Here is a 113814-nt window from a genome sequence, read left to right as displayed (position 1 = left end):
CGCAGGCGGATCTTGTCGCTATCGAACTCAAGGCTGTTTTGCACGTAGAGGCTGTAGGCCGCATCCGGCAAATCCACGCGATAGCTAGTCTTGCCTTGTGGGTGAACTTCGATGATCGGCAATCCGCCAATGCGCAGGCTCAAGGTCATGGCGCGGGTATTTAGGGTGACGCCGTCGAGCATCACCTCATCGCTGTGGGGGATCAGATTTTGCCAGTCATCCTGTGTTGGCACGCTGCCCGTATCGGCAGCCACGTACAGGGCGTAGTTGATGCCGTCGCGGTTGCTGCGGATAAACCAGGTCCACTGGCCGTCAAGCTTGCCGTGGTCGACATCGTACTCGTGGTCTTCGACCCTCGGTGCCAGGCAAGTGAACGCCTGCTGCGGCTGGTCGGCGTCCAGGACCCAGATTTCGCTGGTGGTCTTGCTGCCCACGGACAGCAACAATTGGCGCTCGGAACTTGAACGGTAGCAATGCACGAAGAAGCGTCCGTCAGGCTCATGAAACATTTCTTCGGCCCCAGTACCTTCCAGGCAATAGCGATACAGTTTGTACGGACGGTGGGTGTCGTCCAGCTCACCGAAAAACAGCGTCCGGCTGTCGTTGGCCCAGGTCATGCTGCCGTCGCAGTTTTCAAAGACCAGTTCGTTGACCTTGCCGGTGGTCAATTCTTTCACGTACAGGGTGTAAATCTCTTCGCCGTTGGTGTCCAGGCTGTAGGCCAGGCGTTGATGGTCCGGGCTGATGCTGAACGCGCCGAGGGCGAAAAAGCCGCCATTGGCCAGGACGTTGGGGTCCAGCAGCAGCTCTTCTGCGTTTTCATCGATCTGCTGGCCGTCATCGCCAGGACGTGGGCAACGGTAATGGCGGGGATACTCGTCACCGGCGGTGGTGCGGGTGTAATACAGGTAAGGCCCCCAAGGGGAGGGCAGGGACAGGTCGGTTTCAAGGATGCGGCTCTTGATCTCCTGGAACAGGCTTTCGCGCAGTTCTTCCTGATCCTTGAGCTGCGTCTCTTGCCAGGCATTTTCGGCCTTGAGGTAATCCAGCACTTCAACGCTATCGCGCTCCTGCAGCCAGGCGTACGGGTCTTGGCCAGAGGCCTGGCGGGCAATCGGGGCGGCAGTGACGCGGGTTGATGGAGGCATGGATCACTCTCTGTCTGGCGGTTGGCCGACGGCGTTGCAGCCGCGACACGGAAAAGCCGTTATCATAGCGGCCTGTTTGCCTACCTTGCCATGGACACCATGACCGAGAACGACTATCTGACCGCTTGGGGCCTTTACGCCTTCGCCGCTTTGGGCTGCCTGTTGGTGTGGTTTCGCCTGACCCGCTGGATCTGGCGCTGGTTGCGCGAGCCGCTGCGGTTGTTGGTGGCTGTGTTGTTGTTGAGCCCGACCGTTGTCGATCCGGTCAAGGAACAATTTGCTCCCGCCGTCGCCATCACTGCCATGGACCTGCTGCTCAAGGTGGGCAATAACGCCTGGCGCGCGGTTTCCGATTTGTTCATGTACACGATCATCGCCTTCGGCCTGTACCTGGTGTTTGTACTGATCCGCTGGCCTATCGAGCGTGCGGCCAAGGCTCGCCGTAAGCAAAAGGCGGACGTGGCGGCACAGGCCGAGCCGGCAAGCGATGAGCCTTTCGCAGACGAGCTTTACGGCCGTCCGGCAGCCGCTGTCAGCGGCATGCGGGTCGAACCGCGTCTATAACGTCGTCCGCCCTGCAGCGAGAGCCTTGGCATGTGTGAACTATTGGGCATGAGTGCCAACGTACCGACCGATATCGTCTTCAGCTTTACCGGGCTGATGCAACGCGGCGGGCGCACCGGCCCCCACCGCGACGGCTGGGGCATCGCGTTTTATGAAGGCCGTGGCCTGCGTCTGTTCCAGGACCCTGCCGCCAGCAGCGAATCGGAAGTCGCGCTGCTGGTGCAGCGCTATCCGATCAAGAGTGAAGTCGTGATTGGCCACATCCGCCAGGCCAATGTGGGCAAGGTATGTCTGTCCAATACCCATCCGTTCGTTCGCGAATTGTGGGGACGTAACTGGTGTTTTGCCCACAACGGTCAGTTGGCCGACTTCACCCCCAAGGCGACCTTTTACCGGCCGGTGGGCGATACCGACAGCGAAGCGGCATTCTGTGACCTGCTCAACCGGGTCCGCGAGGCGTTTCCGGAGCCGGTGGATATCGAAGAGGTACTTGCGGACTTGATCGCAGCCTGCACCGAATACCGCAGTAAAGGCGTGTTCAACTGCCTGCTCAGCGACGGTGATTGGTTGTTCTGCTATTGCTCGACCAAGCTGGCGCAAATCACCCGTCGCGCGCCGTTCGGCCCGGCGCGCTTGAAAGATGTCGACGTGATCGTCGATTTTCAGGCGGAAACCACCCCCAATGACGTGGTGACGGTGATTGCCACCGAACCCTTGACCGAAAACGAAACCTGGACCCGCTACGAACCGGGCCAGTGGAGCCTGTGGCGGCGCGGTGAATGCGTCAGCCAGGGCAAGACCGAATAAGGACGTCGTTTATGTTGCTCAGCTATCTGCGTCTGGTGCTGTTTGCCGTTGGCTTGTTGGTCGGCGTTCAGGTGCCGGGGTTTGTCAGTGATTACGCCAAACGCGTCGAGGCTCATTTGATTGAGGCCCAGACCGGCTTGCGCGGCTTTGAAAGCACCGCGCAACAGTTCTTCAAGGGCGACCTGCAAGCCCTGGTGGCCCATTACCGCGCCAGCGATGACCCGGTTTTTCGCAGTGATGCCGACAGCCTCGGTACGTTGCTTGATCGCCAGGTGGCATTGGACAAGCAGTTCCAGGCCATGCAAGGCCCGTGGTATATCCGCGTGCTGCAGGTCGCCGTGGCGGCTGATGCGGATATTCGCCGGGAAACCTGGCAAGGCTACAGCTACCAGATCCTCCTGACCCCCGAAGCCATGGGCTGGGGGCTGGGCGGTGCGATGTTGCTGTCGTTCGGCCTGGAATGCCTGTTTCGCTTGATCGACTGGGTGGTTCTGGGCGGCAAGCGCCTGCGCCAGAGCCGGCCGATCGAAGAGCGCGACCTCAAGGGCCTGTAAGGCATATTCAGGGCTTGTGTGGGAGCGGGCTTGCTCGCGATGACGGTGTGTCAGTCGCTGCTGCACTGACTGGTACACCGTCATCGCGAGTAAGCCCCCACAGGTTTAATCGGGTTTCTTCAGCCGATTTGGTTGGCTGAGCACCATGCGCTCTTCACCCACGTCCTCGGCATAGCGCGCCACTACGCTCTGGCACAACGCAACAATCTCCTCCACCAACTCCACCCCAACCCGCCACGACACCACCACCTGCAGGTTTGGCAAGCGCTGCGCCATGGGCAGCAATACCAACTCGCCTCGCGCCAATTCTTCGCTGACCAGTACCGGCGGTAGCGCGCCGATGCCAAAACCGTCGCGCAACAATCGGGTAATCGCCGAGACCGAGTTCACGCAGTTCATGCGTGGCGCGGGTACGCCGTGGGCCCGCATCAGGCTCAGTACATCCTGATGTGGGTGGGAGTTTTTCGAGTAGGTGATGATCCGCTCCTGGGCCAGGTCGGCGAGGGAAGCATAGTCGCGGTTGTAGATCGAATGACTGGCAACAATCCAGCCCATGGGATGGCTGGCCAGTTCCAGGCTGCGCACGGTTTCCTGGCGCATCAGGTCGGTTTGCAGGATCAGGTCGAGAAAGCCTTTTTGCAGCTGATCGCAGAGATTCAATGCTGTATCGGCGACCAGCTCGATTTCCACCAACGGGAAGTGATTCATCAGTTCAGTCACCAGTGGACTGAGCCAGGTGTGGATCACTGTGTCCATCGCGCCGATGCGGATCCGCCCGACCTTGCTGCTGGTGGTTTCCAATGACTGCTTGAGCCCTTGCAGCGTGACCATCATCTGCTCGGCATACTCAAGCACCTTCATGCCGTCCGGGGTCAGGCTTACACCTCGAGAGTCACGCAGGAACAGCTTGACCCCCAACTCGCCTTCCAGCACCGCGATGCGGCTGGAGATCGAGGCCTGGGTGGTGAAAAGCTTCTCCGCCGTAAGGCGAAAACTCTTGAGACGGGCTACCCAGACGAAGGTTTCGAGAAACTTCAAATTCATGGAGTCAACTTTTTCTTATGCATGGATCGGTTTTTATTAGTTGGACGCAACAGCAGCTGTGCGCCAAAAATCGAGCTGTCTCACGATAAGCGTCGTCGGGGCCCACGACAACAGCGTTGCGAGATCTTGGCAAAAGATCCCACACTACAAAAAAATAAAACCTACAGGAGTCTTTACCGTGAGCCGCCTGCTTCTGAATTGCGATATCGGCGAGAGCTTTGGCAACTGGACCTTGGGTCTGGATGCCGAAGTCATGCCATTCATTGATTGCGCCAATGTCGCCTGCGGCTTCCACGCCGGCGATCCGAGCATTATGCGCAAGACCGTCAGCCTGGCATTGCAGCACGGCGTGCAAATTGGTGCGCACCCGGCTTATCAAGACCTGGCAGGCTTCGGTCGGCGTTCCATGACGTACACCGCGCAGGAAATCCAGGACCTGCTGCACTACCAGATAGGCGCTCTCGATGGTATTTGCCGGGCGCAGGGTACGCGGGTCAGCTACGTCAAACCTCACGGCGCCATGTACAACGACATGATGGCCAACCCTGCACAGCTGCGTGCGGTGATCCAGGCCGTGGCCGCCTACGACGACAGCTTGCCGCTGATGCTGATGGCCACCCGTGACAACCGTGCGGCCCAGGCGCTGGGCGACGAGTACGGTCTGACCCTGTGGTTCGAAGCCTTTGCCGACCGCGCTTACGACAACGCCGGGCATCTGCTGTCGCGCCAGCTGCCGGGCGCGGTGCATCACGATCCAGACACCATCATCCGGCAGGCCCTGACCATCGCCCGTGGCGACCCGCTGACCGCCAGTGATGGCAGCGCGCTGGTGCTACAGGCCAACACCCTCTGTGTGCATGGTGATAACGCCAGTTCGGTCGCGGCCGTGCAACGTATCCGCGAGGCGTTGAAGCCCCAATGAAGCCACGGATCGAAGTGGTGGCCATCGACAGCCTGATGGTGCGCCTGTTTGATGTGATCGCTGAAGACAACATGCCCTGGATGCTCGCCGCCACGCGCCGACTGCGCGAGGGTTTTGGCACGGCGCTGGTGGATCTGGTGCCTTCCTACACCACCTTGATGGTGCATTACGACCTGACCCTGCTGAGCCCGTCCCAGGCCAGGGAGCTGATTGAGCAGGCACTTGCCGACCTGCAACCTCAGGCCGGGGGTAGCGGCCAGTGTCACGTGGTGCCGGTGTGGTATGACCTGAGCGTCGGTCCCGAGCTGACCTTGCTGGCCAGACTTGGTGGCCTTGAGGTGAGCGAAGTGATTCGTCGCCACAGTCAGCATGAATATCAAGTGTTCGCCCTCGGCTTCGCTCCCGGTTTTGCTTTTATGGGGCTGGTGGACGAAACCCTGGCGGCGCCTCGGCTCAGCACCCCGCGTAAACGCGTGGCGGCCGGTAGTGTTGGTATCGCCGAGCGGCAAACGGCCGCCTACCCGGTGGAGTCGCCGGGCGGCTGGAACCTGATTGGTCGCACGCCGACCAAGTTGTTCGACCGTGAGCGCGATGGCTACAGCCTCATGCAGCCAGGCGACAGCGTGCGTTTCGAGGCTATCGACCACGCCGAATTCATCAACCTGGGCGGCGATGATTCGCCGCTGGAGGCCCAGGTATGAGCCGTTTGTTGATCGAGGCCAGCACACCGCTGTGCCTGTTGCAGGATGCCGGGCGTTTTGGGGTCCGGCATTTGGGCGTGACCCAGGGTGGGGCGCTGGATTGGGTGTCAATGTCCTGGGCCAATTGGCTGTTGGATAATTCGCTGGATGCGCCGGTGGTGGAAATTACCTTGGGCGGCTTCACTGTCCAGTCTCAAGACTATTGCGTGCTGGCATTGGCTGGCGCCGATTTGGGCGCCTACATCGACGAGCGCGCCATTAGCCCTGGACGTAGTTTTATCCTGCAAAAGGGCCAGCGTCTGCGTTTCACCCGGCCGTCTTGCGGCGCGCGGGCCTATCTGGCGGCACCGGGCGGTTTTGATGCCCCGAAGGTGCTGGGCAGTTGTGCCAGCGTCGGGCGTGAAGCGCTGGGCGGGTTGGACGGTTTTGGCCGGGCATTGGCCGAAGGGGACTGCCTGGTGTCTAGCGGTTCGGCCAGTGGCCTGCGCGAATTACCCCTCGAGCACTTGTTGAACCTGCATTCCGGGGCGCCACTGGAGGTGATCCTTGGAGCGCAGATCGGCCAGTTCAGTGGGCAGAGTCTGTTCGATGCGTTCAACACCGAGTGGGTCCTGGACAGTCGCGCCGACCGCATGGGCATGCGCTTGTTGGGTACGCCGTTGCAATATCAGGGGCCGTCGCTGATCTCTGAAGGCATCCCGCTGGGGGCGATTCAGGTCCCGCCGGACGGGCAGCCGATTGTGTTACTCAATGACCGGCAGACCATTGGCGGCTATCCGCGACTGGGGGCGTTGACACCATTGGCATTGGCGCGGCTGGCGCAGCGCCTGCCGGGGGAGAAGATGAGGCTGGCGCCTGTGATTCAGGAAACGGCGCACCGCGAGCACCTCAAGTATTTGCAGCGCTTCACGACACCCTAAAGGACACCGCAAAACCAAATGTGGGAGCGAGCAAGCCCGCTCCCACATTTTTTAGATCTGCATTCAGGCAGGAGATGATTTATTTGGAGAGAAAGCGCATGCCTTCTTCCAGCCCCCGCAAGGTCAGCGGATACATCTGGTCTTCAATCAAGTCCCGTACGATATTGGTCGAGGACGTGTAGCCCCAGGTGTCTTTCGGGTACGGATTAATCCAGATCAGCTTCTTGTACTTCTCCATGAACCGCTGCATCCACACATACCCTGGCTCCTCGTTCCAGTGCTCGACACTGCCGCCCGCCTGGGTGATTTCGTAGGGCGCCATCGCCGCGTCACCGATGAAAATCACTTTGTAGTCGGCGCCGTACTTGTGTAGCAGATCCTGGGTCGAGGTGCGTTCGGAGGTGCGACGCATGTTGTTCTTCCACACCGACTCATAAATGAAGTTGTGAAAGTAGAAATACTCCAGGTGTTTGAATTCGGTCTTGCAGGCCGAAAACAGTTCCTCGCAGATCTTCACATGGGCATCCATCGAGCCGCCGATGTCGAACAGCAACAGCAGCTTGACCGTGTTGCGCCGCTCGGGACGCATCTGGATATTCAGCAAGCCGGCGTCGCGGGCGGTGTGGTCGATGGTGCCGTCGATGTCCAGCTCTTCGGCCGCACCCTGGCGCGCAAACTTGCGCAGGCGGCGCAGGGCTACCTTGATATTGCGCGTGCCCAACTCCACCGAATCATCGAGATTCTTGTACTCGCGTTGGTCCCAGACCTTGACCGCCTTGCCCTGGCGCTTGCCGGCATCACCCACGCGAATGCCTTCAGGGTTGAAACCGCCGGAGCCGAACGGGCTGGTGCCGCCGGTGCCGATCCACTTGTTGCCGCCGGCATGGCGTTCCTTTTGTTCCTCCAGGCGTTTCTTGAATTCTTCTATCAGCTTGTCCAGGCCGCCGAGAGACTGGATCTGTGCACGTTCTTCATCGCTCAGCGAGCGTTCGAACTCCTTGCGTAACCAGTCCTCGGGAATCAGCGCCTGCAGGTGATCGTCAAGTTTTTCCAGGCCATTGAAATAGGCACCGAATGCCCGGTCGAACTTGTCGAAATGGCGCTCGTCCTTCACCAGAATTGCCCGGGACAAGTAGTAAAACTCATCCATGTCGGCGAAGGTCACCCGTTGTTTCAGGGCATTGATCAGGTCCAGCAGCTCGCGCACCGACACCGGCACCTTGGCTGCACGCATTTCATTGAACAGGTTGAGCAGCATGGCAAAAGCCCTTATCGAGTGCCGCGACGGCTCATGAACGCGAGGCGTTCAAGCAGTTGCACATCTTGCTCGTTCTTCACCAGGGCGCCGGCCAGGGGAGGGATGGCCTTGGTCGGATCACGCTCGCGCAATACGGCTTCGCCGATGTTGTCGGCCATCAACAGCTTGAGCCAGTCCACCAGTTCGGAAGTCGACGGCTTTTTCTTCAGGCCGGGCACCTTGCGCACGTCGAAGAATACGTCGAGCGCTTCGCTGACCAGGTCTTTCTTGATGTCCGGGTAATGCACATCGACGATTTTTTGCAGGGTGGTGCGGTCGGGAAATGCGATGTAATGGAAGAAGCAGCGACGCAGGAATGCGTCCGGCAGCTCTTTCTCGTTGTTGGAGGTAATGATGATGATCGGGCGCTTTTTGGCCTTGATGGTCTCGTCGATTTCGTAGACGTAGAACTCCATCTTGTCGAGTTCTTGCAACAGGTCGTTGGGAAACTCGATATCGGCCTTGTCGATTTCATCGATCAGTAGAATTACCCGCTCCTCGGATTCGAAAGCTTCCCAGAGCTTGCCTTTTTTCAGGTAATTGCGCACATCGTGGACCTTGTCCACGCCCAGTTGCGAATCTCGCAGGCGGCTGACCGCATCGTATTCGTAGAGGCCCTGATGCGCCTTGGTGGTGGACTTGATGTGCCAGGTGATCAGTTTTGCCCCGAAGGAATCGGCCAATTGCTCGGCGAGCATCGTCTTGCCGGTGCCCGGTTCACCCTTGACCAGCAACGGGCGCTCCAGCGTAATGGCGGCGTTGACGGCCAGCTTCAGGTCATCGGTGGCAACGTAGGCCTGGGTGCCTTCGAACTTCATCTATCAATCCTCGAACGTGACGCCGAACGGCTGCGGGCCGGCCAGCCAAGTATTCAATGGCTGCGACTATACCGCGGGGCCCCGGCGACTGTGAACGCAGACGGGTTATTCAGTCTCTGAATGAGCAGTCACGCGCGGTTCACTGCGAACCTGGCTTGGGCTGCTCATAGCGTGCATTGAAGGCCTGGATGAAGCCATTGCGTAAAATCTGCAAAAACGCCTGGAACGCGCTGATATCTTGTTGATGTACGCTGCCGCTCAACTCCACTCGGGTGGCGAACTGGTTTTTGCTCTGGTTTTTCAGCAGCGTTTCACTGGCGCCGACCACAGCTTCCCAGATCGAACGGAAAATCCCCTTGTCCTTGTCCTCCACGTCCTGCTGCCAGTCGAATACCTCGACACCGCGCAGCAATGGCTTGATGTAACCGCTCAGTTGGGCCTTCTCGGCCTGTGCTTCGACGACCACATCACCGCTGCCAGCCTTGAAGTCGAATTTGCCGTAGGCCGAAGCAAAGTCGTTCATGCGCTTGAGCTGGATATCGCGGGCGCGAAAACGGAATTCGAAGTCTTCAAAATCGCTCAAGGGATCGAACGTGGCGTTGGCTTCCAGCGGTGCGTGTCCCAGTAACAAGGCCTTGCCTTCAAAACGGGCATCCCGGTTGCCTTCGACATCCACCACGTTCGTCAGGTTATAGAGGCTGGCGTTGACCTCGGTGGCGCTGAGGTTTACCGCAGGTTTGGAACTGAAGTTATGGAAAGCGATTTTTCCGTCCTTGATCCGCACTTCGTTGAGGGTAATGGGCAATAGCTTGGCCAACTGCTCACGCCAATCGGTGCCGCGACCTGTCTGGGTGGCCTGCTTGTTTTTTCCCCCATCGACGAAGTTCAGTTCAGGCTTGATGAATTGGACTTCTGCCACGACCGCGTGGTCGTACCACAACGAATGCCAACTCACCGCCAGGTCGATCACTGGAGCATTGACGAATGGCACCGGTACCTTGCCGTGGATCTTGACGATCTGCAGGCCGTTGATCCGGTACGCACCGCGCCACAAGGCCAGGTCTACATCAGTGATCTGGCCCCGGTAGTCGCCCATCACGGCAAGTTTTTCATTCAAGTAATCGCGCACCAGATAGGGCAGGGCGATGTTAAGTACGACGAGCAAAAGCACCAGCCCTACGACGGTCCATAGCGGCCAACTGTAGCGACGTTTCATAAGATTTTTCTCCCGGCGTGTAGGCGATTGACTATTGAGGTTGGCCCAACGTTCCAGTCACTGGACGCCTCGAGGCACGAGGCATAACCTTGTTGCCTTCTTGAACGCCGTCTTGAGGATCCCGCCATGAGCCGCATTTTTGCAGACAACGCGCACTCCATCGGTAACACCCCTCTGGTCCAGATCAACCGTATCGCGCCGCGGGGCGTGACCATTCTGGCCAAGATCGAAGGACGTAACCCAGGGTATTCGGTGAAGTGCCGGATTGGCGCGAGCATGATCTGGGATGCTGAAAGCAGCGGTAAACTCAAGCCCGGCATGACCATTGTCGAGCCGACTTCCGGCAACACCGGTATCGGCCTGGCGTTTGTTGCCGCGGCCCGTGGCTACCGGTTGCTGCTGACCATGCCTGCCTCCATGAGCCTGGAGCGGCGCAAGGTTCTCAAGGCCTTGGGAGCGGAGCTGGTGCTGACCGAACCGGCCAAGGGCATGAAGGGCGCTATCGAAAAGGCTGGGGAAATCCTCGCCAGCGACCCGGCCAAGTACTTCATGCCAGCGCAATTCGAAAACCCGGCCAACCCGGCGATCCACGAAAAAACCACCGGACCGGAAATCTGGAACGACACCGATGGTGCCGTGGATGTGCTGGTGGCCGGTGTCGGCACCGGTGGTACCCTGACGGGCGTGTCGCGCTACATCAAAAACACCGCGGGCAAACCGATTCTCTCAGTGGCGGTGGAGCCCATTACGTCACCGGTGATCACTCAAACGTTGGCCAATGAAGAAGTCAAACCCAGCCCCCACAAGATCCAGGGGATCGGCGCCGGCTTTGTGCCGAAGAACCTCGACTTGTCGATGGTGGATTGGGTTGAGTTGGTCAGCGATGAGGAATCCAAGGCCATGGCCCTGCGTCTGATGCAGGAGGAGGGCATCCTTTGTGGTATTTCCTGCGGCGCGGCGATGGCCGTGGCGGTGCGCCTGGCAGAAAAACCGGAGATGCAGGGCAAGACCATCGTCGTGGTGCTGCCAGACTCCGGTGAACGCTATTTGTCGAGCATGTTGTTCAGCGATTTGTTTACCGACCAGGAAAACCAGGCTTGACCCAAATCAGCGCGCAGGTAGGCGCCTTATGCATAATTGGCCTTTGCTCGCGCCTGTTTAAAACTGATTGTTGGATGGCGTGGGTTTTTCCCAGGGCCATGAGTGTTTATGATGGCCGCCTGCTATGTCTGGTTTCCCGCTGGCGAGAGGCTGCTGTCCCAGACACCCATTTTCAGGAGTTGTTGCATGAGCTTTTCTTTGGCCGCCAAGCTGTCGGTGTTGCTGCTGTTTATCGGCAGCACACTTTACGTGCATTTGCGCGGCAAGGCCCGCTTGCCGGTGTTGCGCCAATTCGTCAACCACTCGGCGCTGTTCGCGCCGTACAACGCGTTGATGTATCTCTTCTCCGGAGTGCCTTCAAAGCCCTATCTGGATCGCAGCAAGTTTCCGGAACTGGATGTGCTCAAGGACAATTGGGAGACGATCCGCGACGAGGCCATGCACTTGTTCGACGAGGGCTACATCCGTGCCGCCGAGAAGAACAACGATGCCGGTTTTGGTTCGTTCTTCAAAAAAGGCTGGAAGCGTTTTTACCTCAAGTGGTACGACAAACCGTTGCCATCGGCTGAACTGCTCTGCCCCAAAACCGTAGCTCTGGTCAGTAGCATCCCCAACGTCAAGGGCGCAATGTTTGCGCTGTTGCCCGGTGGCAGTCATCTCAACCCGCATCGCGACCCCTTTGCCGGCTCCCTGCGCTACCACTTGGGCTTGTCGACCCCAAACTCTGATGATTGCCGGATCTTTGTCGACGGGCAGATCTACGCCTGGCGTGATGGCGAAGATGTAATGTTCGATGAGACCTATGTGCACTGGGTGAAAAACGAAACCGAGAAAACCCGGGTGATTCTGTTTTGTGATATCGAACGGCCGTTGAGCAACCGGGTGATGACCCGTATCAACCGTTGGGTCAGCGCTCAACTGGGCCGCGCCACCGCGCCACAGAATCTGGATGACGAGCGCGTCGGCGGGATCAACCAGGCCTACGCCTGGAGCAAGCGCTTCAGCGACAGTTTCAGCGGCGTGGTCAAGCAGTGGAAGCGCAAGCATCCAAAAGCCTATCGCGTCATGCGGCCAGTGTTGGCGGTGCTGGTACTGGTGCTGCTGTGGCGCTGGCTGTTTGGCTGATGTGTTTACCTGGCTAAAAAAACCGCTCGCTGAGCGGTTTTTTTTGCGTGCAGTTATTTGCATCGCGCCAATACGCCGGTCGCTTCATCGACCCTTTCCCCGGCAGCTTGCAGGATGTCCGAGTCTCTCACGGTACCGTGGCTTAAGCGCTTTCGTTCGAGCGTTTTAACTGCCCTTGCTGGCCTTTTGGCAAACCCATTGCAAACCATGTCGCGGCCTGGTTATATTCCGTAACAGGTGTTTGACGACACCTGTCTCAGCCCCTCAAAAAAGATCAACCCATGCCAGCTTTCCAGCGCATAGCGGTAGTCGATTCAGCGGTCAACGCTGGCATCGTGCCGTGCGCGAGTCGGCAGCCTGTGCAGATCAGTCAGTACCCCCCACCTGTCAGTAGCACGCCGGTGTACGTAGTCGTATCACCGCCGGGTGTCGGCATTCCGGGCTGATCAGCTGATAGCTGGTTTCCTGTGCCCGCCTGAACAACATCTACTGAATTTCAGCTTCGGCTGAGTCGGCTTTTTGCCTGATTACAGGTGGTATCCATGTCTGTTCTTTCGAAACAATCCGTGGCCGCGGCGGCCTCGACGAGTCTGTTTGTCTTGCTGTGGAGTAGCGGGGCGATTTTTTCCAAGTTGGGCCTGGCTCATGCTTCGCCCTTTGCCTTTCTGCTGATCCGTTTTGCCATTGCCCTGGCAGGTCTGGTGGTATTGATCCCGATCCTGAAACTCAAGTTGCCGCGTTCGGGCAAACCGATGTGGTTTGCGATCGCTACGGGCCTGGTGCTGTTGGGGGCGTATCAGATTTTCTATCTGCTGGCGCTGGACCTGAAAGTTACACCCGGTGTCATGGCGACCATCATGGGCGTGCAACCGATTCTCACCGTGGTGCTGGTCGAGCGTCAGCGATCCTGGAGCCGGATGTTCGGCCTGGTGCTGGGGCTGGCGGGCTTGATCATGGTCGTTTATCAGGGCATCGGTTTGTCGGGCATGTCACTGGCCGGGATGCTTTTCGGCTTGTTAGCGCTGACAAGCATGACTCTGGGCTCGATCATGCAAAAACGTGTCACCGAAAACCCATTGGGCACACTGCCAGTGCAGTATCTGGCGGGGTTGTTGTTGTGCTTGGTGTTCGTGCCGTTCCAGCCGTTTCATTTCGAGCACAGCGCTGGCTTTTATCTGCCGGTCTTGTGGATGGGGCTAGTGGTATCGCTGCTGGCGACGCTGCTGCTGTATCGACTGATCGCCAGGGGCAACCTGGTGAATGTGACCAGTCTGTTTTATCTGGTACCAGCGGTGACCGCCGTGATGGACTATCTGATCTTCGGCAACCGCCTGGCCATGCTGAGCGTGGCGGGGATGGGGTTGATCATTATCGGTCTGATGTTCGTATTCCGTAAAAACCGGTAGGCCAGTGCCCTGTGGGAGTTTCCTCCTACAGGGCTTTCACCAGTTTTCCCGGTCGTAGTACCAACCACAAGGCCCCCGCAATCAACATCCCGCCGTATAGATGCGCCATGGACAGCGGTTCATCCAGCAGCAATGCGCCCCACAACACGCCAAACGGCGGGATCATGAAGGTAACGGTCATCGACTTCACCGGCCCGATGGATGTCAGCAGGCGGAAGTACAAGATGTAGGCAAACGCCGTACACAACAGCCCCAAACCCAGCAACGATAACCATACATCCCAGCCGCCCCAGTTGGCGGGTGGCTGGCTGATAGCGCTCCAGCCGAACCACGGCAACAGAAACAACGTGGCGCCCAGCATGCTGCCCAGCGCGGAAAGACGGCTGTCGAGCCCACCTTGCTGGTCGAGCCAGCGCCTGGCGAGAAACCCGGCAAAACCGTAGCAGGTGGTCGCCAGCAAACAGGCGAGGGCGCCCATCAGCAGTTCCAGGTCGAATGCCACCGGCCCGGCTCGGGTCAGGATCCCCACGCCAAACAGACCCAGGCACACGCCGGCTATCTTCGAGGCAGTCAGCCGCTCATGGAAGAACAGCCCGCCAATCAACACGCCCATCAAGGGAGTAGTGGCATTGAAGATCGCCGAGTAACCTGCTGGCAGCACCTGGGCTGCGACCGAGTACATGGTGGCAGGAATCCCCGAGTTGATGACGCCCAGCAGCAAAACGATCTTGAACTTACCTTGAAAGTCCCAGCGCACGCGCATCATGGCCAGGATCACCAGTAGCCCGGCGGCGGCAATCGACACCCTGAAGAACGCCGTGGGCAGCGTGCCGATTTGCGGCGCGATGATTCGCATGAATAGAAAACTCGCGCCCCAGATAGCGGCCAGTACCAACAGGTACACAGTGTCGACAGGTCTCACGGATAACTCCTTTAAACGAGGGCGAGAGTGTTGCTTAGCAACTTGTCTGAGACAATCTTTAACGCAATATCCATGGGATAAAGTGGATCGGCAACCTATTGAGGCCTACCGCCAGGTACTGCGTAAAAAATGCACTTCTCCTGCTTCCAGACTCTGGCTAAGCTCAGGTCTCCCGAATGCTCGCAGAGGTTTCCGATATGCCGCAGCAAACGCCTGCCATCGACACCGCGCAACCCATCGCCAGGATGATTCTCGATGGCTTTGACGATTACCGCGAGCATTTCCGCCAGATCACCGATGGCGCCCGCGAGCGCTTCGAAAAGGCCCAATGGCAACAGGCGCAAGTGGCCTCTGCGGCACGTATCAATCTGTATGAGGAGAAGGTCTGTGAAGTCACCACGCGTTTACGCGCAGCCTTCGACGATAAGGCCCTGCTGGACATTCAATCCTGGCCACTGGTGAAAAGCGCCTACATCAGCCTGATCGACCTGCGGTTTGACGATGAGCTGTCCGAGACATGGTACAACTCGATTTTTTGCGGTTTGTTCAGCCACGACTTGATCAGCGACGGCTGCATGTTCATCCACACCACGCGCCCAAGCCTGCGCCGTGCCCGCGCGGCACAAACCCGTACCTACAAACCCCAGGGCAAGCTGGCGGGCATGTTGGAGCAGATATTTACCGATTTCAGTTTCAGCGAACCCTACGCTGATTTGTCCGCTGACCTACTCAGGCTCGAGGCGCAGTTGCGCGAGAGCCTGCCGGATTGGGTGTGCAAGGACCCTGACTTGAATGTCGAGCTGTTTTCCTCGGTGCTCTACCGCAACAAGGGTGCCTACCTTGTGGGCCGACTCTATACCCAGGATGAGCAATGGCCGCTGGTGATTCCATTGCTGCACCGCGAAGGGCGCGGCATCCAGATCGATGCCCTGATTACCGACGAAGCCGATGTGTCGATCATCTTTTCGTTCACCCGTACCTACTTCATGGTGGACGTACCGGTCCCGGCGGAGTTCATCGGGTTTCTCAAGCGCATCCTGCCGGGCAAGCACATCGCCGAGTTGTACACATCGATTGGTTTCTACAAGCACGGTAAGTCCGAATTCTATCGAGCCCTGATCAACCACCTGGCAACCACCGACGACCAGTTCATCATGGCTCCTGGCGTTCGTGGCATGGTCATGAGCGTGTTTACCCTGCCGGGCTTCAACACGGTATTCAAAATCATCAAGGACCGTTTTTCACCCTCGAAAAACGTCAATCGCGCCACGGTGATCGAGAAGTACCGCCTGGTGAAAAGTGTCGACCGGGTCGGGCGCATGGCTGATACCCAGGAGTTTGCGGACTTCCGCTTCCCCTTGAGCAAGTTCGAGCCCGAATGCCTGGCTGAATTGCTCGAAGTGGCCGCCGGTACCGTTGAAGTGGAAGGCGATACCGTGCTGATCCGCCACTGCTGGACCGAGCGCCGCATGACCCCGCTCAATCTCTATCTGGAAAACGCCAACGAGGCCCAGGTGCGTGAAGCGCTGGAGGATTACGGCCTGGCGATCAAGCAACTGGCTGCGGCCAATATCTTTCCAGGTGACATGCTGCTGAAGAACTTTGGCGTTACCCGTCACGGGCGCGTGGTGTTCTATGACTACGATGAAATCTGCTTCTTGACTGAAGCCAACTTCCGTCACATCCCTGCGCCGCGCACACCGGAAGATGAGATGGCTTCTGAGCCGTGGTATTCCATCGGTCCATTGGATGTGTTCCCCGAAGAGTTCCCGCCGTTCCTGTTTGCCGACGCGGCGCAAAGGCGCTTGTTCAATGAATTGCATGGCGAGTTGTACAACGCCGACTATTGGAAGGGCCTGCAAGAGGCGATCCGCGCAGGGAAGGTGATTGATGTATTTCCGTATCGGCGCAAAGGCCTGGATAACGAATAGAGCAGGCTGGCGTGATCAAGAGCAATCAGTGCCGCCAGCACCTTTCTACCACTGGTGTTCGAGGTACTGACTTCAGTATTGAAGTCAGTACCCGTTGATATTGGCCGTTACTTGTTCGAGCGGTTTTCTTTACGGACGGCCTGGAACCAGGACTGATCCCTGCCCATGCTGGTTAGCGTATCGGTAACGTTCGAGGCACGGTTCTTGTCGGTAGGATTGGTACCGTTGAGCTGAACGTCCCTGGCTTTTTTGTACAAGGCGCCCATCTCCTTATTTAACTCCTTTTCTTCTTTCTTGCGCTCTTGGTAATTGTTGAGTCGGGTAATCGGGTTCTTGCTGTTGGAGCCGTTCTCTAACTTGTTGATTCTTTGTTCCAACAAGCTGATAGGTCGCTGATAGTCATGTTGGTTGAGGCTTCGAATTGGAAATTCGTTTGGCAGTTTTTCAAGGGTGTCCTTTGCTTTCCTCATCTGCTCTAATTCTTGACGCTGGGATGAGCTCATACTTGATAGGGGTTTCTTGTCGTAAAGCGCGGCAGACGAACTACTGCTGCTTGACGGCTGGCTCCAACTGGATCCGTGTGAACTACTACTGCTTGACGGTTGGCTCCAGCTGGATCCTTGCGAACTACGGGTTTCGGGAGCGATATCCTGGTGTTTGGTGGCGTAACGACTGGAGTAGTTATCGGTGTTGGAGTAGCGATTGGAATCAATGGGCATAATATCTCCGTTACGGAAAATTTCAGGTGTTTTGATAGCAACGATATTTAGCCTCAATCCGCCTCAGCTGTTTGTCGGAACACTCGCGAACTGCGCGTGTTAAACGTCCATTCTGATTGCGGTACTGTTCGCTAACGTAAGACGGAAAATCTCTTTCTATTTGTAAGACTTTCCCCCGTCACAAATTTTCTGGCGCTATGGGTAATAACCTCAAACTCTGCGGTCGCACGTTGCCGGTGAGACCTGTCAAGTGGTTTCCCAGTAGCGACGTAATGGAGTGTTGTCTTGGCGCCCGTTTTCGAGCCCTTGCAGATGCGCCTCATAGGCCGACCTGACTGAAGCCGGTACTCCGTGCCCCGGTATGTGTGGTGGCTTGCGGGAGGAATCCTCGCCGCTCGCCGAGCCGAGAAAATCCTTGCTTGGCATGTGTCGTATATCAATGACGTCATCAATGAACCGCTGGGCCTGGGTATTACCGATATTTGGGTAACGGTCGGCAATGCCGGCTCGCAACATGGTACGGTCGTCTGCCGTGAAGTTGTTTTCACCATTGGTCACATGTGCTGGCATCATTCCTGCGAGTGCGGCAATGGAGGATTTGACGGTTCCCAGTTGCGGAGACACCGCGACTGACATGACCTGGTTCAACGTCTGGTTTTCCACTTCGGCAGTAACACCGCGTGGTCCCCTTTTTTCTGTTTGTTGTTGCTGGAAATAGTCACGAGCCGCCAAAAAATCGTTTACTTGGTGCTGCAGAACTTGCTTGACCGGGACCTGCGCATTGTCGACTGTCCAACTCTGCATGTGCTTGTTGATGTCTTCAGCACTGGCGTCCTGCAGCAGCATGCGCGCCAGTTGCTCGCCAGGCTGGCCTGGCAGCTTTTCCAGTTGCTGGATAACGCGCTCCGCAGCGTGGTCCAGGTAGCTGTGCTGCACATTAGCGGCCAATGAAGCCACAGCCGCACCCACGATAATCAAGCCGCCGTCGCTGTTACTGCCCCGGCTTTGCAGGCCCAGCACGGTCTTGAAAGGTTGATCGCTGTAAACCTGGTCATAGTCATAGACCGGCTCCAACTGACCGAGCAGATCCCCCAGGACCGCGCCGGCGCTCCCCGGCTTATGGATGTCCTGGCCCAAAGCGTACACATAGTAGTCCGCTTCCAGGGTCTTGACGGGTGCCTTGCCCTGACTGTCACCGGGTGCGCTATAGCGCAGCCGCAAAGCCGGGCCGTCGTTGCTGGCGCTGGGATAGATGTCCAGTCTATCGACGGGAACCACAGCGTTTTGTGCCGCCTCGGGGGCAAATTGCAATTGATGCCCATCCAGAAAAAACGGTTTGGTGCTGCGAATAAACCAACTGACATCCGCTCCCAGTTCACCAGCTCGCTCGACTGCATCGATACCGGCGTTGGGGCCATGGATGACAACGGTCTTGCCCGCGAACGCCTCGGGGTTTTTATCGGTGGCACGCATGAACTCATCCAGGTCCATTACTTTTCCGTGCAAAGCTTCCTGTTGATGAAGGCGGATGTTATCCAGCCGCTTTTCTGCTGATGTTTGCATACCGCCGGTGTCCCAGAGGCTGGTGTGGGGCCCGGCCCCTGTCCCCAACACAACCTGTCGGCTTTCGAGCGTCTGACCGTTATCCAGGCGGATTTGATAGCTGCCGTTTTTCAGCCGAGTGATGGCGCTGACTTCGGCGGGCAGAAGTTCGGCGCCCAGTGTCTGTACCTGTTGAAACTGGTGCTGGTTCCCGGCCGCAAAATCTTCGCGATCCGCATAGCGAGAGTCATGGGCCGGTACATGCTGACCCCACTGGCCGATGATCTCATGCTGGTGATTGACATAGCCGCGCCCGCGTACCTCGGCAGACCAGGGCTCTTGCTTGCCGATAATGCTGACTTTGCCCAGCAGTGGCAGGTTTTGCGAGTCGGCACTGAAGCGGCGGTTTAACTCATTGGCCACAAAGGCCGCGCTGCTGCCTTTTCCAATAACCGTCAGTTCGCGCACTCGATGCGGGTCAAGTGTCTTACCGGCTTGGCCAACGGCCTGGTTGGCCGCAGCCTGGGAGCAAAGGTGTGTCGCGTTCGTCCCGTTGAGCTGGCGCTCATGCAGTGATTTTCCGAGAAGCATCAAAACAATCCTCATTAAAGAGCCTGATCCAGAGGCATGACGAGTTCTTCCCTAGAGTGTTGCTGCGCCTCATTAAAGCGATTTATTGATACAGGCTTGGAAGGACTGTTCTGAATGTGGCCCACCATTCTCTTCCGGAAAGCGTAGGACAGAGCTTCTATTGAAGGCCGCGGGCCGGGCTAGCGACGGTTGCGCACTTGTAGACTCGTCGTCACGCGTTGAAATCTGCGACAATCCAGCCCTCGATTTTGCCGACACCTGCCTCGCAGGTTCACCTGCCCCCACAAGAAGACCTTTGCGTACCTGATGACCGACCAAGCGCCTGCTATCGACCAACTGCTGAAGAATCTCGACCACGCCATGCTTGCCGACCGTCATCGCTTGCGTCGGCAATTGCTTGAGCTGCGCAAGAAACCCGACGAGGACAAGCTCGCCCAGTGGGTGGCGCGCATGCAGGCGTCGTGCGCCCAGGTCACGGCGCGGCGTGAGAGCGTTCCGCAGGTTCGCTATGACGACAGCTTGCCCATTGCCGCCAAGCGCGACGAAATCAAAGCAGCGCTGCTCAAGCATCAGGTATTGATCATCGCCGGCGAAACCGGCTCGGGTAAGACCACACAACTGCCAAAAATCTGCCTGGAAATCGGTCGCGGCCAATATGGGTTGATCGGCCATACCCAGCCCCGACGGATCGCCGCCCGCAGTGTGGCGAGCCGGGTTGCTGAAGAGTTGGCCACGCCGCTGGGGGCGTTGGTGGGCTATCAGGTGCGATTCGAGGACCAGAGCGATTCCAATACCCTGATCAAACTGATGACCGATGGCATCCTGCTCGCGGAAACCCAGAATGATCGCTACCTCGAACGCTACGACACGATCATCGTTGACGAAGCCCACGAGCGCAGCCTGAACATCGACTTTCTGCTGGGCTACCTCAAAACCCTGCTGCCGCGTCGTCCCGACCTGAAGGTCATCATCACCTCGGCCACTATCGACTTGGAGCGTTTTTCCAAGCATTTCAACGATGCGCCGATTGTCGAGGTTTCCGGTCGTACGTTCCCGGTGGAAACCTGGTACCGCCCGCTGGCCCTTGAGCAGGACGAGGAGGGCAACCGTGTCGAGGACGACCTGACGGTGGACCAGGCGATCCTGGCGACCCTTGACGAAATCGCCGCGTTCGAACGCAGCGAGCGCAAGAGCCCCGGCGATGTGCTGGTGTTTCTGCCGGGCGAGCGTGAGATTCGCGACGCCGCCGATATGCTGCGCAAGGCCCAGCTCAAACACACCGAAATCCTGCCGCTGTATGCGCGCCTGTCGCCGGCCGAGCAGCAGCGCATTTTCCAGTCGCATCCAGGGCGTCGCGTGGTGCTGGCGACCAACGTGGCGGAAACGTCGCTGACGGTGCCGGGCATTCGTTATGTCATTGACAGCGGGACGGCGCGCATCAGCCGTTACAGCTATCGCGCCAAGGTCCAGCGCCTGCCTGTCGAAGCCGTGTCCCAGGCCAGTGCCAACCAGCGCAAAGGCCGCTGCGGTCGGGTTGAACCGGGCATTTGCGTGCGGTTGTACAGCGAAGAGGATTTTATCGGGCGCCCGGAATTTACCGACCCGGAAATCCTGCGTACCAACCTCGCGGCCGTGATCTTGCAGATGTTGCACCTGCGACTGGGCGAAATCACCGACTTCCCGTTTATCGAACCACCGGATGGCAAGGCTATCAGCGATGGTTTCAATCTGCTGCAAGAGTTGTCGGCGGTAGATCGCAACAGCCAACTGACCCCGCTGGGCCGCCAACTGGCACGTTTGCCGGTGGACCCGCGCATGGGGCGGATGCTGCTGGAAGCGGCGAAGCTCGGCAGCTTGCAGGAGGTGTTGATCGTCGCCAGTGCGATGTCGATCCAGGACCCGCGCGAGCGTCCGCCGGAACGCCAGCAAGCCGCCGATCAGGCCCACGCGCAATGGAAAGACCCGGACTCGGACTTCGCCGGGCTGGTTAATCTGTGGCGTGGTTTTGAGGAGCAGCGCCAGGCGCTGACCGCCAGCCCGCTGCGTAACTGGTGTCGCAAGAACTTCCTGAACTACCTGCGCTTGCGTGAGTGGCGCGATTCCCATCGCCAATTGAGCCTGATCTGTCGCGACATGCAGTTGACCGTCAACAAAGAGCCCGCCGATTTCCCGAAGCTGCATAAGGCGGTGCTGTCCGGCCTGCTGAGCCAGATTGGCCAGAAGACCGAGGACGGCGACTACCTGGGCGCCCGTCAACGACGTTTCTGGATCCACCCTTCGTCGGGGATCGGCAAGAAGCGCCCGCAATGGTTGATGACCGCCGAACTGGTGGAAACCACCAAACTGTATGCGCGGATGGTGGCCAAGATTGACGCCGACTGGATCGAACCGCTGGCCGGTCACCTGATCAAGAAAAACCACTTCGAGCCGCATTGGGAGAAGAAGCGCGGCCAGGTAGTGGCCTTTGAGCAGATAACGCTGTTCGGGCTGATTGTGGTGGGGCGTCGGCCGGTGCATTACGGCCCTGTTGATCCGGTGGTATCCCGTGAGTTGTTTATCCGCGAAGGCCTGGTGCGTGGTGAGATCCAGTCCCGGGCCAAGTGCCTGGCGGCGAACAAACAACTGTTGGAGCAACTCGACGAACTGGAAGCCAAGGCCCGTCGCCGTGACATCCTGGCGGACGAAGAAACCCTGTATGCGTTCTACGACGCACGTCTGCCGGCGGAGATTCACCAGAGCGCCACCTTCGACAGTTGGTACAAGGTCAACAGCCAGAAAAACCCCCAACTGTTGATCATGCGCGAGGAAGACGTGCTGGCCCGTGAAGCCAGTGAGGTCACCGCTGCCCATTATCCGGACACCTTGCATCTGGGCGACCTGGTGCTGTCCTTGAGTTATCACTTTGAACCCAATCATCCCCGTGACGGTGTAACCGTACGTGTGCCTGCGCCACTGTTGCCAGCCTTGCCAGCCGAACGCCTGGAATGGCTGGTGCCGGGGTTGATCGAAGCCAAGTGCATCGCCCTGGTGCGTCACCTGCCCAAGGCGCTGCGCAAGAACTTCGTGCCGGTGCCGGACTTCGTCAAGGCCGCGCTGCAGCGCATCGACTTTGCCCAGGGCTCGCTGCCCCAGGCACTGGGGCGTGAGCTGTTGCGCATGACTGGTGCGCGGGTCAGCGACGAGGCCTGGGCCGAAGCCGCACAACAGGTGGAAAACCACCTGAAGATGAATCTTGAAGTGGTCGACGCCCAGGGCAAGTTCCTCGGCGAAGGCCGCGACCTGGCGCAATTGACCGCACGTTTCGTAGAGGCCAGCCAAGCCGCGCTGGCTGTGCCGCAGACTGCCAAAAGCCAGCAGCCGGTAGAGGCCAAGGTATTCGCGGCGGTGGCCGAGAAGACTCAACAGAATATTGCCGGGCTGTCGATGACGGTTTACCCGGCGCTTGTAGAAGACAACGGCACGGTCAAGGAGGGGCGTTTCTCTACGGCCGCCGAGGCTGAGTTCCAGCATCGTCGTGCGTTGCAGCGTCTGTTGATGCAGCAACTGGCCGAGCCGGCAAAATTTTTGCGCGGCAAGTTACCCGGCCTGACAGAGTTGGGGCTGATGTATCGCGAGTTGGGCCGCATTGATGCGCTGGTGGAAGACATTCTGCTGGCCAGCCTCGACAGTTGCATACTGGACGGCGAGACGAACCTGCCGCGTGACGGTTCGGGCCTGGCGGCGTTGGCCGAGCGCAAACGCGGCGGTTGGACGGAACATGCCGAGCGCCTCGCGCGCTTGACTCTTGATGTGCTGAAGCTGTGGCACGGCTTGCAAAAGCGCTTCAAAGGCAAGATCGACCTGGCCCAGGCCGTGGCCTTGAATGATATCAAGCAACAGTTGAGCAACCTGGTGTACCCAGGTTTCGTGCGCCAGACTCCGGCGCAGTGGCTCAAGGAGCTGCCGCGTTTCCTCAAGGCTATCGAACTGCGCCTGGAAAAGCTGCCGGGGCAGGTGCAGAAGGATCGTGTCTGGAGCACCGAGTTGAGCGGCCTGTGGAGCCAGTACCAGGCGCGTCTGAACAAGCATGCCCAAGAGGGCAAGCGCGATCCGCAACTGGAGTTGTACCGCTGGTGGCTGGAGGAATATCGGGTTTCGTTGTTTGCCCAACAGTTGGGTACCAAGGTGCCGATTTCCGACAAGCGCCTGGGCAAACAGTGGAGCCAGGTGGACGCCTGACCCTGGTCGGCGGGGTGACGCTCATTCGCAAATGGCGCCAAACCCCCCGGTTTATGGCAAACTTCGCGGCTATAACTGCCTGGAACGTCTAGATTGGCTGTATCAGCCTCGACGCGCTGGAATGAAGCGTTTCCCGCTTGATGTTCGCGGCGCGAACTCAAGCAATTTGCGGTTTGGTACGACAGTGCCAATACCTTCTGCCTGAACAGATCTAGAGGAACGACCGTGCATAACGTCGTCATCAGCGGCACTGGCCTGTACACCCCGGCCAACAGCATCTCCAACGAAGAGCTGGTGCAGTCTTTCAATGCTTACGTTCAACAGTTCAATGCCGACAATGCCACGGCCATCGAGCAGGGCGACGTTCAGGCGTTGACCGAGTCCAGCGCAGCCTTTATCGAAAAAGCTTCGGGCATCAAGAGCCGTTTCGTCATGGACAAGGAAGGCATCCTCGATCCGCAGCGCATGACGCCGCGCTTGCCCGAGCGCTCCAATGACGAGTGGTCGATCCTTTGCCAGATGGCGGTGGGTGCAGCCGAGCAAGCCTTGCAGCGCGCCGGCAAGACTGCCGCCGATATCGACGGGGTGATTGTTGCGTGCTCCAACCTGCAGCGGGCCTACCCGGCCATCGCCATCGAGGTCCAGGAAGCCCTGGGCATCCAGGGTTTCGGTTTCGATATGAACGTGGCGTGCTCCTCGGCCACATTTGGCATCCAGAACGCCTGCAACAGCATTCAACTGGGCCAGGCCCGGGCGATCCTGATGGTCAACCCGGAGATCTGTACTGGTCACTTGAACTTTCGCGACCGTGACAGTCACTTCATCTTCGGTGACGCGGCCACCGCGGTGATTCTTGAGCGGGCCGACCTGGCCACGTCCGAACATCAGTTCGATATCGTCAGCACCAAGCTGCTGACCAAATTCTCCAATAACATCCGCAACAACTTTGGTTTCCTCAATCGTGCGGCCCCAGAGGGTGTCGGTGCGCCAGACAAGCTGTTTGTGCAAGAAGGCCGCAAAGTCTTCCGTGATGTCTGCCCGATGGTTGCCGAGTTGATCGGCCAGCACTTGACCGAAAACCACCTGAGCGTCACTGACGTTAAGCGCTTCTGGCTGCATCAGGCCAACCTGAGCATGAACCACCTGATCGTCAAGAAACTGCTGGGCCGTGAGGCCGAGGTGCAAGAGGCTCCGGTGATCCTCGACACCTACGCCAACACCAGCTCGGCTGGCTCGGTCATCGCATTTCATACCTATCAGGATGACTTGCCCAAGGGCGCAGTAGCCGTGCTCAGCTCGTTTGGTGCCGGTTATTCGATTGGCAGCGTGATTCTGCGTAAACGCTGAGAGGTCTGGATGCCGGCAGCGGACGATGGGCGCCTGCTTGAACGCCTGCTCAAGGGTGAGCAGCAGGCCTACAAGGAGTTGGTCACTACCTACCAGAGCGCCATGCGCGCAGTGGCGTATGCCATCGTGGGCCAACGGAATGTCGATGAAGTGGTACAGGATGCGTGGCTCTCGGTGGTGCGCAACCTGGCGAAGTTCGAGGGCCGTTCCAGCCTCAAGACCTGGTTGCTGACCATCACCGCCAACGCGGCCAAGGGCCGTTACAAGCAAAACCGCAGGGAAGTCTTGCTCGACGACCTGCCGTCGCCTCATGGAACCGTCGGTGACGAGCGATTTTCCGCTGTTGACGGTCATTGGTTGATCGCTCCGTTTGCCTGGCATGAAGACACACCAGAGGCGCTGCTGACCGAAGGCGAACTGCGCGAATGCCTGGAGCACACGCTGTTGAGCTTGTCTGAACTGCAAAGCAGTGTGCTGCTGCTGCGCGAGCGCCAGGGGCTGGAATTGGAGGAGATCTGTAATCTTCTGGAGATATCGCTCTCCAATGTTCGTGTGCTGTTGCACCGAGCCAGGCTTAAAGTCTTCGCCACAGTGGAGCATTTCGAGGAAACCGGCGAATGTTGACATGTAGAGAGCAAGTAGCGCGATCCAGCGATTATCTCGATGGGCAGTTGACCTTTCGTGAGCGTCTGTTGATGCGCCATCACTTGATGTTCTGCCCCAATTGCCGGCGCTTCATCCGCCAGATGCGCCTGATGCAGGCTACGCTTCGCGTCCTGCCCGAGCAGCCGGTGACGGATATCGATGCGCTGGCCCAGCGGCTGGCTGCCGAGCATACCCGTAACGGCTGAAACTCCGACGGGCCTCCCCGAGGTTGTCCCCAGCCTGCGACGATTTCGGATGCGGGCTTTTTTTCGTCCTTAAATCCTGCCGATGCAGAATTCTCTGTTTTTTTTCAGGTTTTTTTCACATTTGCGGGGCTGCCATTTTCCGCACTTTTTCCGGTGAAACGCAGGCTGGCCGTGGCGTTGCGCTTATTCCACCTGGTTGTAAGAAAGTTCCCCTGTAATAAAATATTTATGTTCCAGCAACTTGGCTGAAATATCCCCTCGCCAAGATCCCCTCCCAACACCAGCGGGCCAGAACCCGTGTGTTTTCCAAAGTAAAAGACCACCAATTAGGGGAATTCTTCGATGATCCGTAAGCACTTCGCCGGTTTCGCGGCCAGCGCCCTGGCCCTGGCCGTTACCGCCCAGGCTTTCGCTGGTACTGTCACTACTGACGGCGCCGATATCGTAGTCAAAACCAAGGGCGGCCTTGAGGTTGCTACTACCGACCAGAACTTCAGCTTCAAGCTGGGCGGTCGCTTGCAGGCCGATTACGGCTCGTTTGACGGTTTCTACACCAAGAACGGTGACTCGGCCGACGCCGCTTACATGCGTCGCGCTTTCCTGGAACTGGGTGGCACCGTCTACAAAGATTTCAAATACCAGCTCAGCTACGACTTCTCCCACAACGCCGGTAACTCCGACGACGGTTATTTCGACGAAGCGTCCATGTCTTACGTGGGCTTCAAGCCGGTGACTATCCGCGTCGGTCGTTTTGACCCGGATTTCGGCCTGGAAAAAGCCACCAGCTCCAAATGGGTCACAGGCATGGAGCGTAACGCGGCCTATGAAGTAGCCGACTGGGTCAATGGTCATGAAAACGGCTTGGGTATCCAAGTCAGCGGGACTGCGGCTGAAATGTTCTACGGCTCCGCGAGCCTTGCCTCCAAGGACATCAACGACGAAGACGGCAAGGGCGTGAAGCAATTCAACGGCCGTGTCGTGTTGGCACCGATGAACAAGGGCGGCAACGTTCTGCACTTCGGCTTGAACGTCGCGGCTCGTGACTTGAGCGACGCAGCCTTTGACTCGCGGATTCGTCCTCGTCTTGGCGTTCGCGGTGTGGCCACCGGCGGCGGTAACGATGCCGGTTCCAACGGCAACCGAGCGACGTTCGGCGGCGGTGTGGGCCTGAACGCCAGCAACCTGACAGCGGTAGGTGCCTACGATACCGACACGGTGTTCGGTGGTGAATTTGCCTTCGCCAGCGGTCCTTTGTCCGTACAGGCTGAAGCGCTGAGCCGTAAGATGAAAGCCGACAGCAACGCCTATCAGGACGTGAAGACCAGCGGTTTCTACGGCCAAGTGGCGTACACCCTGACTGGCGAATCGCGTGCCTACAAACTCGACGGCGGCAAGTTCGACGCCATCAAGCCCGAGAACAAGCAATACGGTGCGTGGGAACTGTTCTACCGTTACGACAACATCAAGGTTGACGACAAGAACATCGTAACCAACAGCGCTACCCGCGAAACCGGTGATGCCAAGGCCAACGTAAATACCTTGGGCGTGAACTGGTACGCCAATGAAGCGGTCAAGCTCTCCCTGAACTACATCAAGGTCAGCACCGACAAGATCACCAACACCAATGGCGATGACAGCGGTGATGCTGTCGTAGGTCGTGTGCAGTACGTGTTCTAAGCAAGGCGTAACAGAGTGTCACCGCGCTCTTTCTTCATCCGTTAAAGCGCTCCTCGTTTGTTTGCCCCGCCAATTGGCGGGGTTTTTTTTTGAATATGCAGCGACTCGGGTCGCGAGAAACCCGAGCGCGACGGGTTCTGTCAGAATGACCTCCTTATCGAGAACGACCATCGCGAACACGCGTTAACTGTCGGGGATTGGGATGCCGTTACAACGCTTGAATAGTCTGTCCGAGATTGCGCCTGAAAAGTGGAACGCCTTGGTTGCCGAGGATCAGCCGTTTCTACGTCATGGTTTTCTCAGCGCCCTGGAAGACAGTGGCAGTCTCGGCCCGCAGTCTGGCTGGCAGCCTGAGCACTTGCTGCATTACGAAGAAGGTCGATTGATCGCCGCGTTGCCCAGTTATCGTAAATGGCACTCCTATGGCGAGTATGTATTCGACCATGGCTGGGCAGATGCTTGTGCGCGCGCCGGCATTGATTACTATCCGAAGCTGCTGACGGCTGTCCCCTTTAGCCCGGTCAGTGGGTCCCGGTTGCTGGCAGCCAGTGCAACGGACGGCTTCGAGTTGCTCCAGAGTCTTCCCGGTTACCTGGAGATCGAAGGTTTATCCAGTGCCCATATCAACTTCACTGACACCTTGGCCGACGAGGCGCTGGCTCAACAATCGGGGTGGCTGCAGCGCCTGGGTTGTCAGTTTCATTGGCAAAATCGCGGTTACCGGGATTTTCAGGACTTTCTCGATGCCCTTAGTTCACGCAAGCGCAAGCAGATGCGCAAGGAGCGCGAGCAAGTGGCGGGGCAGGGGATCGAATTCCAGTGGCTGCAAGGGCATGAGCTAAGTGAAGCGCAGTGGGATTTTGTCTACGCCTGTTACGCCAACACCTACGCGGTACGTCGACAGACGCCGTATCTGACCCGGGCATTTTTCAGTTTGTTGGCTGAGCGTATGCCGCACGCCATCCGCGTGGTGCTGGCCAAGCAGGGCTCGCGCCCAGTGGCGATGGCCTTCAGTCTGGTGGGCGGTGATAGTGTCTATGGACGTTACTGGGGTTGCCTTGCCGAGTTCGATCGGCTGCATTTCGAGACCTGTTTCTACCAAGGCATGGACTATGCCATCGAGCACGGCCTGCAACGCTTCGATGCTGGCGCCCAGGGCGAGCACAAGCTGATTCGCGGGTTTGAGCCGGTGATTACCCGCTCCTGGCATTACTTGCGCCATCCGGGACTGAAAGCAGCTGTGGCGGACTTCCTGGAGCGCGAGCGTGTGGGAATCCTGGCGTATGCCGAGGAGGCGCGCTCAGCCCTGCCATATCGACAGGGCTGAGTACGGTTGACCTAGGCCGTTTCTTCCTTGCCCAGCCAACGATAGGTGATACCGCCAATCACTGCGCCAAGGATCGGTGCGAGCCAGAACAGCCACAACTGCTGGATTGCCCAACCGCCGACAATCAGCGCAGGCCCCGTGCTGCGAGCCGGGTTGACCGAGGTATTGGTGACAGGGATGGAGATCAGGTGGATCAGGGTCAGCCCCAGGCCAATGGCAAGCGGTGCCAGGCCGGCCGGCGCACGACGGTCGGTGGCGCCAAGGATGATCAGTATGAACATTGCCGTCATCACGAGCTCAGTGACGAACCCGGCCGCCATGGAATAGCCACCTGGCGAATGTTCGCCATAGCCATTGGATGCGAGCCCGGAGGCCAGTTCGAAGCCCGGCTTGCCGCTGGCGATGAAGTACAGCAATGCCGCGGCCACTACGCCGCCGATCACTTGCGCCACGATGTACGCTGGCAATTCCTTGGCCGGAAACCTCCCGCCCACCACCAGCCCCACGGATACTGCCGGGTTGAGGTGGCAGCCGCTGATGTGGCCGATGGCAAACGCCATGGTCAGCACCGTCAGTCCAAATGCCAGGGAAACCCCTAGCAGACCAATTCCGACATCGGGGAACGCTGCGGCCAGAACCGCACTCCCGCAGCCACCCAGCACCAGCCAAAACGTACCTAAGCCTTCGGTAACGGAACGTTTGAACAGAGACATGAACAGGTCCTTAATAGATTGCTCTATCGATTAACTGGTTGGTGATGCTTCCCTGCAGTCTGATGTCAGGGCCCTCCTGGACCCTGATTGCAGTACAGCAGAATTGTGGTGCAAGACCAGTGCGATAGAGAAAAACTGTCAGAATTGTTCGGAATTGGCGGTGTTTGGAGAGAGATGTTTCAGTCGATGCCGACAAAACCTCCCGTCTGGTGCTGCCACAGACGAGCGTACAGCCCGCGGTGGGCCAGCAGTTCTGCATGGTTGCCGCTCTCGGCGATCCGTCCCTTTTCCAGCACCACCAACCTGTCCATTCGCGCAATCGTGGACAGCCTGTGGGCGATGGCGATTACCGTCTTGCCTTGCATCAGGGTTTCCAGGCTTTCCTGGATTGCTGCTTCCACTTCCGAGTCCAGGGCCGAGGTGGCCTCGTCCATGATCAGGATCGGCGCGTCCTTGAGCAACACGCGGGCGATTGCGATGCGCTGGCGCTGGCCGCCGGATAGCTTCACCCCGCGCTCGCCCACGTGGGCATCCAGGCCGGTACGGCCCTCGGCATCGGAAAGCAGTGGGATGAACTCGTCTGCGCGGGCCTTGTGTATGGCTTCCCAGAGTTGCTCATCGGTGGCGTCCGGTTTGCCATACAACAAGTTGTCGCGGATCGAGCGGTGCAGCAATGAAGTGTCCTGGGTGATCATGCCGATTCGCTCGCGCAGGCTTTCCTGGGCCACTTCGGCGATGTTCTGGCCGTCGATCAGGATGTGCCCGCCTTGCAGGTCATAGAGGCGCAGCAGCAGATTGACCAAAGTCGATTTGCCGGCGCCGGAAGGACCGATCAGGCCGATTTTTTCCCCTGGCTTGATCAAAAGATTCAGGCCACCGATGATCCCGCTGCTTTTGCCGTAGTGAAAGTCCACCTGTTCGAAGCGCACTTCGCCACGGGGTACGGTCAAGCGCGGGGCATTCTCGCAGTCGATCACCGCCAGGGGCTGGGCGATGGTTTTCAGGCCATCCTGGACGATGCCGATATTTTCAAATATGCCGTTGACCACCCACATGATCCAGCCGGACATGTTGACGATCCGAATCACCAGGCCGGTGGCCAGGGCAATGGCGCCGACCGAGATCAACGAATGGGTCCACAGCCACAGGGCCAGGCCCGTCGTGGTGACGATCAACAGGCCGTTCATGGCGGTGATGACCACGTCCATGCTGGTGACCACGCGGCTGGCCAGTTGGGTTTTCTCGGTCTGTTCGACGATGGCTTCGCGGGCGTAGTTCTGTTCGGAGCGGGTATGTGCGAACAACTTCAAAGTAGTGATGTTGGTGTAGCCATCGACAATCCGCCCCATCAGCTTGGAGCGCGCCTCCGAGGAAACCACCGAACGCTCCTTGACCCGTGGCACGAAGTAGCGCAGCGCAAGGCTGTAGCAGATGATCCAGCTGATCAGCGGAATCATCAGCCGCCAGTCGGCTTCGGCGAACAGCACCAGGGAACTGATAGCGTAGATCGCTACATGCCATAGGGCGTCGACTGCCGCTACTGCGGAGTCGCGCAGTGAGTTACCGGTTTGCATGATGCGCTGGGCAATGCGCCCGGCGAAATCGTTCTGGAAGAAGTTCAGGCTCTGCTTGAGCACGTAACTGTGGTTCTGCCAGCGGATCAGGCTGGTCATGCCGGGGCTGATGGTCTGGTGCACCAGCAGATCGTGCAGGGCGCCAAATATCGGGCGCAGCAGCAGGGCGACCACAGCCATCCAGATCAGCTCGGTGGCGTGCAGTTGGAAGAAGTTGGCGGGCGGCGTGCCCTGGGCCAAGTCGATGATGCGGCTCAGGTAACTGAACAGCGCAACCTCGATCAGTGCGCCGATCAGGCCCACTAACAGTAGCGCCGCGAAGCACGGCCATACCTGGCGAAGGTAATAGAGATAGAAGGGCAAGACTTTATCGGGAGGGGCCGCGCTGGGAGGGTCGCGGAAGATATCGATCAGTTTTTCGAAACGACGATAGAGCATTGGGTCTGACGCCCGCCGTGCGGGCTCTCCTGTTCAAATACGCGCGAAGCCTTGTGGGCTCGCGCGCAACATCCTCTAGACCTCAATCGATGCGCTTGGCCGACTTGATCAGGACGGGATCGATTGGCACGTTTGGCATGCCTTGTTTGGTGGTGGTTTGCGAGTTGACGATGATGTCGACCACATCCATGCCCTTGACCACTTTGGCGAATACGGCGTAACCGGCGTCGCGGCCCGGATCTAGGAAAGCATTGTCAGCCACGTTGATGAAAAACTGGCTGGTGGCGGAGTTCGGGTTCGAGGTACGCGCCATCGACAGAGTGCCGCGTACGTTATGCAGGCCGTTGCTGGCTTCGTTCTTGATCGGCGCTTCGGTGGGCTTTTGCGACATTTGCTGGGTAAACCCGCCGCCCTGGACCATGAAACCCGGGATCACACGGTGAAAAATGGTGTTGGTGTAGAAACCTTTATCGACATAGGCGAGAAAGTTCTTGGTACTGATCGGCGCCTTGACCGGGTCCAGTACAATTTCGATGTCACCGTTGGTGGTGGAGATCAATACGTGGGGCGCCTTGGCGGGTTCGGCCGCCATCAGGTTGGCAGCGAACAGAGCGGAACCGGCAAAAACGGCGATTTTTTTCAACATGGGTCAATGATCCTGGATGGTGGTCTCGACGGTCTGGACGCGGCGAGCAGGGTGGCGTGAAAGACTTCGGGTTGATCCAAGGACGTGGCCTGGCGGGAATCTTCGATGACCGCCAGTCGCGCGTTGGGCAGCAGTTTTACATAGATTTCTTTCTGCGCCAGCTAAATAGGCTATCGATGGGCTCCGTGTCAGGCCTGTCGCGGTGCGGCAAAAGGGGCGTCCAGCGGTGCGGTGTCAAAGGTGCGCAGCAGTTCGATGAGAATCTGCGTCGCGGGTCCCAGGGGTTTGTCTTTGTTCGAGTACAGGTAGAACGTCGGATGGCGGCTGCCACCTTGCTCCAAGGGTAGCTGCTTGAGCACGCCTTCTCTGAGCTCGCGCTCGATCAGGTGCTTGGGCAGCCAGGCAAAACCCAGGCCACTGGCGACGAACGTGGCAGCGGTAGCCAGGCTGCCGACGGTCCAGCGTTGTTCCGCGCCCAGCCAGCCGACGTCTCGCGGTTGCTGGCGGCCGGAGTCACGGATCACCACTTGCATCTGGCTTTCCAGGTCCTGGAAGCTCAGCTCGCGGTTGAGCCGGTGCAGCGCGTGCTCGGGATGGGCCACTGCAATGAATTCCACATCGCTCATTTCCGTGCCCAGATAACCGGGAATGCTGAAACCACTGATCGCCAGGTCGGCCACACCTTCAATCAGCAATTCTTCGACGCCGGAGAGCACCTCTTCACGCAGGCGCACGCGGCATCCGCGGCTCTGCGGCATAAAGGCGGTCAAGGCGCGGACCAGGCGGGCATTGGGATAGGCGGCATCGACCACCAGCCGCACTTCGGCCTCCCACCCCTGCTCCATATGGTGGGCCAAGTCTTCCAGCTGGCTGGCGTTTTTCACCAGTTGTCGTGAGCGGCGCAGGAGGACTTCGCCGGCCTCGGTAAGTACAGCCTTGCGACCGTCGATGCGTAACAACGGAACGCCCAGTTGGTCTTGCATGCGAGCTACCGTATAACTCACGGAGGACTGCGAACGGTGCAGCACTTCAGCCGCCTGGGCGAAGCCACCATGGTCGACCACGGCTTGCAGCGTGCGCCATTGATCGAGGGTAACGCGGGGCGCTTTCAAGATGAGCTCCTCTTGTCCTAAGCTGGCGTTCCTTATTGGAGACTGCCGAATGAGAAAATTCTGTTGTGTGTTGCTGGCACTGCTGCCGCTGGGTGCGTTTGCCTATCCGATCGACGTATCGAAATCGATCAAGGGCGTGAGCATTGATTACATCGCTTCTGACGTTGACAGCGATATCAGTTCAATTCAGCTAAGCAATTACGGCACCAATGACGCCTCATGCAAGGTAGCGTTCACCAATGGTCCTGAACCGGCGCGGGTGCGCAAGGTGATGGTGCCTGCCGGGAAAAGTACCAACACGACGGTCAAGTTCAGTCGCGCCATTATCAAAATGCGCATCAAGCTCACCTGCGAACCCAAGTAAGCCCCAGGTCGTTGATACCTAACAGCGATGTACTGCTTATAAACAACTTTATAGATGGTTTATAGCAGTTTTTTACGCTTTTTTATCGAAATGGCTATGTTTAATCTCTGTTTCATCGACTACAGCAATTTCCGATGGAGCCTACATAGCCATGTCCAACGTACTGATCATCGAAAGCAGCGCCCGCCAACAGGATTCGATTTCTCGCCAGTTGACTCAACAGTTCATCAGCCAATGGCGAGCAGTTCATCCCGGCGACCAGATCACGGTGCGCGACCTGGCCGTCAACCCGGTTCCGCATTTGGACGCCAACTTGTTGGGTGGCTGGATGAAACCGGTCGAACAGCGCAGCGAGCATGAACAGGCCTCCCTGGACCGTTCCAACGAGTTGACTGATGAACTGTTGGCCGCCGATGTGTTGGTCATGGCCGCCCCCATGTACAATTTTTCGATCCCCAGCACCCTCAAGGCCTGGCTCGACCATGTGCTGCGTGCCGGCGTGACTTTCAAGTACACCGCAACCGGCCCTCAGGGGCTGCTCACTGGCAAACGTGCTTACGTGCTCACCGCTCGCGGTGGCATCCACACCGGTGCCAGTAGCGATCACCAGGAACCGTACCTGCGCCAGGTCATGGGGTTTGTCGGCATTCATGACGTTACTTTCATCCATGCCGAAGGGGTGAACCTGGGCGGTGATTTTCAGGAAAAGGGCCTGAATCATGCCAAGGCGCTGTTGGCACAAGTCGCCTGATGGGTTAATCGCCAGATAATCGCCCGATGTTTGTATGGCCCCACGCAACCCTTCAAGTGCGTGTAGCGAACCTCCCTTTGCGCTCGTTGCTCCTGAGTGCTCCCGCCCGACTGACGCATTAGCGAGGTCGGGTTTTTTTTGCCTTGAGTTTCGTCCCTGATCGAAAAACGCTATGGTCGCGCCCATTCACGATGAGGCGAACATGGGCTATTTACTGGTTGTCACCCTGATTCAGGCGTTTTCCTTCAGTTTGATTGGCGAATACCTCGCCGGACACGTCGACAGTTATTTCGCCGTGCTGGTGCGAGTGCTGTTGGCCGGGTTGGTATTTATCCCGTTGACTCGCTGGCGCTCGGTCGAGCCTGCGTTCATGCGCGGCATGCTGTTGATAGGTGCGCTGCAATTTGGCGTGACTTACGTGTGTCTATACCTGAGTTTTCGAGTGTTGACGGTGCCGGAGGTGCTGCTGTTCACCATCCTGACGCCGCTGCATGTGACCTTGATTGAAGACGCCTTGAATCGGCGCTTCAACCCTTGGGCGCTGGTGGCTGCACTGGTGGCGGTCGCCGGGGCGGCGGTGATTCGTCTGGATCAGGTCAATCCGGATTTCTTCATGGGTTTTTTGCTGCTGCAATTGGCCAACTTCACTTATGCGGCCGGGCAAGTGCTTTACCGGCGCCTGGTGGCGCGCCATCCCAGTGATTTGCCGCACTATCGGCGGTTTGGTTACTTTTATCTTGGGGCGTTGGCGGTGGTGTTGCCGGCGTTCCTGGTGTTTGGCAAGGCTGATTTCCTGCCTGAAGCGCCCCTACAATGGGGCGTCCTGGTGTTTCTCGGCCTGGTCAGCACTGCCTTGGGCTTGTATTGGTGGAACAAGGGCGCGTGCCTGGTCAGTGGCGGCACCTTGGCGGTGATGAACAATCTGCACGTGCCGGTAGGGTTGTTGCTTAACTTGCTGATCTGGAACCAGCATGAGCCGTTGGGCCGATTGTTTCTGGGTGGGGCGGTGATTGTGGCAGCGGTGTGGATCAGCCGGTTGGGGGCGAGGTCTCCTGTTGCGGCTGTGTCTTGATGGGTGCCCGATCTGGCACCCATCCAGCCTGAGGCCCCCCCAAAAGCCTCAGAGCGCAGCCTTCTCCTGCACCGGAAAATGACTGGCCCCCAACACCGCCGGCAGAACCCCTGCCCGCAGATCATTGCCGCTCGGCTGCTGATACAGGCTCAAGCCAAACTCCGGCAGCACCGCCAGCAGATAGTCGAATATATCCCCCTGGATCCGCTCGTAATCGGCCCAGGCCGTTGTGCGGGTAAAGCAGTAGATTTCCAGCGGCACTCCTTGGGAGGTGGTCTGCATCTGGCGAACCATGCAGGTCATGTTCGGCTGGATGTCCGGATGGCTCTTCAGATAAGCCAGGGCGTAAGCGCGGAAGGTCCCCAGGTTGGTCATGCGTCGGCGGTTGGCCGATAACTGCGCGCTGTGACCCTGGGCTTCGTTCCAGGCTTTGAGCTCCGCCTGCTTGCGGCTGATGTAATCGGTCAGCAGGTGAACCTGGGTCATGCGGACTTCTTCGTCATCGTGCAGGAAACGCACCCCGGCAGCATCGATAAACAGGCTGCGTTTGATCCGTCGGCCACCCGAGGCCTGCATGCCGCGCCAGTTCTTGAAAGACTCGGACATCAAGCGCCAGGTAGGGATCGAGACGATGGTCTTGTCGAAGTTCTGCACCTTGACCGTATGCAATGTGATGTCTACCACATCGCCATCGGCTCCAACTTGAGGCATTTCTATCCAGTCGCCCACACGCAGCATGTCGTTGCTGGTCAGTTGCACGCTGGCGACAAATGACAGCAGGGTGTCCTTGTAGACCAGCAGGATCACCGCCGACATGGCACCCAGGCCAGACAGCAGCAGCAAAGGCGAGCGATCGATCAGGGTGGCGACGATAATGATGGCGCCAAATACGAACAACACCATCTTGGCCAACTGCACGTAGCCTTTGATCGAGCGAGTGCGGGCATGTTCGGTGCGAGCGTAGATATCCAGCAACGCATTGAGCAGGGCGCTCAAGGCCAATACCTGGAACAGAATGGTGAATGCCAGGGCAACGTTGCCGATGAACAGCGCGCTGGTCTTGCTCAATTCCGGTACCAGGTGCAGACCGAATTGAACCACCAGGGACGGCGTCATCTGCGCAAGGCGGTGAAAGACTTTATTGTGCCGCAGGTCATTGAGCCAGTGCAGAGAGGGCTGGCGGCCAAGCAATTTGACGGCATGCAGAATGAGATAGCGTGCTACCCGTCCAACGATCAGGGCCACGACCAGCAACACTATCAGCGCCAAGCTCGAATGCAGCAGCGGATGTTGGTCCAGGGCGCCCCAGAGGTCCTGGACGTTGAGCCAGAGCTGTTTGATATCCATGGTTTAACGCGATTCCTCAGTAAGACATGACGGGGCGATTAGAGCATTGAAGCGCCGTAAAGTTGTGGTTGTAGACAAATTACCTCACAAAAATCCATCTGATTGGCCATGTTCGCGTAAAGAAACTCGGCCTCGGCGCCCGAAACCGTTACCCTATGCAGCTGATTTTTAGTATTTCTTCGAGGTAGCACCCGTGTTTTCCCAATTCGCCCTGCACGAACGCCTGCTCAAAGCCGTGGCCGAGCTTAAATTTGTCGAGCCCACGCCTGTGCAAGCAGCGGCCATCCCGCTCGCGCTCGAAGGGCGTGACCTGCGGGTGACGGCTCAAACCGGGAGCGGCAAGACCGCCGCCTTCGTCCTGCCGATCCTTCATCGCCTGATCGGCCCGGCAAAGGTCCGTGTCAGCATCAAGACCCTGATCCTGCTGCCAACCCGTGAGCTGGCACAACAGACCCTGAAGGAAGTGGAGCGTTTTTCCCAATTCACCTTTATCAAGGCCGGCCTGATCACTGGCGGCGAAGACTTCAAGGTCCAGGCTGCCATGCTGCGCAAGGTGCCCGATATCCTGATCGGCACGCCGGGCCGGATGATCGAACAACTGAATGCCGGTAACCTCGATCTCAAGGAAGTCGAAGTACTGGTGCTCGACGAAGCCGACCGTATGCTGGACATGGGCTTTGCCGATGACGTGCAGCGCTTGGTCGAAGAGTGCGTCAACCGCCAGCAGACCATGCTGTTCTCTGCCACCACTGGTGGTTCGACCTTGCGCGATATGGTCGCCAAGATCCTGAACAACCCTGAGCATTTGCAGGTCAACAACGTCAGCGATCTGAATGCGACCACCCGTCAGCAGATCGTCACTGCCGACCACAATGTGCACAAAGAGCAGATCCTCAACTGGTTGCTGGCCAACGAGACCTACCAGAAGGCTATCGTCTTCACCAATACCCGAGCCATGGCCGACCGTATCTACGGCCGCCTGGTGGCGCAGGAGTACAAGGCATTTGTCTTGCACGGTGAGAAAGACCAGAAGGACCGTAAACTGGCCATCGACCGCCTGAAACAGGGCGGTGTCAAGATTCTGGTAGCCACCGACGTCGCCGCCCGCGGCCTCGATGTAGATGGCCTGGACATGGTGATCAATTTCGATATGCCTCGCAGCGGCGACGAATATGTTCACCGCATCGGGCGTACCGGTCGCGCTGGCAACGATGGCCTGGCCATCTCGCTGATCTGCCATGGCGACTGGAACCTGATGTCGAGCATCGAGCGCTACTTGAAGCAGTCTTTCGAGCGCCGCACCATCAAGGAAGTCAAAGGTACCTACGGCGGGCCGAAAAAGGTCAAGGCGTCGGGCAAGGCCGTTGGCGTGAAGAAGAAAAAGGTCGACGCCAAGGGCGACAAGAAAAAAACCGGCGCCAAGTCGCCGACCAAACGCAAGATCGCCAACCGACCGAAGACCGACAACCTGTCGCTGGTCAGCAAGGACGGCATGGCGCCGCTCAAGCGTCGCAAGCCAGAAACTCCGGCTGCCGAGTAATACCTGAAAACATAAAAAACCGGACATTGTCCGGTTTTTTTACGACTTCAGTTTTTTGCTTTGACGGCGGCTTCCTTCAACTCTTTCAGCCGCGCATCGATCAGTTGGCATTTGTCGGGAAATTTCGCGCTTTCGGTGTCCAGGTCCATCTTTTGCAATTCTTCGTTCATTTCCTTGGCCTTGGATGGATTCTGCTCGGTGAGCCTGGTCACTTCCTTGGCGAGTTCTTCGCGTTTGGTCGTGGCCTCTTCCGGGGTGCAGGCCCACGCAGGTAAGGCGCTGAGCAGGGAAGCGGCGACCACTAGTTGCATTAGGGTTTTCATTGTTCGGACCTCCGTGGCGGTGTTACCCGGTTGAGGGTGCAAGTCACCGGAAAGTTCAGTGTGGTCACGCTCGTCCACCCGGCTGAACGGCCACGGCCTCTGCATGTCACAACGTTTGAAGGGCAACTTATCGGCGTGACAGCAGGAGGAATCAAGATGACGACCTACGACTGGGATTTGATCGAGCGTCTTTTGCACGAAGTGCAGAACGGCGAGGGCAGCTTTGCCCCGCGTAGATATGCCGAGCAGGAAGCGGCTGACAGGGCCGCGGCCGACGAGCCGACCGGCAATCTGGATACGTTGAAAAAGACCGCTGCCGATTATGAGGCACTGTTGTTCAAGCGCGGGTTTATCGAGTCCCGGCCTGAGGAAGAGGGTGGCAATGGCGAAAACTTCATCCTTACCGGCCTCGGTGCGCAGTTGCTGGCGCTGATTGACAGCTCCATCCCCGGCAATGATCACCCGCGTCAGGTGCTGGATGAGCAGCCGGATGCGCTGGACCCGGTGATCTTCAGTGAAGTGGCATCAAAGGCGGCCATTGCGTGATCGGTTGGTCTTTGTCGTAAGTGCGAGGCGTTTCCGGGCTACTGCTGGGCGGCTTTCAGGCATTTTAATGCCTTGAAGTCATTGCGCACGCTTTCGATCTTTTGCGTCAACATCAACCGTTGTTGTGGGGTGCTTTCTTTCATCAGATCGACAATCAAGCTGCGGGCTGCCGCTTCGGTATGGGCGTAGGCGTTGCGATAGTCGGCAGTCCACAGGCTTTCGCGCTCCACCAACAGTTGCTCGATCCTTTGCGGGAAATCTCCGCTGGAGCGCTGCTCCACCGCATAGATGAATTGCGACTGCCAATGAGCGCGATTGCCGATCCATTGGTGATTCTGTGGACCCAGGACGCGTGACCAGGCTGTGACGCGGCTTTGCTGGCTGGGACTTAACGGGCCCAGCCAAGCCTGCAGGCGTTTGGTCATACGCTCGGCACGTTTCTTGATCTGCTGTTCCAACGGTGGGGCCAAGTATTCGTCCTGACGTTTGCGCAGGTCCTTGGCTAGCGCCTCGCTCATTTCCTGCACCTGCTGATCGTCCAGGCCACGCAACAACTCGATGGCCGACGGGGTGACTTCACGGGCGACTTCGGCGACAGCCTGCTTGGCTTCGGTGGCGCGAGATTGCAGCGCAGCGTCAGTTACCTGATTGGTGGTGACCATCAGTTGCAGTCGGTCAAGCCAGCCCAGGTAGGATGGTAATTGGGTAGTGCAATGCCAGGCCAGGTGATTCTTGAGCCTATCGTTGAACCAGCTCTTTTGCCCGGCGTTCATGTCCAGGTAATCGTCGAGGGACCAGGGGATGATCACATCAAGGTTGCGGTAGGCCAGGCCGACGCGGTTACAGCCGGCGAGCGCGATGCTCAGGGTCAGCAAGACCACCAGGAGTTTTAACCGACGCAGCATGGGCGAGTCCTTGCGCAGACGTGAATGGTTCATCTGAACTCGCCAGGGGTGTGACAGTTCAGCCCGTCAATAAAACGACCGCTCGGCTTTCAAGGTCAACAGGCCGTCGCATTGCGAATTGTGTCCGGAGTAGGCTGAGCATTCGCTGCCGCTGAGGCTGGAGTCGCTGTAGATCAAGTCCAGGTCGATTCCCCGCCAGGGCCGGGAGAGCTTCACAGACCAATCGCTGAAGCTGCGTATGGAGCCATCTTCCACCGATACCGGGCTGCCCAGTTGATGGGTGGTGTATTTCATGCTGACACCGACGCCAAAGGGTTGGGTACCTCCCAGGTCGGCGAACAGGGTGCTCTCCTGGCGATCCGGGTCATTGCCCAGCGACACGCCAAAGCGGTTGCCCAGCAGGGTCAGGCCGCCATAGAGCGCCTGGCTGTCGAGTGGGCTCAGTTTGGGGTAGCTGTAGTGGATCATTCCCAGCTCATAGCCCAATGATTGGTCAAAGGGGCGCTTGAAGCCCAGGTAGGAGTCGACTTCAAGTTTATGGGTGGGTGAGATCCCCATGCTGGGCGAGAATTGGCCAAAGTACAGGCCGCTGGCATGGGATAGGTCGAGACCGCCGTGGAATGAATTGCTGCCAGGAGAGGTGGGTTGTACCAAACCCTGGGCCATGCTGCGGCTGGGGGTGGTGCCTAACTTCAAGTCGAAGTCACCCAATTCACGCTGGAAAACCTGAGCTTGGACGAATGGGCTGGCGAGCAAGGCGCTGACCAGGAGAGTGCAGGTTTTTAGCACGCTTCACTCCATTAAAAGCGAGGAGCATTAACGAGATATGCGGGTAAATGCCCGTTCTAGACGTGTGCAAGCATACCGACGAAAGTCAGGAGGTGATGCCCGTTCGTCGATTGATGCGCAGTGAGGGAATTCAAGAGGGGGTTGCGGGTCCAGTCCTAGCGCTTTGGAAGGCAAAGCGCTTGGGGACCAGGTGTTGTGCGCACGCTGTACTCTGAGCTTACTTTTTACCCAGGGTGATCTGCTTGGAAGGGCCGAATGTCTGGCCACTCACACCCTTGGCAATTTGCTGGATTTCGCCGCCGGACTTCAGGAATGCAGCAATTTGGCTGTTGATCGATTCGCTGGTTTCAACGGCGGGAGCTGGCTTTGCTTTGCTATTGGATGCTTTTACGCGCATGGCGGCCACTAACCTGTAGAGAATTAACTTGGCCAGGAATCATACATGAAATACTTGACAATTGCTCGGTAAATATCCCCTGAAAATAAGCCGTGCCCTTAAAACAAGCCTGACTTGATATTTGAAATAATCTGCCTAAGTCGCTGTTTTAACTCGAAACCCACCGATGAAAATAGCAGCGTCCGATAACCTGGACCCACCTGTGCAAACTGACGAGCGGGTGGTTTTCACGAAAAGGCCTGGCCACCCCATGATTTTTCAGTGCCGCATGCCTGGACAGGGGACCGCCGCCGTCAACTCGGGTAGAATGTCGCCCACGCAATGAGGGTATTGGAAATGGCTTTAGTCGGGCGCTACAACAGTTTGCAAGTGGTCAAACACACTAACTTTGGTTTGTACCTTGATGGTGCGCAAGATGGAGAGATCCTCTTGCCCAACCGTTATATTCCCAAAGATATTCCCAGTGAAGATGAAGACTGGCTTAACGTTTTTATTTATCTGGACAGCGATGACAAACTTATCGCGACCACTGAAAAGCCGAAAGTGCAGGTCGGTGAGTTTGCCAGCCTGAAAGTCGTTGAAGTCAACAGTATCGGCGTGTTCCTGGATTGGGGGTTGCCCAAGGATCTGTTGCTGCCGTACTCCGAGGAAAAGCGCCAACTGACTGCCGGTGAGTATTGCGTGGTACACGTCTACCTCGATAAACACACCAAGCGCATCACCGCCACCGCGCGCCTGGACCGTTACCTGGACAAGACCCCGGCCAACTACACCGTGGGCCAGGAAGTCGATTTGCTGGTGGCCGAAGCCACGGACATGGGTTTCAAGGCCATCATTAATAACAAGCATTGGGGGCTGATCCACAAGAACGAAGTGTTCAAGTTCTTGCGCCCAGGTAAAGAAGAAAAGGGCTATATCAAAGAGATTCGTGCTGACGGCAACATCAGCCTGAGCCTGCAACCGGTAGGTGAGCAGGCTGCATCCAGCCTGAACTCGAAGATCCTCGCCAAGTTGCGTGACAACAACGGCACTTTACCGGTCAGCGACAAAAGCGACCCGGCGCTGATCAGCAACCTGTTTGGCGTCAGCAAGGGCAACTTCAAGAAGGCCATTGGTGCGCTTTACAAGCAAGGGCAGATCGTTATTCACGCTGACCGCATAGAACTTAGCTGACTTGGACTGTCTGCGGTTCTTTCTGCGGGGCTATCGTGTTGCTGGCTGACGCAGTTTTTGCCCGCGACCATCGGCGTGTTTGGGACGCAGCAGTAATGCACCTGCCAACAACAGCCCGCTGCCCGCCACTATCAGCGCCGGTTGCAAGTTGCCGCTGAAATGGCTGCTCAAGGATGCCAACAACGGGCCACTGAGTTGGCCTGCGGCAAAACAGGCGGTCAGCAGACCCGTACTCCGTTGTGTGCCGTGTGGTGCAACTTCACGTAAACGTTGCATCACCAGTTGCATGCAGGCCAGGAACGGCAGGCCACATAGCAGTACGCCCAGCGCCAACCCAACGCCATTGCCCAGCAAACAGGCGAAAACACCGGCTGCCTGTATCCATAAGGTTGCCATCAGCCAGCGATGTGTTGTCTCGGGATTGGGCACGCGCAGGCTGACCAGCAATACCCCTGCCGCCGCCGCCAGGCCAAAGCATGGCCAGAACAGGTCCGCCTGCCAGGCGCCCTGGAACCGGGAGCTGGCCATTTGCGACAGGAAGGTCGCGGGAATAATGTAGCCCATGCCGTAGAGGGCATATATCCAACCCAAATGAACGATCTTGCCATTAATGCTTGCGTTTGCTGTTGGCGGCACGGCCCCGTCGACATGTGGTCGTGGCAGAAACGGCAGAATCGCCAGCAGCAATGTCAACGCAACCACGCCGTATACCAGCCACAACGTCCTGGAATCCTGGCCCAGCATATTGGAGCCCAGTGCCAACAAGCCTGTCAGGAAAATTCCCAGCCCTGGTCCGGCAAAAACCAGCGCCCCCCATTTTGCCCGTCCAGCTGCAATCGCCAGCGGTTGGCTCAGCCCGGTGATCATCACTAGCGCCCAGGCACTGGCCACTCCCGTCCCAAAGCGCAACAACAGATGCGACCAGAACCCGTCGGCCCAGAATGACGCCAGCGTCAGCAGTACACATAACCACAATCCGCCGAGCAGCCGTCCGCGCACATGGTGGTGGCTGCGGGCGAACATCGAATCCACCGCTCCGACGAAGTAGCCCAGGTAGTTGGCTGCCGCGACCAGGCCGGCATCGGTCAAGTCGATCTGCCCTTCGCTGATCAAATGAGGCATTTGCGGTGTGAGGGCGAAGCGGCCAATTCCCATGGCCATCATCAAGGCTATAAAACAGGCGAATAAACGAATCAGGGGAGACATAAGCAAATTCCTGCAGGAGCTATGGCTTGCAGGCTATAGGTGGATATTGGTTCAGTAAAAATGAATAATACTGATCAAGTTGTTCTGTTTTGGAGAAAGTCGTGGAGTTCAGCCAGCTGCGTATCTTCCAGGCGGTCGCCGAGGAAGGGTCTATCACTCGTGCTGCCGAGCGCTTGCACCGGGTGCCGTCAAATCTCTCGACTCGTCTGAAGCAGATGGAAGAGCAATTGGGTGTCGAGTTGTTCTTGCGCCAACGCCAGCGCTTGCAGCTATCACCCGCCGGCAAAGTGTTGCTCGACTACAGCACACGCCTGTTGGCCCTGCATGACGAGGCTCACGGTGCTGTACAGGGCGGGCAACCCGCCGGTGATTTTGTGTTGGGAAGCATGTACAGCACTGCGGCCATCCATTTACCAAAATTGTTGGCGCGCTATCACAAGGCTTACCCCATGGTGAATCTGCAGGTGCAATCAGCCCCCAGTGGGGAGTTGCTCGAAGGCTTGGTCTCCGGGCGATTGGATGCTGCCTTGGTTGACGGCCCATTGGCGCTGGCGACGCTGGACGGTGTGCCGTTATGCGAAGAGCGATTGCTATTGATCTGCGAGGCCGACCATCCACCGGTACGAGGGCCGCAGGATGTGGCGGGGCGCTCGGTGTTCACGTTCCGACGCAGTTGCTCCTATCGGGCACGTCTGGAAGCCTGGTTTTCCCACGACCGTGTGGCCATGGGTCGGGCCATCGAAATCGAGTCCTACCAAGGGATGCTGGCCTGTGTCATCGCCGGTTCCGGCGTGGCACTGATGTCCGAATCGATGCTCGACAGCCTGCCGGGCAAGGGCGGCGTCTCGGCTCATCCGTTGGCCGAACCGTTTGCCTACGCCACCACTTGGCTGATGTGGCGCAAGGGTATGCTTGGGGCTAATCTCAATGCGTGGATCGATTTGCAGCAGGAGGGCAAGGCGCCGACGGCACATGTTGTAAGTGGGATCGCTTGACCGGTCCGTCAGCAAATGGATCAATTCAGTAATAGTTCGTTGTGGTTTCAAGCAAGCATTTCGTGGGACTTAGTACTATTATCTGTAGGAAGCGGCCACAGAATTCCAGCCGCTCAGCACTACCCTCAAAGGGGGCAACCATGAAAGAGAAACTGCAAAACTGGCTGCATGACCTCGGTGTCGCATTGGGCTTGATCGAGCCTCCGCTGCAACCGGTGCCTATCCGCACCGATGACGAGCAGCGCCGGCCACGTCGCAGGTAAGTCCTGGAAAGCGCTCAAGCTCTGGTGTTTGAGCGCGGTCACCGGATATCACGTCTCTGAAACACAACGGTTATGGTGTGGGAGCTGCTTTACTGCCACGACCGGTTTGTTTTTCAGGCAAAAAAAACGGGCACGACATCCGACGTCGTACCCGCTGAAGAAACCTTTCACTCAGCCCGCGCGAACAACCGTTGCCGCTGGCCGACGGGACAACAGGCTGACCACCACGAAACTCAGCAGGCTAACGCCCAGGCTGTAGTAAATCGGCGTATTGGCCTCCAGGCCGTCCTTGAGCATGAACCCCAACGAAGTCACGAACCCCAGCGTCATCGCTGTGATCGCGCCTGGCGTGGTTGCGCGTTTCCAATAGATCGCCCCGATCAACGGAATCAACATGCCGCCCACCAACAGGTTGTAGGCCAGGGTCAGGGCGCTGATCACGTCGCTCACCACCAGCGCGATACCCAATACGGTGATGCCCGTCAGCAGGGTAAACAAGCGGTTGATATTCAAGCTCGACTGTTTACCGCCGCGCAAACGCGGCAGCAGGTCTTCGGCCAGTACAGTAGAGGCGGCGAGCAGGGCGGCGCTGGCGGTGGACATCATGGCGGCCAGTGCTGCGGCAATCACCAGGCCGCGAATGCCATCGGGCAGAGACAGTTTGACGATCGCAGCGAAGGCGTTGTTGACGTTATCCAGTTCTGGAAGCAGTACGTGGGCGGTCATGCCGATCAAAGCGCATACCAGCCCATAAAGAATGCAGTACAGCCCGGCAAAAGTGCCTGCATATCTGGCGACCTTTGCGTCGCGGGCCGTGAATACGCGCTGCCAGATGTCCTGGCCGATCAGGATGCCAAAAAAGTAGATCATGAAATAGGTGATGATGGTTTCCCAGCCAATGCTGGTGAAGCTGAAGCTGGCCGCTGGCAGCCTGGCCACCAGTTGGTCCCAGCCTCCTACACGGTACAGGCATATCGGCAGCAAGATAAACATCAGGCCGACGGTCTTGATCACGAACTGCACGATGTCGGTGAGGGTCAGTGACCACATGCCGCCGATGGTCGAGTAAACCACCACCACACCGCCACCCAGTACCACCGAGAGCCAGAATGGCAACTCAAACAAAACTTGCAGTACGGTGCCAATCGCAAGGACCGAGGTTACTGCGATCATCAGTGCATAGGCCAGCATGATCACCGCGCTGGCCTGGCGCGCCGTGGCGTTGTAGCGCTTTTCCAGCACCTGGGTCACGGTGAAGACTTTCAGTTTGAGCAGCGGTTTGGCCAGGAACAGGTTCAGCGCAATGATCCCCATGCCCAGTGCGGCGCACAGCCAGAAACCGGAAATCCCGTGGACATAGCCCAGGCGTACCGACCCGACCGTGGAAGCGCCGCCCAGTACGGTTGCGGCCATGGTGCCCATGTACAGCGACGGACCGAGGTTGCGCCCGGCAACCAGATAGTCTTCATGGGTCTTGGCTCGGCGCATGCCGTAATAGCCGAGCACGAGCATGCCTGCGGCGTAGATGAGAACGACGAATAAATCCAAAGCCATGATGGCGAATCTCCGATTATCTTTTTTATGGAGGGTCGGGCGAATTGAATAGCCATTTATCGAGGCAGACGAATGCGACGTCCGCCCCGTTCAAGGTCTCAGCGGTGAACGACGCCAGGCAGCACGCAAAGCATTTCGTAAAGCAGGTTGGCACCGAGCAACGAGGTGTTGCCGGTGGTGTCGTAGGGCGGCGAAACTTCTACCAGATCGCAACCAACCAGATCCAGGCCCTGGCATCCGCGAATGATCTCGATGGCCTGGATTGTGGTCAGCCCACCGATCTCCGGAGTGCCGGTGCCGGGTGCCCAGGCGGGGTCGATGCCGTCGATGTCGAAGCTCAAGTACACCGGGCCGTCACCGACCTTTTCCCGCACTTGCGCCATCAACGGTGCCAGGGACTGGTGCCAGCACTCTTCAGCCTGCACCACGCGAAAGCCTTGTTTGCGGCTCCAGTTGAAGTCTTCAGCGGTGTAGCCCTGGGCCCGCAGGCCGATTTGCACTACACGGTCGCAATCGAGCAGGCCCTCTTCCACGGCGCGGCGGAAGGTGGTGCCGTGGGCGATTTTCTCGCCAAACATGTGATCGTTGACGTCGGCGTGGGCATCGATATGCACCAGCCCGACCTTGCCGTGCTTTTTGTGGATCGCCCGCAGGATCGGCAGGGTGATGGTGTGGTCGCCACCCAGCGTCAATGGGATGACCTTGTGCGTGAGGATCTCATCGTAGGCTTCTTCGATGATCCGCACCGCATCCAGCAGGTTGAAGGTATTGATCGCGACATCGCCGATATCGGCGACGGACAGAGAATCGAACGGCGCAGCGCCGGTGGCCATGTTGTACGGGCGGATCATCACCGATTCGGCACGGATCTCTCGAGGGCCAAAGCGGGTGCCGGCGCGCAGCGAGGTGCCGATGTCCAGTGGCACGCCGATAAAGGCTGCGTCCAGGCCGGCAGCCGTTTGCAGGTGGGGAAGGCGCATCATGGTGGCGATGCCGGCGAAGCGCGGCATTTCATTGCCGCCCAGTGGTTGGTGAAAAATCTTGTCCACGGGAGTGCCTCAGGATTGTTGTGTTTATCAGAAGCCCGATTCTGCGAAATGCTCACTGTGGGTAGAATCGGCAGGTGCAAATACTTAGTTCAGGTTTTTCTGAACTAATGCCTGAGATAGACTGCGCAAGATAAGGGTGTGCCTTGGCGCAGTCTTTATTAATCCTGTGTAGGTATTTTCCATGGCCAGCGCCTTGCCCGACCTCAAACTCTTGCGCATCTTCGTCAGCGTCGTGCGTCACCAGGGGTTTGCCAATGCCCAGCATGAACTCAACCTGTCAACCTCGGCCATCAGCACCTACATGAGCCAGCTTGAAGGGGCGTTGGGCCTGGTGTTGTGTCATCGCGGTCGAGGCGGGTTCAGCCTGACCAGCAAAGGCGAGCTTTTTCATCAGGAAACCTTGCGCCTGCTGGGCGAGCTGGAGGGCTTTGAACAGTATGCTGCCGCGCTGAAAGGCGAACTGCGCGGTACTCTCAAGCTTGGGGTGCTGGACTCGACCGTAAGCGACAAAGCGCTACCGTTCGCCGAAGTGATCGGCGCCTACAACCTCGAACACCCTGCGGTGCATTTGCACCTGTCGGTGATGAGCCCCTACGAACTGCAGTTGGGGGTGCAGGACAATCGCCTCGACCTGGCGATCGGGGCTTTTTCCAATCGCATGAGCGGTCTGATCTACATGCCGCTGTATCGTGAGCAGCACTGGTTGTACTGCAGTTCACGGCATCCGTTGTTCAATGAGCGGCGCATTCCGGAGCAGGTAATCACTCAGCAGCGCATGGTCGGTCGCGGCTACTGGAGCCAGGCTGAACTGGCCCGTCACGGGTTCAAACACAGCGCTGCCACGGTGGAAAGCATGGAGGCGCAACTGATTCTGGTGCTATCCGGCGCCTACATCGGTTATTTACCGGAGCATTATGCGCAGGCCTGGGCCGACAAGGGTGACCTGCGGGTCCTGCTGCCGGCCACCTTTGGTTACCAGGCACCGTTTTCGATGATCATGCGTCGGGGTCGCAGTCGCGAGCCGTTGATCCAGACGTTCCGCGATTTGCTCAAAGCCCAGCTCAACCAGACTTGATTCGAGAAACCTATGGCCAGACCCCAATGCCCGCGTTGCCTGCGGCCGACTACCTATTGCCTGTGTGGGCTGATCCCCAGCCTGGACAGCCGCACACGGGTGCTGTTGCTGCAGCATCCAAGCGAGGTCAACCATGCACTTAACACCGCGCGGCTGGCTGCGTTGGGGTTGGTGAATGCGCAATTGGTAGTAGGCGAGGTGTTTGAAGATTTACCGGACTTGCTCAACCCACCAGGGTATCAGGCCCGCTTGCTGTTTCCTGGCGAAAGCGCGCAGCCGCTACGCGCCTACACCGCCTGTGATGCGCCGCTGCTGTTGGTTGTGCCGGACGGCACCTGGCGCAAGGCGCGCAAGCTGTTGCACCTCAATCCGCTGTTGGCGGCGTTGCCCAGAGTGGCACTGGCTGAAGGCGCTGTATCGCGCTATCGGCTGCGCAAGGCGCCAGGGCCCGGCGCATTGTCGACGGTGGAGGCGATTGTGCAGGCTTTGCAGGTGCTGGAGACGCCGAGTTCATTCGAGCCGTTGTTGCGGCCTTTCGAGGCGCTGATCGAGGGGCAGATTGCGGCGATGGGGGAGGCTGTCTTTATGAAAAACCATCTCGGTGGATAAAGCCGTTGGCAGCTTCACTGGCCTTGACCGCTACGAAGGGGTTGCACTTATAGCTTGTAGCTATAAGTACTGCACTTTGCGTGATATGGCGCGCAAGCGTTTGCCGGTATGATGGGCGGCCCGCAGCCTGGATTGCGAATACGCCATGACCTTGCCATACCCAACCATCGCCGATTGCGTCGGCAACACCCCACTGGTCCGCTTGCAACGCATGGCGGGTAACACCAGCAACACCTTGTTGCTCAAGCTTGAGGGCAATAACCCCGCAGGTTCGGTCAAGGACCGTCCGGCGCTGTCGATGATTGCCCGCGCCGAGTTGCGTGGGCAGATCAGGCCCGGTGATACCTTGATCGAAGCCACGTCAGGTAACACCGGGATTGCCTTGGCCATGGCCGCGGCGATCAAGGGCTACAAGATGATCCTGATCATGCCCGACAACGGCAGCGCCGAGCGCAAGGCGGCGATGACCGCCTATGGTGCCGAATTGGTCCTGGTGACCAAGGACGAGGGCATGGAAGGCGCCCGCGATCTCGCCGGGCGCATGGCCGCCGAAGGCCGTGGCCGGGTGCTGGATCAGTTCGCCAACGATGACAATCCCGAGGCGCACTACGCCAGCACGGGGCCCGAAATCTGGCGCCAGACCCAGGGCACGATTACCCACTTCGTCAGCTCCATGGGCACCACCGGCACTATCATGGGTATCTCCCGCTACCTCAAGGAGCAGAGTCCGGCGATTCAGATCGTTGGCCTGCAGCCTATGGAAGGCGCATCGATTCCGGGGATTCGTCGTTGGCCCGAAGAGTATCTGCCGAAGATCTATGAAGCGTCCCGTGTGGATCGCATTATCGACATGGCACAGCGGGAAGCCGAGGACACCACGCGTCGCCTGGCGCGTGAAGAAGGCATTTTCTGTGGTGTGTCTTCCGGTGGCGCCGTGGCCGGGATGTTGCGCCTGTCCCAGGAAGTTGAAAACGCGGTGATCGTGGCGATCATCTGTGACCGAGGCGACCGTTACCTGTCGACCGGCATTTTCGACGCGCCCAACTGATGGCCAAGCAAGAGAGAGGCCTGCGCTTCCAACCGACGGGCGGTAGCCGGGCTCCACAAATCCCTGTGGGCAAAAAACAGCGCCTGACGATCGAGCGCCTGGCCAATGACGGCCGCGGCATTGTCTTTTTTGAAGGCCGCACCTGGTTTGTCGTGGGCGCCCTGGCCGCAGAAGAAGTCGAGGTGCGGGTATTGGGCGCCCATGGCAAAGTTGTCGAGGCGCGCACCGAGCGGGTATTCAAGGCCAGTGAGCTGCGTCGCCCCGCGCCATGTGCGCATGCGGGCCGCTGTGGTGGTTGCAGCCTGCAACACTTGCCCCATAACGAACAGCTTGCCCTGAAACAGCGCATGCTGGCCGAGCAACTGTTGCGCGTCGCCGGTATTGAACCCCAGGAGTGGGCCGCGCCGTTGAATGGGCCGGAGTTCGGTTACCGTCGCCGGGCCCGGGTTGCCGTGCGTTGGGATGCCAAGGCCAAGCGCCTTGATGTCGGTTTCCGGGCCGTCGCCAGTCAGGACATCGTTGGTATCGACGACTGCCCGGTGCTGGTACAAGCCTTGCAACCGATCATGCAGCGCTTGCCGAACATGCTGCGACGCCTCGGCAAACCTCAGGCCTTGGGTCATGTCGAACTGTTCAGCGGCTCGACCATCGCTGTGTTGCTGCGGCACATGGCGCCGCTGTCTGATGCAGACCTGGTAATCCTTAAAGAATTCTGCACGTTCCATGACGCGCAATTGTGGCTGCATGGCGAAGGTGAGCCACAACCGTTCGAGCCGGACCAGGCCCTGGGCTATCGCCTGCAACAGTGGGATCTGGAGCTGGGGTATCGTCCCGGGGACTTTGTACAGGTCAATGCCGGGGTTAACGAAGCGATGGTTGCCCAAGCGCTCGAATGGCTGGCGCCGCAACCCGATGAGCGGGTACTGGACCTGTTTTGTGGGCTGGGTAACTTTGCCTTGCCACTTGCCCGTGGGGTCCGCGAAGTGGTGGCGGTAGAAGGCGTGCAGGCGATGGTAGAGCGGGCGGCGCAGAATGCGCTGAACAACAATTTGCATAATGCGCAGTTTTTTCAGGCTGATTTGTCCCAGCCTTTGGCTGACGCAGAATGGGCCAAAGCGGGCTTTTCTGCGGTACTCTTGGACCCACCCCGCGATGGTGCCCTGGAGGTTGTGCGCAAGCTTGCCACCCTGGGGGCCGATCGCCTGGTGTATGTGTCCTGCAATCCAGCCACGCTGGCGCGGGATACAGTCGAGTTGGTCAAGCAAGGCTACCGGCTAAAACGTGCCGGGATCCTCGACATGTTTCCGCAAACCGCGCATGTCGAGGCGATGGCGTTATTTGAAGCGAGCTAGGATGCTCGTTTAGTCCGACTGGCCTGCGTTCTCCAGGGCCTGTGACCTGCCATGGAGTTTGCGTACAAAGGGTCAGATTTTGACGCGCTACAGGCGCGTCGTAGGGAAGGTAAGCAAGATGGTACAGGTGAGAGCACACCAGCCGATCAACACTGACGGCAGTATCAATCTCGAGGCATGGCTGGATCATGCCGTCAGTGTCGATCCGGCACTGGACCGTGAAGCCTTGAAAGCAGCCTGCGAGTTCGCTCGTGAGTCTGAACAGCAAGACAATGCGGCCAAGAACCTGTGGGCCGAGGGTACATCCAGTTTTCGTACCGGGCTTGAAATCGCCGAGATTCTCGCCGACCTCAAGCTCGATCAGGACTCCCTGATCGCTGCGGTACTCTATCGCGGCGTGCGCGAAGGGCATATTGCGCTGCCGCTGGTCAGCCAGCGTTTCGGCGCCGTGGTGGCCAAGCTGATCGATGGCGTGTTGCGCATGGCCGCGATCAGCGCCAGCCTCAGTCCGCGCCAGTCCATGGTGCTGGGCACTCAGGGCCAGGTGGAAAACCTGCGCAAGATGCTGGTGGCCATGGTCGACGACGTGCGTGTCGCGCTGATCAAGCTGGCCGAACGCACCTGTGCGATTCGTGCGGTGAAAACCGCCGATGACGAAAAGCGCAACCGCGTTGCCCGCGAGGTCTTCGACATCTACGCGCCCCTGGCACACCGCCTGGGTATCGGTCATATCAAGTGGGAGCTGGAGGACTTGTCCTTCCGCTACCTGGAACCCGACCAGTACAAGCAGATCGCCACGTTGCTGCACGAGCGGCGGCTGGACCGTGAGCGTTTTATCAGCGACGTGATGGGTCAGTTGCGCTCGGAGTTGCAGGCCACCGGCGTCGAAGCCGACATCAGCGGTCGCGCCAAGCACATCTATTCCATCTGGCGCAAAATGCAGCGCAAGGGCCTGGCGTTCAGCCAGATCTACGACGTGCGCGCGGTGCGGGTGCTGGTGCCGGAAATGCGCGATTGCTACACCGCGCTGGGTATCGTCCACACCCTGTGGCGGCATATTCCCAAGGAATTTGACGACTACATCGCCAACCCCAAGGAAAACGGCTACCGCTCGCTGCACACAGCGGTGATCGGCCCCGAGGGCAAGGTACTGGAAGTGCAGATCCGCACTCATGCCATGCATGAAGAGGCGGAACTGGGCGTTTGTGCGCATTGGCGCTACAAGGGCACCGACGTCAAGGCCGGCTCCAACCAGTACGAAGAGAAAATCTCGTGGCTGCGCCAAGTGCTGGAGTGGCATGAGGAACTGGGCGACATCGGTGGCCTGGCCGAACAACTGCGGGTGGATATCGAACCTGATCGGGTCTACATCTTCACTCCCGACGGCCATGCCATCGACTTGCCCAAGGGCGCCACACCGCTGGACTTTGCCTATCGCGTCCATACCGAGATCGGCCACAACTGTCGTGGCGCCAAGATCAATGGGCGGATCGTGCCGCTCAATTACAGCCTGCAGACTGGCGAGCAGGTCGAGATCATTACCAGCAAGCACGGCACGCCGAGCCGCGACTGGCTGAACCCGAACCTGGGCTACGTCACCACGTCACGGGCGCGGGCGAAGATTGTCCATTGGTTCAAGTTGCAGGCTCGCGATCAGAACGTTGCTGCTGGCAAGACTTTGCTGGAGCGTGAGTTGGGGCGTCTGGGCTTGCCTCAGGTGGACTTCGACAAGCTGGCCGAAAAGGCCAACATGAAGATCGCCGAGGATATGTTCGCCGCCCTCGGGGCTGGCGATTTGCGACTGGCGCAACTGGTCAATCTCGCTCAGCAACTGGTAGAGCCGGAGCGCGGCTCCGAGCAACTGGAACTGATTCCGCGCAAGGCCACCGGCTACAAACCAGGCAAGCGCGGCGACATCCAGATCCAGGGCGTCGGCAACCTGATGACGCAAATGGCCGGCTGCTGCCAGCCATTGCCGGGAGACGCCATTGTCGGCTACATCACTCAGGGCCGCGGAGTGAGTATTCACCGCCAGGACTGTGCCTCGGTGTTGCAGTTGGGCGGGCGTGAGCCGGAACGGATCATCCAGGTCAGTTGGGGCCCGGTGCCGGTGCTCACCTATCCGGTGGATATCATCATCCGCGCCTACGACCGTTCAGGGCTGCTGCGGGATGTGTCGCAAGTGCTGCTTAACGAGCGGATCAACGTGCTGGCTGTCAACACCCGCTCGAACAAGGAAGACAACACGGCGTTGATGTCCTTGACCATCGAGATTCCCGGGTTGGATGCGCTGGGGCGGCTGCTGGGGCGGATTTCCCAGTTACCGAACATCATCGAGACGCGGCGTAACCGCACACCATGAGTCACTGGATGAGCGCGGATACAATGTGGGGGGGCTGGCTTGCCAGCGATAACACCGACTCGGTGTAACTGATGCGCCGAGGCGCCTGCATCGCGGGCAAGCCCGGCTCCCACATTGATCTGTGGCGAGACCACTTCAGCGAACAGAGATTGACTGATGTATTCACTTGAAGACCTGTTGCACCTGATGAACCGCCTGCGTGATCCGCAATATGGCTGCCCATGGGATATCAAGCAAACCTACGCCAGCATCGTCCCGCACACCCTGGAAGAGGCTTACGAAGTCGCCGATGCCATTGAGCGCGGGGATTTTGATCACCTGCAAGGTGAACTGGGCGACCTGCTGTTCCAGGTGGTTTATTACAGTCAGTTGGCGCGCGAAGAAGGGCGATTCGAGTTTGCGGGCGTGATCGATAGCATCACCGGCAAGCTGATCCGCCGCCATCCCCACGTGTTCCCCACCGGCGATCTGTACGCGCCGTTGGATATCCCGCAGTTAAATGAAGAGCAGGTCAAGGAGCGTTGGGAGCAGATCAAGGCCCAGGAGCGTGCGGAAAAATCCGCTGCCCCCAAGCAATTGTCCTTGCTCGATGACGTGCCCAGCGCCTTGCCGGCGTTATCCCGCGCCGCCAAACTGCAAAAACGCGCCAGTCAGGTTGGCTTTGACTGGCCATCAGCCTTGCCGGTGGTGGATAACGTGCGCGAAGAGCTGGATGAAGTGCTCGAGGCCATGGCTGATAACGACTCGGTAGCCATCGCCGATGAGGTCGGCGACCTGCTGTTTGCGGCGGTCAACCTGGCCCGGCACCTCAAGATCGATCCGGAAACCGCTTTGCGCGGCGCCAATGCCAAGTTCGAGAGACGCTTTCGATTTATCGAACAGGCATTGCGCGATACCCACCGTCCCATAGAAGATTGCACCCTCGAAGAGTTGGACGCCCTGTGGGGTGAAGCCAAACGTCAGGAAAAGAACGTGTCCAACTGCGGTTGAGCAGTTGCCTAAGTGAGTAAGCACCATGAGCATTTCCCTTCGCGACCAGTTGCTCAAAGCAGGCTTGGTCAATCAGAAGCAGGCCAAGCAGGTCGGCAAAGACAAGCAGAAGCAGCAACGCCTGGTCCACAAAGGCCAGGCGCAGGCGGATGACACTCAGCAGCGCCTGGCCCAGGAGGCGCAGGCGCAGAAGATCAAGCGCGATCAGGAGCTCAACCGCCAGCAGCAGGAAAAGGCTGAGGCCAAGGCCCGTACGGCCCAGGTCAAGCAGTTGATCGAAAGCTCGCGGTTGCCCAAATTGACCACCGAGGATTACTACAACTTCGTCGACGACAAGAAGGTCAAGCGCTTGTCGGTCAATACGCTGATGCGCAATAAACTGAGCAACGGCTCGCTGGCCATCGTCCATCACGGCGGCGGTTATGAAGTGATCCCACGTGAGGCGGCGCTGAAAATCCAGGAGCGAGCGCCTGAGCGTATCGTGCAGCTCAATATACTTACCGAGGCCCAGGTGCCGGATGAAGATGATCCGTACGCCGCCTACCAGATCCCTGACGATCTGATGTGGTAAGGCTGTAGAAACAACAAACCCCGCTCAAAAGGCGGGGTTCGTATTTTCAGGGCCCGGACTGCGTGGGGTCCGGTGACTGAATCATGCAATAGTCACGAGCTCTGCGCCTGGCGCTTCATCTCAAGTGTCTCGAGCTCGTTCTTGTAATTATGAGCGTCGCTCTCGTTGTGAAACATGCCGACCAGCAGGTCTTGTTGGTGTACATCCCAGATGTGAATCCCATGGCCCAACGCTTCGTGGGACATATGTGCGTCGTCGCGTTCAGTTACTTTTACAGTCATCTGCTTGCTCCAATCTCTGGTTGGTCTGCGGCAAGGCGTCGCAGGTCTTTGTTATATATTTTGTTAGCTTGCTAAGTAAACTCACTTTGCGTGCAGCAATTCATTGCAGTAAACGCAACAATGCTCCAGGCCGCGTAAACCGCGGCATTGCGTCGCCGGGGTGGAGGTTTCATGACAAAAGTTTCATGTTTTCGACAGGTTAAGAACTTGTATTGGATCGACTGGCGTTATCACGGGCGAGCCTGGGGCCCATAGGGAAAGCGCTCCATGCGATGGGACCAGTTGCCTCGCTACAAACTCCAGGCGAAAAAAAGCCCCGCATTACGCGAGGCTCTTTTTAAACAATCAACGATCAGCTGCCTTTTACTACCTTGCCGTTGACCGTACCGTCCAACAGCATGATGTTGTATTCCTTGCCGTCGGTCTCGACCTGTTGCAGGCGAACCAGCAGGTAATCCCAGTTCTTGGCGAACCACATCACCGTGGTGCGTTTGGTCTGGGTAGGGTCGCGTACGCGCTCGACCTTGATGGCATCGATCTGGCCGACTTTGGTGTCGACTTTTTCGGCTCCCAGCACGCGGAAGTCATAGGTATCGACTTCGCCATCGTCGACCACCTGGTAACTCATGGTCTTTTTGCCAGCGGCCACATCGTGTTGCAAGGCCAACTGGTAGGTGGACTTGTCGACCATGCCACGGTTCAGCGGGATCTTGACCGCGTCGCCGCGATCAGTGCCGGTGACCATCTTGGTGGTCCAGTCAAAATCCAGGTCGGCTTTCTTGGCTTTGCCCAGGCCACCACGTTCGAAGTGGTAGGACTGGGGCAGCAGGGTGTCCTTGTCCAGGGTCAGGGTGCTTTCCTCGGTCAGGCTGGCAATCATCATCGACGCCTTGAAGCTGAGCTTCCAGACACCGTTGGTGGTTTTTTCCAGGCTACGGGACGCTTTGCCGCTCATCGGCAGCTGTTTCCAGTCGGCGGTGTAGCTGGCGGAGAAAGGCTGAAGTTCTGCAGCTTGCACGGCAGGCAAGGCAAACAGAGCGAAAGCGAAGAGCAGGGCGCGACGCATAAAATCTCCTAGGTTCGAATCAAGTGGCCGCTGGCCGCAAGTAACTGGCCGTCCAATAATGCACCCTGGTCGCCAAGAATCAATCGTTCTTCGGCGAACCAGCGAACAGCCAGCGGGTAAATCCTGTGTTCCTGGGTATGAACCCGTTGCGCAAGGGTTTGCGCAGAGTCTGCAGACTCTACCGGAACCACTGCCTGTACGACCAGAGGCCCGCCATCGAGTTCCTCGGTGACGAAGTGGACGCTGCAGCCATGTTCCGTATCACCGGCCTCAAGGGCACGCTGATGAGTATGCAGCCCTTTGTACTTGGGCAGCAGGGACGGATGGATATTCAGTAGGCGCCCGTGATAATGCCGCACGAAACCTGCGCTGAGAATGCGCATGAAACCGGCCAGTACCACGAGTTTGGGGTTGAACGCATCGATCAGCTCGACCAAGGCTGCATCGAAGGCCTCGCGACCTTCGAAGGCCTTGTGATCCAGCGTGCGGGTTTCGATCCCCGCGTCTTTGGCGCGTTGCAGACCGTAGGCATCGCTGCGGTTGGAAATCACCGCAGCGATACGCACCGGGCTGTCGCCGGTGCGCGTGCTGTCGATCAGGGCCTGCAAGTTACTGCCGGTGCCGGAGAGCAGCACCACGACATCACAGGTCGGGGACATCAGTGCGCCTTGAGGTTCTTCAGTTCAACCTGGGCTGCGCCTTCGGCAGCGGTAGCGATCTGGCCGATCACCCACGGTTGTTCACCGGCTTCACGCAGTACGTTCAGCGCAGTTTCAACGTGCTCTTGAGCCACGCAGATCACCATGCCCACGCCGCAGTTCAGCACGCGATGCATTTCGGTTTCGTTGACGTTGCCTTTCTCTTGCAGCCAGTCGAACACTGCAGGACGCTGCCAGCTGGCCACGTCGACAATCGCCTGGGCGCCTTTTGGCAGGACGCGCGGGATGTTGTCCAGCAGGCCACCACCGGTAATGTGGGCCATGGCCTTGACCGCGCCAGTGTCCTTGATCAGCTTGAGCAACGGCTTGACGTAGATGCGGGTTGGGGCCATCAGCAGGTCGGTCAATGGCTGGCCGTCAAGCTGGATGTTCTCGATGTCGGCGCCGGACACTTCGATGATCTTGCGGATCAGCGAGTAACCGTTGGAGTGCGGGCCGGACGATGGCAGGGCCAGCAGTGCATCGCCAGCAGCAACCTTGGAACCGTCGATGATTTCTGCTTTTTCCACGACGCCGACGCAAAAGCCGGCCAGGTCGTAGTCTTCGCCTTCGTACATGCCCGGCATTTCAGCGGTTTCGCCGCCGACCAGCGAGCAACCCGACAGCTCGCAGCCTGCGCCGATGCCGGTCACGACCTGGGTCGCGGTCTCGACGTTGAGCTTGCCGGTGGCGTAGTAGTCGAGGAAGAACAGCGGTTCGGCGCCGCAGACCACCAGGTCGTTGACGCACATGGCAACCAGATCGATGCCGATGCTGTCGTGCTTGTTCAGGTTCAGTGCCAGGCGCAGCTTGGTGCCCACACCGTCTGTGCCGGAGACCAGGACAGGCTGCTTGTAACCGGCCGGGATCTCGCAAAGGGCGCCAAAACCACCCAGGCCGCCCATGACTTCGGGGCGCGCAGTGCGCTTGGCGACGCTCTTGATGCGTTCGACCAATGCTTCACCGGCGTCGATGTCTACACCGGCGTCCTTGTAGCTCAGGGAGGGTTGCTTGCTCATGATCCAGGCCTTTAGGGGGGATTCAGGGGTAACGACCGAGCTGGCGAGGGCTTTGGTGAAACGCCCAGCCGTTGACGGTCTGTGAAGGCGCGCGATTTTATCAGGCTTGAGGGGCAGCGGCCATCCTCGGGCCGACGGGCAGAGGTATATGTAGGTAAAAAAACGCTAATCGGCGCCGCAATCGCCTGTATTAAGGTATAGCCTTTAAACCGCTATCGTTATGACAGTACGAAAACTTGCCGGGGTGTGGTGAATGTTTTGGTGGTCGTTGTGGTCACAGCCTAGCTAAACCCTGTTTACGCGGTCTTTTCCAGCCGCTTCTTGTCGTTCGGGAATCTTTCTTCATGGGTCTGAGTAGATACTTTTTTGTAGGCTGTTTGTCATTGGTCAGCCTGGCGAGTCATGCCGAAACCCTCAATGGCCTCTATCAAGTACTGGAGCCTGTCAGCAGCCAATCTCCGGATGAGCGAGATCAGGCAACTCAGCGCGCTCTGCAAACCCTGGTAACTCGCCTGACTGGCGATGCCAAGGCCGCTCAAGGTCCTGGGCTGGCGGCAGTTCGCAAGGATCCGCAACAAATTATCAGCCAGTACGGTTATGACGCGGGCCCTCCCGAAAGCCTGCAGGTGGATTTTGACCCTGCCAGCACGGACCGTGCGTTGCGTGACGCCGGGCTGGCACTTTGGGGTAGCAATAGGCCTTCGATCCTGGGCTGGTGGCTGAGTGACTCGACCGAAGGCAGCAGCCTTGTAGCCGACGGTCAGGCTGCCGCTGAACCGTTGCGTCGCGCAGCCCAGCACCGCGGGCTGCCGCTGCGTCTGCCGTTGGGTGATCTTGATGAGCAGATTGTCGCCACAGCACCGAATTTTGAAAGCGCTGATCCGGCGCCACTGCGCTCTGCATCGCAGCGCTACGGTACTGACGCCTTGCTGGCAGTACATGCCCGTGAAGAGGTGGGTCAATGGCAAGCCAAGTGGCGTTTGTGGCTGGGTGATGAAACAGAGCAGGGCACTGTGCAGGGCGCGGACACAGCTGCGCTGGCCGACGCCGTGTTGCTGGCAGTGAGCGAGCGCCTGGCGCCACGCTTTGCGGTCAAGGCTGGAGTTTCCAGCGAGCAGTTACTTGAAGTGCAAGGCATGAGTCTTGAGCGTTATGCGGCTTTGGGGCATCTGCTGGAGCCCTTTGGCGCGAAGTTACAGCGGGTCGATGGCAACCGGATCGTCTATCAGGTCAATGGCAGTGCTGATCAATTGCGCACCCAACTGAGCCTGGCGAAGTTGCAGGAGGTACCGGCTGGCGAAGTGCCGGTGTCGCAACCGGTGCAGTTGCCCGCTGCCGAAGGTTCGCAAGCGGTGCCTGCGCTGGCGGTCGAGCCGACGCCACAACTGCGTTTTCGTTGGTGAATGTTCTTTCTTATATAGAAGCAAACAATAAATGGAGCGGTATATGGCGGATACGCGTCGTTGGGTGTGGCTTGGCGGGATTGTCCTGCTGTGCGTTTTTGTGTTCCTGCTGCATTCGATCCTGACGCCGTTCCTGGTCGCGCTGCTGCTGGCCTATCTGTTCGATCCCGTCGTGGATCGGCTGGAAAAAGCCGGGCTGTCGCGAACCTGGGGGGTGGTGACGGTTTTTACCCTGTTTACCTTGATTATCATGGCGCTGTTTCTGGTGCTGGTCCCCATGCTGGCCAAGCAGATGATTCGTCTCTACGAACTGGCACCACAGATGCTCGACTGGCTGCAGCACACGGCGATGCCCTGGGTTCAGTCCAGCCTCGGTCTGGCCGATGGCTTCTGGAAATTCGACAAGGTCAAGGCCGCCATCAGTGAGCATATGGGCCAGACGACCGATATCGTCGGGATCATTCTCAGCCAGGCCACGGCTTCCAGCCTGGCGCTGATCGGCTGGCTGACGAACCTGGTGTTGATTCCGGTGGTGGCGTTTTATCTGCTGCGTGATTGGGACATCATGATTGCGAAGATCCGCAGTCTGCTGCCGCGTGATCGCGAGGAACGCATCGTGTCCCTGGCAGAGGAGTGTCACGAAGTGCTGGGTGCTTTCGTCCGCGGCCAGTTGCTGGTGATGGTGGCGTTGGGCTTTATCTATGCCGCCGGCTTGATGGTGATTGGCCTGGAACTGGGCCTGTTGATCGGTGTTATCGCTGGCCTGGCGGCGATTGTCCCGTATATGGGATTCGTCATCGGCATTGGTGCAGCCCTGATCGCTGGACTGTTCCAGTTTGGCGGCGACTTGTACCCGATGCTGGGCATTGTCGCGGTGTTCATGGTCGGGCAGGCGCTCGAAGGCATGGTGCTGACGCCATTGCTGGTGGGTGATCGAATCGGCCTGCATCCGGTCGCCGTGATCTTTGCGATCCTGGCGGGCGGCGAGCTGTTTGGTTTTACCGGAATCCTGTTGGCGCTCCCGGTTGCGGCGGTGATCATGGTGCTGGTTCGCCATGTGCATGACCTGTACAAGGATTCGGGTGCCTATACAGGGGTCGATGAGTCCCAGTTGTAAGGTTTTACGGCAAACCCGGTGCGATGCCGGGTTTGTCGTCAATCCGCCTTGCCATCCGGCCATTGCGTCAAATAAACCCAAAAAATCCAACAAGTTAACGCAAACCTTTGATTTTGCTTGTGGTCTGTTGCATTGTGCGCCCAGCGTCACGGGTATAAACTTTGCGAACTTTACACAGAGGCCACTAACGGTTCGATCCGAACTGTTCAGTCAGCATGAAACCGATTCAGCTGCCCCTAGGTGTGCGTCTGCGTGACGACGCTACCTTTATCAACTACTACCCAGGCGCCAATGCCGCTGCACTCGGCTATGTCGAGCGGCTTTGCGAAGCCGACGCCGGTTGGACCGAAAGTCTTATCTACCTCTGGGGCAAGGACGGCGTAGGGCGTACTCACTTGTTGCAGGCGGCCTGCCTGCGTTTTGAGCAGTTGGGGGAGTCGGCGGTATACCTGCCGCTGGCGGAATTGCTGGATCGTGGCATCGAAATCCTCGATAACCTTGAACAATACGAATTGGTTTGCCTGGACGACCTGCAAGCGGTAGCCGGGCGAGCGGATTGGGAAGAGGCGCTGTTTCACCTGTTCAACCGTCTGCGCGACAGCGGGCGCAGGTTGCTGATTGCCGCTTCTACCTCGCCTCGCGAGTTGCCGGTCAAGTTGGCGGATCTCAAGTCCCGGCTGACCCTGGCGCTGATTTTCCAGATGCGTCCCTTGTCAGATGAAGACAAGCTGCGCGCCCTGCAGTTGCGTGCTTCCCGCCGTGGCCTGCACCTGACCGATGAGGTCGGCCATTTCATCCTGACGCGCGGTACCCGCAGCATGAGTGCGTTGTTCGATTTGCTCGAACAACTCGATCAAGCGTCCCTGCAAGCCCAGCGCAAGCTCACGATTCCCTTTCTTAAAGAAACCCTTGGCTGGTGATGGCCCTTTGAAGTCACTGTCTTGGCGTTTTACAGGCGCCAATAATGCTGCGGTTGAACCGACCTGGCCATGCAAGAGGGCCTGGATAGGGGGCAGGGGCTTAGATGTCAGGCTGCGAACAAGAAGTCACATAGGCCGCGATTGAATTTGCAAATCGATGTGATAGAAGGCATAGTCGCGTCTTCTTTACATATCAGCCACGGTCGTGCCCATGCTCAATCGCTTCGCACCCCTCGTGCCTCTCGCACTCGTTACCCTGTTGTTCGGTTGCGCCTCCCACCCTCAAGTGGCTGAGCAGCAAACATCGCAACAGCAGCACCAAGCCAAGTTCGTTGCAGCGCAGTCTTCTACTGTTTATGAAGAAGAGCTCGTGACAGAAAAAGAACTGGCAGAGTTCTCCGACAGCAAGCCTTATCAGCTTCCGCTTCTGGCAGACAGCATCCTCGAGCGCGGCATGTCCCTGATCGGTACCCGCTATCGCTTCGGCGGCAGCACCGAAGCCGGCTTCGATTGCAGTGGCTTCATCGGCTATCTGTTTCGTGAAGAGGCGGGTATGAACCTGCCGCGCTCGACTCGCGAAATGATCAACCTGGATGCACCGTTGGTCGCACGAAACAACCTCAAGCCGGGTGATCTGCTTTTCTTCAGTACCAATGGCCGTGGTCGTGTAAGCCACGCGGGTATCTATCTGGGCGATGACCAGTTCATCCACTCCAGCAGCAGCCGCAGCGGCGGTGTACGGGTCGACAAGTTGGACTCCGGCTACTGGAGCAAGACCTTCATTGAGGCCAAGCGCGCCCTGGCCATGGCTCCCACTACCGTTACCTCTCGCAAGTAAAGTTAAAGTGATACTTGAAGTTTGACGTGTAAGCGCTAGAATCCTGGTACATTGTTGTGAATCTGATCGCGCGAGCCTTGCTTGCGCGTTCTGATTTCAGCCTTCGGCAGCGAAAGCCACATCCAGATCAGGATTGTTTTGCCCATGTCGACCTCGGCCCGCCTAATTCTTCTCGTTTGCGCCGCGCTGCTCAGCGCCTGTGCAAGTCGCCCGCAACTTGCGCCTGTGGCCGTCAAGCCAAAGCCGGTATTCAACTATTCCACCCAGAGCTTCTCGCCAGTGGCCGAAGACGTGTTGTTTCGCGCCCTGGGTTTGGTAGGAACGCCTTATCGCTGGGGCGGCAATACGCCTGATTCGGGTTTTGATTGCAGTGGCCTGATTGGTTTTGTCTACCGCGATGCCGCTGGTATTTCCCTGCCGCGAACTACTCGTGAACTGATTGTGATGCGTGCGCAGAACGTCAGTGAGGACGCCTTGCAAACCGGAGATCTGCTGTTCTTCGCCACCGGTGGTGGTTCGCAGGTCAGCCATGCCGGGATTTACGTCGGCGAAGGGCGTTTTGTCCACGCACCGCAAACGGGTGGCACGGTGAAGCTCGATACCCTGTCCAAGACCTATTGGCAGAATGCTTACTTGAGCGCCAAGCGCGTGTTGCCGGCCGAACACCTGGCGAGGAATCCTTGAAGGCAGCTGTAAGTATCAAGCGGCAAGCTGCAAGTAGTTTTGTCGTTCCGCCTGCAGCTCGCCGCTAAAATCTCGCAACGCCCCCTTCTACTGAACGGCTGATACCCGCCAAACCTTATTGCCTACGTCGTCGGCTACCAGCAAGGCCCCTTGTCGGTCGATCACCACGCCTACCGGTCGGCCCATGGCTTTTTCGTCACTATTGAGGAAACCGGTCAGCACATCCACTGGTTGTCCTTTCGGCATGCCTCCTTCAAACGGTACAAAAACTACCTTGTAGCCGCTATGGGGTTTGCGGTTCCACGAGCCGTGCTGACCGACAAACGCACCGTTGCTCAAACGCGCCGGCAGCGTGGTGCCCTCGGCGAATGTCAGGCCCAGTGAAGCTGTATGCGGTCCCATGGCGTAATCCGGGGCGATAGCCTTGGCTACTAGATCCGGATCCTGCGGTTCTACGCGCACATCCACATGCTGGCCGTAATAACTGAAGGGCCAGCCATAGAAGCCGCCATCCTTGACTGACGTAATGTAGTCCGGCACCAGGTCGCTGCCGATTTCGTCGCGCTCGTTGACTGCCGTCCATAGCTTGCCGCTTTGTGGCTCCCATGCCATGCCGTTGGGGTTGCGCAGGCCGGATGCGAAGATCCGGTGTTTACCGCTGGCCCGATCCACTTCCCAAATCGCTGCACGACCTTGTTCTGCTTTCAGGCCGTTTTCCCCGACGTTGCTGTTGGAGCCGACGCTGACGTACAACTTGCTGCCGTCTTTGCTGGCAATCACGTTTTTCGTCCAGTGATGGTTCAAGGGGCCACCCGGCAGATCGACGACCTTGGTTTCAGGTGCGGTGATGGAGGTTTCGCCTGGCTGGTAAGGAAAGCGCAGCAGCTTATCCGAGTCGGCGATGTACAGATCATTACCCACCAGGGTCATGCCGAATGGTGAGTTGAGGTTTTCCAGGAATACCGTACGGGTTTCCGCCACGCCGTCATGGTCGGCATCGCGCAACAGTGTGATGCGGTTCGGGCTGGGTACCCCGGCACCGGCGCGGCCCATGACTTTCTCCATGACCCAGCCACGGATGCCTTTGGAATCGTCCGGTTTGGGCGGGGCGTTGGTTTCTGCTACCAGCACGTCGCCATTGGGCAGCACGTATAGCCAGCGAGGGTGATCCAGGCCTTCGGCAAATGCCGCGACCTGGGTGCCGGGTGCGGCTGTCGGCTTGATACCGTCGGGCCAGCCAATTGCGGGGGCGATGTTGACGGTAGGAATCAGGGTTTTATTCGGTTCTGGCAGTTTGGGCGACGGCCCGGTGCCGTCGGACACTTGCAAGGTTGAGCTTTCACCACAGGCGGCAAGGGCGCCTGCCGCCATGACCAGCAGGGCGATTCGGGTCTTGTGCATGGTTTTCTCCTCATATGTGTAGTCATAGAGGCTCGAGGCAGCGGGATGGTTCAAGTGCATGGCCGGCTTTAATTGACGCTCCATCCCCAACCCACTAACCTTCGCCGCTTGTTTCAGGTGCTCTGTGGCGATCAAGTCGACAGAGTGAAACAGGGAAGCCGGTGAGTGAGCGCACTTGTACACAGTGCAGCCACAATCCCGGCGCTGCCCCCGCAACGGTAAATGAGTCAAGACGCTGCTTATGCCACTGTATCGCGTGCGATACGGGAAGGCGCATCGTCGGACAGTGCTCCTCGACGAACACGCCACTCATGAGCCCGGAGACCGGCCTGATTCATCCAACAGCATCACGGTGGGCGATGCTTGGCTTCACCTGTGTCTTTTTCCTGCCTGCCGTTTTTGCCCAGCCCCAACGGAGAGCTGCCATGACTGAATCCCCTGATCGTGACGAACGCCATCTGGCGCGCATGCTGCGCAAAAAAGCGCTGATCGACGAACGTATTGCCAACTCCCCCAACGAGTGCGGATTGCTGCTGGTGCTGACTGGCAATGGCAAAGGCAAGAGTAGCTCGGCGTTTGGCATGCTGGCGCGTGCCATGGGGCACGGCATGCAGTGCGGTGTGGTGCAGTTCATCAAGGGCCGCAACAGCACCGGTGAAGAGTTGTTCTTCCGCCGCTTTCCCGAGCAGGTGCGTTTCCACGTGATGGGCGAAGGCTTTACCTGGGAAACCCAGGACCGCCAGCGAGATATCGCCGCCGCCGAAGCTGCCTGGCAGGTGTCCCGGGAAATGTTGCAGGACCCCAGCGTTGGCCTGGTCGTACTGGATGAGCTGAATATTGCCCTCAAGCACGGCTACCTCGACCTGGATCAAGTACTCAGCGACCTACAAGCCCGCCCGCCGATGCAACACGTGCTGGTTACCGGCCGTGGTGCCAAGCCGCAGCTGATTGAACTGGCCGACACGGTCACTGAAATGGGCATGCTCAAGCATGCGTTCCAGGCCGGGATCAAGGCACAGAAGGGCATCGAACTTTGAATCAGCCGCGACATTGTCCGGCGGTGCTGATCGCTGCGCCGGCCTCCGGCCAGGGCAAGACCACCGTCACGGCCGCCCTGGCCCGCTTGCACCGTAACCTGGGGCGCAAGGTCCGGGTGTTCAAGTGCGGCCCGGACTTTCTCGACCCCATGATCCATGAGCGCGCCAGTGGGGCGCCGGTGTATCAATTGGATATGTGGATGGTGGGTGAGCAGGAGAGTCGCCGCCTGTTGTGGGAAGCAGCGGGGGAGGCTGACCTGATCCTCATTGAAGGTGTCATGGGGCTGTTTGACGGCACGCCGTCCAGTGCTGATCTGGCGCGGCATTTTGGTGTGCCTGTACTGGCGGTGATCGACGGTACTGCCATGGCCCAGACCTTTGGCGCCCTGGCGCTGGGGCTGGCACGTTATCAACCGGACCTGCCTTTCGCCGGCGTATTGGCCAACCGGGTGGGCACCCTGCGTCATGCGCAATTGCTGGAAGGCAGCCTGACAGAAGGTTTGCGTTGGTACGGTGCGCTGTCCCGCGAGACGGGCATCGAACTGCCCAGTCGTCACCTGGGCCTGGTGCAAGCCAGCGAGTTGAATGACCTGGACCTGCGCCTGGATGCGGCTGCCACGGCTTTGGGCGGCAGTTGCGAGGTCGCGCTGCCACCGCCGGTGGAGTTTGCCGCACCCGAGGTGACCACGGCCGAGCCGTTGCTGGCCGGCGTGCGGATTGCCGTGGCGCGTGACGAAGCGTTCGCCTTTACCTATGGCGCCAGCCTTGACCTGCTGCGTGCCATGGGGGCCGAGCTGGTTTTCTTCTCGCCGATCCATGATTGCCGCCTGCCAGAAGCCGACAGCCTTTATCTGCCCGGCGGCTATCCGGAACTGCATCACCAGGCCTTGTCGGAAAATACCTCGATGCTCGCCGCGATCCGCAGCCATCACACCGCTGGCAAGCCGCTGTTGGCCGAGTGTGGTGGGATGCTCTATTTACTCGACTCGCTGACTGACGTCGACGGCAATCGCGCCGGGCTGCTGGGCCTGCTTCCTGGTGATGCGGTGATGCAAAAGCGCCTGGCCGCCCTGGCCTTGCAAATTGTCGAACTGCCGGAAGGCGTGCTTCGCGGGCATACCTATCATCACTCACTGACCAGTACCGAGTTCCAGCCGATTGCACGAGGCCTGAGCCCGAATGGCGGGCGTGGCGCCGAGGCGGTGTATCGCGATGGACGGATGACGGCCTCGTATGTGCATTTTTACTTCCCGTCCAACCCGCAAGCGGTTGCGGCGCTGTTCGCGCCTGATCCCGGGGTTGCCTGACGCCATGACTGACAATGCCTTCCCGCCAGCCGATCGCGAGGCTGTGTACCGTGCCATTGCCGAGCGCCGCGATATGCGCCACTTCAGCGGTGGCAGTATCGCGCCTGAGTTGTTGCATCGCCTGTTGCAAGCGGCCCATCAGGCTCCCAGTGTCGGCTTGATGCAGCCTTGGCGTTTTATCCGCATCAGTGACCGCGGCTTGCGAAGCCAGATCCAGCAACTGGTTGAAGAGGAGCGGGTGCGCACCGCCCAAGCCCTGGGCGAGCGTTCCGACCAGTTCATGAAGCTCAAGGTCGAAGGTATCAACGATTGTGCCGAAGTACTGGTGGCGGCGCTGATGAATGATCGCGAGCGGCATATTTTCGGCCGCCGTACCCTCCCGGAAATGGATCTGGCGTCGCTGTCCTGCGCGATCCAGAATCTGTGGCTGGCTTCGCGCGTCGAAGGGCTGGGCATGGGCTGGGTGTCGCTGTTCGAGCCCCAGGCGCTGGCCGACCTGCTGGGCTTGCCAGCCGGTGCCAAGCCGCTGGCGGTGTTGTGCCTGGGCCCGGTGACGCAATTCTATCCGGCACCGATGCTGCAACTTGAAGGCTGGACCGAGCCGCGTCCGTTGAGTGACATGTTGTATGAGAATTATTGGGGAGTGAGTCAATGAGCGTGGCCTTGCTGAGCGTCGCTGCCGTGGCGCTGGATGCGCTGCTGGGAGAACCCAGGCGCTGGCATCCGCTGGTAGCGTTCGGCAATTTTGCCGGGCGTGTCGAACAGCGTTTCAACTCTGCAGGTCGTGGCTGGCGCAGTCATGGCGTCACCGCGTGGTTTATCACCGTGGTGCCGCTGACCGTGTTGGCCACGGCCTTGTCCTGGGCGCCTGTCGTGGGCTGGATCATCGAAATTCTCGCGCTGTACTGCGCCTTGGGCCTGCGCAGCCTGGGTGAGCACGTCGCGCCGGTGGCCCAGGCATTGCGCAGTGATGATCTGGATGAAGCGCGCAAACGCGTGAGTTATCTGGTCAGCCGCGAAACGGGCGAACTGGACAGTACCCAGGTCGCTCGCGCGGCGACCGAGTCGGTACTGGAAAACGGTAGCGATGCGGTATTTGCCGCCTTGTTCTGGTTTGCCGTCGCCGGTGTGCCAGGGGTGGTGCTCTACCGCTTGAGCAACACCCTGGATGCCATGTGGGGTTATCGCAATGAGCGCTTTGAACGTTTCGGTTGGGCTGCGGCGAAAATCGACGATGTGCTCAACTACATTCCTGCCCGGCTCGTGGCATTGACCTACGCACTGTTGGGCAAGACCCGACTGGCGCTCAAGTGCTGGCGTACCCAGGGCTCCACTTGGGACAGTCCCAACGCCGGCCCGGTGATGGCTGCAGGCGCTGGTGCCCTGGGCGTCGAGTTGGGTGGGGCGGCGACGTATCATGGGCAGTTGCATCAACGCCCGACCCTGGGTGAAGGGCCGCCGGCCGACGCCGACTCCATCGACCGCGGCTGGCAACTGGTGCAGCGCGGCGTATGGCTGTGGTTACTGATTCTGTGTGCGGGGGCACAATTTTATGCTTGAACACGGAGGCCGGTTGCGCAAGGCGGCGATACAGTACGGTATCGCACAGGAAGACTGGTTGGACCTGTCCAGCGGCCTTGCGCCCTGGCCCTGGCCGATCCCGGAAATAGCGCTGCGTGCCTGGGCGCGTTTGCCAGAGACCGATGACGGGCTGGAGCAGGCTGCGTGCGATTACTACGGGGTTTCCCACGCGCTGCCGGTACCGGGTTCACAGGCGGCAATCCAGTTGTTGCCGCGCCTGCGTCGGGCGGGCAAGGTCGGGGTTTTGTCGCCGTGCTATGCCGAGCACGCCGAAGCCTGGCGTCGCGCGGGTTATATCGTGCGCGAGGTGCTGGAGCAGGAAGTGGACTTTTTCCTCGACAGCCTCGATGTTCTGGTGGTGGTCAACCCCAACAACCCTACAGGTCTTAGCCTTGCGCCCCGACGTTTGCTGGATTGGCATGCCAGGTTGGCCCAGCGCGGTGGTTGGTTGATCGTGGACGAAGCCTTTATGGATAACACCCCGCAGTTGAGCGTGGCGGGCCAGTCCCATCAAGTCGGCTTGATCGTGCTGCGCTCGTTCGGCAAGTTTTTTGGCTTGGCCGGGGTTCGGCTGGGTTTTGTGCTGGCTGAACGCAAGTTGCTCAAATTGCTTGCCGAACAGGTCGGGCCGTGGGCGGTCAGCGGGCCAACGCGGGAGTTGGGCCAGATATGCCTGAAGGATACCGCCGGTCATGCACGCCAGCGCCTGCGGTGCGAGGAGGCTAGCCAGCGGTTGTCGGCATTGTTGGAACAATACAATCTGCACCCGCAAGGCAAGTGCGCGCTGTTCTTGTGGCTGATCACCCATCGCGCCGAACAGTTGCATGAGTTCATGGCCCAGCGTGGCATCCTGTTGCGTCTGTTTGCCCACGACAGCAGCTTGCGCTTTGGCTTGCCGGGCACCGACGCCGATTGGGTGCGTCTCGAGCAGGCCCTGGGTGCCTGGAAGAACGCCTCATGACCACCTTGATGGTGCAGGGCACCACTTCCGATGCGGGCAAAAGCACCTTGGTTACCGCCTTGTGCCGCTGGGTGGTGCGCCAGGGCGTGCCGGTGGTGCCCTTCAAACCGCAGAACATGGCGCTCAACAGTGCTGTGACGGCGCAAGGCGGCGAGATCGGCCGGGCCCAGGCAGTCCAGGCCCAGGCTGCCAACCTGGCGCCGCATACCGACATGAATCCGGTGCTGCTCAAGCCCAACAGCGACACCGGTGCCCAGGTCATCATTCATGGCCGTGCGGTCACCAGCATGAACGCGGTGGCGTATCACGATTACAAGGCCATAGCCATGCAGGCAGTGTTGGCTTCACATGCGCGGTTGAGCGCGGCCTACCCGGTGGTGATGGTGGAAGGCGCGGGTTCGCCCGCCGAGATCAACCTGCGGGCCAACGATATCGCCAACATGGGCTTCGCCGAGGCCGTGGATTGCCCGGTGCTGCTGATTGCCGATATCAATCGCGGCGGGGTCTTCGCACACTTGGTGGGCACCCTGGAGCTGTTGTCGCCCTCGGAACAGGCACGCATCAAAGGCTTCATCATCAATCGTTTTCGTGGCGATATTGCGTTGTTGCAGCCTGGCCTCGACTGGTTGGAGGCGCGTACCGGCAAGCCAGTGGTGGGCGTGTTGCCCTATGTGATGGATCTGCATCTGGAAGCCGAGGATGGCATCGACCAGCGCCAGATCGATAAGGCGGCGCAGGTGCTGAAAGTGGTGGTGCCGGTATTGCCGCGTATCAGCAATCACACGGATTTTGACCCGCTGCGTCTGCATCCCCAGGTGGACCTGCAATTTATCGGCCCGGGGCAGGCGATCCCTGCAGCCGACTTGATCATCCTGCCCGGCTCAAAAAGCGTGCGTAGCGATCTGGCGTACCTGCGTGCCAATGGCTGGGGGACGGCGATTGCCCGGCATCTGCGCTACGGCGGCAAAGTGTTGGGGATTTGCGGGGGGCTGCAGATGCTCGGCAAACAGGTGCATGACCCGCTGGGCCTGGAGGGCGCCGCGGGCTCCAGCGATGGGCTGGGGCTGCTGGCGTTCAGCACGACCCTGCAAGCAGAGAAGCAATTGCGCAATGTGCAGGGCCGGCTGATGCTTGAAGACGTACCGGTCAGTGGCTATGAAATCCATGCTGGCGTGACCCGTGGCGATGGCCTGGCGAAGCCTGCGGTGCAACTGGACGACGGTCGCAGCGACGGTGCTTGCAGCGACGATGGGCAAATCCTTGGCACCTATCTGCACGGCCTTTTCGAGACCCCGGCGGCCTGCAGTGCGTTGTTGCGTTGGGCCGGTTTGCAGGATGTGCAGGAAGTGGATTATCACGGCCTGCGCGAGCGGGATATCGAGCGTCTGGCGGACTTGGTGGAGCAGCACCTGGACACCGGGCTACTGCGCAAACTGTGTGGTATTTGAGGTCGGGAAACCGGCCATTTTGAGGTTCCAGGCATGTTGCAACTTATCCTTGGTGGCGCCCGTTCCGGTAAAAGCCGTTTGGCCGAAAAGCTTGCCATCGACAGTACGTTCCCCGTCATCTATATAGCCACCAGCCAAGCGCTGGACGGCGAAATGAGCCAACGGGTGGCCATGCACCAGGCGCGTCGTCCTGCCGAGTGGGGGCTGATCGAGGAGCCTGTCGAGCTGGCCCGTGTGCTGCGGGAAAACGCGGCTGTCGGGCGCTGCCTGCTGGTGGATTGCCTGACCCTGTGGCTCACCAACCTATTGATGCTCGACGACCCGCAGCGTCTGGCCCGCGAGCGCGAGCACCTGTTGGACGGCCTGGCCTGCCTGCCGGGTGAAATCATTTTCGTCAGCAACGAAACCGGGCTGGGAGTTGTGCCGCTGGGCCAATTGACTCGCCGCTATGTCGATGAAGCCGGTTGGCTGCATCAAGCTTTGGCCGAGCGTTGTCAGCGTGTTGTCCTGACAGTCGCCGGCTTGCCCCTGACTTTGAAAGGTACTGCGCTATGACTCGATCCTGGTGGCTCGACCCATGCAAAACGCTTGACGCCCAGACGTATGAACTGGCCCTGGCCCGTCAGCAGCAATTGACCAAGCCGGCCGGGTCCCTTGGGCAACTGGAAGCCTTGGCGGTGCAACTGGCTGGCCTGCAAGGGCAGCTCAAGCCTTGCGTCGACCAGGTATGGATTGCGATTTTTGCCGGTGATCACGGCGTGGTGGCGGAAGGCGTCTCGGCCTACCCCCAGGCAGTTACCGGGCAGATGCTGCATAACTTCGTCACGGGAGGCGCGGCAATCAGTGTGTTGGCGCGTCAGTTGGGCGCGCAACTGGAGGTGGTGGACCTCGGTACGGTGAGCCCTTCATTGAATCTGCCGGGGGTGCGCCACCTGAACATCGCCGCCGGCACGGCCAATTTCGTCCAAGGCCCGGCGATGACCCACGCCCAGGGCTGCCAGGCCCTGGATGCCGGCCGTGACAGCGTCCGGCGCGCAGGGGAGGTCGGCGCGCAGTTGTTTATCGGCGGGGAGATGGGTATCGGCAACACCACCGCAGCGAGCGCGCTGGCCTGTGCATTGCTCGCTTGCCCGGTAAGTGACTTGACTGGCCCTGGCACCGGCCTGAATGCACAAGGTGTCAGCCACAAAGCCGCGGTCATCGAGCGCGCATTGGCGCTGCATGCACCGCGACGCGGTGACACGCTGCAAACCCTGTTCAGCCTGGGCGGTTTTGAGATTGCCGCACTGGTGGGCGCCTACCTGGCGTGCGCACAGGAAGGTGTCGCAGTGCTGGTGGACGGGTTTATCTGCAGCGTGGCGGCGCTTGTTGCCGTGCGCCTGAACCCGTCCTGCCGCGACTGGCTGTTGTTCGGCCATTGTGGTGCCGAGCCCGGCCATCGCCATGTGTTGCAAAGCCTTGCGGCCGAACCGTTGCTGCATCTGGGTTTGCGTCTGGGCGAAGGCAGTGGTGCGGCGCTGGCGGTGCCGTTGTTGCGCCTGGCTTGTGCGTTGCACGGGCAAATGGCGACCTTTGCTGAGGCTGCTGTGGCGGACCGTCCGGCATGACGTTGTATCTGGACTTGCTGCGTCATGGTGAAACCGAACTGGGTGGCTGCTTGCGTGGCAGCCTGGACGATGCCTTGACGCTCAAGGGCTGGGAACAAATGCGCGGTGCCGTGCAGGGGAGTGGGCCATGGGATCGACTGGTCAGCTCGCCGCTGCAGCGTTGCGCGCGGTTTGCCGAGGAGTTGGGTGCTCGACTGAATCTGCCGGTGAGCCTGGAAAAGGATCTGCAGGAACTGCATTTCGGCGCCTGGGAAGGGCAAAGCGCGGCACAGTTGATGCAAACCGATGCGCAGGCTTTGGGTTTGTTCTGGGCTGATCCGTACGGCTTCACGCCGCCGGGTGGCGAACCTGTCGAAGCGTTCTCCCGGCGCGTACACGCCGCTGTCTTGCGGTTACACCAGCGCTATGCAGGTCAGCGCGTGCTATTGATCAGCCATGGTGGCGTGATGCGCTTGCTGTTGGCGCAGGCGCGGGGCTTGCCCCGTGAGCAGTTGCTGAATGTCGAGGTCGGCCATGGCGGCTTGTTCAGCGTGCGGGTCGATGCCCAGGGCACATTGAGCGAAGGGGCCTGAATATGTTGCCTTTGTGGATAGCCTTGCAGTTTCTCAGCAGCTTGCCGATCCGTTTGGCGGGCATGCCGCAACCCCGGGAGCTGGGGCGCTCGCTGCTGTTTTATCCGCTGGTGGGGTTGCTGTTCGGGTTGCTGCTATGGGGGCTGAACAGTGTGCTGATGGGCGCACCCTTGCTCCTGCACGCGGCCTTGGTATTGACGGTGTGGGTGTTGCTCAGTGGTGGTCTGCACCTGGACGGTTTGGCAGACAGCGCTGACGCCTGGCTCGGTGGTTTTGGCGACCGCGAGCGCACCCTGAGCATCATGAAGGACCCGCGCAGCGGCCCGATTGCTGTGGTTACGCTGGCTTTGGTGTTGCTGCTCAAGTTCTGTGCGCTGGTGGCGTTGATTGAGCAAGGCAATGGCGCCGCGTTGATTCTCGTGCCGTTTATTGGTCGCGCTTCAATGCTGGCGCTGTTTCTCACTACCCGTTATGTGCGTGTTGGTGGTCTGGGGCAGGCGCTGGCGGATCATCTGCCACGCCTTGTCGGCCAGCAGGTGCTTATCCTCAGCGGTCTGGCCTGTATCCTGATCGGCGGTTTCAGCGGTGGCATCGCGGTGTTGCTGGCAGCCCTGTGTTTCGTGGTCTTGCGCCAATTGATGGTCAACCGGCTGGGCGGAACCACCGGCGACACGGCAGGCGCGCTGTTGGAGTTGCTGGAAGTCGCGGTACTGGTTGGCCTGGCTCTGTAACGGTTTCTTGCATTTTTCTGATCGCGGGTATATACACGCACCATGCTGACCTCCCACTGTTTATGTACTAACCTGCGTCGCGCCGCTCGTGGTGTCAGCAGGCATTACGACGGCGCCCTCGACGGCTTCGGAATCAACGTCGCCCAGTATTCTTTACTGTGTAATCTGCAGCGCCTGGACCAGCCAAGTATCTCCAGCCTGGCCGACGCCATGGGCCTGGACCGCAGCACCCTGGGACGTAATCTGCGGGTGCTGGAGGGCGAAGGCCTGGTGCAATTGGTCGAAGGTGATGACCTGCGTAATCGCTTGGTGTTGCTAACGGAAGCGGGCAAGGAACGGCTGGCTGCAGCGTTGCCGGCCTGGGAGGTTGCGCAGCAGAAGTTGATCGATAAGTTGGGTGCAGAAAAGCGCGAAACACTGTTGGCCTTGCTGGACGAACTCGCTTGAATGCGAGGTGTTCGACTATAAGCGGGTATATACCCGCGAGCGGAGAATAAAAAATGACCTCGATGTGGCGTACCAGTGGTTGGATTCTAGTAGGCAGTGCGCTGATCCTGGCCCTTTCCCTTGGCGTGCGGCATGGCTTCGGCCTGTTTCTGTCTCCCATGAGCATCGAGTTCGGCTGGGGACGCGAAACATTTGCCTTTGCTATCGCCCTGCAGAACCTGATCTGGGGCCTGGCCCAACCGTTTACCGGTGCGCTGGCCGATCGCTTTGGTGCGGCCCGCACGGTGATGGTCGGTGGCGTGCTCTATGCCTTGGGCCTGGTATTCATGGGGTTGTCCGATTCGGCGCTGACCCTGTCGCTGAGCGCCGGTTTGTTAATCGGCATTGGCCTGTCAGGCACCTCGTTCTCGGTGATCCTGGGCGTCGTTGGGCGTGCTGTGGCACCGGAAAAGCGCAGCATGGCCATGGGGCTCGCCAGTGCTGCAGGCTCTTTCGGTCAGTTCGCCATGTTGCCGGGCACCCTGGGCCTGATTGGCTGGCTGGGCTGGTCGGCCGCGTTGCTCGTGCTGGGGCTGCTGGTGGCCCTGATCGTGCCTTTGGTGACGCTGATCAAGGATCGCCCGCTACCGATACTGGCCGGCCAACAGACATTGCGCGAAGCCTTGCATGAAGCTTGCTCCCATTCCGGTTTCTGGCTGCTGGCCTTCGGTTTTTTCGTGTGTGGTTTTCAGGTGGTGTTTATCGGCGTGCATCTGCCGGCCTACCTGGTGGATCAACACTTGCCAGCAACCGTCGGCACCACGGTGCTGGCGCTGATCGGCCTGTTCAATATCTTTGGCACCTACACCGCCGGTTGGCTCGGCGGGCGCATGTCCAAGCCACGCTTGCTCACCGCGTTGTACTTGTTGCGGGCAGTGGTGATCGTATTGTTCCTGTGGGCGCCGGTGACGCAGATCAGTGCTTATCTGTTCGGCATGGCCATGGGGTTTTTGTGGCTTTCCACCGTGCCTCTGACCAACGGTACGGTCGCGACCTTGTTCGGCGTACGAAACCTGTCGATGCTGGGGGGGATTGTGTTCCTGTTCCATCAACTGGGCTCGTTCCTCGGCGGTTGGTTGGGTGGCGTGGTTTATGATCGAACCGGCAACTACGATTTGATCTGGCAGGTGGCGATTGTTTTGAGCGTACTCGCCGCAGCTCTCAACTGGCCGGTACGTGAGCGGCCGGTGGCGAGGTTGCAGGCGCAGATGGAGGCAGCATGAATTCAGTTCGATACTGGTTGGGTGGGGCAGGGCTGGCTGCGCTTCTGCTGATTGCCTGGTGGGGCTGGCAGCGCAGCGGCCTGGCGTTGATGCAACTGGGGATGTCGATCTGTTAAGTTCCTTGTCTGAACTTATTTGAGGGTATCCGACATGCTTAAGCGCTGGCTCGCAGTACCTGTGTTGATGATGGCCTGTGGCGCAGTTGCCCTGGCCGCCGACTGTCCGCCGTTGCTTGAAGGCCAACTGCCAAAATTGCGTGTCAAGGAATCCATCGACCTGTGCCAACGCTTTGCCAGTAAACCCCTGGTGATCGTCAATACCGCCAGTTTTTGCGGGTTTGCGCCGCAATTCAAAGGGCTCGAAGCGTTATACCAGCGCTATAAGGGCCAAGGGCTGGAGGTGGTCGGGGTGCCGTCCGATGATTTCAAGCAGGAAGCCAAGACTGGCGAAGAGACCGCCAAGGTCTGTTACGTCAATTATGGCGTGACCTTCACCATGACCGAGCCGCAGAAGGTCCGAGGGCCGGACGCGGTCCATCTGTTCAAAATCCTTGCTAGCCAGACCAGCGCGCCGAAGTGGAATTTCTACAAGTACGTGGTGGATCGCCAGGGTAAGGTGATTGCCAATTTCTCCAGCCTGACAAAACCCGATGACGCGGATTTGATCACGGCCGTGGAGCAGGCGCTGGCTTCCAGGCCCTGATCGTCGACCATTAAAAAAGCCCCGCCTCCTGTGCAGGAGAGCGGGGCTTTTTGTGCGGCTTGGGTTTAGAACTTGTACGTCACGCCCAGGCCGAAACCGTTGGCGCTGTTTTCGTATTTAGCGTTGTAGGTCTGGTTCAGTGCGTTGTGGCGAGCCACCTTGACGGACTCTTCCTTGAGGTAGGAATACGCCAGGTCCACTGTCATGTTCGGCATGACGTCGTAGCCCAGGCCCAGGCTGAAGATAGTCCGGTCACCCGTAGGGATGCGCGGCGAACGATCAGTGTTGTTGGTCGGCGACTGGTCGAAAGTCAGGCCGGTACGCAGCACCACTTGCTTGCTGACGCGGTACGAGGTACCCACGGCGTACGCCCAGGTGTCGTGCCAGTTCTGATCTTCCTTGATGGTGCCGACGATTGCAGGGGCGAGTGCGCCGCCCGCTCCTGTGACGCCTTTGTTGTTGACCGTGATGTCCTTGAGGCGGCTCCAGCGAGTCCAGGTCGCGCCGGCGTAGACCTTCCAGGCGTCATTCATGTCCTGGGTCACCGACAGGTCCCAGCTTTCCGGGGTATCGACTTTCAAGGAGGCGTCATAGCGCCCGTTGCCCAGGACGGAGGGCGGTACGCCAGCTCCTGGCGTGACTTCGGTGTGGCCTTCGAGCTTGTACTTCACTTTCGAGTGATAGGTCAGACCTACACGCGTAGTGTCGGTGGCCTGCACCAGAATACCGGCGTTGAAACCCAGCGCGGTATCGTCACCCTTGACTTTGATGCGGTTGTCACCGGTGCCCGGGATCATGCCACTGAGCGAAGGGTTCGACTCCAGGGTCCCGGCAATGCGGTTGATGGTCGGACCAAAACCGATGGAAACCCGATCGTTGAACGCGTAGCTGACGGTCGGCTGGAAGGTGATGACTTGTACTTCGCTCTTGCTGCCGAAGGCGCGGCCCTGGAAGTTGCTTTCGTAATCAGTGATCAAGCCGAACGGTGCGTAGACACCAAAGCCGACAGCCCATTGATCGTTGAGCTTATTGGTGTAGAAACCGAACGGGACGGCAGTGAAAGGCACCATGTCGCCTTTGTTGGAGCCGCTGGAGCGGCCACTGGTGTCCTTGATATCGGTCGAGGCGTCAATCACGGCAAAGCCGCCGGTGATTTGCTGGCCTTCAAGGCGAGCCATACCGGCAGGGTTACCATAAACAGTACTTGCGTTTTCGGCGGAAGAAGAGCGCCCGGCGAAACCGGTACCCATCCCGGCAACGTCTTGTTCGTTGAGGGCAAAGCCACTTGCGAACAGATGGGAAGATGCCAAGGCGACGGCGAGGCTAAGTGTGGTCTTGAGCATTACTTTTTTCATTATTAGAACTCCGAGGTGATCACCGCTGCGGAAAGTACCAATAAAATTACATTAGCGCTATAGGCTGAAATGCAGGAGATAGAGCGGTTTTGTAGGACAATCCGACCAAAATTGCCGATTTTTGACGAATCTTGCAAATCGCCCGGTCAGCAGGCCACCTGATTCATGGGCGATACGCAGGTTTGCCACGCCTGGGTGAAATCCCGCAGCCGGCCCTGGGGGTGAAAGATTTCTTTCCAGATACGTGCCATGGCCAGTAAATCGTCGGGCTTTGGCAGTTGTGTTTGATGTTGTTCCACCAGCAGCCAGGCGATGGCGGTGGCGTAACGCAGGTTGACGGTCAGTTCGAGTTGAGGCCCGCTGAAGAATGCATGTTGGCTGGCAAGCCCGCGTACCAGGCTGGCGCGCTCGGGATCCAGCGCCAGGTAGTTGTCCCACAGGGCGCGGTGACGAGGTTCGGTGATGCGGTACAAACCATGGCCGCGGCGGTCATGCAGGGCCGACCCCAGTTCTGACTGGCTGGCTGCGATCCCCAGCAACAGGGATTCTGCAGTCTGGCTGTGGCGCCCCAGATAAACCAGGGTGGGGCGGATCACATAACGACACAATTCGCTGGCTGCAATACCCATAAAGCCCTCGAAAACGTGAAAGTAGTCGACGAGGCCTGAGAAAAAGGGGCTTGGCAGCAGTGGATCGGATCTCAGGCTCGCCGGAAGCGGAACAAGCCGCCTGAGTTGAAGTGTAGTGTCAGATTCGCGATGTAAAGGGCTGTTTTTAAATCATTTTCATCGAGCGGTTATAAGCGTTATATCCGTTTGGCCTTAGGCAATCCGCCCGCATGCCGAATGCCGGGCAATAAAAAACCCTGCTTTTCGGGCAGGGTTTTCGGGTTTCAACCTGGGAGCGATCAGGCGATAAGAGCCTGGCGGGTACGCTCGATCACGGCCTGCAGCGGTTCTGCGCTGGAGTATTGATCGGGGTACAGGCGTTCGCTGTGACGAGCGATGCCGTGTTCGTTCACCAGGGTGAAGCTGAAGCAGCCTTTGCGAGCAGCCATGATCAGGCAATTCATTGGGGCAAAAGCGTTGGTTAGGGTGCGAATGGCATCCTGTGTATGGATTTGAGTGGACATTTTATTGGTGTTCCTACAAATGACACGGATAAGAACCGTGCAACGTTAAAACGTTCCAGTGACGCTGATCACCATTGATCAAGCGAAGAACCCGACTGGAACAAAGCAGCCAGTTTGAAGCGCTATTAAGTTTGGCGCGCTTGGGCTGGCAGGTAGGTACTTAGGAGGGCAGGCAACACAACAAGGGCAGAGGTTCTGGGCCCGGGGTGAAGATCCTGATCAATTTGCAGGTTGGTTCGGTCAGAGTATGGATACTTCGCGACACCCTTTGCATTGTTCAAAGGCAGTGTCGTCGCAAGTGATACCTGGAAACCATCGAGGCGGTCGATCCCATCGGTATGGACAGAACTTCTCTTTAGGGAAGCTACGTCACGAGGATTTGTTCGACCAGAATTGACTTTCAGCTTGGTACTAACGCCGCGGATAGTAATGGGTTGAAGCAAGTAAAGCAAGTGTGTTAGCAAAATAACGGGCCGATGGCGCTGGCGGCCAGCAAACAGTCGAGTCCATGGGCTGCCTGTAGTCGGTAACGGTTCGAGAGGCTATGGAATCAAAAGGTCCAGCGATATAACGATAAGGCGGGCAGTTGTGCACATTGGTTGCGAACGGTGTCACTCACCTGTCACTGCTCATCGGCTACCTCCGATAGCCTGTATCAAAAATATAAGTCAATGAAAAATCTGGCTTTTTTTTATTGGTGAAAAAAACGTCAGTTTGAGTGCAGGCCCCGTTTCATGGGGCTTTGCGAGAGTTAAAGGGCGGTTGTCCACTGAGTTATCCACAGCTTCTGTGGATTGTCCCAAGCGCTTGCTCTAGAACGGGCGTGCAGGATTTTTTCAGCTTTACCCGTACGAAAAAAGGAGTAGAGTGGCGCGCCTTCCGTTCTGCCCTACAGTGCTTTATGAAGTTTCGCTCAGTATCACCTTCTGTTACCGACAGCCCTGCCAGTGTTACCGCTTCAAAGCGTTTCTCCTTGAAAGTTGCTCTTTGGCTGCTGGACAACCCACGCATTGGCGATAACCCCAATATCAAGCATTTCGCCGGACGTTTGCTCAAGCAACCGGCTCGCGAAGGTGTGGTCGCAGCACAAAGCCGTTTGGGGCAACTGATGTGTCGCGAATGTGGCAATGCCCGTGATCTGCGCATCGGTCATGATCTTCTGCGCCAGGCCGCGCGTGCCGGCGACCGTCGAGCCCTGCGCGAGCTGGGCCAGATTGAAGACTGAGCTGTCCAGGGAGGACCTGCTTGGTTAACCTTGGTCTTTTACAGTAGTGGCGGGAGTGGCTATGGCTTTTGACTGGAGCAGCGTGGCGCTGGGTCTTTGCGTCGCTGCGTTGCCGTTGCTGGTGCTGTGCTGGCAAATCCAGCAGCGTTTGAATGCACGCAAGGCCGGTTGGGAACTGCTCGAAGAGCGCCTGGCCATGGCGCAAATGGCCCAGGCAGGTCTGACGGCGCAGTTGGAGGCCAGTCGCGATGAAATCAGCGATCTGAGCCAGGCCAATGCCGCCAAACAGGCAGATCTGGCCGCCGTGCGCCGAGAAGTCGATCTGCTGCAAATCGACCGCGATAACGCACGTGATGCCGCCCACGCCTGGAACCTCGAGCGTTCTGCCAAGGAAACCGAGCTGCGCCGCCTGGATGCCTTGGCGGCGTCCCTGCGCGCAGAACTGCGCGAACAACAGGACGGCCACCAGCAACGCCTCAATGACCTGCAAGGTTCGCGAGATGAACTGCGGGCGCAGTTCGCCGAACTGGCGGGGAAAATCTTCGATGAACGCGAGCAGCGCTTTGCCGAAACCAGCCAGCAGCGCCTTGGGCAGCTCCTTGACCCGCTCAAGGAGCGCATCCAGTCTTTTGAAAAGCGTGTGGAAGAAAGCTATCAGAGCGAGGCCCGGGAGCGGTTCTCCCTGGCCAAGGAATTGGAGCGCCTGCAGCAACTGAACCTGCGCCTATCGGATGAAGCCACCAACCTGACCCGTGCCCTCAAGGGCCAGAAAACCCAGGGCAATTGGGGTGAGTTGATACTTGAGCGCGTCCTCGAGCACGCGGGCCTGGAAAAGGGCCGTGAGTACCAGACGCAAGTCAGCCTCAAGGGGCCGGATGGCGAGCGTTTCCAGCCGGATGTGTTGATCCTGTTGCCTGGCGATAAGCAGGTAGTGGTGGACTCCAAGGTCAGCCTCACGGCCTACCAGCAATACGTGGGCGCCGATGACGAAGCGATGGGGCAGGCGGCCCTCAAACAACACGTCCTGTCTTTGCGCACACACGTCAAAGGCCTGGCCGGCAAAGACTATAAACGTCTGGAAGGCCTGCATAGCCTGGATTTCGTGCTGCTGTTCGTGCCGATTGAAGCCGCGTTTTCGGCTGCGTTGCAGGCGGAGCCGAACCTGTTTCAAGAGGCTTTCGACCGCAATATCGTGATTGTCAGCCCGACGACGCTGCTTGCGACCCTGCGGGTGATCGACAGCCTGTGGAAGCAGGAGCGCCAGAGCCAGAACGCCCGGGAAATTGCTGAACGCGCCGGCTGGCTGTACGACAAGTTTGTACTGTTTATCCAGGACTTGGATGAAGTGGGCAATCGTCTTCAGCAGTTGGATAAGGCTTACAGCGCTGCGCGTAATAAGCTTACAGATGGACGCGGCAATCTGATCAGCCGTATCGAACAGCTGAAGCTGCTCGGCGCACGCGCCAGCAAAAGCCTGCCGAGTGATCTGCTGGAAAGGGCGATGACCGACGAAAACGGCGTGACGCAGTTGCCTGACGAGCCCTGAACCCGGTCTCTACAAGGGCAGGTGCCGGCTCAGTAGCGCCCTGAGCGCCGCTGGCTTCACCGGCTTGGCCAGGTAGTCCAATCCTGCCGCGTGCACCTGAGCCACCATCTCCGGGCGTCCGTCGGCGCTGATCACCACACCCGGAATCGGCTCCGCCAGTTGTGCGCGCAGCCAGCCCATCAATTCGGTACCGGTCTCGCCATGGTCCAGGTGGTAATCCACCAGCGCCAATTGCGGGCGCATGCCTTCGGCCAGCAACGCGACGCATTGCGCCTGGTCACGGGCGGTCCAGACCTGGCAGCCCCAGCGACTCAGTAGGCTGCGCATGCCAATCAGGATGCTGTCTTCATTATCCACGCACAGCACCTGGGCGCCGCCCAGAGGTTGGCCTTTCTCCTGCGCGGGCTGGGCGGATGGAGTGGCCTGGGTGTTGGACAAGGGGACGCTGACGCTGAACACGCTGCCTTTGCCCGGCCATGACTGCACACGCAAACGATGACCCAGTACCCGACACAAGCCGTCGGCAATCGCCAGCCCGAGTCCCAGGCCCTTTTCGGCGCGGGTCTGGTGGCTGTCCAAGCGCTTGAACTCTTCGAAGATCATTTTCTGTTTATCCAGCGGGATGCCGGGGCCGCGGTCCCAGACCTCCAGGCGCAGTTCGCCCCGGCGATGCCTGACTCCCAGTAGCACCGGGCCGTGGGCATAGCGGAAGGCGTTGGTCAGGAAATTCTGCAAGATCCTTCGTAGCAACTTGATGTCACTGTCGACCCGCAAACGGCTGCCCCGCAAGCGGAAGCGCAGACCCTGTTCCTGGGCCAGAGCCTTGAACTCTGCACCCAGGGCGTCAAACAGCTCGTTGAGGACAAAGGGTTGGCGTTGCGGCGTGATCTTGCCGTTTTCCAGGCGCGAGATGTCCAGCAGGTCGCTGATCAGGTCCTCGGCCGAACGTAGCGAACTGTCGAGGTGCTGCACCAATTGCCGGGCTTCTTGCGACATGCCTTCACCTTGATGGGAAAGGGCGGCGGAGAACAGGCGGGCGGCGTTGAGTGGTTGCATCAAATCGTGGCTGACCGCTGCAAGGAAGCGGGTCTTCGACTGGTTGGCTGATTCGGCGATGCCTTTGGCATCGGTGAGGGCGACATTGAGCTGCGACAGTTCCTGGGTGCGTTCGGTGACGCGTTGTTCAAGGCCTTCGTTAGCCTCGGTCAACGCTTGTTCGGCTTCACGGAACGCGGTGATGTCAGTGAAACTCATGACGAAGCCCCCACCGGGCATCGGGTTGCCGATCAGCTCGATGACCCGACCGTTGGGGAACAGCCGTTCAGACGTATGCGCCCGCCCCTGGCGCATCCAGTGCAAGCGACGAGCCACATGCACCTCGGCTTCCCCTGGCCCGCACAGCCCTCGCTCGGCGTTGTGGCGAATGATATCGGCAATTGGCCGGCCGACGCTGATCAGCCCGTCCGGGTAGTTGAACAGCTCCAGATAGCGCCGGTTCCACGCCACCAGCTTCAGGGACTGGTCGATCACGCTGATGCCCTGGGTAATGTTTTCAATCGCGCCTTGTAACAGCGCTCGGTTGAACTGCAAGACTTCGGACGCTTCATCGGCGATCCGGACTACATCCTCCAGTTGCATTTCCCGGCCTTCAATGGCCGCTTTCACCACTGCTCGCGTCGACGAAGCACCGAGGACCCCGGCCAGCAGCCGTTCGGTATGAGCGATCCAATCGTTGTCGGCGTTTTGGTTGGGGTTGAAGCTCTTGCCCTGGCGATAAGCAAAGCGAATAAAACTTTGCTGTGCCCGTTCCTCACCGACAAAGCGCGCGGCCAAGCTGAGCAGATCATTGATCTGTACCGACAGCATCGACCGTGCACTGGCCCTTTGACTGGTTTCCTGGCCGATAAATCGCCCGGCCTGCCAATGCTCGGACACCCGGGTGCGTGACAGTACCGAGATCCAGGCAAACAGCGTGAAGTTACCCGCCAGCGACAACACCACACCTTGGGTCAGCGGAGTAATCGGCAGTCCCAGTGGATTGCCGTGTAACCATGCCAGGCCGGGGAACAGGCTCAGGGACACCCCCAGGCTGTGGGCGGCAATCGGCAGCACCAGCGTGTAGAACCACAGGAAGGTGCCAGCCGCCAGGCCGGCAAACACGCCGCGACGGTTGGCCTGTTTCCAATACAGCGCGCCGAGCATTGCCGGGGCTAGTTGGGTGACAGCGGCAAAGGCGATCTGGCCGATAGTCGCCAGGCTTGCGGTGGAGCCCAGCAAGCGATAACTGACATAGGCCAGCAGCAGAATAATCACAATGCTGACCCGGCGCACCGAGAGCATCCAGTGGCGAAACACCTCGAACGGCCGCTCGGCATTGGTGCGGCGTAGCAGCCAAGGCAGCAACATATCGTTGGAGACCATGGTCGACAGCGCGACACTGGCCACGATCACCATCCCGGTCGCCGCGGAAGCGCCGCCGATGAACGCCAGTAGTGCCAGGGCCGGATGGGCTTCGGCCAACGGTAGGCTGATCACGTAGGAGTCCGGTAGAACAGAACCCGGCAACAGCATTTTCCCACCCAGGGCAATCGGCACCACAAACAGTGCGGCCAGTACTAGATACGCCGGGAACACCCACTTGGCCAGGCGCAGGTCCTGAGGCTCGATATTTTCCACCACCGTGACATGGAACTGCCGTGGCAGGCAGATAATCGCCATCATCGCCACGCCGGTCTGGACCACCATGGATGGCCAGTTGATGGTCTCTTTCCAATACTCCTCCAACCGGGGCGCGAGCATCGCCTGGCTGAACAGATCATCGAAACCGTCATACAGGCCATAGGTGACAAACGCCCCGACGGCGAGGAATGCAAACAGCTTGACCAGGGATTCGAAGGCGATCGCCAGCACCATGCCCCGGTGGTGTTCGGTGGCATCGAGGTTGCGGGTGCCGAAGACAATGGTGAACAGCGCCAGTACCAGAGACACAATCAAGGCAGTGTCCTGGGCACTTGTACCGGTGGACTCGGCTCCTGCACCGATCAGCAGGTTGACGCCCAGCACGATGCCTTTGAGTTGCAGGGCGATATAAGGCAGGACGCCCACCAGGCAGATCAGCGCCACCACCACGGCCAGGGATTGGGATTTGCCATAGCGGGCCGCGATAAAGTCGGCAATGGAGGTGATGTTTTCCTGCTTGCTGATCAGCACCATCTTTTGCAAGACCCAGGGCGCGAGCACCAGCAACAGGACGGGCCCCAGGTAAATGGGTAAGAAGGCCCACAGCTGTTCAGCGGCCTGCCCGACCGCGCCGAAGAAGGTCCAACTGGTGCAATACACCGCCAGCGACAGGCTATACACCCACGCGCGCACCCGTGGTGGCAGCGGCTTGAGGCGACGGTCACCGTAGAAAGCGATGGCAAACATAATGGCCATGTAGGCCAGGGCAACGGCGGCGATCAGCCCGCTGGACAACGTCATGAGAACTCCGGACAGGGGAACACCCAGGCATTCCAGGCCCGGGAACACAGTCTCGCATGATGTCTGAGGTTAGTCAGTGTCGACCAAGGTCGTGTGGGCGTGAGTCGAGGGTTCAGCGCCGAGGCAAAGTCTTTTGTCGCAGGATATAGATGGTCACCAGCCCTGCACTGGCCAGCATGAATCCGCGCGCCCAGGGCAGCGGTACCAAATAGCAGGAAACGCCGATGCTCAGCCACATGAGGCCAATCGCATACATCTTGCCCTTCAGGGGAATGCCATTGCCATCCAGGTAATCGCGGATCCAGGGGCCCAGGCGTGGGTGCTGTACCAGCCAGGCGTAGAAGCGCGGAGAACTGCGAGCGAAGCAGGCGGCAGCCAGCAACAGAAAAGGAGTGGTAGGTAATACTGGCAGGAAAATCCCGATCACCCCGAGTACGACGCTTAACCAGCCAATGGCCAGCAGCGTGTATCGTACTATCGGGGAGCGGTTGCCCATGAGTGCCACGGGCGAGGGGCTTAGTGGTGACGAGGCTTGAGGATCGCCGGTTTTTCGTCAGGAGCCTGGCACAGCAGGTACAGCGCGGTCAGTGCTTCGGGGATCTGTACGATCATGTCGTCCATGAGGTTGGCATCGGAGGCGATGTCAGAAAACTCAGGTTGATCGTCGAACAAGCCCGAGCCGACCATGATCGGCAACAGCATTTCGCTGACTTCTTCCTCGGCGGTTTCGAACCAGGCTGCTTCGCGCAGGAACACGCCCTCCATAAAGCCAATGCACCAGCCGCGCAGGTCGGAGTCATCCGGCTCTTCGCCAAGGTCCAGGTCGCAAGGCAGTTCGAATTCTTCATCGGACGCCAGCTGGCGGGCGATGTGGGCCCGCAGAGCCAGCAAGGTAGCTTCGATTTCTTCACGCTGCGCATCGTCTGCGTAGTGCGGCTCCTCGGCGAACAGGGCGTCGATCCACTCGCGCTCAGGCACCGACTCGGAGCAGATCGAAAGAGCGGTCAGATAGCCATGGGCGGCCACGTAGTCCAGCGCCTCGTCGTGCAGCTCATCGGCATCGAGGAAGGCTTGCAGGCGGGTTAGTTGCTCAGCGAAGGACATTGAAGGACTACCTTGGGAATAAACGATGCTGAATTCTAGGCCTTCTTGAGCGCGCAGGCCAGCCGCTCGGCATATTTGCAAGGTTTTCAGTTGAGCCGCTATTCGTCAGCAGCGCCCTTTGCCGGGTGGGGCTCGGGTATACTGCCGCGTTTTGTGATGCCCTTGCAGGCCCGGCGCTTGTCGCGGGAAAAGTTCGCTTACGGATTATTTTCCGTCCGGACGCGCTTTTTCAGCCAGCCTGTACAGAGGGATTTCGGTGGAATTTGGAGTTTTTCATGCTTGAACAGGCTCAACGCGTCCTCAAGGACATCTTCGGCTACGACAGTTTTCGTGGCCGCCAGGGTGCAATCATTGAGCGCGTGGCCAGTGGCGGTGATGCACTGGTCTTGATGCCTACTGGCGGTGGCAAGTCGTTATGTTTCCAGGTGCCTGCGCTGTTGCGCGAAGGTCTGGCGGTGGTGGTTTCGCCGTTGATCGCGCTGATGGACGATCAAGTAGCGACCCTCGAAGAACTAGGTGTTGCCGCCGCCGCGTTGAACTCTACCTTGAGTGCCGAACAGCAGCGCGATCTTGCCGCCCGGATTCGACGGGGGGAAGTCAAAATGCTCTACCTGGCCCCTGAACGCCTGGTGCAGCCACGCATGCTGGCGTTTCTGCAGAGCCTGGAAATCTCCCTGTTCGCCATTGATGAAGCCCACTGCGTATCCCAGTGGGGCCATGATTTTCGGCGCGAATATCTGCAACTGGGGCAATTGGCTGAACTGTTCCCTGATGTGCCGCGTATCGCCCTGACGGCCACTGCCGACAAGCGGACCCGTGAAGAGATCGTTGAGCGCTTGCACTTGCAGAACGCCGAGCGCTTTCTTTCGAGTTTTGATCGCCCCAACATTTTTTACCGGATCGTGCCCAAGGAGCAGCCGCGCAAGCAGTTGCTCGCCTTTCTTTCGGAGCGGCGCAGCGACGCCGGCATCGTTTACTGCCTGTCGCGCAAGAAGGTCGATGAAGTCGCGGCGTTTCTCTGCGAACAGGGCTACCCCGCGTTGCCTTATCATGCAGGTCTTCCCAACGAACTCAGGGCCTACCACCAGAAGCGCTTCTTGAACGAAGAAGGCTTGATCATGGTTGCCACCATTGCGTTTGGCATGGGCATCGACAAATCCAACGTGCGTTTTGTCGCGCACATGGACTTGCCCAAGTCCCTCGAAGCCTACTATCAGGAAACCGGGCGTGCCGGGCGTGATGGCCTGCCGGCGGATGCCTGGATGGTCTATGGCCTGCAAGACGTAGTGATGCTCAAGCAGATGCTGCAGAACTCCGAAGGCGATGAACGGCACAAGCGTCTGGAGCAGCACAAACTCGATGCGATGTTGTCGCTGTGCGAAGAAACCCGTTGCCGTCGCCAGACGTTGCTCGCTTACTTCGACGAAGACATGCCGCAGCCTTGTGGCCACTGCGACAACTGTGTCGATGGCGTGCAGACTTGGGACGCCACCGAGCCTGCGCGGCAAGGCTTGTCGGCCATCTTCCGCACGGGTCAGCGGTATGGCGTCGGGCATCTGGTGGATGTGTTGCTGGGCAAGGATAACGAAAAAGTCCGCAGCTTCGGTCACCAACACTTGTCCGTCTACGGCGTAGGGAAGGCGCGGGCCGAAGGCGAGTGGCGGTCGTTGTTCCGGCAGATGGTTGCCCGTGGCCTGGTGGATATCGATCTGGAAGGCTACGGCGGGCTGCGCTTGAATGACAGCTGCAGGCCACTGCTCAAGGGGGAAGTCAGCCTTGAGCTGCGCCGCGACCTGAAACCGCAGACCACCGCCAAGAGCAGCACCAGCCAGGCCAGCCAATTGGTACGAGGCGAGGAGCGCGAACAGTGGGAAGCGCTGCGTGCGCTGCGGCGTAAACTGGCGCAGGAGCACAGCGTGCCGCCATACGTCATCTTTCCCGACTCCACCCTGCTTGAGATGCTCCGCGAACAGCCGATCACTATGGCAGAAATGGCCAGGGTCAGCGGTGTTGGTGCGCGCAAGTTGGAGCGGTATGGCCAGGCCTTCCTGGAAGTCCTCGGCGGCCAGGCTGAGGTGCCGAAGGAAATCGCCGATATCCGCCACGAATTGATCAGCTTGGCTCGTGCCGGCATGACCCCGATCCAGATTGCCGGGCAACTGCAATGCTCCGAAAAAAACGTCTACACCTTGCTTGCCGAGGCCATTGCCCAGCAGCAGTTATCCCTCGAGCAAGCCCTTGATCTGCCCGAAGACCTGCTGGGTGAAGTCCAGGACGCATTTCTCGACGGAGAGGGCGAATTACCGCCGGTTGCCGACATTGCGCCGCTGTTCACCGGACGGGTACCTGAGGGTGTCTTGTACTGTGTCAGGGCTGCGTTGCAGTCGGAATTCGAAGTTTAATGTGGCAATTACGACAATGTAACGAATCAGTACATAGCAAGCCTTGCCTACTGACAGGGGTCATGCTTAGCTGACTAATAATTAGCCAAACTTTATTTTCAGTCTAATCCATGAGTTTTTTATGCCGTTAACCGATCAACACCGTTTTGGCATGCAGTTGGCGCAAATGTCTCGAGGCTGGCGTGCCGAATTGGATCGTCGCTTGGCGGGGCTGGGTTTGTCCCAGGCTCGCTGGCTGGTGCTGCTGCATCTGGCACGCTTCGATGAAGCGCCGACTCAACGAGAGCTGGCGCAAAGCGTCGGGGTAGAAGGGCCGACACTCGCGCGGTTGCTGGACAGTCTGGAAAGCCAGGGCCTGGTGCAGCGCCAGGCCGTGGTCGAAGACCGTCGCGCCAAACGCATTGTGCTGTGCGATACCGCCTGCCCATTGATCGAGCAGATCGAAACGATTGCCACGGCCTTGCGCCATGAGCTGTTTGTCGGCGTGGACGAAGAGGAATTGGCGGTGTGCATGCGAGTGCATGGGCACATCCTGGCGAATCTGGAAAAGTCCTGAGTCACGCCTTGATCGTTCCCTCGTGTGGGAACGATCACATTGCACTATTCAGAACGTCTGGCCCAGGTTCAGGTACACCGCCTTCTGATTGGCATCGTTAAACCCGTAGCTGAAGTTCAATGGTCCCAGCGGTGTATCAAATCCGAGGAAAATACTCGCGGCGTTGATATAGCCGCTGTCGAACTCGTTATCGTTGTTCCAGGCCCGTCCCCGTTCCAGCGATGCGCCCAAGTACAGCGGGAAGTCCAGCGGCAAATACGAGCGCGGAGTCAGGCGACGGTAGTAGACCGCGCGCATCAGGCTGATGTTCTGCCCCGAAATTGCGTCCTGGCGAAAGCCTGACAATTGTCGGGCGCCTCCCAGCAGGAAGCTGGAAATCACCACGTCCGAATCATCCAGGGTACGTCCGTAGCGCCCGCCCAGTACCAGCGTGTCCGGGCCGTGGCTCATGGCCTTGTCCAGCTTGAGCTCCCACTGTCGATAGCGCTGGTCGGAGCCCAGGCCAGGTTCAAATTCACGGAATGCCAGGCCGATTTCTTCGCCAGTGTGGGGGAAGTAGACGTTGTCCAAAGAGTCGAAGGAGTACTTCAATTCGTAGAAGCCCTCGTTGAAGCTGACGCTTGGCAAGTCCTGCTCGCCAATGCGTACATCGGCCTTGCCCCAGGCTTCGCCGATGCCGAAACGGATCTCGCCGCTGTTGCCGATTTGCCGACCGACGTTCAAGCCAAAGCCGTAGCGTTCCAGGCGGTATTGCGCAATGGGGTCGTCTTCGAGGGCCAATTCGACGTTTTGTGCCTGGGCACTGATGTAGGGCGCGATGAAGTAGCGGGAGCCGGTGTCCATCGGCTGATAGAACTCGCTGTAAAGCTCTTGCCGGTCGCCGATCTGTACCCGGGTCAACCATTCGGCACCAAGGCGATTGATGCCGTTGACGCGGTAGCTGGCGCCGAGGTTGAAGGCGCTGTCGCCACGCATGTCATCGGACAGGTTCAGGCCTAGGCGCAGGTAGTCAGTGCCACTGCGTTTGCCCCGGGCGCTGATTACCAGGGTATTGTCCTTGCCTTTTTTTACTACCCGATATTGCACCTGTTCGAAGTAATCCAGGCCATACAGGGTGCCCATGTCCGATTTCAGTCGACCCAGGTCCAAGGGCTCGTCGAGGGGTTGGCGGATGTAGTAACGGATCACGTCATCGCCAACTTTCGAGTCATTCTCCACTTTGATGGCCGTGATCTTTGGATTGCGCTGGCTCGGTGTGCGCGAGGCGGTCAGTTCGGCATCTGCCGATGCTTCGGGGCGCAGGCGGGCCAAGCGCATATCCAGGGCGCGGGTGGCGCGGTAGCCGGCATCGATCATGTCCTTGGCGCGACCGAAATCCGTTACACCATAAGCCGCCAGCGGCGGTTGGATCAGTACGTCGCCAGGATGCAGCGCCTTGAGCTGTTCTTCGGAGTTACTGCGGGTCATCAGGGTAATGGACTGGTTGAGCACATCCACCACGGTTGTCAACTGCTTGCGGCTGCGCAGTGGCGTGCCGATGTCCACGACTATGGCAATGTCCACGCCCATTTCTCGCGCCACATCCAACGGGATGTTGTCGGTCATGCCGCCATCTACCAACAGGCGGCCGTCCAGTTCCACCGGCGCGAAGACTGCAGGGATCGACATGCTGGCGCGAATCACTTGAGGCAGGTGGCCTTTGCGAAATACCACCTTTTCGCCGCTGGTGATATCGGTGGCGACCGCCCGGAACGGAATCGGTAATTTGTCGAAATCCCGGGTGTTACTGCTGTGGGCGAACATGCTTTCCAGCAGCAACGTCAGGTTCTGGCCCTGGATCACGCCCAGCGGCAGGCCGAGGCTGCCATCATCGCGAAAGCTGAGCTTTTGCTTGACCAGGAAGTCGCGGTCGTCCTGTTTACGACGAAACGGTACGTCTTCGCGTGGCGGTGCATCGGACAATGCCAGTTGCCAGTCGATGTTCAGGGCCAGCTTTTCCAGTTCGTCGATCTTGTAGCCCGACGCGTAAAGCCCACCAATCACTGCCCCCATGCTGGTACCGGCGATGGCGTCGATGTGAATGCCTTGCTCCTCGAGTGCCTTGAGTACACCAATGTGGGCCAGGCCACGGGCCGCGCCCCCGGAGAGCACCAGGCCGACCTTCGGCCGAGGGGTATCAACGGCTTGCACAAGGGGGGGGAGCAGGCACAGCAGCAGGCAGGACAACAAGCGGAGCATCATCAATCTCGGGGCTGGACGATAAAGGCCGCTATTATAGCCCTCCGATCAACCTGTCCCGTTATGTCTGGAGCCTGTCATTTTATGTCTGCGTCCAAGCCCGAGATTGTCATCACCTATTGCACGCAATGTCAGTGGTTGCTGCGCGCTGCGTGGTTGGCCCAGGAGTTGTTGAGCACGTTTGCCGACGACCTGGGCAAAGTCGCGCTGGAGCCCGCCACCGGTGGCGCGTTCCGCATCACCTGCAACGATGTGCAGATTTGGGAGCGCAAGGCCGATGGCGGGTTTCCGGAGGCCAAGGTGCTCAAGCAGCGGGTGCGTGACCAGATCGACCCGCAGCGTGACCTGGGGCACAACGATCGTCCTTAATAAGCGACGGTTACCCCAGCATGAACGGACGACAGGTCATTTCTGCGCCATCTTGTTTTTGATCCAGCCGACGACAAATGTCAGGACCAGCCCGCCGACGCCACCGCCGACGATATTGCTGCCGACCGCCGCGACATCCATCGCCCCGCCAGCCGGCATGCCGGTGACGGCTGCGAGAATCTGGCCCAACACCAGGCCGCCAACCCCGCCGACCACGGTGTTTAGTCCTGAGCCCAGGCCTTGCTTGCTTAAACCGGCCAAATTACCGCCGATCGCACCACTGATGATTTGAATGATCAGGCTGATGAACATGTCCATGCTGAAACTCCTGCCTAGCGTTTAGGGTGTGACCACTCGCATGCAGCAACTTCAAGGACCATGGCTGTCGTCGAGGAGTCTGTATCCGTTGAACGACTACTGACTGTTGCGGACAGTAAAAGTATAGATCAGGCCACGGCAGCCGGTTGTTTGGCCTTGCCGGGGTTGCCCATGAGGCCTGAGACGACGATGGCGACGATGATCAGCGTACCGCCCAGCAGCATGCGCAGGGTCGGGTTTTCGTCGAACAACAACCAGGCCACGGTGATGCCGTAGACCGGTTCCATTGCAAATACCACCGCTGCCGTGCGCGCCTTGAGCACGGCGAGGCTGGCGACAAACAGGCTGTGGGCCAGACCGGTACAGAACACGCCCAGCAGTCCGATCCACAACCAGTCCAAGGCGCGTACGTCGGCCAGCCCGGGCGCCGCCACGGGCAGCAAACACAGCGCCACGACCACGTTCTGACACAGTGCGGCTTGCACGGGCGGGATGCGGCCGCTGGCGCGGTTGTTCAGTGACAGCAGCGAGAACAGCAGGCCGGAGCCGACCGCCCAGATCAGGCCGCTGGTGGCCTGGCTGGCGAGATCGAAATCCGGCGTGACCAGCACCAGGCCGACACTGACCAGTATCACCAGGACAATCTCGTTGGCGCGAATCCGTTCACGGAAAATCAACCCCTCGAGAATCACCGTGAACGCCGGGAAGGTGGTGAAGCCCAGCGTCGCAATCGCCACGCCGGCGACCTTCACCGCGATAAAAAAACTCACCCAGTGCCCGGCCAGCAGCAGGCCACTCAGCAGCAAGCGCCGCCAGTCGGCGCTGTACAGCTTCTTCCACGGCGTACGGCTGGCAAAGCGCGTGAATACGGCCAGCGCGATCACGGCGAAGGCGGCCCGACCAAACACGATCATGCTCGGCGACGCGGCGGCGAGCTTGCCGAAAACGCCGGTGAGACCAAACATCAATGCACCGATGTGCAGGGCGCCGAGGGCGGTGCGGGGAGTCATGGCAATCCTTGAAAGCAGTCAACAGACAGGCGCCCAGTGTAGATCTGTGTGGGCCACGACGTCTGTCGTCCAGCTCATGGGTTTTGTCGCAGGACTAGCGCGGATTGTCGAGCCGTCGCAAGGCGCCGGGCGAGCTGCCAAACTCGCGCAACACCGCTGCGGCAAAGGCGCTTTGCGACCCGTAGCCGACCCGTGCGGCGACTTCACCGATGGGCAATTGACTGTCTCGCAGCAATCCACGCGCCATCTGCAAGCGTCTGGCGCGGATATAGTCCATCGGCGTTTGCCCGCATTCGGCGAGAAAACGCGCATGCAGCCGGGCGACCGACAGGTCGGCGAGGCGGGCCAGGTCTGCTACTTGCAACGGGTAGGCAGCCTGTTGATCGATAAGGGTGTTGAACGCGCCATAAGGCAGGCGTCGCGCCCGGTGTTGGGCAACTGACTGGCCATTGAGTGAGGCCAGCAGCAAGATCGCACCTTGCTGGGCGATCAGCGCGTCGTCCAGCGGGCTGCTCGCCAACCAGTTGACCAATTGGCCTTGCCGGGCATCCAGCGCCACGCGCGCGGGTTGATCCAGCAGGCGGCGGCTGGCGTCGGCGTGTTCCCCCAGCGACTGCACCACCCACTGCTCATCAGGCACATCCAGTACCAGGCAATGACTGCCCTGGGAACTGCCGCAGGCGTGATGCGTGGAGAAGGGCAGGACCATGACGCCTTGCGGGCATACTTCGCCACCAACACCTTCCACCTCGAAGTCCAGGCGACCGGCCAGGCCGAACACCAGTTGTGCATGGTCGTGACTATGAGCAATCAGGTCGTGGGTGTAGTGACGCAGGGTCAGGGTCGGTCGCATTGCAGTCTCTCCCGGGCAGGCCGCCAGTCTACACCGCCTGGCGTCCGGCGAGCGCTGTCATCAGACTGACCCAACACTGTCATGGGCTATTAATCGCCAGGGAGCAAGCTCGCGAAAACACCGTTGAGGTATGCCTATGACCAGCGCCGAGCTCGCCAAACCCAGCCGCAAGCAACGGGTACGTACCCTGTGGATCTCCGACGTGCATCTGGGTACCCGGGATTGCCAGGCTGAGCATCTGTCGCGGTTTCTCAAGGGCTACCACGCCGACCGGGTGTATCTGGTCGGCGATATCATCGACGGCTGGAAAATGCGCGGCGGCATGTATTGGCCACAGGCTCACACCAATGTGATCCGTCGCCTGCTGACCATGAGCAAGCGCGGTACTGAGGTGATCTACGTCACCGGCAACCACGATGAATTCCTGCGCCGTTACTCAAAGCTGATCCTGGGCAATATCCAGCTGGTGGACGAAGCGGTTCACGTGACCGCCGACGGTCGACATTTGTTGGTCATTCACGGTGACCAGTTTGATGTCATCACCCGCTATCACCGTTGGCTGGCGTTCCTCGGTGATTCAGCCTACGAATTTACCCTGACTCTCAACCGCTGGCTGAACCACTGGCGCGCCCGTTATGGCTATGGGTACTGGTCGCTGTCGGCTTACCTCAAGCACAAGGTGAAAACCGCCGTGAGTTTTATCAGTGACTTCGAAGAGGCGATCGCCCATGAGGTGACCCGGCGCGACTTGCATGGGGTGGTATGCGGGCATATCCATCACGCGGAAATTCGCAAGGTCGGCGAGGTGGACTACCTCAACTGTGGTGATTGGGTGGAGTCGTGTACCGCGTTGATCGAACACTGGGACGGGCATATCGAGCTGTATCGGTTGGCCGATGCCCAGGCCAGGGAGGCGCAGCTCAAGGCTGAGATGGTCGTGGGTTAAAGCGGATGTTTCTCGGTCAACTCAGGTAAATGTGGGAGCGGGCTTGCTCCCACACTTTGATCGGGTTTTCCTCAGGCCTTGCACACATCTGCAATGGCTTCGGCCAGCAGGCCCAACCGTGTTTCATCAAACCCTGCGACGTTCGCACGCCCGGAGTTGACCATGTACACACTGTGTTTTTCCCGCAGTTTCTGGACCTGCCCGGCATTCAAGCCGGTATAGGAAAACATCCCGCGCTGCACGCCAATATGCGCGAAGCGCTCAGATAATCCATGGGGAGCCAGCGCTTCTACCAAGCCTGTGCGCAACTGCGCGATCCGCGAGCGCATGGCCTCGACTTCGGTGCCCCAGAGCTGTTTGAGCTCGGTGTCGCCGAGAATGGTCGCGACGACGGCAGCACCATGATCCGGCGGGGTCGACCACAGGTTGCGGGCGATAAACGCCAATTGGCTGCGTACATCCAGCAGTTTTTCCGCGTCGTGGGTGCAGACGATCAGCGCACCCACGCGGTCGCTGTACAAACCGAAGTTCTTCGAGCACGAACTGGTGATCAGCACTTCCGGCAGCTCGGTTGCAAACAACCTCACCGCCCAGGCGTCCTGCTCCAGGCCATCGCCAAATCCCTGGTAGGCGAAGTCGATCAGCGGCAGCAGCTGGCGCTCGCGGACAATCTCCAGCACCTGGCGCCAGTCGTCCTGGGACAGGTCGAAGCCGGTGGGGTTGTGGCAGCAGGCGTGCAGCAGCACCACGTCACCCTTGGGCACGCTGGCCAGGGTTGCGAGCATGGCCGCCACGTCCAGGCGATTGTCGCTGCCCACATAAGGGTAATGGCTGACCTTGAGCCCGGCCTTGGCAAAGATGGTTTCGTGGATCGGCCATGTCGGATCGCTCAACCATACGCCGCGACCGGGCAGGCTCTGGGCGATGAAGTCGGCGCTCAGGCGCAAGGCACCCGTACCGCCGGGGGTTTGGGTGGCGCCGGCACGGCGCTCCTTGAGCAGCGCTGACTCGGCACCCAGCACCAACTCGGCGATCAATTTGCCGAAAGCAGGGTCGCCATGGCCGCCGATATAGGTCTTGGTGGTCTGTTGTTCTACCAGTCGCTGCTCGGCGCGTTTTACCGCTTGCAGGATCGGCGTCAGGCCCTGGGCATCCTTGTAGACGCCCACGCCAAGATCGAATTTCTGCGCACTGGGATCCTTCGCATAGGACTCCATCAGCCCCAGGATCGGGTCTCCGGGGACTCGGCCAATCGCGGCGAAATGCATCACTTGCGGCCCTCGGCATCCTTGGCCACTTCGTCAGTGCGCGCGGCCATGATGAAGTCGTTGCGGTGCAGGCCCTTGATGGAATGGCTCCACCAGGTCACGGTGACTTTGCCCCACTCGGTGAGCAGGCCTGGGTGGTGGCCTTCGGCTTCGGAGATCTCGCCCATGGCGTTGGTGAAGGCCAGGGCGAATTTGAAATTCTTGAACAGGAAGACTTTTTCCAATCGCATCACGCCATCGCGGACTTCGATGTTCCAGTCTGGGATCTGCTTGAGCAGCACCGGCAATTCTTCGTCGCTGACTTGCGGGGCATCGGCACGGCAGGCTTCGCAATGGGCTTGGTTCAATGTGGTCATGAGCATGTTCCTGAAATCGAGTATTTGGAGTTCGGTCACAAGTAGCGTCACCCTAAAGCAACGCGCGGCCAGGGAACAGACTCACCTGGCGGTAAAAGCAGCCGTTCACGCCGCCTTGGGTTTGGGTGGGAACAGCGGCGTGTGCAGGCCCAACTGCATACCGCGCTCGACCATGCCCATGATGTCTTCCTGTGCGACTTCGAACAGGCGCTTGAGGTTGGGCAGGGCAAAGTACAAAGGTTGCAGGATGTCGATGCGATAAGGCGTGCGCATGGCTTCCAGCGGATCGAAGGCTTGGTGCTTGGGCTCGTCCGACAGGCAATACACGGTTTCCTTGGGAGAGGACAGGATACCGCCGCCGTAGATGCGTCGACCTTCGGGCGTGTCCACCAGCCCGAACTCGATGGTCATCCAATACAGGCGAGCCAGGTAAACGCGCTGCTCTTTAGTCGCTGCAAGGCCGAGCTTGCCGTAAGTGTGGGTGAACTCCGCGAACCAAGGGTTGGTCAGCAGTGGGCAGTGGCCGAATATCTCGTGGAAAATGTCCGGCTCTTGCAGGTAATCCAGTTCTTCGCGGGTACGAATAAAGGTCGCTACTGGAAACTGCTTGTTTGCGAGCAATTCAAAAAAGGTTTGGAAGGGGATCAGCGCCGGTACCCGGGCTACTTGCCAGCCAGTGGTTTGGGCCAGCACTTTATTGATTTCCGCCAGTTGCGGAATACGGTCGTGGGGCAGGCCGAGCTTGTCGATACCGTCCAGGTATTCCTGGCAGGCACGACCTTCGATCACTTTCAATTGGCGCGTGATCAGAGTGTTCCACACCGCGTGTTCTTCAGGCGGGTAGTGGATAAAACCTTGCGCATCGGGCTCGCGGGCCACGTATTGCGTCTGCTTCATACAGCTCTCCTGCTAGGCATTCGTTCTTGTTATGTCCTGCTATGTGTCTATTGATACGCCTCTTGTCGACGGATTCCAGCGACTGTTAGCCGAGTTTGGTAGGAAAAGTCACGGTTTTTTGTAAAGTATTCGTTACGATAAGCGCGCAACGCACTGTGTATTGCGATTTTCCGGTGTAAAAAGCGTAAGCGGTGTCACATAATCTTGACGACTATCTGCGTCCAGCGGCAAAAAGACGCGGCCCCAGCAGCCCTTCTATAACAATCCGGGCCATTTCATGCGTATCAAAGTGCATTGCCAGAACCGCATTGGCATCCTGCGGGACATCCTCAATCTGCTGGTGGAATACGGCGTCAACGTGGCCAAGGGCGAGGTCGGTGGCGAACACGGCAATGCCATTTACTTGTACTGCCCGAACCTGGTGAACATGCAGTTCCAGGCGCTGCGTCCGCAATTCGAGGCAATTGCCGGGGTATTTGGCGTCAAGCGCGTAGGGCTGATGCCCAGCGAGCGTCGGCATATGGAACTCAATGCCTTGCTGGGGGCGTTGGAGTTCCCGGTGTTGTCCATCGACATGGGCGGTTCGATTGTCGCGGCCAACCGTGCGGCGGCACAGCTGCTCGGGGTACGGGTGGATGAAGTGCCCGGCATACCGTTGTCGCGTTACGCCGAGGATTTCGACCTGCCAGAGCTGGTGCGCGCCAGCAAATCGCGGATCAATGGTTTGCGGGTCAAGGTCAAGGGCGACGTATTCCTCGCCGACATTGCACCGCTGCAATCCTCGGAGCACGACGACAGCGAAGCCATGGCCGGGGCCGTGCTGACCCTGCACCGTGCGGACCGGGTCGGTGAGCGAATCTACAATGTGCGCAAGCAAGAGTTGCGCGGCTTCGATAGTATTTTCCAAAGCTCCAGGGTGATGGCCGCTGTGGTCCGCGAGGCCCGGCGCATGGCGCCGCTGGATGCGCCGCTATTGATAGAGGGCGAAACCGGCACCGGCAAGGAGTTGCTGGCCCGCGCCTGTCACCTCGCCAGCCCTCGAGGGCAATCGCCATTGATGGCACTCAATTGCGCAGGCTTGCCAGAGTCCATGGCTGAAACCGAGCTGTTCGGCTACGGCCCCGGCGCTTTCGAAGGAGCACGGGCCGAGGGTAAGTTGGGGCTGCTGGAGTTGACGGCGGGAGGTACGCTGTTTCTCGACGGTGTCGGTGAAATGAGCGCGCGTTTGCAGGCCAAGTTATTGCGTTTCTTGCAGGACGGTTGCTTTCGCAGGGTCGGCAGTGATGAAGAGGTGTACCTGGATGTACGGGTGATTTGCGCGACCCAGGTAGATTTGTCGGAACTGTGTGCTCGCGGTGAGTTTCGTCAGGATTTGTACCATCGGTTGAATGTGCTTTCCCTGCATATTCCGCCGTTGCGTGAATGCCTGGATGGGTTGGCGCCGCTGGTCGAGCACTTTCTTGACCAGGCCAGTCGGCTGATTGGCTGTCCGCTGCCCAAACTGGCGCCAGCGGCCATGGATCGGCTCGGTCATTATCATTGGCCGGGGAATGTGCGGCAGCTGGAGAACGTGCTGTTTCAGGCGGTGTCGTTGTGTGAGGGCGGCACGGTCAAGGCTGAGCATATTCGCTTGCCGGATTACGGCGTGCGTCAGCCGCTTGGCGATTTTTCCCTTGAGGGCGGCCTGGAAGAGATTGTCGGGCGGTTTGAAAAGGCGGTGCTGGAAAGCCTGTATGCCGAGCATCCCAGCAGTCGGTTGCTGGGTAAGCGTTTGGGCGTTTCCCACACCACCATCGCCAATAAATTGCGCGATTACGAAGTGCTCAAGGCCGACAAGTAACCCCTGACAGAGCTCAATCAAAAAAGTGGGAACGGGCTTGCTCGCGATTGCGATGTGTCAGTTGAAAGATTCTTGCCTGACACACCGCAATCGTGAGCAAGCCCGCTGCCACATCAGATCTCTCACCTTAGCGCTCTATTGCCGGTAAGCGGCATAACCCCGCCGTTTTTCCGACTCATCTTTCAGCCCGAATCCCTCCCGGCCACCCCGCAACCCCTTGTCCCGCCTACCTTTGCGCAAAATCCAGAAAGTTGGTGCGCAAATTGCAAAACACTCCTCAGTACAGCGGTGGGCGGCAAACGTCCGTCAGAAAGAGGAATGAGCGTGGACAAGTACCTTTATGTGGCAATGACCGGCGCCAGCCAGAACGCACTGGCGCAAAAGGCTCATGCCAACAATCTGGCGAACATTTCCACCAACGGTTTTCAGCGTGACCTGGAACAGGCTCGCTCGATGCCGGTGTTTGGTGACAGCTTTCCGGCGCGGGCGTTTGCCTTGACCGAGCGGCCGGGCACCGATTTTTCTCCGGGCTCGATGGTCGAGACCGGGCGCGACCTGGACGTCGCTGTCGGTGGCGACGGCTGGATCGCCGTGCAAACCCCCGACGGCGGTGAAGCCTACGTGCGCACCGCCAGCATGAACATCGACGCGCTCGGCGTACTGCGCGCCGGCAACGGCATGCCGATCATGGGCAATGGCGGGCCGATCGCGGTGCCGCCCGAGCAGAAAGTCGAAGTGGGCGAAGACGGCACCATCAGCATCCGCGCCATGGGCGAAGGCCCGCGGGTGATGGCCGAGGTGGACCGCATCAAACTGGTCAAGCCGGACCTGGCCAATATGACCAAGGGCCTGGACGGTGCGATCCACACCAAGGATGGCCAGCCAGCGCCGGTCGACGCCAGCGTCAAGGTGGTCTCGGGTTTCCTGCAGTCGAGCAACGTCAATGCCGTCGAAGAAATGACCGCGGTGCTGGCCCTGTCCAAGCAGTTCGAGTTGCACGTGAAAATGATGAACAGCGCCAAGGAAGACGACCAGGCCATGACCCGTGTCATGCAGATGAGCTGATTGCAGCCCCACTGAAAACCAATTTTGTGACGCGGCGCCAACAAACAGGCGCACGAAGGAGAACAGCATGCTTCCGGCTCTATGGGTTGCCAAAACCGGCTTGTCCGCTCAGGACACCAACCTGACCGTTATTTCCAACAACCTGGCGAACGTTTCGACCACCGGCTTCAAGCGTGACCGCGCCGAGTTCCAGGACCTGCTCTATCAGATCAAGCGCCAGCCTGGTGCCCAGTCGACCCAGGACAGCGAGCTGCCGTCGGGCCTGCAAGTCGGTACCGGTGTAGCGATTGTCGGTACGCAGAAGAACTTCACGGCCGGCAACCTGCAGCAGACCGGTCAGCCGCTGGACATGGCGATCAACGGGCGCGGTTTTTTCCAGATTCTGCAACCGGACGGCACCACGTCCTACACCCGTGACGGTACATTTCATCTGGATTCCAACGGCCAGGTGGTGACCGCCAACGGCTTTGCGCTGGAGCCGGCGATTGTCGTGCCCAACGATGCACAAACCTTTACCGTCGGCGCCGACGGCACTGTGTCGGTCACTATCGCCGGTAACCCGGCGGCGCAAGTGATCGGCAACCTGCAGACCGCCGACTTCATCAACCCGGCCGGCTTGCAAGCCACGGGTAACAACCTGTTCCTGGAAACCGCCGCCAGTGGTGCGCCGCAAGTCGGCACGCCGGGGCTCAACGGTTTTGGTCTCACTCTGCAAAACACCCTGGAAACCTCCAACGTCAGCACCGTTGAAGAAATGGTCAACATGATCACCACGCAACGTGCCTATGAAATGAACTCCAAGGTGATTTCCACCGCCGACCAGATGCTCTCGTTCGTAACGCAGAATCTGTAATCAAGTCCATGACGCGTCGTTCGGCGCGTCTGCAACACCGTGAGGTAAGGGTCATGAGTCGCTTTTTTTCTGTTCTGGCATTGAGTGGGGTTGCCGTGCTCGCGGGCTGCGTCGCGCCGACGCCAAAACCCAATGACCCATACTACGCGCCGGTATTGCCGCGTACGCCGCTGCCTGCTGCCGCCAACAATGGCTCGATCTACCAGGCGGGCTTTGAACAGAATCTGTACAGCGACCGCAAGGCCTTCCGGGTCGGTGACATCATCACCATCACACTCAACGAGCGCACCACAGCGAGCAAGAACGCCAACTCCCAGGTGGCCAAGAACAGCAAGACCGGCATCGGCCTGAGCTCGCTCTTCGGTGGCGGCTTGAGCACCAACAACCCGTTGGGTAGCGGTGACTTGAGCCTGGACGTCGGCTACAGCGGCGACCGCAACACCAACGGCAGCAGCAAGGCAGGGCAGGGCAACAGCCTGGTGGGGTCGATCACGGTGACCGTGGCCGACGTGTTGCCCAACGGCATCATTGCCGTACGTGGCGAGAAATGGATGACCCTCAACACCGGTGACGAGCTGGTGCGTATTGCCGGCATGGTGCGGGCGGACGATATCGCCACCGATAACACCGTGCCGTCTACGCGGGTCGCCGATGCGCGCATCACCTATTCGGGTACGGGTTCGTTTGCCGACGCCAGCCAACCGGGCTGGTTTGACCGTTTCTTCCTTAGCCCGCTGTTCCCTTTCTAGGTGGTCACTTTGAAATTCAGACAGCTGATGGCTGCCGTGTTGTTGCTTTCCCTGGGCGCTGGCGCCCAGGCCGAGCGTCTCAAGGACATCGCCAGTATTTCCGGGGTGCGCACCAACCAGTTGATCGGCTATGGACTGGTGGTGGGGCTCAACGGCACGGGCGACCAGACGACCCAGACCCCGTTCACCTTGCAGACCTTCAATAACATGCTCTCGCAGTTCGGGATCAAGGTGCCGCCAGGCTCGGGCAACGTGCAGTTGAAGAACGTTGCGGCGGTGTCCATCAGTGCCGACCTACCGGCATTCGCCAAGCCGGGGCAGGTGGTGGACATCACCGTGTCGTCCATCGGCAACTCCAAAAGCCTGCGCGGCGGCACTTTGCTGATGACCCCGCTCAAAGGTATCGACGGCAACGTCTACGCCATTGCCCAGGGCAACCTGGTGGTGGGCGGCTTCGATGCCGAGGGCCGCGACGGCTCGAAGATCACCGTCAACGTGCCGTCGGCCGGACGAATTCCCGGTGGTGCCACGGTCGAACGCACCGTGCCCAGCGGTTTCAACCAAGGCAACAGTCTGACCCTGAACCTCAACCGTTCAGACTTCACCACCGCCAAGCGTGTCGTGGACAAGATCAACGATCTGCTCGGCCCAGGCGTGGCCCAGGCCATCGATGGCGGTTCGGTCCGGGTGACGGCGCCACTGGACCCGAGCCAGCGCGTGGATTACCTGTCGATCCTGGAAAACCTCGAGGTCGATCCGGGCCAGGCGGTGGCCAAGGTCATTATCAACTCGCGCACAGGCACCATTGTGATCGGCCAGAACGTCAAGGTTTCACCGGCGGCGGTCACCCACGGCAGCCTCACGGTGACTATTACCGAAGACCCGATTGTCAGCCAGCCCGGGCCGTTCTCCAACGGCGAAACGGCGGTGGTTCCGCGCTCGCGGGTCAACGCCCAGCAAGAAGCCAAGCCGATGTTCAAGTTCGGCCCCGGCACCACCCTGGACGAGATCGTCCGCGCGGTGAACCAGGTGGGCGCAGCGCCCGGCGACTTGATGGCGATCCTCGAAGCCCTGAAACAGGCCGGCGCCTTGCAAGCCGACCTGATCGTGATTTGAGGTCATGGCCATGGACATGCGCAAGAGCGGTATAAGCAGTACGGCGGACTCGGGTTCCTATTCCGACCTCAATCGGCTTAACCAGCTCAAATTTGGAGACAAGAACAGCGAAGGCAACATGCGCAAGGTCGCGCAGGAGTTCGAGTCGCTGTTCCTCAACGAAATGCTCAAGTCCATGCGTTCGGCCACCGACGCACTGGGCAAGGACAACCCGCTCAACACGCCGGCGGCCAAGCAGTATCAGGAAATGTACGACCAGCAATTGGCGGTCTCGTTGTCCCGCGAGGGCGGCGGTATCGGCCTGGCGGATGTGCTGCTGCGCCAGATGCAAAAGAACAAGCCGGTAGAGGGGCAGGCCTCGACCTTGCAAGGCCCGGAGCAGGCGCCGAAGAAAGTCGATGTGCCGACACCGATTGCCGCTGGCACCCTGGCAGATGGCCCGTTGGGCCGCTCCAACGGCCAGCGTCCATTGTGGGCATCGCGAGTGGCCGTGGCGCCACGGGCGGATGACGCCACCCTGCACAGCAACGACATGGCGTTGATGAACCAGCGGCGGATTGCCCTGCCGAGCAAGCTGACCGATCGCCTGCTGGCCGGCATCGTGCCGGGCGCCCAGGCGGACAGCGGCGCCAAGGCTGCGCCATTGCGCAACACTGCCCTGCAAGATGGCGTGATCAACGGCGCGGCCCGCAGCTTTGCGGTGCGCGATTCAAACATGCAGATCTACGGCCGGGCCGTGGCCCAGCCGCCGCTGGCGCCGGCGAAGAAGGCGTTCAGTTCACAAGACGAATTTGTGTCGACCATGTTGCCGATGGCCAGGCAGGCCGCCGAGCGCATTGGCATCGATCCGCGCTACCTGGTGGCCCAGGCGGCCCTGGAAACCGGCTGGGGCAAATCGGTGATGCGCCAGCAAGACGGCTCCAGCAGCCACAACCTGTTCGGCATCAAGGCCGGGCAAAGCTGGCAGGGCGCTCAGGCGCGGGCGATCACCAGCGAGTTTCGCAACGGCGCGATGGTCAAGGAAACGGCGCAGTTCCGTTCCTACGATTCCTACCAGGACAGCTTCCATGACCTCGTGACGTTGTTGCAAAGCAATGAAAGATATAAAGAAGTTCTGAAATCGGCCGATAACCCGGAACAATTTGTGCGCGAGTTGCAGAGAGCCGGTTACGCAACCGATCCGAACTACGCCAACAAGATTTCGCAGATCGCCAAAACGATGAACAGCTACCAGAACTTCGCTGCCGCGGGCGCTTCCACTCTTTTATAAGGTCTGAACCATGGGTTTGCTCAATATCGGGATGTCGGGGCTCAATGCGTCCCAAGGGTCACTGGCGACCTTGAGTAACAACATTGCCAACGCCAAGACCCCGGGATACTCGCGTCAGCAGACCACCCAGAACGCCAACGGCATGATGGGGTTCGACGGCGTGTTTGTCGGTACCGGCACGACCCTGGCGGATGTGCGCCGCGTCTATAACCAGTACCTGGACACCCAGTTGCAGACCACCACGTCGCTCAATAGCGATGCCAAGGCGTATCTGGACCAGATCGGTTCGGTGGACAAGCTGCTGTCGGACAAGAGCACTGGTGTCAGTGCCGCGCTGAACAGTTTCTTTGCCGCGTTGCAGACCTCGTCCGCCAATCCCAGTGACAACTCCGCCCGCCAGTTGGTATTGACCATCGGCCAGACCCTGGCCAACCGGTTCAACTCCATCGGCACCGAGCTGAACAAGCAAAAAGAAAGCCTCAACGGCCAGTTGGAAACCATCACCGGCCAGGTCAATCAACTGACCTCGTCCATCGCAGCCCTCAACCAGCAGATCAGCCAGGCGCGCGGCACGGGCAACGCCGAACCGGCCAACCTGCTGGACTCGCGCAACGAAGCGGTACGCGCGCTCAATGAGCTGGTGGGCGTCAAGGTCACCGAATCCAACGGCCACTTCGAAGTCAGCCTCGGCACCGGGCAGTCCCTGGTGTCGAATGGTACTGCCAGCGCACTGTCGGCCGTGCCGAGCCGCGACGACAAGAGCCAATACTCGATCATGCTGGCGACAGGCTCCCAGCAGATGGACGTCAGTTCGGTGATCAGCGGTGGTTCGATCGGCGGCCTGCTGCGCTATCGCAATGATGTGTTGATGCCGGCGATCAACGACCTGGGGCGCACCGCCCTGGTGGTATCCGAGAGCATCAATACGCAACTGGGTCAGGGCCTGGATGCCAACGGCCAGTTTGGCGGCGCGTTGTTCAACGATATCAACAGCGCAATCGCCATCAGCCAGCGCAGTGTCGGTGGTCCGAACAACAGCAGCGCCGGCAACCTGAATGTCAGTATCAAGGACGCCAGCAAGCTGACGACCTTTGACTACAAAGTGACCTTCAGCGATGCCAACAATTACACGGTGATGCGCTCGGACGGCAAATCCATGGGCGCTTTCGACATGACCCAGCCGGCGCCGGTCATCGACGGCTTCACCCTGGCCCTGGATGGCAGGGGCGGCATGGCCAAGGGCGACACGTTCAAAGTCAGCCCGACCGCCAATGGCGCGACTGACCTGAAGGTGGTGATGAGCGACCCGAACAAGTTGGCGTTTTCCGGCCCGTTGCTCGCCGAAGGCAACAAGAACAACAGCGGTACCGGCGTGTTTGGTGCGCCGAGCCTGTCGGTGCCCCTGGATATCCACGGCGGTGCCGACACGGCCCAATTGGAAGCGGCGATCAAGCAGTCGATGCCGGTGAAGATGGTGTTCGGCAAGCCCGCCGCCGATGGCACTCAGAGCTACGTGATCAACGATGCCAAGGGCAATCCGATTGGCAGCGGCAGTATTGTCCCGGGCCAGGACAACAAGTTGACGATCAAGGTGCCGATGCTGGATGCGGCCGGCAATGTGATCAACGATGCGGCGGGCAATCCCAAGACCTTTGGCGTGGATACGGTTATTCGTGGCGAGCCGAAAGACGGCGATAACTTCAGCGTGTCGTTCAACGCGGGCGGCACCCTGGATAACCGCAACGCCCTGAGCCTGCTGGACCTGCAAACCAAAAAAACCGTCGGTGCCACCGACGGCAACGCGGGTGTCAGCATGACCACCGCCTACAGCCAGTTGGTCTCCACTGTCGGCGGCAAGGCCAGCCAGGCCAACGTCGACAACACGGCCACCGATGCCATGCTCGCTGCCGCCAAGTCCAGCCGCAGCTCGGTGTCCCAGGTCAACCTGGATGAAGAGGCGGGCAACATGATCCGGTTCCAGCAGTACTACACCGCGTCGTCGCAGATCATCAAGGCTGCGCAAGAAACCTTCAGCACGCTGATCAACAGTCTTTAAGGGAGTTTGCGACGATGCGTATCTCGACCGAACAGTATTTCGATACCAGTGCTTCGCGTTATTCGAACAACTTTTCCAATGTCACCAAGACTCAGCAGCAGATCGATTCCGGCGTGCGCATCCAGACCGCCGCCGACGATCCCGTTGGTGCGGCGCGCTTGCTGTTGTTGCAACAGCAGCAGGATATGCTGGGGCAGTACGCGGGCAATATCAGCACCATGAAGAACGCGCTCAACAGCGAGGAAAGCGTGCTGGACAGCATCAACATCGCTTTGCAGCGTGCCAGCGAGCTGGCCATCAAGGTTGGCGGCAAGGGCGGCGGCGGTATCAGCGATGACGACCGCAAGGCGGTGGCCGCCGAAATCGGCGAAATCGAGAAGCAGGTACTGAGCCTGCTCAACAGCAAGGATTCGTCCGGCCACTATCTGTTTTCCGGCGGCAAGAGCGACACCCCACCCTATGCGCGCAACAGCGACGGCACCTACAGCTACCAGGGCGATGAAACCCCGCTGAGCCTGAAGGTCTCGGACACTTTGTCGATGGTGGTCAACGACACCGGCAAGAGCATCCTGGAAGGCACGGCCAACGCCGGCCGCACCCAGGCCACGCCTGCGCTCAACGATGGCAAGATCTGGGTCTCGGCGGGCACTGTGCAGTCGCCGTCGGCCTATGACAAAAGCTTCACCGAAGGCCAGCCGTATAAGCTGACATTCCTCAGCAGCACCCAATACACCGTGACCGATGCGACGGGCAAGGACATTACCTCGCAGACGGCCGGCAATGGCGTGTTCGACGCCACCAAGGAAGGCAGCTCGTCCATCAGCCTGCGGGGCGTGACGTTCGACATCGACCAGAACCTCAAGGACGTCAAGCCCGGCGCCGATACCGATGCGGTGTACAAGGACCGGGTCTACACCCTGGAAACCAAGCCGGACAGCTTCAGTGTGTCGCGCACACCGAGCAACGCCTCGACCGCGCAGCTGTCCGAAGGCAAGGTCACCAGCTCGACGGACTACAGCAGCACCTTCCCCAACAAAGGCGCGGTGATCAAGTTCACCTCGAGCACCGACTACGAGGTGTACGCCCAGCCCATCAGCGCCGACAGCAAGCCAGTGTCTACCGGCAGCGTGACCCCAGGCACCCCGGCGGTGCCCGGGCCGCCCGCGGTGCCGGCAACGGCGGACACCATCACCGCGGCGGGTGTGACCTTCAACGTGGCAGGCACGCCGGGGGTGGGAGATCAGTTTTCAGTGGGCTCCAGCACCCACAAGACCCAGAGCGCGCTGGATACCCTCAGCCAATTGCGCCAGGCCCTGGAGACGCCTTCCGATGGTGACCCGATTGCCCAGGGCAAACTAAGCGATGTGGTCAACGCCACCATCACCAACCTGCAGGCGTCCTATGCCCAGGTGGACAGCGTGCGTGGCTCGATTGGTGCACGCTTGAATTCGCTGCAGATCCAGCAGACGGAAAACACCAGTATGGTCCTGGCCAACAAATCGACAGTGGCGTCGATTGGCGATACCGATGTGGCCACGGCTTCCATCGATCTGGCGTTCCAGAAGGCGATGTTGGAGGCCTCGCAACTGGCTTTCGTGAAAATCTCGCAATTGAGCCTGTTCAGCCGAATGTAATCAGCGCCGACACCCGACGGCCCGCCCTGGAAACAGGCTGGGCCGTTGTGGTTTTTGGCCCTGGCGTTCTTTGCACTTTTGTACAAAGCGCACAAAAATGCGTGACCTGTAAGTCATAAAGGGCATCTTCACTGTATCGTGTAAAAAGGGCAGGTCGCCGCCCGGCCCGTTTTCAAGTGGTTGATGGTTATTTTCGGCGGTTTTTTGCGGGGTTATCCCCTTTATTGTCAGCACCCCTGAATGTATTCAGGGGTGTTCTCCAGCTATTTAGTATTGGGAAGCCACAATGATTGGCATAAAAAGCATCGCCAGCTATGTGCCGGCAGACGGGGTTGATAACTACGCCCAGGGTGCAAAATTCGCCAAGGATGAAGAGTTCATCATTGGCAAGATCGGTTCGGCTTTCCTGCCGCGCAAGGATGCCACGCAGGAAACTTCCGACCTGTGCGTCGAGGCGGTCAATGCCTTGTTCGCCAACAATCCGGATCTGAAGCGCGAGTCCATTGACGCGCTGATCGTCGTCACGCAGAACGGCGATGAAGAAGGCTTGCCCCATACCGCTGCCATCGTCCAGGACAAGCTGGGCCTGCCGACCCACGTCGCGGCCTTCGATATTTCCCTGGGCTGCTCCGGTTATGTCTACGGCATCTACGCGATGAAAGGCTTCATGGAAGCCGCCGGCCTGAAAAACGGCCTGCTGATCACTGCCGACCCATACTCCAAGATTGTCGACCCCGAAGACCGCAACACCACCATGCTGTTCGGCGACGCCGCCACGGCCACCTGGATGGGCGAAGATGCCCCATGGGTGCTGGGCAAGGCCAAGTTCGGCACCGACGGTTCTGGGGCGCCGCACTTGAAGGTCAGCGATGGCGTGTTTTTCATGAATGGGCGCCAGGTGTTCAACTTCGCCCTGCTCAAAGTGCCGGCGCATTTGCACCAGTTGCTCGAAGAGTCGGATCTGAAGGCGGACGACATCGATGCGTTCTGCATTCACCAGGGCAGCGCGGCGATTGTCGATGCCGTGGCGCGGCGCTTTGAAGATGCGCCCGTGGACAAGTTCATCAAGGACATGGTCGAGACCGGCAACACCGTGTCATCGAGCATTCCGCTGCTGCTTGAGAAACACGTGATGGACGCCGATTGGCAGCGCGTGGCGATCAGTGGTTTTGGCGTGGGCCTGTCGTGGGGCTCGGCGATTATCTATCGGCCGTGATGCTTTGATAGGCTGCATAAAAAACGCCGATGATCGAAAGATCATCGGCGTTTTTGTTTGTGTGGGTTTGGGTGCTCCAAGGCCTTGAAATGCAAGGGGTGGCACAGGGCTAGTAAAAAAAAACAAAAAAACCCTCAAGCAACCTGCTTTCACGACGATAACTATTACGAAGGTTCTCTAGGCCACACCCGGCGGTTGCCAGGGCCGGAAGCCGCAGTATCCAACTCACGAGGATTTCGTCATGGCATTATCAGTAAACACCAACATCACTTCCCTGGGTGTCCAGAAGAACCTGAACAAAGCTTCCGATGCTCTGAGCCAGTCGATGAACCGCTTGTCCTCCGGCCTGAAAATCAACAGCGCCAAAGACGACGCTGCCGGCATGCAGATCGCCAACCGTCTGAACAACCAGGTCAAAGGCCTGAACGTTGCGATCGCCAACGCCAACAACGGTGTTTCCATCGCCCAGACCGCTGAAGGCGCGATGCAGGAATCCACCAACACCCTGCAGCGTCTGCGTGAACTCGCCCTGCAAGCGGCCAACGGTGATAAAAGCGACGCTGACCGTGTTTCCCTGCAGCAGGAATTCACTGCTAAAGTCGGCGAGCTGAACCGTATTGCCAGCACCACTACTTTCGGTGGTCGTAACCTGCTGGACGGCTCGTTCAGCAACGTAGCGTTCCAGATTGGTGCCAACGCCAACGAGACTATCTCGTTTGGTATGACTGATATCAGCGCTACTGCTCTGAAAGGCAACTACAGCGAAGCGAGCGTTGACGGCGCCGCGATGGCCGGCTTGAGCGCCGTTTCTACCGGTTCGGTATTGTCTTCTGGGACTGCTACTGTTACAGGTGCCGCCGTTGCGACCCTGACCACTGCTGGCGGACCTTCCGTAATTGCGGCTGCTGACGTTATTACCATCAACGGTAACTCACTCACGTTGGTGGATGCTGATGACGGTGCAGCAGTTGCTACGGCAATCCAAACAGCAGACCCGAGCGTAACTGCCAGCTTTGACGATACGACAGGCGTGATGACCCTCACGTCCACAGGTCCGATCACCGTTGGCGGTGCTGACGCCGGCAAGATTGGCTTGACTGCTGGTACTACTCCAATCTCCAGCCCTGTCCCTAAAACTGGCGCCTCTGTCATGGGCGCTGTAGGTGGCGTTTCTGTCAACGGTACGGATGTGACTTGGGGTGCAACCGACACCATGGCAGACGTACTGGCCGATCTCGGCGCCGCAGCTGGCGGTACGGCCACTCTGGTTGAGGGCCGCGTCAAAGTAACTTCGGGCGCTGGTGCAGACATCAAGCTGTCCAACACCCAAGCCGGTTCGCTGTCGCAGCTGGGTCTTTCCGCAGGTACTTCCCAGGCCAAGCTGACCGCTGACACATCCATCGACGTAAACGGCGTTGAAGTCAAGTTCAAGAAGGGTGACACCGCTGACGCGATCGTAGCTTCGATCAACAGCGCGAGCACCGGTGTTCAGGCCAGCAAAAACGCAGATGGCACCTTGAACCTGTTCGCTGACAAAGACATCACCATCAAGGACGGTAGCGCCGGTACTGGCTTGGCTGCACTGGGTCTGACCGCTGTTGCAACTGCCGGCACCAAAACCGCCGTCACCATGGAAACCAGCGTTTCCGACCTGAGCATCCTGACTGCCGGTTCTTCCCAGCAAGCCATCCAGGCTCTGGACGATGCCATGCAGCAGATCGACAGCCAGCGTTCCCAGCTGGGTGCGGTGCAAAACCGTTTCGCCAGCACCGTGGCCAACCTGCAGAGCATTTCGCAGAACTCCTCGGCTGCCAAAGGCCGCGTAGAAGATGCTGACTTCGCTTCCGAAGCCGCTGAACTGACCAAGCAACAAACCCTGCAACAGGCTTCCACTGCGATCCTGTCCCAGGCCAACCAACTGCCATCCGCTGTACTGAAGCTGCTTCAGTAATTTCGGTAGCGGTCAGTCAACGGAAGGGCGCGTTTACGTGCCCTTCCGTTTTTTCGGTTTTGAGGTGATGACATGGACATGAGCATCAAGCTGAACGCGTCTTACCCGGCGGGTGCAGCCCAGGCGAGTAGCGCAACCACAGCAGCGCAGGCCATGCCTGCGGCCACTGCACAGCCGGCCTCGGACGAAGAACCGCAGCGTATGGCGCTGGAAAAAGCTGTAACCGAGATTCGTGAGTTCGTACAGGCTACCCAACGTAACCTGGACTTTTCCATCGATGACACCACCGGCAAAGTGGTCGTCAAGGTGATCGCCACCGATAGTGGCGAAGTGATTCGGCAGATACCATCGGAGACCGCGCTGAAGCTGGCGCAGAACCTGAGCGATGCCAGCAGCCTGTTGTTCGATACCCAGGCTTGAGTTGGCACGAAACATGTTTCTGATTGCTGCTTGGGCGCTGATGCGCCAATAAAGCGGCAGCCGCAGGACAAGGAGAATAGCAATGGCCAGTTCAACGATTTCCGGCCCCGGCTCGGGCTACGACACCCAAGCCATCGTCAAGGCGCTGGTGGGAGCCGAAAAGGCTCCCAAACAGTCGCAGATCACCGACCAACAGAAAGAAACGACCGTCAAACTGTCGGCTGTCGGCACGGTGAAGACGGCGTTGGAAGCCTACCAGGCGGCGATCACCAAGTTGAACAACGCCTCCGCGTTCAACGGTCTGGCGGCCACTACCTCCGAAGAAAAAAACGTCAAGGTCACCCTGGGTGACGGTGCGTCCCCCGGCAAATACCTCGTCGCCGTGCAGAACCTGGCAACCGCGTCGAAAGTCACCACCAAAGTGATCGAAGAGGGCGCCTCGGGCAAAGCCAACAGCACCGATGAAGACCAGATCCTGACGATCAACCAGTCGGATAAAAGCTACGACGTGGTGATCCCTGGCGGCGCGACCCTGCAACAAGTGCGCGAATCCATCAACACCCAACTGTCTGCCCAGGGCATCAGCGCCAACGTGCTGAGTGACGCCAAGGGCGCGCGGCTGGTCCTTACGTCGACCAAAAGCGGCGAAGGCACCGATATCACCCTCAGTGGCAGTTCGGAACTGGCCGTTGGTTATGACAAGGGTGAACCGGCAAAGAACGCCAAGTACACCATCGACGGTATCGAGATGGAGGCCACCAGCAACAAGGTTACGGCCGCGATCAGCGGTGTGACCCTGGACCTGGTAGCGGCCACCGAGAAGGACAAGCCGATCACCATCAACGTGGCCAGCAACACCGATACGCTCAAGACCTCGGTACAGTCGTTCGTCACCGCGTATAACGCGCTGATGACCGCCGTCAACGCGCAGACCAAGGTCACCGCCACCGGCGATGCTTCCACCACTACCGCTGGCGCGTTGACTGGCGATGCGTCGATGCGTCAACTGGTCTCCAGCCTGCGCGGTGAACTGGTCAACGGTTCCGGTGCAGGCACCATCAGCAGCCTGGCCCAGGCGGGCATCACCACCGACCAGAAAACCGGTCTGTTGAGTCTGGATGACAAGACGTGGGACAAGGCTGTGGTCAAAGGTGCTGGCGATATCGCCAAGATGTTCACCGGTGACACGGGCCTGATCACCCGCATGAACAAGGCGACTTCCAGCTACGTCGGCACCACCGGCACCCTGGCGACTCGCGCTAAAGATCTCAACACCAAGTTGACCGACCTGACCACCGAGCAGGCCGACCTGGATCGGCGTATGGAAGCGTTGCAGAAGTCGCTGTCTGCCAAGTACACGGCGATGGACACGATGATCGCGCAGATCAACGCCAGTAGCTCCAGCATCATGACCACCCTCAATTCGCTGAATAATCCCAAGTCGAACTGATAAACGGGGCGCCCGGGGCCTGTAAAAAGGCTTGGGGCGTGCAGTTGCGAATTAAAGTTTTTGTCGGCGCAGTCGAAAAACTGGTTAAGCAAACCTATTCGACTGTGGCCTGTAACGAGGTAGCAACATGAACCCAATGAGAGCCCTTCGCCAATACCAGAAGGTCAATTCCCACGCCCAGGTGTCCGAAGCCAGTCCGCACCGCCTGGTGCAGATGCTGATGGAAGGTGGCCTGGATCGCATGGCGCAAGCCAAAGGTGCGTTGAGCCGTGGTGATATTGCCCAGAAGGGCCTGATGCTGGGCAAGGCAATTGAAATCATTTCCGGCCTGCGCGATGGCCTGGAGCCGGAAAAAGCTGAAGATCCGGCGGCGGTACAACGCCTGGATGCGCTGTACGCCTACATGAGTAACCGCCTGGTGGAAGCCAACGGCGTGAATGATGCCGACATGATCGACGAAGTCGCCCGCTTGTTGATCACGGTCAAAACTGGTTGGGATGCCATCGCTCCCCAATAAGGCCGCAGGCCTTGAGGAACACGTCATG

At 59.2% G+C, this 113814-nt stretch carries 107 protein-coding genes, 1 pseudogene and 1 riboswitch (2 of these 109 running past the window's edge); of the genes and pseudogenes, 69 read left to right on the top strand and 39 right to left on the bottom strand.

Translation table 11 applies throughout. From position 1 onward, the window contains the following. Positions 1-1148, bottom strand: partial view of a S9 family peptidase gene (locus OQ460_RS17635; protein WP_410018675.1) — the 5' portion only. It extends 907 nt beyond the left edge of the window; only the first 1148 of its 2055 coding nucleotides appear in the window; the start codon lies at positions 1146-1148; its stop codon lies off the left edge, out of view. Positions 1149-1238: 90 nt separating this feature from the next. On the opposite strand from OQ460_RS17635, the gene OQ460_RS17630 reads away from it, so the two are divergent. From OQ460_RS17630 to OQ460_RS17620, 3 genes are read left to right on the top strand one after another with little or no spacing between them, the layout of a single operon-like run. Continuing rightward, the gene (locus tag OQ460_RS17630; protein WP_410018674.1) at positions 1239-1712 is read left to right on the top strand and encodes an MFS transporter; all 474 of its coding nucleotides are present in this window, start codon (positions 1239-1241) and stop codon (positions 1710-1712) included. Positions 1713-1742: 30 nt separating this feature from the next. Beyond that, on the top strand, positions 1743-2519 hold the full coding sequence (locus OQ460_RS17625; RefSeq protein ID WP_410018673.1) for a class II glutamine amidotransferase: 777 nt from the start codon (positions 1743-1745) through the stop codon (positions 2517-2519). A gap of 11 nt (positions 2520-2530) precedes the next feature. Next, on the top strand, positions 2531-3073 hold the full coding sequence (locus OQ460_RS17620; RefSeq protein ID WP_410018672.1) for a DUF2937 family protein: 543 nt from the start codon (positions 2531-2533) through the stop codon (positions 3071-3073). A 105-nt stretch (positions 3074-3178) separates the two neighbouring features. Here OQ460_RS17620 and OQ460_RS17615 read toward each other — a convergent pair whose 3' ends face one another. Further along, complete coding sequence (locus OQ460_RS17615; RefSeq protein ID WP_410018671.1) at positions 3179-4117, bottom strand: LysR family transcriptional regulator; 939 nt, start codon at positions 4115-4117, stop codon at positions 3179-3181. A gap of 178 nt (positions 4118-4295) precedes the next feature. Here OQ460_RS17615 and OQ460_RS17610 point away from each other — a divergent pair, with 178 nt between their 5' ends. Genes OQ460_RS17610 through OQ460_RS17600 form a run of 3 tightly spaced genes read left to right on the top strand, consistent with a single transcriptional unit; the run spans position 4296 to position 6660 of the window. Next, entirely contained in the window at positions 4296-5039 is a 744-nt protein-coding gene (locus OQ460_RS17610; RefSeq protein ID WP_410018670.1) for a 5-oxoprolinase subunit PxpA, read from the top strand. Continuing rightward, complete coding sequence (gene pxpB / locus OQ460_RS17605; protein ID WP_410018669.1) at positions 5036-5740, top strand: 5-oxoprolinase subunit PxpB; 705 nt, start codon at positions 5036-5038, stop codon at positions 5738-5740. The genes OQ460_RS17610 and pxpB overlap by 4 nt, the downstream gene beginning before the upstream one ends. Next, a complete protein-coding gene (locus OQ460_RS17600) occupies positions 5737-6660 on the top strand; it encodes a biotin-dependent carboxyltransferase family protein (protein ID WP_410018668.1) in 924 nt (307 codons plus the stop codon). Before pxpB ends, OQ460_RS17600 begins: the two co-directional genes overlap by 4 nt. 79 nt (positions 6661-6739) lie before the next feature. Here OQ460_RS17600 and OQ460_RS17595 read toward each other — a convergent pair whose 3' ends face one another. The 3 genes from OQ460_RS17595 to OQ460_RS17585 form a co-directional block, all read right to left on the bottom strand. After that, positions 6740-7918: a vWA domain-containing protein gene (locus tag OQ460_RS17595; protein WP_029292346.1), complete on the bottom strand. Its 1179-nt coding sequence runs from the start codon at positions 7916-7918 to the stop codon at positions 6740-6742. Positions 7919-7929: 11 nt separating this feature from the next. Then, positions 7930-8775 (bottom strand): AAA family ATPase, encoded by an 846-nt coding sequence (locus OQ460_RS17590; protein ID WP_410018667.1) that lies wholly within the window; start codon positions 8773-8775, stop codon positions 7930-7932. Between the two features lie 139 nt (positions 8776-8914). After that, positions 8915-9991, bottom strand: coding sequence for a DUF748 domain-containing protein (locus OQ460_RS17585; protein WP_410018666.1), 1077 nt, complete (start codon positions 9989-9991; stop codon positions 8915-8917). Positions 9992-10117: 126 nt separating this feature from the next. On the opposite strand from OQ460_RS17585, the gene cysK reads away from it, so the two are divergent. From cysK to OQ460_RS17570, 3 genes are all read left to right on the top strand, one after another. Beyond that, positions 10118-11092, top strand: coding sequence for a cysteine synthase A (gene cysK / locus OQ460_RS17580; RefSeq protein ID WP_410018665.1), 975 nt, complete (start codon positions 10118-10120; stop codon positions 11090-11092). Positions 11093-11278: 186 nt separating this feature from the next. Then, positions 11279-12217 carry an aspartyl/asparaginyl beta-hydroxylase domain-containing protein gene (locus OQ460_RS17575; RefSeq protein WP_410018664.1) on the top strand — a complete coding sequence of 313 codons (939 nt, stop codon included), beginning with the start codon at positions 11279-11281 and terminating at the stop codon, positions 12215-12217. Between the two features lie 542 nt (positions 12218-12759). Further along, the gene (locus tag OQ460_RS17570) at positions 12760-13623 is read left to right on the top strand and encodes a DMT family transporter (RefSeq protein WP_410018663.1); all 864 of its coding nucleotides are present in this window, start codon (positions 12760-12762) and stop codon (positions 13621-13623) included. A 25-nt stretch (positions 13624-13648) separates the two neighbouring features. Here OQ460_RS17570 and OQ460_RS17565 read toward each other — a convergent pair whose 3' ends face one another. Next, entirely contained in the window at positions 13649-14545 is an 897-nt protein-coding gene (locus tag OQ460_RS17565; protein WP_410018662.1) for a DMT family transporter, read from the bottom strand. Between the two features lie 197 nt (positions 14546-14742). Here OQ460_RS17565 and aceK point away from each other — a divergent pair, with 197 nt between their 5' ends. Continuing rightward, entirely contained in the window at positions 14743-16476 is a 1734-nt protein-coding gene (gene aceK / locus OQ460_RS17560; RefSeq protein ID WP_410022044.1) for a bifunctional isocitrate dehydrogenase kinase/phosphatase, read from the top strand. Between the two features lie 107 nt (positions 16477-16583). On the opposite strand, the gene OQ460_RS17555 is transcribed toward aceK, so the two are convergent. Beyond that, positions 16584-17195: a hypothetical protein gene (locus tag OQ460_RS17555; protein WP_410018661.1), complete on the bottom strand. Its 612-nt coding sequence runs from the start codon at positions 17193-17195 to the stop codon at positions 16584-16586. Positions 17196-17441: 246 nt separating this feature from the next. Beyond that, positions 17442-19328, bottom strand: coding sequence for a restriction endonuclease (locus tag OQ460_RS17550; protein WP_410018660.1), 1887 nt, complete (start codon positions 19326-19328; stop codon positions 17442-17444). Positions 19329-19634: 306 nt separating this feature from the next. Here OQ460_RS17550 and hrpA point away from each other — a divergent pair, with 306 nt between their 5' ends. The 6 genes from hrpA to OQ460_RS17520 all read left to right on the top strand — a co-directional run bounded on the left by hrpA (position 19635) and on the right by OQ460_RS17520 (position 28748). Continuing rightward, complete coding sequence (hrpA, locus tag OQ460_RS17545; RefSeq protein WP_410018659.1) at positions 19635-23546, top strand: ATP-dependent RNA helicase HrpA; 3912 nt, start codon at positions 19635-19637, stop codon at positions 23544-23546. Positions 23547-23771: 225 nt separating this feature from the next. Continuing rightward, positions 23772-24893: a beta-ketoacyl-ACP synthase III gene (locus OQ460_RS17540; RefSeq protein ID WP_410018658.1), complete on the top strand. Its 1122-nt coding sequence runs from the start codon at positions 23772-23774 to the stop codon at positions 24891-24893. Between the two features lie 9 nt (positions 24894-24902). Further along, positions 24903-25517, top strand: coding sequence for an RNA polymerase sigma factor (locus OQ460_RS17535; protein ID WP_410018657.1), 615 nt, complete (start codon positions 24903-24905; stop codon positions 25515-25517). After that, positions 25511-25744, top strand: a complete 234-nt coding sequence (locus tag OQ460_RS17530) for an anti-sigma factor family protein (protein WP_410018656.1) — start codon at positions 25511-25513, stop codon at positions 25742-25744. Before OQ460_RS17535 ends, OQ460_RS17530 begins: the two co-directional genes overlap by 7 nt. Before the next feature lie 342 nt (positions 25745-26086). Beyond that, positions 26087-27421, top strand: a complete 1335-nt coding sequence (locus tag OQ460_RS17525; RefSeq protein WP_410018655.1) for an OprO/OprP family phosphate-selective porin — start codon at positions 26087-26089, stop codon at positions 27419-27421. Positions 27422-27623: 202 nt separating this feature from the next. Next, on the top strand, positions 27624-28748 hold the full coding sequence (locus OQ460_RS17520) for a GNAT family N-acetyltransferase (protein ID WP_410018654.1): 1125 nt from the start codon (positions 27624-27626) through the stop codon (positions 28746-28748). A gap of 11 nt (positions 28749-28759) precedes the next feature. Here the strand turns inward: OQ460_RS17520 and aqpZ are convergent, their stop codons facing one another. The 5 genes and pseudogenes from aqpZ to OQ460_RS17495 all read right to left on the bottom strand — a co-directional run bounded on the left by aqpZ (position 28760) and on the right by OQ460_RS17495 (position 33231). Further along, positions 28760-29461, bottom strand: coding sequence for an aquaporin Z (aqpZ, locus tag OQ460_RS17515; RefSeq protein ID WP_410018653.1), 702 nt, complete (start codon positions 29459-29461; stop codon positions 28760-28762). A 179-nt stretch (positions 29462-29640) separates the two neighbouring features. Then, positions 29641-31473: an ABC transporter ATP-binding protein gene (locus tag OQ460_RS17510; RefSeq protein WP_410018652.1), complete on the bottom strand. Its 1833-nt coding sequence runs from the start codon at positions 31471-31473 to the stop codon at positions 29641-29643. Between the two features lie 82 nt (positions 31474-31555). Continuing rightward, positions 31556-32119, bottom strand: coding sequence for a peptidylprolyl isomerase (locus OQ460_RS17505; RefSeq protein ID WP_410018651.1), 564 nt, complete (start codon positions 32117-32119; stop codon positions 31556-31558). Positions 32120-32122: 3 nt separating this feature from the next. Then, positions 32123-32280, bottom strand: a pseudogene (locus OQ460_RS17500) (alpha/beta hydrolase); the annotation flags it as partial. A 27-nt stretch (positions 32281-32307) separates the two neighbouring features. After that, complete coding sequence (locus OQ460_RS17495) at positions 32308-33231, bottom strand: LysR family transcriptional regulator (RefSeq protein ID WP_410018650.1); 924 nt, start codon at positions 33229-33231, stop codon at positions 32308-32310. 49 nt (positions 33232-33280) lie between these two features. Between OQ460_RS17495 and OQ460_RS17490 the strand changes: the two genes are divergently transcribed. The 3 genes from OQ460_RS17490 (at position 33281) to OQ460_RS17480 (ending at position 35418) form a co-directional block, all read left to right on the top strand. Continuing rightward, positions 33281-33595: a 3-phosphoglycerate kinase gene (locus OQ460_RS17490; RefSeq protein WP_410018649.1), complete on the top strand. Its 315-nt coding sequence runs from the start codon at positions 33281-33283 to the stop codon at positions 33593-33595. A gap of 151 nt (positions 33596-33746) precedes the next feature. Continuing rightward, positions 33747-34346, top strand: coding sequence for an FMN-dependent NADH-azoreductase (locus tag OQ460_RS17485; RefSeq protein ID WP_410018648.1), 600 nt, complete (start codon positions 33747-33749; stop codon positions 34344-34346). A gap of 202 nt (positions 34347-34548) precedes the next feature. Next, complete coding sequence (locus OQ460_RS17480) at positions 34549-35418, top strand: carboxylate/amino acid/amine transporter (protein WP_410018647.1); 870 nt, start codon at positions 34549-34551, stop codon at positions 35416-35418. Between the two features lie 48 nt (positions 35419-35466). On the opposite strand, the gene OQ460_RS17475 is transcribed toward OQ460_RS17480, so the two are convergent. Continuing rightward, positions 35467-36765 (bottom strand): mechanosensitive ion channel family protein, encoded by a 1299-nt coding sequence (locus OQ460_RS17475; RefSeq protein WP_410018646.1) that lies wholly within the window; start codon positions 36763-36765, stop codon positions 35467-35469. Between the two features lie 193 nt (positions 36766-36958). Between OQ460_RS17475 and OQ460_RS17470 the strand changes: the two genes are divergently transcribed. Continuing rightward, the gene (locus OQ460_RS17470) at positions 36959-38305 is read left to right on the top strand and encodes a DEAD/DEAH box helicase (protein WP_410018645.1); all 1347 of its coding nucleotides are present in this window, start codon (positions 36959-36961) and stop codon (positions 38303-38305) included. A 47-nt stretch (positions 38306-38352) separates the two neighbouring features. Here the strand turns inward: OQ460_RS17470 and OQ460_RS17465 are convergent, their stop codons facing one another. Beyond that, positions 38353-38628, bottom strand: a complete 276-nt coding sequence (locus OQ460_RS17465; protein WP_410018644.1) for a hypothetical protein — start codon at positions 38626-38628, stop codon at positions 38353-38355. A 156-nt stretch (positions 38629-38784) separates the two neighbouring features. Here OQ460_RS17465 and OQ460_RS17460 point away from each other — a divergent pair, with 156 nt between their 5' ends. Beyond that, on the top strand, positions 38785-39174 hold the full coding sequence (locus OQ460_RS17460; RefSeq protein WP_410018643.1) for a transcriptional regulator: 390 nt from the start codon (positions 38785-38787) through the stop codon (positions 39172-39174). Between the two features lie 38 nt (positions 39175-39212). Here the strand turns inward: OQ460_RS17460 and OQ460_RS17455 are convergent, their stop codons facing one another. From OQ460_RS17455 to OQ460_RS17445, 3 genes are all read right to left on the bottom strand, one after another. Beyond that, positions 39213-40079 (bottom strand): DUF6279 family lipoprotein, encoded by an 867-nt coding sequence (locus OQ460_RS17455; RefSeq protein ID WP_410022043.1) that lies wholly within the window; start codon positions 40077-40079, stop codon positions 39213-39215. Between the two features lie 66 nt (positions 40080-40145). Further along, a complete protein-coding gene (locus OQ460_RS17450) occupies positions 40146-40868 on the bottom strand; it encodes a TorF family putative porin (protein WP_410018642.1) in 723 nt (240 codons plus the stop codon). A 217-nt stretch (positions 40869-41085) separates the two neighbouring features. Further along, entirely contained in the window at positions 41086-41265 is a 180-nt protein-coding gene (locus OQ460_RS17445; RefSeq protein ID WP_034146402.1) for a hypothetical protein, read from the bottom strand. 336 nt (positions 41266-41601) lie between these two features. Between OQ460_RS17445 and OQ460_RS17440 the strand changes: the two genes are divergently transcribed. After that, positions 41602-42438 carry a CvfB family protein gene (locus OQ460_RS17440; protein WP_410018641.1) on the top strand — a complete coding sequence of 279 codons (837 nt, stop codon included), beginning with the start codon at positions 41602-41604 and terminating at the stop codon, positions 42436-42438. Between the two features lie 30 nt (positions 42439-42468). On the opposite strand, the gene OQ460_RS17435 is transcribed toward OQ460_RS17440, so the two are convergent. After that, entirely contained in the window at positions 42469-43644 is a 1176-nt protein-coding gene (locus OQ460_RS17435; protein ID WP_410018640.1) for an MFS transporter, read from the bottom strand. A gap of 101 nt (positions 43645-43745) precedes the next feature. On the opposite strand from OQ460_RS17435, the gene ptrR reads away from it, so the two are divergent. Together ptrR and OQ460_RS17425 are read left to right on the top strand one after the other, a co-directional pair. Further along, positions 43746-44639, top strand: a complete 894-nt coding sequence (ptrR, locus tag OQ460_RS17430) for a putrescine utilization regulator PtrR (protein WP_410018639.1) — start codon at positions 43746-43748, stop codon at positions 44637-44639. 140 nt (positions 44640-44779) lie between these two features. Beyond that, positions 44780-44902 (top strand): PA1414 family protein, encoded by a 123-nt coding sequence (locus OQ460_RS17425; protein ID WP_003210728.1) that lies wholly within the window; start codon positions 44780-44782, stop codon positions 44900-44902. A gap of 171 nt (positions 44903-45073) precedes the next feature. On the opposite strand, the gene OQ460_RS17420 is transcribed toward OQ460_RS17425, so the two are convergent. Together OQ460_RS17420 and speB are read right to left on the bottom strand one after the other, a co-directional pair. Continuing rightward, on the bottom strand, positions 45074-46456 hold the full coding sequence (locus OQ460_RS17420; RefSeq protein WP_410018638.1) for a sodium:solute symporter: 1383 nt from the start codon (positions 46454-46456) through the stop codon (positions 45074-45076). A 98-nt stretch (positions 46457-46554) separates the two neighbouring features. After that, positions 46555-47505: an agmatinase gene (speB, locus tag OQ460_RS17415; RefSeq protein ID WP_410018637.1), complete on the bottom strand. Its 951-nt coding sequence runs from the start codon at positions 47503-47505 to the stop codon at positions 46555-46557. A 181-nt stretch (positions 47506-47686) separates the two neighbouring features. Between speB and OQ460_RS17410 the strand changes: the two genes are divergently transcribed. From OQ460_RS17410 to OQ460_RS17380, 7 genes are all read left to right on the top strand, one after another. Then, positions 47687-48580 carry a LysR family transcriptional regulator gene (locus OQ460_RS17410; protein ID WP_410018636.1) on the top strand — a complete coding sequence of 298 codons (894 nt, stop codon included), beginning with the start codon at positions 47687-47689 and terminating at the stop codon, positions 48578-48580. A gap of 12 nt (positions 48581-48592) precedes the next feature. Continuing rightward, the gene (locus OQ460_RS17405) at positions 48593-49189 is read left to right on the top strand and encodes a tRNA-uridine aminocarboxypropyltransferase (protein WP_410018635.1); all 597 of its coding nucleotides are present in this window, start codon (positions 48593-48595) and stop codon (positions 49187-49189) included. Between the two features lie 145 nt (positions 49190-49334). Continuing rightward, positions 49335-50237, top strand: a complete 903-nt coding sequence (cysM, locus tag OQ460_RS17400) for a cysteine synthase CysM (protein ID WP_410018634.1) — start codon at positions 49335-49337, stop codon at positions 50235-50237. Next, positions 50237-51589, top strand: coding sequence for a 23S rRNA (uracil(1939)-C(5))-methyltransferase RlmD (gene rlmD / locus OQ460_RS17395; protein WP_410018633.1), 1353 nt, complete (start codon positions 50237-50239; stop codon positions 51587-51589). The genes cysM and rlmD overlap by 1 nt, the downstream gene beginning before the upstream one ends. Before the next feature lie 118 nt (positions 51590-51707). After that, positions 51708-53951 (top strand): GTP diphosphokinase, encoded by a 2244-nt coding sequence (gene relA / locus OQ460_RS17390; protein WP_410018632.1) that lies wholly within the window; start codon positions 51708-51710, stop codon positions 53949-53951. 156 nt (positions 53952-54107) lie between these two features. Then, positions 54108-54941: a nucleoside triphosphate pyrophosphohydrolase gene (mazG, locus tag OQ460_RS17385; RefSeq protein WP_410018631.1), complete on the top strand. Its 834-nt coding sequence runs from the start codon at positions 54108-54110 to the stop codon at positions 54939-54941. A 25-nt stretch (positions 54942-54966) separates the two neighbouring features. After that, positions 54967-55512 (top strand): DUF2058 domain-containing protein, encoded by a 546-nt coding sequence (locus OQ460_RS17380; RefSeq protein WP_410018630.1) that lies wholly within the window; start codon positions 54967-54969, stop codon positions 55510-55512. A 92-nt stretch (positions 55513-55604) separates the two neighbouring features. Here the strand turns inward: OQ460_RS17380 and OQ460_RS17375 are convergent, their stop codons facing one another. The 4 genes from OQ460_RS17375 to purM form a co-directional block, all read right to left on the bottom strand. Further along, on the bottom strand, positions 55605-55793 hold the full coding sequence (locus OQ460_RS17375; RefSeq protein WP_410018629.1) for a hypothetical protein: 189 nt from the start codon (positions 55791-55793) through the stop codon (positions 55605-55607). Positions 55794-56145: 352 nt separating this feature from the next. Beyond that, the gene (locus tag OQ460_RS17370; RefSeq protein WP_410018628.1) at positions 56146-56859 is read right to left on the bottom strand and encodes a DUF3108 domain-containing protein; all 714 of its coding nucleotides are present in this window, start codon (positions 56857-56859) and stop codon (positions 56146-56148) included. Positions 56860-56867: 8 nt separating this feature from the next. Further along, the gene (gene purN / locus OQ460_RS17365; protein WP_410018627.1) at positions 56868-57518 is read right to left on the bottom strand and encodes a phosphoribosylglycinamide formyltransferase; all 651 of its coding nucleotides are present in this window, start codon (positions 57516-57518) and stop codon (positions 56868-56870) included. Continuing rightward, positions 57518-58576 (bottom strand): phosphoribosylformylglycinamidine cyclo-ligase, encoded by a 1059-nt coding sequence (purM, locus tag OQ460_RS17360; protein ID WP_410018626.1) that lies wholly within the window; start codon positions 58574-58576, stop codon positions 57518-57520. Before purM ends, purN begins: the two co-directional genes overlap by 1 nt. A 344-nt stretch (positions 58577-58920) precedes the next feature. Between purM and OQ460_RS17355 the strand changes: the two genes are divergently transcribed. From OQ460_RS17355 to OQ460_RS17335, 5 genes are all read left to right on the top strand, one after another. Beyond that, a complete protein-coding gene (locus OQ460_RS17355) occupies positions 58921-59979 on the top strand; it encodes a DUF2066 domain-containing protein (protein ID WP_410018625.1) in 1059 nt (352 codons plus the stop codon). 43 nt (positions 59980-60022) lie between these two features. After that, entirely contained in the window at positions 60023-61096 is a 1074-nt protein-coding gene (locus tag OQ460_RS17350; RefSeq protein ID WP_410018624.1) for an AI-2E family transporter, read from the top strand. A gap of 215 nt (positions 61097-61311) precedes the next feature. After that, positions 61312-62016: a DnaA regulatory inactivator Hda gene (hda, locus tag OQ460_RS17345; RefSeq protein ID WP_410018623.1), complete on the top strand. Its 705-nt coding sequence runs from the start codon at positions 61312-61314 to the stop codon at positions 62014-62016. 211 nt (positions 62017-62227) lie between these two features. Then, positions 62228-62854, top strand: a complete 627-nt coding sequence (locus OQ460_RS17340) for a C40 family peptidase (protein WP_410018622.1) — start codon at positions 62228-62230, stop codon at positions 62852-62854. 144 nt (positions 62855-62998) lie between these two features. Further along, positions 62999-63538, top strand: coding sequence for a C40 family peptidase (locus tag OQ460_RS17335; RefSeq protein WP_410018621.1), 540 nt, complete (start codon positions 62999-63001; stop codon positions 63536-63538). Positions 63539-63625: 87 nt separating this feature from the next. Here the strand turns inward: OQ460_RS17335 and OQ460_RS17330 are convergent, their stop codons facing one another. Next, positions 63626-64939, bottom strand: coding sequence for a PQQ-dependent sugar dehydrogenase (locus OQ460_RS17330; RefSeq protein ID WP_410018620.1), 1314 nt, complete (start codon positions 64937-64939; stop codon positions 63626-63628). Between the two features lie 98 nt (positions 64940-65037). Further along, a riboswitch (cobalamin riboswitch) is annotated at positions 65038-65287 on the top strand. A 77-nt stretch (positions 65288-65364) separates the two neighbouring features. Here OQ460_RS17330 and cobO point away from each other — a divergent pair. The 13 genes from cobO to OQ460_RS17265 all read left to right on the top strand — a co-directional run bounded on the left by cobO (position 65365) and on the right by OQ460_RS17265 (position 76594). Next, entirely contained in the window at positions 65365-65976 is a 612-nt protein-coding gene (gene cobO / locus OQ460_RS17325; RefSeq protein WP_410018619.1) for a cob(I)yrinic acid a,c-diamide adenosyltransferase, read from the top strand. After that, on the top strand, positions 65973-67283 hold the full coding sequence (locus OQ460_RS17320; protein ID WP_410018618.1) for a cobyrinate a,c-diamide synthase: 1311 nt from the start codon (positions 65973-65975) through the stop codon (positions 67281-67283). The genes cobO and OQ460_RS17320 overlap by 4 nt, the downstream gene beginning before the upstream one ends. Positions 67284-67287: 4 nt before the next feature. Then, positions 67288-67938: a 5,6-dimethylbenzimidazole synthase gene (gene bluB, locus OQ460_RS17315; RefSeq protein ID WP_410018617.1), complete on the top strand. Its 651-nt coding sequence runs from the start codon at positions 67288-67290 to the stop codon at positions 67936-67938. Continuing rightward, positions 67935-68843 carry an adenosylcobinamide-phosphate synthase CbiB gene (gene cbiB, locus OQ460_RS17310; protein ID WP_410018616.1) on the top strand — a complete coding sequence of 303 codons (909 nt, stop codon included), beginning with the start codon at positions 67935-67937 and terminating at the stop codon, positions 68841-68843. Before bluB ends, cbiB begins: the two co-directional genes overlap by 4 nt. Continuing rightward, positions 68836-69825: a threonine-phosphate decarboxylase CobD gene (gene cobD / locus OQ460_RS17305; RefSeq protein WP_410018615.1), complete on the top strand. Its 990-nt coding sequence runs from the start codon at positions 68836-68838 to the stop codon at positions 69823-69825. Before cbiB ends, cobD begins: the two co-directional genes overlap by 8 nt. Then, complete coding sequence (locus OQ460_RS17300) at positions 69822-71273, top strand: cobyric acid synthase (protein ID WP_410018614.1); 1452 nt, start codon at positions 69822-69824, stop codon at positions 71271-71273. Before cobD ends, OQ460_RS17300 begins: the two co-directional genes overlap by 4 nt. Positions 71274-71306: 33 nt before the next feature. Next, a complete protein-coding gene (gene cobU / locus OQ460_RS17295) occupies positions 71307-71828 on the top strand; it encodes a bifunctional adenosylcobinamide kinase/adenosylcobinamide-phosphate guanylyltransferase (protein WP_410018613.1) in 522 nt (173 codons plus the stop codon). Continuing rightward, a complete protein-coding gene (gene cobT, locus OQ460_RS17290; protein WP_410018612.1) occupies positions 71825-72880 on the top strand; it encodes a nicotinate-nucleotide--dimethylbenzimidazole phosphoribosyltransferase in 1056 nt (351 codons plus the stop codon). Before cobU ends, cobT begins: the two co-directional genes overlap by 4 nt. Continuing rightward, positions 72877-73452: an alpha-ribazole phosphatase family protein gene (gene cobC / locus OQ460_RS17285; protein ID WP_410018611.1), complete on the top strand. Its 576-nt coding sequence runs from the start codon at positions 72877-72879 to the stop codon at positions 73450-73452. The genes cobT and cobC overlap by 4 nt, the downstream gene beginning before the upstream one ends. A 2-nt stretch (positions 73453-73454) precedes the next feature. Further along, positions 73455-74183 (top strand): adenosylcobinamide-GDP ribazoletransferase, encoded by a 729-nt coding sequence (locus OQ460_RS17280; protein ID WP_410018610.1) that lies wholly within the window; start codon positions 73455-73457, stop codon positions 74181-74183. A 42-nt stretch (positions 74184-74225) separates the two neighbouring features. Next, on the top strand, positions 74226-74630 hold the full coding sequence (locus OQ460_RS17275) for a MarR family winged helix-turn-helix transcriptional regulator (protein ID WP_410018609.1): 405 nt from the start codon (positions 74226-74228) through the stop codon (positions 74628-74630). Positions 74631-74692: 62 nt separating this feature from the next. Then, entirely contained in the window at positions 74693-75892 is a 1200-nt protein-coding gene (locus OQ460_RS17270) for an MFS transporter (RefSeq protein WP_410022042.1), read from the top strand. Between the two features lie 150 nt (positions 75893-76042). Beyond that, positions 76043-76594, top strand: a complete 552-nt coding sequence (locus OQ460_RS17265; protein WP_410018608.1) for a glutathione peroxidase — start codon at positions 76043-76045, stop codon at positions 76592-76594. A gap of 65 nt (positions 76595-76659) precedes the next feature. Here OQ460_RS17265 and OQ460_RS17260 read toward each other — a convergent pair whose 3' ends face one another. The 3 genes from OQ460_RS17260 to OQ460_RS17250 all read right to left on the bottom strand — a co-directional run bounded on the left by OQ460_RS17260 (position 76660) and on the right by OQ460_RS17250 (position 79081). Continuing rightward, positions 76660-77949 (bottom strand): OmpP1/FadL family transporter, encoded by a 1290-nt coding sequence (locus OQ460_RS17260; RefSeq protein ID WP_410018607.1) that lies wholly within the window; start codon positions 77947-77949, stop codon positions 76660-76662. A 146-nt stretch (positions 77950-78095) separates the two neighbouring features. Next, positions 78096-78578, bottom strand: coding sequence for a hypothetical protein (locus OQ460_RS17255; protein WP_410018606.1), 483 nt, complete (start codon positions 78576-78578; stop codon positions 78096-78098). 278 nt (positions 78579-78856) lie between these two features. Next, complete coding sequence (locus tag OQ460_RS17250) at positions 78857-79081, bottom strand: hypothetical protein (protein WP_019407963.1); 225 nt, start codon at positions 79079-79081, stop codon at positions 78857-78859. A gap of 901 nt (positions 79082-79982) precedes the next feature. Here OQ460_RS17250 and OQ460_RS17245 point away from each other — a divergent pair. Continuing rightward, the gene (locus OQ460_RS17245) at positions 79983-80306 is read left to right on the top strand and encodes a sel1 repeat family protein (protein WP_410018605.1); all 324 of its coding nucleotides are present in this window, start codon (positions 79983-79985) and stop codon (positions 80304-80306) included. A gap of 175 nt (positions 80307-80481) precedes the next feature. Then, positions 80482-81852: a DNA recombination protein RmuC gene (rmuC, locus tag OQ460_RS17240; RefSeq protein ID WP_410022041.1), complete on the top strand. Its 1371-nt coding sequence runs from the start codon at positions 80482-80484 to the stop codon at positions 81850-81852. A 9-nt stretch (positions 81853-81861) separates the two neighbouring features. On the opposite strand, the gene OQ460_RS17235 is transcribed toward rmuC, so the two are convergent. From OQ460_RS17235 to OQ460_RS17225, 3 genes are all read right to left on the bottom strand, one after another. Then, complete coding sequence (locus OQ460_RS17235; RefSeq protein ID WP_410018604.1) at positions 81862-85332, bottom strand: NahK/ErcS family hybrid sensor histidine kinase/response regulator; 3471 nt, start codon at positions 85330-85332, stop codon at positions 81862-81864. Between the two features lie 112 nt (positions 85333-85444). After that, positions 85445-85828 carry a YbaN family protein gene (locus OQ460_RS17230; RefSeq protein WP_410018603.1) on the bottom strand — a complete coding sequence of 128 codons (384 nt, stop codon included), beginning with the start codon at positions 85826-85828 and terminating at the stop codon, positions 85445-85447. Positions 85829-85848: 20 nt separating this feature from the next. Further along, positions 85849-86436 (bottom strand): UPF0149 family protein, encoded by a 588-nt coding sequence (locus OQ460_RS17225; RefSeq protein WP_410018602.1) that lies wholly within the window; start codon positions 86434-86436, stop codon positions 85849-85851. 275 nt (positions 86437-86711) lie between these two features. Here OQ460_RS17225 and recQ point away from each other — a divergent pair, with 275 nt between their 5' ends. Both recQ and OQ460_RS17215 read left to right on the top strand, forming a co-directional pair. Further along, the gene (gene recQ / locus OQ460_RS17220) at positions 86712-88838 is read left to right on the top strand and encodes a DNA helicase RecQ (protein ID WP_410018601.1); all 2127 of its coding nucleotides are present in this window, start codon (positions 86712-86714) and stop codon (positions 88836-88838) included. A 121-nt stretch (positions 88839-88959) separates the two neighbouring features. Then, positions 88960-89394: a MarR family transcriptional regulator gene (locus OQ460_RS17215; protein WP_410018600.1), complete on the top strand. Its 435-nt coding sequence runs from the start codon at positions 88960-88962 to the stop codon at positions 89392-89394. A 48-nt stretch (positions 89395-89442) separates the two neighbouring features. Here the strand turns inward: OQ460_RS17215 and OQ460_RS17210 are convergent, their stop codons facing one another. Continuing rightward, positions 89443-91632 carry a patatin-like phospholipase family protein gene (locus tag OQ460_RS17210; RefSeq protein WP_410022040.1) on the bottom strand — a complete coding sequence of 730 codons (2190 nt, stop codon included), beginning with the start codon at positions 91630-91632 and terminating at the stop codon, positions 89443-89445. 84 nt (positions 91633-91716) lie between these two features. Between OQ460_RS17210 and OQ460_RS17205 the strand changes: the two genes are divergently transcribed. Next, positions 91717-92001, top strand: coding sequence for a SelT/SelW/SelH family protein (locus tag OQ460_RS17205; protein WP_410018599.1), 285 nt, complete (start codon positions 91717-91719; stop codon positions 91999-92001). Positions 92002-92037: 36 nt separating this feature from the next. Here the strand turns inward: OQ460_RS17205 and OQ460_RS17200 are convergent, their stop codons facing one another. The 3 genes from OQ460_RS17200 to OQ460_RS17190 form a co-directional block, all read right to left on the bottom strand. Further along, positions 92038-92319, bottom strand: a complete 282-nt coding sequence (locus tag OQ460_RS17200; RefSeq protein WP_410018598.1) for a hypothetical protein — start codon at positions 92317-92319, stop codon at positions 92038-92040. A 128-nt stretch (positions 92320-92447) separates the two neighbouring features. Further along, positions 92448-93329 carry a DMT family transporter gene (locus tag OQ460_RS17195; protein WP_410018597.1) on the bottom strand — a complete coding sequence of 294 codons (882 nt, stop codon included), beginning with the start codon at positions 93327-93329 and terminating at the stop codon, positions 92448-92450. Positions 93330-93423: 94 nt separating this feature from the next. Beyond that, a complete protein-coding gene (locus tag OQ460_RS17190) occupies positions 93424-94182 on the bottom strand; it encodes a helix-turn-helix transcriptional regulator (RefSeq protein WP_410018596.1) in 759 nt (252 codons plus the stop codon). Positions 94183-94318: 136 nt separating this feature from the next. On the opposite strand from OQ460_RS17190, the gene OQ460_RS17185 reads away from it, so the two are divergent. Further along, complete coding sequence (locus OQ460_RS17185) at positions 94319-95128, top strand: UDP-2,3-diacylglucosamine diphosphatase (RefSeq protein ID WP_410018595.1); 810 nt, start codon at positions 94319-94321, stop codon at positions 95126-95128. Between the two features lie 71 nt (positions 95129-95199). Here OQ460_RS17185 and OQ460_RS17180 read toward each other — a convergent pair whose 3' ends face one another. From OQ460_RS17180 to phhA, 3 genes are all read right to left on the bottom strand, one after another. Continuing rightward, positions 95200-96399, bottom strand: a complete 1200-nt coding sequence (locus OQ460_RS17180; RefSeq protein WP_410018594.1) for an amino acid aminotransferase — start codon at positions 96397-96399, stop codon at positions 95200-95202. Continuing rightward, positions 96396-96752, bottom strand: coding sequence for a 4a-hydroxytetrahydrobiopterin dehydratase (locus tag OQ460_RS17175; RefSeq protein WP_410018593.1), 357 nt, complete (start codon positions 96750-96752; stop codon positions 96396-96398). The genes OQ460_RS17180 and OQ460_RS17175 overlap by 4 nt, the downstream gene beginning before the upstream one ends. A 105-nt stretch (positions 96753-96857) precedes the next feature. Continuing rightward, entirely contained in the window at positions 96858-97649 is a 792-nt protein-coding gene (gene phhA / locus OQ460_RS17170) for a phenylalanine 4-monooxygenase (protein WP_410018592.1), read from the bottom strand. A 277-nt stretch (positions 97650-97926) separates the two neighbouring features. Here phhA and OQ460_RS17165 point away from each other — a divergent pair, with 277 nt between their 5' ends. The 14 genes from OQ460_RS17165 to OQ460_RS17100 form a co-directional block, all read left to right on the top strand. Further along, positions 97927-99489, top strand: coding sequence for a sigma-54-dependent transcriptional regulator (locus OQ460_RS17165; protein ID WP_410018591.1), 1563 nt, complete (start codon positions 97927-97929; stop codon positions 99487-99489). A 324-nt stretch (positions 99490-99813) separates the two neighbouring features. After that, the gene (locus OQ460_RS17160; protein WP_410018590.1) at positions 99814-100554 is read left to right on the top strand and encodes a flagellar basal body rod protein FlgF; all 741 of its coding nucleotides are present in this window, start codon (positions 99814-99816) and stop codon (positions 100552-100554) included. Positions 100555-100621: 67 nt separating this feature from the next. Beyond that, the gene (gene flgG / locus OQ460_RS17155) at positions 100622-101407 is read left to right on the top strand and encodes a flagellar basal-body rod protein FlgG (protein ID WP_410018589.1); all 786 of its coding nucleotides are present in this window, start codon (positions 100622-100624) and stop codon (positions 101405-101407) included. A 53-nt stretch (positions 101408-101460) separates the two neighbouring features. Then, complete coding sequence (gene flgH, locus OQ460_RS17150; RefSeq protein WP_410018588.1) at positions 101461-102156, top strand: flagellar basal body L-ring protein FlgH; 696 nt, start codon at positions 101461-101463, stop codon at positions 102154-102156. A gap of 27 nt (positions 102157-102183) precedes the next feature. Further along, positions 102184-103272, top strand: coding sequence for a flagellar basal body P-ring protein FlgI (locus OQ460_RS17145; RefSeq protein WP_410022039.1), 1089 nt, complete (start codon positions 102184-102186; stop codon positions 103270-103272). A 4-nt stretch (positions 103273-103276) separates the two neighbouring features. Further along, positions 103277-104542 (top strand): flagellar assembly peptidoglycan hydrolase FlgJ, encoded by a 1266-nt coding sequence (gene flgJ / locus OQ460_RS17140; RefSeq protein WP_410018587.1) that lies wholly within the window; start codon positions 103277-103279, stop codon positions 104540-104542. A 10-nt stretch (positions 104543-104552) separates the two neighbouring features. Beyond that, the gene (flgK, locus tag OQ460_RS17135) at positions 104553-106598 is read left to right on the top strand and encodes a flagellar hook-associated protein FlgK (RefSeq protein WP_410018586.1); all 2046 of its coding nucleotides are present in this window, start codon (positions 104553-104555) and stop codon (positions 106596-106598) included. Positions 106599-106612: 14 nt separating this feature from the next. Beyond that, entirely contained in the window at positions 106613-108232 is a 1620-nt protein-coding gene (locus OQ460_RS17130; RefSeq protein WP_410018585.1) for a flagellar hook-associated protein 3, read from the top strand. 286 nt (positions 108233-108518) lie between these two features. Next, positions 108519-109448 carry a ketoacyl-ACP synthase III gene (locus tag OQ460_RS17125; RefSeq protein ID WP_410018584.1) on the top strand — a complete coding sequence of 310 codons (930 nt, stop codon included), beginning with the start codon at positions 108519-108521 and terminating at the stop codon, positions 109446-109448. 241 nt (positions 109449-109689) lie between these two features. Next, complete coding sequence (locus OQ460_RS17120; RefSeq protein ID WP_410018583.1) at positions 109690-111399, top strand: flagellin; 1710 nt, start codon at positions 109690-109692, stop codon at positions 111397-111399. Positions 111400-111471: 72 nt separating this feature from the next. Next, positions 111472-111819, top strand: coding sequence for a flagellar protein FlaG (locus OQ460_RS17115; RefSeq protein ID WP_410018582.1), 348 nt, complete (start codon positions 111472-111474; stop codon positions 111817-111819). Between the two features lie 82 nt (positions 111820-111901). Beyond that, positions 111902-113269: a flagellar filament capping protein FliD gene (gene fliD / locus OQ460_RS17110; protein ID WP_410018581.1), complete on the top strand. Its 1368-nt coding sequence runs from the start codon at positions 111902-111904 to the stop codon at positions 113267-113269. A 127-nt stretch (positions 113270-113396) separates the two neighbouring features. Further along, the gene (fliS, locus tag OQ460_RS17105) at positions 113397-113786 is read left to right on the top strand and encodes a flagellar export chaperone FliS (RefSeq protein ID WP_410018580.1); all 390 of its coding nucleotides are present in this window, start codon (positions 113397-113399) and stop codon (positions 113784-113786) included. A gap of 25 nt (positions 113787-113811) precedes the next feature. Then, positions 113812-113814 carry the beginning of a flagellar protein FliT gene (locus OQ460_RS17100; protein WP_410018579.1) on the top strand. Its footprint extends 294 nt past the window's final position, so only the first 3 of its 297 coding nucleotides appear in the window; it begins with the start codon at positions 113812-113814; its stop codon lies off the right edge, out of view.

This window comes from Pseudomonas imrae (assembly GCF_046352735.2).
Taxonomy (GTDB): Bacteria; Pseudomonadota; Gammaproteobacteria; order Pseudomonadales; family Pseudomonadaceae; genus Aquipseudomonas; species Aquipseudomonas imrae.
The sequence above is the reverse complement of the archived record's forward strand: the minus strand, read 5'-3'. Positions and strand labels throughout refer to the sequence as shown.

Bases quoted from the DNA above. Each gene is read 5' to 3' on its own strand.
- OQ460_RS17630 (WP_410018674.1), top strand. From the start codon at position 1,239: ATGGACACCATGACCGAGAACGACTATCTGACCGCTTGGGGCCTTTAC.
- OQ460_RS17625 (WP_410018673.1), top strand. From the start codon at position 1,743: ATGTGTGAACTATTGGGCATGAGTGCCAACGTACCGACCGATATCGTC.
- OQ460_RS17620 (WP_410018672.1), top strand. From the start codon at position 2,531: ATGTTGCTCAGCTATCTGCGTCTGGTGCTGTTTGCCGTTGGCTTGTTG.
- OQ460_RS17615 (WP_410018671.1), bottom strand. From the start codon at position 4,117: ATGAATTTGAAGTTTCTCGAAACCTTCGTCTGGGTAGCCCGTCTCAAG.
- pxpB (WP_410018669.1), top strand. From the start codon at position 5,036: ATGAAGCCACGGATCGAAGTGGTGGCCATCGACAGCCTGATGGTGCGC.
- OQ460_RS17600 (WP_410018668.1), top strand. From the start codon at position 5,737: ATGAGCCGTTTGTTGATCGAGGCCAGCACACCGCTGTGCCTGTTGCAG.
- OQ460_RS17595 (WP_029292346.1), bottom strand. From the start codon at position 7,918: ATGCTGCTCAACCTGTTCAATGAAATGCGTGCAGCCAAGGTGCCGGTG.
- OQ460_RS17590 (WP_410018667.1), bottom strand. From the start codon at position 8,775: ATGAAGTTCGAAGGCACCCAGGCCTACGTTGCCACCGATGACCTGAAG.
- OQ460_RS17585 (WP_410018666.1), bottom strand. From the start codon at position 9,991: ATGAAACGTCGCTACAGTTGGCCGCTATGGACCGTCGTAGGGCTGGTG.
- cysK (WP_410018665.1), top strand. From the start codon at position 10,118: ATGAGCCGCATTTTTGCAGACAACGCGCACTCCATCGGTAACACCCCT.
- OQ460_RS17575 (WP_410018664.1), top strand. From the start codon at position 11,279: ATGAGCTTTTCTTTGGCCGCCAAGCTGTCGGTGTTGCTGCTGTTTATC.
- OQ460_RS17570 (WP_410018663.1), top strand. From the start codon at position 12,760: ATGTCTGTTCTTTCGAAACAATCCGTGGCCGCGGCGGCCTCGACGAGT.
- aceK (WP_410022044.1), top strand. From the start codon at position 14,743: ATGCCGCAGCAAACGCCTGCCATCGACACCGCGCAACCCATCGCCAGG.
- OQ460_RS17555 (WP_410018661.1), bottom strand. From the start codon at position 17,195: ATGCCCATTGATTCCAATCGCTACTCCAACACCGATAACTACTCCAGT.
- OQ460_RS17550 (WP_410018660.1), bottom strand. From the start codon at position 19,328: ATGCTTCTCGGAAAATCACTGCATGAGCGCCAGCTCAACGGGACGAAC.
- hrpA (WP_410018659.1), top strand. From the start codon at position 19,635: ATGACCGACCAAGCGCCTGCTATCGACCAACTGCTGAAGAATCTCGAC.
- OQ460_RS17535 (WP_410018657.1), top strand. From the start codon at position 24,903: ATGCCGGCAGCGGACGATGGGCGCCTGCTTGAACGCCTGCTCAAGGGT.
- OQ460_RS17530 (WP_410018656.1), top strand. From the start codon at position 25,511: ATGTTGACATGTAGAGAGCAAGTAGCGCGATCCAGCGATTATCTCGAT.
- OQ460_RS17525 (WP_410018655.1), top strand. From the start codon at position 26,087: ATGATCCGTAAGCACTTCGCCGGTTTCGCGGCCAGCGCCCTGGCCCTG.
- OQ460_RS17520 (WP_410018654.1), top strand. From the start codon at position 27,624: ATGCCGTTACAACGCTTGAATAGTCTGTCCGAGATTGCGCCTGAAAAG.
- aqpZ (WP_410018653.1), bottom strand. From the start codon at position 29,461: ATGTCTCTGTTCAAACGTTCCGTTACCGAAGGCTTAGGTACGTTTTGG.
- OQ460_RS17510 (WP_410018652.1), bottom strand. From the start codon at position 31,473: ATGCTCTATCGTCGTTTCGAAAAACTGATCGATATCTTCCGCGACCCT.
- OQ460_RS17505 (WP_410018651.1), bottom strand. From the start codon at position 32,119: ATGTTGAAAAAAATCGCCGTTTTTGCCGGTTCCGCTCTGTTCGCTGCC.
- OQ460_RS17490 (WP_410018649.1), top strand. From the start codon at position 33,281: ATGAGAAAATTCTGTTGTGTGTTGCTGGCACTGCTGCCGCTGGGTGCG.
- OQ460_RS17485 (WP_410018648.1), top strand. From the start codon at position 33,747: ATGTCCAACGTACTGATCATCGAAAGCAGCGCCCGCCAACAGGATTCG.
- OQ460_RS17480 (WP_410018647.1), top strand. From the start codon at position 34,549: ATGGGCTATTTACTGGTTGTCACCCTGATTCAGGCGTTTTCCTTCAGT.
- OQ460_RS17475 (WP_410018646.1), bottom strand. From the start codon at position 36,765: ATGGATATCAAACAGCTCTGGCTCAACGTCCAGGACCTCTGGGGCGCC.
- OQ460_RS17465 (WP_410018644.1), bottom strand. From the start codon at position 38,628: ATGAAAACCCTAATGCAACTAGTGGTCGCCGCTTCCCTGCTCAGCGCC.
- OQ460_RS17460 (WP_410018643.1), top strand. From the start codon at position 38,785: ATGACGACCTACGACTGGGATTTGATCGAGCGTCTTTTGCACGAAGTG.
- OQ460_RS17455 (WP_410022043.1), bottom strand. From the start codon at position 40,079: ATGCTGCGTCGGTTAAAACTCCTGGTGGTCTTGCTGACCCTGAGCATC.
- OQ460_RS17445 (WP_034146402.1), bottom strand. From the start codon at position 41,265: ATGCGCGTAAAAGCATCCAATAGCAAAGCAAAGCCAGCTCCCGCCGTT.
- OQ460_RS17440 (WP_410018641.1), top strand. From the start codon at position 41,602: ATGGCTTTAGTCGGGCGCTACAACAGTTTGCAAGTGGTCAAACACACT.
- OQ460_RS17435 (WP_410018640.1), bottom strand. From the start codon at position 43,644: ATGTCTCCCCTGATTCGTTTATTCGCCTGTTTTATAGCCTTGATGATG.
- OQ460_RS17425 (WP_003210728.1), top strand. From the start codon at position 44,780: ATGAAAGAGAAACTGCAAAACTGGCTGCATGACCTCGGTGTCGCATTG.
- OQ460_RS17420 (WP_410018638.1), bottom strand. From the start codon at position 46,456: ATGGCTTTGGATTTATTCGTCGTTCTCATCTACGCCGCAGGCATGCTC.
- OQ460_RS17410 (WP_410018636.1), top strand. From the start codon at position 47,687: ATGGCCAGCGCCTTGCCCGACCTCAAACTCTTGCGCATCTTCGTCAGC.
- OQ460_RS17405 (WP_410018635.1), top strand. From the start codon at position 48,593: ATGGCCAGACCCCAATGCCCGCGTTGCCTGCGGCCGACTACCTATTGC.
- cysM (WP_410018634.1), top strand. From the start codon at position 49,335: ATGACCTTGCCATACCCAACCATCGCCGATTGCGTCGGCAACACCCCA.
- rlmD (WP_410018633.1), top strand. From the start codon at position 50,237: ATGGCCAAGCAAGAGAGAGGCCTGCGCTTCCAACCGACGGGCGGTAGC.
- relA (WP_410018632.1), top strand. From the start codon at position 51,708: ATGGTACAGGTGAGAGCACACCAGCCGATCAACACTGACGGCAGTATC.
- mazG (WP_410018631.1), top strand. From the start codon at position 54,108: ATGTATTCACTTGAAGACCTGTTGCACCTGATGAACCGCCTGCGTGAT.
- OQ460_RS17380 (WP_410018630.1), top strand. From the start codon at position 54,967: ATGAGCATTTCCCTTCGCGACCAGTTGCTCAAAGCAGGCTTGGTCAAT.
- OQ460_RS17375 (WP_410018629.1), bottom strand. From the start codon at position 55,793: ATGACTGTAAAAGTAACTGAACGCGACGACGCACATATGTCCCACGAA.
- OQ460_RS17370 (WP_410018628.1), bottom strand. From the start codon at position 56,859: ATGCGTCGCGCCCTGCTCTTCGCTTTCGCTCTGTTTGCCTTGCCTGCC.
- purN (WP_410018627.1), bottom strand. From the start codon at position 57,518: ATGTCCCCGACCTGTGATGTCGTGGTGCTGCTCTCCGGCACCGGCAGT.
- purM (WP_410018626.1), bottom strand. From the start codon at position 58,576: ATGAGCAAGCAACCCTCCCTGAGCTACAAGGACGCCGGTGTAGACATC.
- OQ460_RS17355 (WP_410018625.1), top strand. From the start codon at position 58,921: ATGGGTCTGAGTAGATACTTTTTTGTAGGCTGTTTGTCATTGGTCAGC.
- OQ460_RS17350 (WP_410018624.1), top strand. From the start codon at position 60,023: ATGGCGGATACGCGTCGTTGGGTGTGGCTTGGCGGGATTGTCCTGCTG.
- hda (WP_410018623.1), top strand. From the start codon at position 61,312: ATGAAACCGATTCAGCTGCCCCTAGGTGTGCGTCTGCGTGACGACGCT.
- OQ460_RS17340 (WP_410018622.1), top strand. From the start codon at position 62,228: ATGCTCAATCGCTTCGCACCCCTCGTGCCTCTCGCACTCGTTACCCTG.
- OQ460_RS17335 (WP_410018621.1), top strand. From the start codon at position 62,999: ATGTCGACCTCGGCCCGCCTAATTCTTCTCGTTTGCGCCGCGCTGCTC.
- OQ460_RS17330 (WP_410018620.1), bottom strand. From the start codon at position 64,939: ATGCACAAGACCCGAATCGCCCTGCTGGTCATGGCGGCAGGCGCCCTT.
- cobO (WP_410018619.1), top strand. From the start codon at position 65,365: ATGACTGAATCCCCTGATCGTGACGAACGCCATCTGGCGCGCATGCTG.
- bluB (WP_410018617.1), top strand. From the start codon at position 67,288: ATGACTGACAATGCCTTCCCGCCAGCCGATCGCGAGGCTGTGTACCGT.
- cbiB (WP_410018616.1), top strand. From the start codon at position 67,935: ATGAGCGTGGCCTTGCTGAGCGTCGCTGCCGTGGCGCTGGATGCGCTG.
- cobD (WP_410018615.1), top strand. From the start codon at position 68,836: ATGCTTGAACACGGAGGCCGGTTGCGCAAGGCGGCGATACAGTACGGT.
- OQ460_RS17300 (WP_410018614.1), top strand. From the start codon at position 69,822: ATGACCACCTTGATGGTGCAGGGCACCACTTCCGATGCGGGCAAAAGC.
- cobU (WP_410018613.1), top strand. From the start codon at position 71,307: ATGTTGCAACTTATCCTTGGTGGCGCCCGTTCCGGTAAAAGCCGTTTG.
- cobT (WP_410018612.1), top strand. From the start codon at position 71,825: ATGACTCGATCCTGGTGGCTCGACCCATGCAAAACGCTTGACGCCCAG.
- cobC (WP_410018611.1), top strand. From the start codon at position 72,877: ATGACGTTGTATCTGGACTTGCTGCGTCATGGTGAAACCGAACTGGGT.
- OQ460_RS17280 (WP_410018610.1), top strand. From the start codon at position 73,455: ATGTTGCCTTTGTGGATAGCCTTGCAGTTTCTCAGCAGCTTGCCGATC.
- OQ460_RS17275 (WP_410018609.1), top strand. From the start codon at position 74,226: ATGCTGACCTCCCACTGTTTATGTACTAACCTGCGTCGCGCCGCTCGT.
- OQ460_RS17270 (WP_410022042.1), top strand. From the start codon at position 74,693: ATGTGGCGTACCAGTGGTTGGATTCTAGTAGGCAGTGCGCTGATCCTG.
- OQ460_RS17265 (WP_410018608.1), top strand. From the start codon at position 76,043: ATGCTTAAGCGCTGGCTCGCAGTACCTGTGTTGATGATGGCCTGTGGC.
- OQ460_RS17260 (WP_410018607.1), bottom strand. From the start codon at position 77,949: ATGAAAAAAGTAATGCTCAAGACCACACTTAGCCTCGCCGTCGCCTTG.
- OQ460_RS17255 (WP_410018606.1), bottom strand. From the start codon at position 78,578: ATGGGTATTGCAGCCAGCGAATTGTGTCGTTATGTGATCCGCCCCACC.
- OQ460_RS17250 (WP_019407963.1), bottom strand. From the start codon at position 79,081: ATGTCCACTCAAATCCATACACAGGATGCCATTCGCACCCTAACCAAC.
- OQ460_RS17245 (WP_410018605.1), top strand. From the start codon at position 79,983: ATGAAGTTTCGCTCAGTATCACCTTCTGTTACCGACAGCCCTGCCAGT.
- OQ460_RS17235 (WP_410018604.1), bottom strand. From the start codon at position 85,332: ATGACGTTGTCCAGCGGGCTGATCGCCGCCGTTGCCCTGGCCTACATG.
- OQ460_RS17230 (WP_410018603.1), bottom strand. From the start codon at position 85,828: ATGGGCAACCGCTCCCCGATAGTACGATACACGCTGCTGGCCATTGGC.
- OQ460_RS17225 (WP_410018602.1), bottom strand. From the start codon at position 86,436: ATGTCCTTCGCTGAGCAACTAACCCGCCTGCAAGCCTTCCTCGATGCC.
- recQ (WP_410018601.1), top strand. From the start codon at position 86,712: ATGCTTGAACAGGCTCAACGCGTCCTCAAGGACATCTTCGGCTACGAC.
- OQ460_RS17215 (WP_410018600.1), top strand. From the start codon at position 88,960: ATGCCGTTAACCGATCAACACCGTTTTGGCATGCAGTTGGCGCAAATG.
- OQ460_RS17210 (WP_410022040.1), bottom strand. From the start codon at position 91,632: ATGCTCCGCTTGTTGTCCTGCCTGCTGCTGTGCCTGCTCCCCCCCCTT.
- OQ460_RS17205 (WP_410018599.1), top strand. From the start codon at position 91,717: ATGTCTGCGTCCAAGCCCGAGATTGTCATCACCTATTGCACGCAATGT.
- OQ460_RS17200 (WP_410018598.1), bottom strand. From the start codon at position 92,319: ATGGACATGTTCATCAGCCTGATCATTCAAATCATCAGTGGTGCGATC.
- OQ460_RS17195 (WP_410018597.1), bottom strand. From the start codon at position 93,329: ATGACTCCCCGCACCGCCCTCGGCGCCCTGCACATCGGTGCATTGATG.
- OQ460_RS17190 (WP_410018596.1), bottom strand. From the start codon at position 94,182: ATGCGACCGACCCTGACCCTGCGTCACTACACCCACGACCTGATTGCT.
- OQ460_RS17185 (WP_410018595.1), top strand. From the start codon at position 94,319: ATGACCAGCGCCGAGCTCGCCAAACCCAGCCGCAAGCAACGGGTACGT.
- OQ460_RS17175 (WP_410018593.1), bottom strand. From the start codon at position 96,752: ATGACCACATTGAACCAAGCCCATTGCGAAGCCTGCCGTGCCGATGCC.
- phhA (WP_410018592.1), bottom strand. From the start codon at position 97,649: ATGAAGCAGACGCAATACGTGGCCCGCGAGCCCGATGCGCAAGGTTTT.
- OQ460_RS17165 (WP_410018591.1), top strand. From the start codon at position 97,927: ATGCGTATCAAAGTGCATTGCCAGAACCGCATTGGCATCCTGCGGGAC.
- flgG (WP_410018589.1), top strand. From the start codon at position 100,622: ATGCTTCCGGCTCTATGGGTTGCCAAAACCGGCTTGTCCGCTCAGGAC.
- flgH (WP_410018588.1), top strand. From the start codon at position 101,461: ATGAGTCGCTTTTTTTCTGTTCTGGCATTGAGTGGGGTTGCCGTGCTC.
- OQ460_RS17145 (WP_410022039.1), top strand. From the start codon at position 102,184: ATGGCTGCCGTGTTGTTGCTTTCCCTGGGCGCTGGCGCCCAGGCCGAG.
- flgJ (WP_410018587.1), top strand. From the start codon at position 103,277: ATGGCCATGGACATGCGCAAGAGCGGTATAAGCAGTACGGCGGACTCG.
- flgK (WP_410018586.1), top strand. From the start codon at position 104,553: ATGGGTTTGCTCAATATCGGGATGTCGGGGCTCAATGCGTCCCAAGGG.
- OQ460_RS17130 (WP_410018585.1), top strand. From the start codon at position 106,613: ATGCGTATCTCGACCGAACAGTATTTCGATACCAGTGCTTCGCGTTAT.
- OQ460_RS17125 (WP_410018584.1), top strand. From the start codon at position 108,519: ATGATTGGCATAAAAAGCATCGCCAGCTATGTGCCGGCAGACGGGGTT.
- OQ460_RS17120 (WP_410018583.1), top strand. From the start codon at position 109,690: ATGGCATTATCAGTAAACACCAACATCACTTCCCTGGGTGTCCAGAAG.
- OQ460_RS17115 (WP_410018582.1), top strand. From the start codon at position 111,472: ATGGACATGAGCATCAAGCTGAACGCGTCTTACCCGGCGGGTGCAGCC.
- fliD (WP_410018581.1), top strand. From the start codon at position 111,902: ATGGCCAGTTCAACGATTTCCGGCCCCGGCTCGGGCTACGACACCCAA.
- fliS (WP_410018580.1), top strand. From the start codon at position 113,397: ATGAACCCAATGAGAGCCCTTCGCCAATACCAGAAGGTCAATTCCCAC.